The sequence below is a fragment of the Nocardia sp. NPDC046473 genome (genome assembly GCF_040645995.1).
Lineage (GTDB): Bacteria > Actinomycetota > Actinomycetes > Mycobacteriales > Mycobacteriaceae > Nocardia.
In genome coordinates this window covers 632,730-748,072 of sequence record NZ_JBEYZJ010000004.1, presented here as the reverse complement: position 1 = coordinate 748,072, position 115,343 = coordinate 632,730, and the positions used below count along the sequence as shown (strand labels likewise).

Below are 115,343 nucleotides of genomic sequence, written 5' to 3'. Positions count from 1 at the left end.
GCGGGCGAGGCGGTTCCGGACGGCGAACAGCGAATCTGGGACAACTCCAACATCATCGAGAGTTTCAATGGCCTCACCTCCCCGCTGACCTACACGACTGCCGCCGACATCTACGGCCGGGTGTATCACGGTTACGCGAAATCCCTACGGGTGCCCGACGCGCAACTGCGGCAGACCGAGCGATGGACTCCGGTGCTGCTCGGCTACTTTCACGGCCGCGTCTACTACAACCTGCTGCACTGGTATCGCATGGTGGGCATAGCGCCGGGCTACCCGCTGAACCGCAAGGTGCTCGAAGCCGCGCTCGGCGTGGACGAGCCGCTGCCCGATGAAGTCGCGAAGACGTTGCGCCCGTTCACCTTCGGTAACCCGCTGAGTCGACTGCGGTCGCGCACGCTGACCACCTTCACGTATCTGCGGCGACTGTTCGGCATCGACGACATCGTCGGACAGTTCATGACCGACTTCTACCGCGTCTACGACGAATACGACGCGATCGACTACACCGCCCTGTCCGGCGCCGAAGCATACGCGGCCTATCGAAAGGTCGACCGCGACCTGGTCGAACGCTGGGGCCCGCTGATGGTGCTCGACGCAATCCTGCTGACCTGCACCGGATTGATGTTCCTGCTGACCAAGCTGTTCCTGCCGAAGGCGCCGGAGTGGTTCCTGTACGCGGTGGTCGGCCCCGGCGCCGATGTCGAATCCGCCGAACCTGCCCGCGCGATGAAGTCGCTGGCCGACGCGGCACGCGCCGACCCAGAACTGACCACCCTGGTGAATTCGACCGCGCCGGAACAGATCTACCCGGCACTCGCCGACCACCCGGACTTCCGCGACCAGGTCGACGACTACATCGATCGCTACGGCTATCGAAGCCTGGACGAACTCAAACTGGAAACGCCGGACCTGCGCGAAGATCCGGCCGGCCTGTTCGTCATGCTGCGCAGCGCACTGCCCGACGCGCCGCTCGGCCACCACGACGAGGCCGAGGACTACCTCGACACCCACCTGCACGGCTTTCGTCGCCGGATCTATGAACGGTTGCGCGGCAAGGTTTCTCGCTGCGCCGCGCACCGCGAGCGGCTCCGGTTCTGCCGAACCAGGGCTTTCGGCATGGTCAAGCGGATGATCCGGGTGATGGGCCGCGACCTGGCCGAGCGCGGCGTCATCGACGAGTTCTCCGACGTGTTCTACCTGACCGTGCAGGAGCTGCGCGGCTGCTACGACGGCGCCGACACCGCGGACCTGCGCGACCTCGTCGGCGCGCGAAAAGCGCAGCGCGCCAAGGACGCCGGACTGGTCGCGCCGGCCAGGTTCGTCACCACTGGATCGACGTTCGGCCGCGCCGAGCTGGCGGGGCAGGGGTGGGTGCCGATCACCGACACTCCGGCGGCCGAAGCCGGGACGGTGTTCACCGGCACGCCGTCGGCCTCCGGGGTCGTCGAGGGGACCGCCGTCGTCGTCGACGAGCCGCGCGACGTGGCGGGTGGCATTCTGGTGGCATATCGGACCGATCCCGGCTGGGTGGCCGCGCTGCCCTCGGCGTCGGCGCTGGTCATCGAGCGTGGCAGCCCGCTCACCCATGTCGCGATCGTGGCGCGGGAACTCGGGGTGCCGACGGTGGTCCAGGTCAAGGACGTAACCAAAAAGGTACGGACCAGTATGCGGATTCGGGTCGATGGCACGAACGGAACCGTTACTGTGCTGGCCGAAGGAGATGTCCGCGATGGAACATGACAAAGACGTTGCGGCCGTACGTGATTGGCTAGCCGACCCGGCCGGGCAGGCTGGGATTTACTTGGCCGACGAGGCCGACGGCTGGGCGTATCGAAGCTATTCCGAACTGGCCGAACAGACCTGGTCGATCGCCGCCCTCATGCGGCAGCACGGGATGGGCAGCGGCGACGGCGCCTGCGTGATCATGCCGACCGGGTTCCCCTGCGTCGCGGCGTTCTACGCGGTCTGGGCGTGCGGCGGGGTGTTCACGCCGGTCGCGCCGCCGATGTTCGGTGACCTCGACCAGATCATCGCCCACATCGCGGCGATCCTGGTCCAGGCGAAGCCGCGACTGGTGGTCACCTCGATCGAATTCGAGCAGTTCGTGCGGCAGGCGGCCGAGGCGGCAGGCCGCACCGACGAACCGCTGGTGATCGACGCGTCCACACTGCGCCCGTGCCCGCCCGAGGAGCGCGTGTTCGGCGAGACCGACGAGTGCGCGCTGCTGCAATTCACCTCCGGCTCCACCGCCGCCCCGCGTGGCGTGCGGGTGAGCTGGCCCAACCTGGCCAACAACATCGCAATGATCTCCGCACTGGTCGAGTGGCGCCACGGCGAGGCGATGGTGTCCTGGCTGCCGCTGTATCACGACATGGGTCTGGTCGGCGCGTTCCTCACCACCGTCACCAATCAGGGCGATCTGTATCTGATGCGCCCGGACCAGTTCGTTCGCGAGCCCGCGCGCTGGCTGCGGGCGATGGCGCACGCCCAGCACTCGCCGTCGCCGTCGTTCGCGCTCGGCTATGTGGCGCATCGGGTTTCGCCCGAGGAGATCGCCGACCTCGACCTGTCCGGTTGGCGCACGCTCGCCGTCGGTTCCGAGCCGGTCGAGGTGGCCGATCTCCAGTCGTTCGCGAACCTCACCGGCCCCCTTGGGTTTTCGATGAGCGCCTACACGCTGGCCTACGGGTTGGCGGAGTCGACGCTGATGGTGACCTCCTCGGCGCGGCACTGCCCGATCACCGCACTGCGGATCGACACCCCGACGCTGCGTTTCGGCGAACCCGTCACCATCCTCGAGCGGGAGTTGCTCGACGACAGCCGTCGCGTCGACGGCGCGGGCTGGATCACCGGTCTCGGTTACTCGACACCCGAATCCACGGTGACGGTGGTCGATGAGGACGGGCACGAGCTGCCCGACGGAACGCTCGGCGAGATGGTGGTGGTCGGGGACTCTGTCGCGCTCGGCTACTCCGATGATTCGGACGGCGCGTCGACCAGGATCGTCGGCGGCGCGCTGTACTCCGGCGATGCCGGATTCCTGCATCGCGGTGAGGTATTCGTGCTCGGCCGGATGGGGTCGAGTTTGAAGGTACGCGGGCGTTCGGTGTTCATGGAGGACATCGAGTCCCGCGTTGCGCAGGAAACCGGGATCACCAAGGGCAAACTCGCGGCCGTCGCGATCACCGAGCCGGGCGAGCAAGGTATCGCGCTGTTCGCGGAGTCCACGCCGGGTGACTGGATTCCGGAGGCGCGCAAGATCATTCGTGGAGAATTGGGGCCTGCCCAGACTGTCACCATCGTCACCGGTCCGCGCGGCATCATCCGTCGCACGTCGAGTGGTAAGCCGCGAAGGCGGTACATGTGGGAGCAGTTCCGCAGTGGGGCGTTGGCGGATGCGGTCGTGCACGAGGCGGACAGTCCTTCCGGCGCTCGCGATTCCGGCCAAAGCCGAAATCGAGCGGTGACCGACCTGCCCGAGCCGACGCTGGCTGCCGAGCGGGTCGGCCAGCTGCTGGATCGCGCGCTGGAAAGCGTGGCAATTCCACCGAATTCGACCGTGCTGTTCGAGGGATCACTGGCCGAGGGCTTCGGGAACGAGGGCTCCGACGTCGACCTCCTGGTACTCGCGCCCGGCGACGAGGAACTGCCCACGCTGCCGACTGTGCTGTTCATCGACGGCCGCCGAGTCGAGGTACGCACTCGCTCGGAGAGCCAACTTCGGCGACAACTCGAACAGGTGGCGAAGGCCGCCACCGTGACCGAGCTCGACGAGGATCTGCTCAACCGGTGCCAACGGTTCCTGCGAGCGACAGTACTCCGGCCAGGCGCCCCGGATGTCGACGAATTGCGCACGCTGCTACCGCATTCCACCTTCACGACATTGATCGCGGACTGGTGGACCGCCCGAGCCGAGCAGGCCCTGAGATATGCCATCGCGCTGCGCACACTGAAGTCGCGCGACGAGGCGATCGACTGGGCACGCGACGGTCTGCTGCAGGCCGTCAAGGGCTGGGCCGCCCGGCGCGGCGAAAGCTACCTCGAAACCAAATGGCTGCCGCGGCAACTGGATCGGATCGGCAGCGACGAACTCATCGACCGCTACCGCGATCTCAGCGATCCGGCGGCCTGGGCGGACGACGACTCGAAACGGGCCTACGGCGACGCGCTACCGGGTGTGCTCGGCGATGCGCAGGCGCGGGCACTGTCCGAGCAGGCGACCTGGGCACAGGTTTTCGAACTCGCCACCGACCTCGGCGTCGCGGGCGTCATCGATGATCCGGACCAACTGCTGTTCGCGCGGGTGCCCGGCGTCACCACCTGGGCCATCGGTCAGCGCGTGCACGTCATCCGCGGTGACAGTGACGTTTTCGTCCTCTCGGACAGCGGGGCCCGCGCTTGGCGCTCGGTGGTGTTCCGCCATTCGCTCGCCGCGGTACTGGCCCGTCAACAGCACGACAGCACCGCCGAGTTGACCGAATTCCTCCGGCTGGGTTTCGTCGGATTGCAGTGGCGCCGTGGCGAAGTCCTGACACCGGCACTCGCCATGTGCAAACCGGTGCGGCCGTACACGCCGGTGCCGTCCGCGCTGGCCCCGGCCCTCGGCGTCACCGGTGCCGCGCGCGACGACGCGATCGCGACCCTCTCGCCGCTGCCCGCGCGCCGTTTCACCGAGTGCGCGATGAGCCTGGTGTGGTCGAACATCGTGCTGGAGAACGCTCGCGAAGACCTGGCGGGTGCGGTCAAGAACGATCAGGGCGCCGTTGCCGATATCGCCGCGCACCGGATGATCGCGATGGGCGTGCGGGTCGTGTTGTCCGCCTTCGGCATTCACCCGCTTCCCGCGGACGTCGCACCATCGGCCACCCTGCACCGGCTGCTGCCCTCGCACGCATTGCGCCGCGACGAACTACTCGCGCGGCTGGAAGCGGCTCGGCAGGTGCGATTCTCGGCAACCGACGACACCGGCACCGGCATCGCGGTCCTCGACGACTTCGTCACGCTGGTGCGCTCGGTCGCCGCGGATCCCGACGCCGCGAACTTCCCCGCCTCCTTCGACTCACGCGAACAGTGGCGGCGCACACTGGCCATCGGCTATGACTGGCTGCGCATCGCCGGCTATCTCGACACCGACCTGCCGCTCGACGAAGCCCGTGACCTGCTGACCTCTGGCGGCCGGCAACCACACCTACGCGACGAGGCGCGGTCATGACCGCCGTCGCCGCCGAGGTGGCGGAGCGGGTGCGCGAGCTGGTGCACGCCATGGCGCCTGATCCCCAGGCCTCGACCATCGATACCCAACGACTCATCGAGGACATGGGTTTCGACTCGCTGCGGTTGATGGAGCTGACCGTCGTACTCGAGCGTTCGTTCGGCCTACCGCGCTACAAGCCGGAACAGCTCGTCGGCGTGCGCCGAGTCGGCGAGGTCATCACTTTGGTCACGGCAGCGTTGGCTGCGGGAGACCAGCCATGAGCGCACGCGACACCGTATTGGTCACCGGCGCGACAGGACTCGTCGGCGCGGAGGTCGTTGCCCGCCTGGCCGCCGCCAGTAGGCCGGTCGCCGCAGTGCTGCACAGCAATTCGTCGATCGTCCGCAACGACGGCACCGTCCTCGGCGCGGGCAGCCCGGTCGCGGGCGACATCCGCAGCCCCGGATTCGGCCTGTCCCAGCGTGATTCCGCCGACCTGTCCGAACGCGTCGGCATGATCGTGCACTGCGCGGCCACCACCGCTTTCGATGCCGGTGACACGGCCTACCACGAACTCAATGTGCAGGGCACCGCCAACGCGATCGCGCTGGCCCAGGCCTGGGATGTCCCGCTCGTGCACGTCAGCACGGCCTACGTCTGCGGGCGGCGTGGCGGCATCATCGGCGAGGACGAGCTCGACGCGGGTCAGCCCTTCGGAAACGGCTACGAGGAGAGCAAATTCCGCGCCGAGCAGCTGGTGCGTGCGGCGGGGGAACAGGGCATGCGCTGGGCCATCGTCCGGCCGGGCATCGTGACCGGCGCGAGCGGCACCGGCGTGATCCGCGAGTACAAGAACCTCTACACCGTCGTCAAGCTCATGGTCGAGGGCAAGCTGCGCTCGCTGCCCGGTCGATACGACGCGACGCTCTCGCTGGCGCCGATCGATCACGTCGCCGACGTGATCGCGGCGGTGGTACTGGATTTCGACTCCGCCACCCACCGCACCTTCCATGCACTCGGTCAAGACACGCTGTCGCTGCGCGAGGTGTCCGACGTGCTCGCCGAATACCCTTCGTTCGAGGTCGCGACCTTCGTGCCCGCAGCGACGTTCCGCGAGGACGATCTCGGTGCTATCGAGCGGGAGTACTACCGGCGTATCGGCTCGCTCTACATCAGCTACTTCGAGCGGCGGCTGACCTTCGACACCGCGAATGCCGAAGTGCTGCTCGGTAAACCACCGCCGTCGACCGGCAAGGAGTATCTGCGGGTGCTGCTGGACTACTGCCTGGAATCCGGGTATCTCGGCGTGCCGTTGCCGTCGATCGAAGAAGTGCTGGCAGGCAATGACTTCGGCGGGACGCAACGGTGAGCGCCCCGCTGCGCGAGCTGCTCGCCGCGCTGACGCCGCAGCAGGAGAAGGTGGCGGCCTACGTCGACGATACCTACCTGCGGGAGACCGTCGACCAACTCGACCGCCTCGGCGTCGACGCCGCGAAGTTCGCCGGCGAGCACTCGATGCTGCTGCTCAAGCCGGACGCCATCGTCGCACGGTCGGTCGAGCCGACGCTGAAATGGCTGGCGGACAATGACTTCCGAGTGGTCTCCGCCTTCCGGGTCGCGGTCGACCGGCATTTCGCCCGCGCACTGTGGTACTTCGCCTGGAACATCGCCTCACCCGAACGCAGGCGCTTGGCCGATCTGCTCGTCGGCATTTCGGACGTGCTGGTGCTCGTCGTCCGCGGTGCGGACGCGGAACTCCCTGTCCCCGTGCGCCTTACCGAAGCCAAGGGCGCCACCGACCCACGCAAACGCAAGCCCGGCGAGCTGCGCTATCTGCTCGGCCGCCACAGCTATCTGCTGAATCTGGTGCATTCGCCCGATGATCCCGCCGACGTGCTGCGGGAGCTCGCCATCTACCTGGACGAGCACGATCGGGTGCGGGTGATCGCGGAGGCGGGCGCGGGCGTCGACCGCTCGGCCGAGGCCCGCGCGATCGCGAACGACCTGTACGCGCGGGCGCCCGCTCGCAGCTTCGACCGTGCCGCCGCGGTCGAGCGGATCCTGCGCGATCTGGCGGCGGCCGGTGCCCCGGCCGATCCCGCTTTCGACCCGCAGGCGGACGCGGAATGCGCGCGACTGCTGTATTCCGCGTGGGCCGATGGGCGGGAACTCGATCCGTGGTCGGTGATCGTGCTCGGGTCCTATGTACTCCCGATGCGGGTCGGCACGCAGTCGCAAACGCTGCGACCGGTGACCGCGAAAGACTGGCTGGAGGAACGACCGTGACGGCGAACGTGGAAACGGTGAAGACAGCGACCCATCTCCGCACCATCTCGCGTGCGCTGGCGCACCGGTGCGCGGTGTCCGAGGTGTTCGTCACCTCGCTGGACACCGTCGCCGAGGACGAGTTCGTGGTCGGCGCCCAGTTACCGCGGATGCACGCCTACTACGGCGACCACACCGGATCGCTTGCCCTGCGCCATGATCCGCTGCTGGTGATGGAGGCCGCCAGGCAGGCTGCTATCGCGCTGAGTCACGAGTTCTACGGTGTCCCGGCCGATATGGCGTTCGTCGTGCGCACCTTCAACGGCACCGGCGCGGACACCGCGGCGTGGGAAATCGGCACCGCCCCGGCCGATCTCGTGATGCGGGCGCGGGTGCCGCGGCGGCACCTGCGTGGCGAGACGGTGCACGGCGTGGACATGGTGCTCGAAATCGACTGTGCCGCCGAGTCGATGATGACCGTCGACGGCTCGTTCTCCTGGATGACGCCGCAGCAATGGACGGCGCTGCGCGCCGGCTTCCGGAAAAGCCTCGGCCTCGGGCCATTTCTGGGTGCCTCCGCGCTCGATGACCGCGCCGTCTCGGCCGAGGTCGGTCGGGAGAACTGGCGCAATGTCGTGATCGCCGCGCCGCACCTGTCCGGCACCACCGCGCGCGCCACGCTGGTCCCCGACCTCGGCCACCCGTTTCTGTTCGATCACCAGCTCGACCACGTTCCCGGCAGCCTGCTGATCGAGGCGTGCAGACAGACCGCATTGGCCATGGTGCTGCACCGGTCACCCCAATTGGAATGTGTTGGAAGCACTTTCGAGCGGTTCGTGGAGTTGGATCGTCCGGCGGAGTGCGTCGCGGAGATCACCGGACAGCAGGCCGACCGGACGGTGATCCACTGCGAGATCCGGCAGTCCGACGCCGTCGCGGCCGAGGTCGACCTCGAATTCGCCGACGACGAACTCGGTTTCGACGAAACGGAGGCCGATCGCTGATGGGCACCGAACTGCTCACCACCACTCGATCGTTTCGCCGCCGCCTCGATCTGACGCGACCGGTCGAGCGACGAGACCTGCTGGAGTGCCTGGATATCGCGGTGCAGGCACCGAGCGGCAGCAATCGGCAGCCGTGGCGATTTCTCATCGTGCAAGACTGCGAGACCAAGCAGCAGATCGCCGAGTATTACCGAAAAGGCTTCGCCGCCAACCTGTCCGGACGTACACCGCGGCCCGATCAACTCGGCGATCTCGCCTCCGGCCAGTATCTCGCGGACCACCTGGCCGAGGTACCCGCCCTCGTGCTCGTCTGCTCGCTCGGCCGACTGCCGGGGGGCCCGTCGTCGCTGCGGCTGGCGAGCTTCTACGGGTCGATCTATCCCGCAGTGTGGAACTTCATGCTCGCCCTGCGCGAGCGCGGGCTCGGATCGTGCCTGACGACCGCGCACCTGGCCTACGAGCGGGAGGTCGCGGACCTGCTGGGCATCCCCTTCGACGAGGTGACCCAGCTGGCCATGATCCCGGTCGCGCACCTGCTGCCCGGCAGCGACCGACCGGGGCGGCGTACTCCGGCCGCCGACGTGACCATGTGGGATCGGTGGGCGTGACCAACCCGCTGGTGTCGGCCGCGCGCATCGCCCGGTTCACCGCGGTGATGTACAAGCCGCACTACCTGCTGTACGGCGTGCTCTGGGTGCTCGCCCTGGAGGGCACCGCTTCCCTTGTGACACAGCCGGATTCGGCATGGCGACCGACCGGGTCCACCGCAGTCCGGATCGTCGTCGTCGCGTTCGTCCTGCTGTATCTGCGGATGGTCGACGAGCAGAAGGATCTCGAATACGACCGCGTACACAACCCGGACCGCCCGCTGGTGACCGGTGCGGTCAGCTCCGTCGAACTGCGCGTCGCCATGGGTCTGATCGCCATCGGTGCCGTCGCGGCCAGCCTTGCGCTATCCGTGGGCTCCGCCGTAATGATCGCGGTGGCAATGGCTTACGGGCTGGCCCTGTGGGGTCTGGAGCGGTTGTTCGCCACCGTCCGCACCAACATCCTGGTCAATCTCGTCGTCACCTATCCGGTGCAACTTCTCGTCACCGGCTACATCGTGGTCTCGGCGATCGACACCGGCGAGGTACGCGCACACTGGCAGGCCGCAGCGGTCGCCGGGATCTTCGCCGGTGCGTTCCTCCAGTTCGAGTTCGCCAGAAAGACATCGCGCGTACGCCGACCGGACGAGCTGCTGTACTCGAATATGTTGGGTGCCAAGGGAAGTGCCGGGGCTTCGCTGGTCTGTGCCGTTGCGGCCGTGCTGTGCGATGTCGCGTTGGTGCAGCCGTGGGAGTACTCGTCACCCGGGTCGCTCATCGCCTGGCTCCCGGCGCTGCTGCTGGCGATTCCTGTCTCCGCTGCTTGGACTTTCCTCCGAGGGAACCGCACGGACTGCCCCGCCCTCCCCGCCGTCGCCTTCATCCTCGCGCTCTACCTGACCCTCATCGCCCAGGCCCTGACCTTGCCTTAGCCGGAAACGTTGCCGGTGTCACCGTGCGTGTCCCGCCCGAGTAAGCCTCGTGTCTGGTGGAATAGCGCTGGGGAGAGACGCTTCACGCCGATGCGGCGACCGGTCGGCACCGGACAATGAATTACCCGATCGCGCTGAGGAAGGGATTCATGTTGAGCACCGAACTGCGGCGAATCATCGGAGGTGGCTGCCTGGTAGTGCTCGCCTGCGGTCTCACGATCGGCAGAGCCCATCCGGCAGCCGCCGACCCCGGCGGCTGCTTCGTCGATCGAGGGCTGACCGACGCCGTAGCCCTCTGCCACGAGGGCTACGGCTCTGCTGTCTTGGAGGTCGAATGCCTCGGCATCAGCGTCCCCCCGACCCCCGACGCCCCGATCTTCGGCCCATACTCCGGCACCGATTCCGCGCCGACCGCGGTCGGTGAGCCGATGCGCGCGTCCTGCTGGACGAGCACCGCGCTCGGCATCACTACCCGCGCGTTCGTGTCATCGAGATAGTCACAGCCCGGAAGTGATCACAGATCATCGTCTTCCGACGCTTCATCCGCGAAGACCGTAATCTTGAGGCCTTGGTGCTGGCGCCACCCTTCGGCCCGAACTTGGAGTCGGGGTTCAGCACCACCCGCAGGGCGCCGAGGGTCGGATCGTTGCCCTTGAAATCCAACGGGCTCATGGCGTAGGCCCCGTGTAGGCGAGGACGCCGGTATCGCTGAACTGGGCTCGGGCACCGTCGGCATTCTTCTGCATGTTGATGGCAGGACCGTTTCCGAGATTGCACCAGGTGTCGAGGACACCGTCCCAATCGTCTCTAGCGTGCGCCGGAGCCGCACTGGCGACCAGCAAAGCCGAGAACCCGGCGGCGCCGCGTTCGCAGCGGATGGGGCCGCCCGAAATTTCGGCCGGAGCGTGACCGGAACGGATTGTCAGGCGGTTGATTTCGGTGTGGATAACGGCCGTCTGCTCGGCCTGTCAGGTGGCGGCTCGTACCGCCGTAACCATTACCGCCGTGTACTGCGCGGTGAAGCTGCCGCCCACCTCATCGATGGCGGCACCGAGGTCCGCCAGCACCTCGTCGAGCACGGCCTGCGGGAGTTGGGTGGCGACGCCGGTGGTGGCCGAGAATTCCAGCCATTCGTCGCGGGTGTATCGCTGCTCCCAATGGAATTGCCGCTGCTCGGGATCGCCGAAGGCGCCTGACTCGCGCATGCCGTCGGCGGCCTTGTCGCACCCGGCCAGGTAGATCTGCACTGCCGATGCCGAGAGCCCCTGGGTGACGGGGGAGTCGGGGAGCAGTCGGTGGTAGACCTCCGCGAAGGCGTCCACGAGGTCGGGCGGTGGCTGCCCGACGTTCCAGAACAAGGCCAACCGGCCGCCGGGCCGCAGCACCTCGGCCGCTTTGGCCGCGCCGACGACGGGATCCACCCAGTGCCAGGCCTGTCCGGCAACGACGATGTCGAAGGTCCGGCCCGCGGGGTCCCAGGTTTCGAAGGTGGACACCTCGATCTCGGTGCCATCGCGTCGCGCGAAGTCGGCCATCCGCTCGTCCGGTTCGACGCCGAGTACTCGGCAGCCCGCCGCCTGGAACTGCCGGGCGACGATGCCGGTACCGATGCCGACGTCGAGCACATCGCGTCCCGGACTCGCCGCGACGATCGACTGCACCATCGCCTCGGGATAACGAGGTCGCGAGCGGTCGTAGCGTTCGGCGTCCACGCCGAACGACTCCGCCATCGCGCGGGCTTGATGAGATTGTTGGGGAACTGACGGTTGCTCCGACGGTAGAGTGGGCATGTGCCCACTATAAGTGGGCACATGCCCACTCCTCAACCGATTCGGGCTCGACGACGCAAGGAGAAGTACACGGTGCCAACAGGAGTGGCCATGCGCGACGTGCGCGAGCAGCTGTTCGACGCCGCCGAACGCATCCTGCGCCAGGACGGGCCCAGTGCGCTGACCAGTCGCGCGGTCACCGCGGCGGCGGGTTGCGCCAAGGGCGTGCTGCACCGGCACTTCGCCGACTTCGACGACTTCCTCGCCGAACTCGTGCTCGACCGCATCGCCCGGATCGACCACCAGTCCGCCGCCCTGCGTGAGTCCGCGGGCACCGGCACCGTCGTCGGCAATCTCAGCGCCGCGCTGACCGACGTATTCGAGTCGGTCGCCGTGGCGATCGTCAGCCTGGTCACCTTCCGAGATGAGTTGCGCGCCAGGCTGCGTCGGACCAGGCCGACCGGCGTTCCGCTCTTGGCGGAGGCCACCCAGATGATCGCGTCGTACCTCGGCGCCGAACAAGAGCAGGGCCGTATTGTCGCGGCGGCCGACGTAGATGTGCTGGCGCCCACGCTGATCGGGGCCGGGCATCTGCTGTTCGCCGACCGGAAAGGCACCCCGCCCGAGCCGGCCGCGGTCAGCAGGGTCGTCAACGCGGTTATCGCGGGAGCGTTGACGCCTTAAGCGGGTTCGGCCTCGAGAATGTTGTCCGGCGAGACGGTCGGAACCACCCGGGTCAGCCTGAACCCGAAGCGCGCCAAGAACTTCCGGTACTCGTCCGTAGTGCGTTCACGGCCGCCGGTGTTCACCAGCATTTCCAGATCGATGATCTTGCCGGGATGCGGGCGTGCGTTCTCCGGCACGACGAGCTCGATAACCAGCAGGCGGGCGCCGGGTTTCATCGCCGCGCGGACCGTCGCGAGGATGCGGCCCGCGTCGTCCTCCGGCCAATCGTGCAGGATGTGCTTGAGGATGTAGGCGTCGCCGCCCTGCGGAACCTCGTCGAAGAACGATCCGCGCTCGACCGTGCAGCGCTCGGCCAATCCGAGCTCGGCCAGCCGACCGGCCGCCGACTCGGCCACCTCCGGCAATTCGAACAGGACACCTTTGGATCGCGGTGCGCGGCAGAGGATTTCGGCGAGCATCGTGCCCTCGCCACCGCCGACATCGACCAGGGTCTCGAAGCGGCCGAAGTCGTAGGCCGCGAGCAGCGGGGCAAGGCCTAGGCTGCCGATGCTCGTCATCGCATTGTCGAACAGCGTGCCGAGCGTCCGGTCGGTCCGCGCGTGCTCGAAGAACGACATCCCGTGCAGCGCTTCGCCGACCGGCTTACCGGTGCGGACCGCGTCGACCAGATGCGACCAGTTGTCCCGGTGGATCGGGGAGCCGAAGAACAGTGCGGCGTCGCGCAGCGACACATCGGTATCACGCTGCAGCGCTTTCGCCATCGGAGTAAGCGCGTACCTGCCGTCTCGGCGCCTCTTGAAGATGCCGTGCCCGATCAGCAGCCGCAGCAACCGATGCAACGCGTCCTCATCGGCCCCGACCGCCTGTGCCAGCTCGGCCCCACTACGCGGCCCATCGGCCAGCGCGTCGGCAATCCCGAGCTCGGCGGCGGCATGAATCGCCTGCGTCAACCACCCGGCGGCCAGCAGCTCCATCACAGCGAGCTGGCCAGGGCCCAACTTGCGATAGGCGACAGCCAAACCGTTGCGCACCAACTCGACCGCGCGAACCAGCCCTTGCGGCGGCATTCTCGGCTGGTCGGATGCCACAGGGCGACTCCCATCCGCTAGACGGTCGGCGCTTTGCGCCAATCAGCAGGGTACGGGCCTGCGATGGTCGTGCCGAACCTGCGCCCATTGACTGCTCAGAAACGCCAGCGAGTCGCGCCGCCGGGTTCTACCGTGCCGAGGGCCGTCGCGGTGGTCGCGGTGATGCGATAGACGTGCCAGGGCGGCGGGCCTGCGGACGGAGCGCTGTACTCGGCGGTGAGGGCCTGGCCGGTGTCGTCGACCTTGGCGGGCCAGCCGTCCGCGGCGTAGCGCGCGGCGATCTCGGCCACCGCTTTCGGGTCGATGACCTGTGCTGCGGTGCCGTTGACGGTGAGGTCGAAGTCGTGCACGGAGAGGCTGATCGCGCAGCGCGGATCGCGAGCGAGGTTGCGGCCCTTGCGCGATCGCGCGCCGGTGGTGAACCAGAACGCGCCGTCGAGCCACAGTGCGCCGACCGCGGTCATGTGCGGGCTGCCGTCCGGGTTGATCGTGGTCAGCCAGTAGGTGTGGCGGTTCGGGCCGCCGGTGTCGGGGGCTTGTGGGATGTTCGCGTCGAGAGTCTTCTGGACATTTGCCCAATCAAGCTCCGGCAACGAATAGAGGTCAGCGAGATTCTTGGTGTCCATAGTTGTGCTGACGGCCTGGCGGCGGAGAATTCATCGGCCGAAGGCGCCGGACTTTCATTCGCGCACTTGATGTCGAGCCCGCAGGACCGCAGGCAGCCGAGACGGAGCGGCGACGAAATCGCGGTTCGACGGTTTCACCCGGTAACCCGGGTCGGCGACCGGCTCCCAGCGGGAGAAGAGGGCGGCGGTGGCGAGGGTGATGGTCAGCAGCGCGAAGTTGTTGCCCGGGCAGTGCCGGATGCCGACACCGAACGGCAGGATCGCCTTCTTGTCGATCTCCTCGACCCGGCCGGGGAACCAGCGATCGGGGTCGAAGGTTTCCGGTTCCGGGTAGTAGTGCGCGTTGTGGTGGATCATGTACGGGCTGAACACGACCATGGCGCCGTCGGGCAGGGTGGTGTCGCCCAGCGTGACGGGGCCGTCCGCGGTGTGCGTGCTGACCCACGGCCCCCAGAACCGCAGAGTTTCCAGCACGACTAGTCGCAGGTAGGGCAGTTCCGCGACGTGGTCGGGGGTGACCGGGGCGTCGCCGACGAAATCGTCCAGCTCGCGGCGCAATTCGGTGGCGATGACCGGATTGCGCATGATCTCGTGCCACACCCAGCCGAGGATGGACGCGGTCGAGCCGACACCGGCGGCCAACATGAGCAGCAGCTCGTCGATGATCTCCTCGTCGGACAGCCGGGTGCCGGTCTCCGGGTCGCTGTGGCGCACCAGCGCGGAGAGCACATCGTGGAAATCGCGGTCCGCGCGGCGGTATTCGGCGACCACGGCGCCGATCTCGGCCCGCAGCCGACGGGACTTGGTGGTGAACCGGCGATTGGCCACGAAACGCAGGCGGCGCACCGGCGGCGGCAACGCGGCACGCTGGATCACCTGGCCGAGCAGCCACGGGATGTTCTGCTGGACTTCCCGTTTCGCGTCCGCGCCGAAGTCGGCGGTGAACAGGGTCGAGGAGATCGTATCGAGGACGAGTCGGTGCGCCTCGTCGACCAGGTTCAACTGTTGGCCCGGCCGTAGCGACTTCAACCAGGTATTCGCGAGATCGGCTGCTACCACGGCATATTCGTTCAACCGGCGCTGCCGCAGCGCGGGCGCGATCATCCGGCGGCGCAGCTCGTGTGGCTTGCCGCTGAGCACATTGGACGCGCCGCGAATGACCTCCTGGATCGCGTCACGCAGTTCCTCGCGGTGGAATTCGCCTGCCTCGCCGAAACTCAGCTCGCGAATGAGGTCCGGGGTGGTGAGCACGTACGCCGGTCGCGGCCCCAGATAGATCCGGACGATCGGGCCGACCTCGGCCAGCGACGTGACGAACTTCAGGCCGTCGCGTAGCGCCAGCACGCTGTGGCCGAGCAGGGGAAGTCGTCCCGGGGCGGTGGGTACATTCGGAACAGGCTGCGGCATAGCGGGTTTCGTACCTCCGACCAGGTCGGTGTAGATCGACAGGATCGATTCGGTGAGACGGGATTGCCGTGCGGCATCGGCCCGGTCGGTGAGGATCTTGCGCATCGGCGCCAATTGTTCTGGGTGATCGGCGAGTTCGCGCAACGAATCGGCGATTGCTATCACCGACGGGTCGCGGGTACAGACACCGCCGCCTGCCGGCACCGTCTCGGCCAGATCCGGATCGCAGTAGACGACGGGCAGCCGCATCGCCACCGCCTCCAGCAACGCCATGCCCTGGGTGTCGAAACCCGAAGAGGGAAAGAGCAATACGTCGTGTGTCGCCATCGCGGCGAGACAGTCCGCCTGGCTGACCGCGCCGTGCAGCCGGACGCGGTCGCTCAGTCCGCCCGTTTCGATCGCCGCTCGCGCACGTTCTTGCAGGTCTCCGGTGCCGTAGATGTCGAACGTGCAGTTCGCTACCTGCCGTACCGCGTCGATGGCTTCGAGTAGCCGCTTCTCACCGGACAGCCTGGCGCACCAGAGGATTCGCAGCGGACCGCTTCGGGTCGTGCGCGGTTCAGGCGCACGGTCGAGTAGTTCGTCATCGATTCCGTTGGAGATCACCTGAAGCGGCCGGTCCAGCCCGTGCGCCAGGATGCGTTCGGCGAAGTGCTCGGTCGGCACGATCACCCGATCGGCGGCCTGCGCCTGGGCGACCATGGTGCGCCAGGCGTGCCGCGCCGCGCGGGATTCGTTGTTGTGCGGCATCGGTCCCCGGTGGGAAACGAATCGGCCGTGCAGGGCGCGCATGGTGAGCGCGGACAGGTATGGCACGGGCGAGGTGTTGGCGATGAAGACGTCGTCGCGGCTGTGCACGGTGTGCACGACGGGAATGCCGTGGCGGCGCGCCGCGCGAAGTCCGGCGATGGCCACGCCGTAGGTGGTCTGGGTGTGCACGACGTCGATCGGACCGCGCTCGGCGAAAGTCGCATCGATCAACCGGTTGTTCGCCGGAGTCGGCAACACCATGGCGAAACCGTTCACCATGACCCCGCCGAGTGCGGAAAGAACCACAATGTCCTGCTCGACTTCGGTAGATTCCGGCGTGGGCGCGGTGATCACGGTGACGCGGTGGCCGAGCCGCTCGAGCCCGCGACGCTGGGCATGTACCGAGGTCTGGATCCCGCCGAGGGTCGCGGGATGGAAGTCCGTGAACAGCGCGACGTGCATGGGACCACGGTACGGACATGTGCACCGCGCGCACGCTGGAAGAACGACGAGTCGCCGAGGCGCGGCGCGACAGGAGCTTGCATGAGAGTGGCGATTCCGCTGACGGGCACCCGCGGCGACGTGCAACCCGCGGTGGCACTCGGGCTCGAGCTGCGCAGACGCGGCCACGACGTCTTACTCGGCGCACCGCCGAATCTGGTCGATTTCGCCACCCGCACCGGCCTGGCCGCCGTCAGCTGCGGGCCGGACGTGCAACGGCTCTACTCCTCCGACGAAGGCCAGCAGGCGCTGGCCGCGGGCAGTAGCTTCCGGCTGATGCAACTGGTCGGCAAGCAGATGGCCGATTACGCCGAGCAGATGAATCGCGAGGTGATCGACGTCTGCGCCAACGCGGACATCATCGTGTCGACGATGCTCACCGAGGACCGGGCCGCGTCGGTCGCCGAGGCGATGCGGGTGCCGCTGGTCTCGCTGCACGGCTTTCCGTGCCGGAAGAACGCCGTCTATCCGTTCCCCGGCGCGCTGCCGTCGGACTGGCAGCCGCCCGGCGTGGTCAATCAGGCCACCTGGTTACTCGCCGAGAACCTACGCCGGATCGTCTTCATGAAGTACCTCAACCAGCTCCGCAAGGAACTCGGTCTGCCGCGCTCGACCGCGAGCCCGGCCGCCGTGCTCGCCCGCGAGGGCGTGCCCGAGGTGCAGATCTATGACCCTGCCCTGGTGCCCGGCCTGGCCGAGGAGTGGGGCGAGCGGCGGCCGCTCGTCGGCTTCCTCCCGCTGGAACGGACCGCGCGCGAAGCCCTCGGCGAGCTGGCCGCCGATCACGGCGAGGTGATCGCCTGGATCGGCGAGGGCGAGCCGCCGGTGTATTTCGGCTTCGGCAGCATGCCCATCCGGGACACCCACGCCGTGCTGGCCATCGTCGAGGAGGTGTGCGAGAGTCTCGGCATCCGCGGCTTGGTGAGTGCGGGCTGGAGTGATCTGGCCGCCACCGACGCGGAAACCGGTGCGCGGGTGAAGGTTGTCGGCCCGGTCGCGCACGACATCGTCTTCCCGGTCTGTGCCGCCGCCGTCCATCACGGCGGCATCGGCACCACCTTCGAGAGCCTGCGCGCGGGCTTGCCGACGCTGGTCTGCTCGGTGTCGTTCGACCAGCCGATGTGGGGCGCCCAGGTCGAACGTCTCGGCGTCGGCGCACATCTGAGCTTCCGCAAACTCGACCGCGAAAGGCTGCAAGCAGGAGTGCGCACCCTGCTCGAACAGGGTACCGCGCAGCGCGCGAAAGCCCTTGCCGGAGAACTGCAATCGCACGCGGACGCCACGCCGCGAACGGCCGATATCGTCGAGGCAGCCGCCGGGTGAGCAGGCGCCTGCTCGCTGGCGGTCGGATGAGCCAGCTGGCAACGGCCTGCACCGATTCCGCCGTCATGTTCCGGCGGGCAGTGCGGCACACGCTGCGCAGCCGAGACACCCTGCTCATCTCAGTGCTGCTGCCGGTGCTGATCATGCTGCTGTTCGTCTATGTATTCGGCGGCGCGATTCAGGTGCACGGGCCCTACATCGACTACGTAATCCCCGGAATCATCCTGCTGTGCACTGGTTTCGGCGCATCGATCACCGCCACCGCGGTCGCGACCGACCTACGGACCGGTGCCGTCGACCGCTTTCGCACCTTGCCGATCTTCCGGCAAGCTCTGCTGACTGGACACGTGGGCGAAGGCGTCCTACGCAACATGCTCGCCGTCGCCATTGTGGTCACGGTCGGCCTGCTGCTGGGATTCCGACCCACCGCAAGCCCTTTCGCATGGCTGGGCGCACTCGTGATAACCCTTCTCTTCGTTCACGCAATCACCTGGATAGCGGTCGCACTGGGTCTACTGGCCCAAAACCCTGAAGCGGCAGGTGGATTCACCTACGCCATCATGTTCATCCCCTACATCAGCAGCGCCTTCGTACCGACCGCCTCCATGCCCTCCTGGCTCCACGGCTTCGCCGAACGTCAACCCGCGACCCCGGTGATCGATACCCTCCGCGCACTGCTCAACGGATCCGATTCAGGCAACAGTGCAGTCCTCGCGGTGGTCTGGTCCGTCGGCCTGGCTGTTCTCGGATACACCTGCGCCGCAGCACTATTCGCGCATCGCTCCCGCATCTGAAACCGCGCGGTGTTGCCGTTGATGGTACGCCCGTGCCATCTACCTGGCGCGTTGATAGCATCAGCACCTCAGGAGTCGGGGTGTGAATCCGTCCTGGCGCGTTCGCGTTCGGCGGCAGTGGCGAGGTAGTCGCCCAGTTCGTGGCGCAGGGTCACGTCGAGGGAGCGGGCGAGGGTGGAGTGGACCGAGGCTACGGCCAATTCGCGCATCTTGCTCAACATTGTTGTGGTATCGGCGATTTCGCTGCTGGTGTCAGGGAGCCAGCCGGGGCCGTGTTCATCGATGATGTGCTGTTTGGCGGCGGTGATCATGATGTGGGTGATGTCGTCGATGCGGTCGGCGACCTTGGCGTAGATCTCGATGAGGGTGCGCAGTTCCAGGCCGTACTCGTGCAGCTCGGCGAACGAGGTGAGCAGTTGGGTTTCGGTGAACACCACGGTGTCACCTTCCAGCCGGACCAGTTTCATCTCGCGCAGGCGGTCGACGAGTTCGTCGGCCTCGGCGCCGAGAATGGTGCCGATCAGCTCGCGGGGGACCTCGAAGGTCTCGTCCTTGGCCCAGGACGCCGTCACCGCGTGCTGCAGGCCGAGCACCTCGGTGAGGTCCTTGCCGGTTTCCCAACTGGTGATGAAGTCGCCGATGTGCGCGGTGGTGAAACCGCGCTGCAGCAGCGCGTCGATCAGCCGCAGCCGCTCCAGGTGCGAATTGTCGTAGATGCTGGCCCGCCCGTCCTTGCCGACGGGCGGGGGCAGCAGGCCGCGTTCCTGGTAGGCACGCACATTGCGGGTGGTGGTGCCCGCGGCGCGCGCGAGGTCATCGATGCGGTACTCCATCGATTCCACCTCCTCGCCCACCACAGCGCCGGGTTGCCGGCGGCCGAATAACGCGGTCAATGCTCAATTGCGGCGTTCACAGGCCCCAAGCTACCGCCTCCGGACCTGTCGCTCACGCCGCGTGACCGACCGAGTCTATCGCCAAGGCCGCCGGCACCCGTCATCTAGGAAACCGCCGCGATCCGGGGCTTGCGAACATTCCGGTCCGACGCGACCACCGTGTAGTCGGCGAGGTCGACGGTCCGCAGTTGATTGACGTACTGCGTGGCGAACCCGGGGTACATGGTCGCGTTGAAACCGTCCTCGGTGAGATACCAGCTGCGGCAGCCCGAGTTCCAGGTGGTGCTGGTCAGCCTGCGCTGCATGCCCGCGTTGTAGCGGTCCTGCCGGTCCTTGCGGACGTCGAGGACGCGCAGATCCTGTTCCAGGATGGTGCCGACGGCACTGACCACGTAGTCGATCTGCGCCTCCATGTACACCAGCGCCGAGTTGTGGCCGGGCCCCGAATTCGGTCCGAACGTGAGGAACAGGTTCGGGTACCCGGACACCGCGACACTCTTGTAGGCGTACGCACCGCCCGACCACTCATCGGCGAGCACCCGGCCGTCTCGACCGACGACCGGGATCGGCGTACCGGTCTTGGACACGTCGAAGCCGGTCGCGAAGACGATGCAATCGGCTTGGTGCTCAACACCTTCGGCGGTGCGGATGCCACGCTCGGAGAGCTTGGCGATGGGCCAGGTGATCAGCTTGCAGTTGTCCCGCTGCAGGGCCGGGTAGTAGTCGTCGGTCATCAGCAGCCGCTTGCAGCCCGCCCGGAAGTCCGGTGTCAGCTGGCGCCGCAGCCAGGGATCCTTGACCTGCCTGTGCAATTGGGCCTTGCCGACCAGTTCGACGACCCTGGTCAGCGGCGTGTTCCAGACGACGCCGAGCGCGACCGACTCGTGTCCGTAGAACCAGGCCTGTCGAGCCAGCTGTTCGGCGGCGGGCACTCGGCGGTAGATCTCCTTGGTCATCGCGTTGGTGCGCCGGTTGACCCGCGGTAGCACCCAGCCCGGCGTGCGCTGAAAGACCTTGACCGAGGCGGCTTTATCGACCAACTCGGGAATGATCTGCACCGCACTGGCCCCGGTACCGACAACCGCGACCTTCTTGCCGGTGAAGTCGTAGTCGTGATCCCAACGGGCACTGTGGATCTTGTGCCCGGCGTACTCGTCTATCCCGCGGATATTCGGAAAGCTGGCATTGGCCAACGGTCCCGAGGCGAGCACGACCGCGCGGGCGCGTACGGTGCCCTGGCCGTCGATGGTGATCTCCCACTGTCCGGCCTCCTCGTCGAAGACGATGCCGGATACGTTGCTGCCGAACCGGAAATATGGTCCGAGCCCGAACTCGGCGGCCATCGACTCGATATAGCCGAGGATTTCGTTGCTGCCCGAGTAGGTGTGCGACCAGTCCGGGTTCGGCGCGAAGCTGTAGGAGTACAACCGCGACGGAATGTCGCACGCCGCACCGGGATAGGTGTTGTCGCGCCAGGTGCCGCCGATCGCGTCGCCGCGCTCGAAGATGGCGAACCCGTCGATTCCCTTCTGCTTCAGGCGAATCGCGGCGCCGATACCGGCGAAGCCGCCGCCGATGATGGCGACGTCGAGTGTGTTGTTGTTCATCCGCCTCATGCCGCCGGCTCGTAGGTGACTTCCTTGACCCAGGTCGGGTCCCTGCGCAGCAGTGCCTTCGGCACCCTGGCGGTGATCTTCACCAGCGCGTCGGCGAACAGGTGATACGGGTGGCCGCGGTCGATCACCCAGCCGCCCTGCATCTTCACCAGCTGATACATCGGCAGCCTGCGCGCGAATTCGCTGCGCTCACCGACATTGGCGTAGCGCTTGAGCGCCGAGTACAGCTTCTCCTCGTCGACGCCCATCTCGACGATGTTGTCGCGCATCTTGTTCAGCAGCGGCACATAGCTCAGCACGCCGATGATCAGCGACGGCTTCAGCCAGCCGCCGACGAGATCGGTGGCCAGCTTGCGGATCTGGGCGTGCCCGAGCACGTCCATCACCGCGAAATCGACGGCCAGATGCCGGGATTCGTCGTTGTTGATCTTCTTGAAGACCTCCTGACAGACCGGGTCGTGGATCTCGTCCATGATGAACTTGACCAGTGCGCCATCCAGCGCGACCTCGAGCATCGGAATGACGGTGCCAAGGAACGACAGCGACATGCCGTCGGCGTACTTGTCCAGGAAGTCGATCACCAGCTTGACGTTCACGTTCGGCTGCGGGATCTCGTCGCCGTCGAGCATGCCCCAGCGCCGCATCAGCGCCAGTTCGGCATTCGCATGCCGCTGCTCCTCGGCGTGGAAATAGCGGTAGATCTCGCGCAGCGTCTCGGTGGGAGCCTTCTTCGCCATCGCGGCGAAGCCACGCGCGCCGACGTTCTCGATCCACATCAGATCGGCCATGAACGGCTTGAGCTTGGCGTGCAGCTCGGGCGAGATCGTCTCGGCGCCCGGTGCGTCCCAATCGATATCGGCCAGCGCCCACTGCCGGTCCTTGATCTTGGCGAGCATGTCGTCGAAGTCCATCGTGATGGCCATGTCAGACTCCTGTCTTGTCGGTGACCGAGGTGTGGTCGGTGGCGAGGGAGTTGTCCTGGGGCAGCACCCGATCCAGGAGGCCGAGGACATAGGTGTACTGGGCGGGGAAGTAGCGCTTGAGCCGCCAGACGACATGGGCGTCCAGCTGCGGCAGCACATACAGCTGCCCACGGTCGTGCGCGTCGAGGGTGCTGCGGGCGACCGATTCCGGGGAGAAGCCGGTCCAGCGCATGAGGGTGTCGGCCAGGCTCGCCGACTGCTGGGTGATCCGACCATCCTTGGCCACATTGGTTTTCACGAAGGTGGGGCACAGCACGGTGACCGCGACGCCGGTGCCGCTCAGCTCGGCCGCCATCGTCTCCGACAGCGACATCACGCCTGCCTTGGACACGTTGTAGACGGCCATCGATGGGGCAGCTGCGAACCCGGCCGCGGAGGCGACATTGATGATTCCGCCCCGGCGCGCGGCGCGCAGCTGCGGCGTGAACACCTCACACCCGTGCACCACGCCCCACAGGTTGATGCCGAGGGCCCACTCCCAGTCCTCGAAACCGACCTGGCCGACGCGCTTTCCGCCGATGCCGACACCGGCGTTGTTGATTACCAGGCTGACCGGGCGTTCGAACAGCGATTCGGCAAAGCGCGCAAGGTTTTCCACGTCCGCACGGTGCGCCACATCGCAGCGGAACGCGTGCGCGGTGCCGGGATGCTTGCGCTCGATCAGCGCGACGGTCTGATCGGCCCGTGTCTCATCGATGTCGGCGCAGATCACCTGGCCGCCGCGATCGGCGATCTCCAGCGCGAAGGCCCGGCCGATGCCGCTGCCCGCGCCGGTCACCACCGCCCGCGCGCCGTACGTGCGCCGCGGCCGATTGCCAAGCGGCAGCAGCTTTTCCAGTCCGAACATGATCAGCTCACCTTCTCGGAGACAGTGCGGTCGGCCAGGGTCGCGCGCAAGAACTCGGCCGCGCGGGTCAGGGCCCGATCGGCTTCGGGCACCAGCGTCGGCAGCGCCTGGAAGACGTGCACCTGACCGGGCCATATTTCTAGTTCGCAGTTACCGCCCGCGGCGCGCACCGTCTCGCAGAGCGCCCGCGCGTCGGCCTTGAGCATTTCGGTTCCGCCGACCTGAACGAGCATGGGCGGCAAGGGCATTCCCTTCGGCACCGTCAGCCGCAGCCGCGGCAGGTCGTCGGGCAGACCCAGCGTGTACTCGCGCGGCATCCGGCTCGCGGCCTCGGCCGAGATGAGCGGATCACGGTGGCGCCGTTCCTGTTCGGCGGCCAGCTTCAACGTGAGGTCGAACAGCGGCGAGAACATCGCCACGGCCGCCGGCTGCGGAATGTGATGGCGGTCGTTCTCGATGAGCAGGTCGAGCGCGAGGTGCCCGCCCGCCGAATCACCGGCGATCACCAGGTCGTTCGCCGCATAGCCGCGGTCGAGCAGCCAGCGGTAACCGGCCTCGATGTCGTCGGCAGCCGCTGGGAACCGGTGTTCCGGGGCGAGCCGGTAGTCGACGACGAAGACCGGGAGTCCGGTCTTGCGCGACAACTGCGCGGCCAGCCCGCGATGGGTGCGCGCCGAGCAGATGACGTACGCACTGCCGTGGATGTAGTAGATGGCGCGCTTGCCGAAGGCGACGCCGGCGGCACGGACCCATTCGCCGCGCACCGGTCCGGACCGAACCGGGGTGACGGCGGTGCCGCGTGGCACCGGGCCGCCGACGGCCATGAAGGTGGCGACGAGCTTGCGGGCGAACCAGACTCCCGGGGCGTTCATCGGCACCGCGTTGTTCAGCGGACGCAACCCCAGCCGGGTGACCGCCGCGGCCACGGTGGCCCGCGTCGAGGCCGTGGTTGGCACGCCTGGGCTAACCCGCCCCGTCTGCTGTCGACCCCCGGGGATCGAGGTCCTCGTTGACCTTGTCATGCGTTCAGAATCATCGATGAATGTGCCAGTTGTCAATGGCACATTTGTTGCAGGCTTATTGTGATACGGTCTGACCTGCGAAAACGGCCGCGGTACCAGCAGACCTGCTGGTACCGCGGCCGTTGTCAGGTTTGTCGGTTACTGAGCTTTGCGCAGGCCCAGGTACTGCAGGGCGGCGAATCCGCCGACGGTGACCGCCTGCATGACCGCCCAGACCGAGCCGACCAGATTCAGCTCCAACGCGCCTTCGACGAGCGCGGCGAGGCTGACCACCACCCAGGCGGCGTTGCCCGCGATCACCACGCGGGTGGCGCCGGTGCTGATCGACCGCCTGGTGCCGATGATCGCCACCGCCACGCCGTACAGCGTCAGGAAGATCCCGATCGGAATGCCGATCTCGGTGTCCAGGCCGAGCAGTGACTCCAGCGGCTTGGCCAGTGCGAGGTAGGCCAGGCCGTTGACGCCGGTGACCACGGCGTCCAAGCGGAGCGAGAGGCGAAGCAGCTGCGGGCCGGGAGTCATGACAGTGGACAGGTAGGACGGGGCGGTGGTGGTCATGGCAGAGGTTTCCTTCGGTGAATAAGCTTGTGGTGGAGCAGGTTTGGTCAGGCTGCGGCGGGGACCTTGTCGAGGAAGCCGTATACGTTGGCGAACCGGCCGTCCTCGACGATGGCCACGTCGAAGCCGACAACCACGGCGGGCTCGTCGGCGGGCCCGAGCTCCCAGGTGAACCGGACCTGGTCGTGGTGCGCGTCCACCGGGCCGGCCAGGCGGAACGTCCAGCCGGGGAATTGTGCTTGCGCGGCGGCGATTCCGGCGTCGATGGCGTCGTGCCCGGCGACCGCCATCAGCGGGTCGGTGTAGCCGGCGGACTCGGTGAAGACCCGGGCGATCGCGGCCTTGCGATCGGCGGCGTCGGTGGTGTTCCAGGCTTCCAGGTACTGGGCGACGATGGTGTTCACGATGAGCTCCTTCGGGGCTGTGATCTGCGGTTTCGCTGTCGTTCTTGCTGACAGGAACTACGTTATGGCCGCAGGGGGGTGCCCCGAATCAGTCATCTATAAGTACTTTTCGCCGTCGTATACGTATGTCGCCGGGCGGGACACGGCGGCGTCTTACACGCCGCTATGTCCCGTCGCGGTTTTCAGTAGCCGCGGTCCGGATCTATCGGGGCCAGTAGTTCTTTCCCGTTGACGAATCGCTCGACGTTCGCGCCCGCATGGTCGGCGAAGGCGGCCAGGCGCAGCTGTGGCGGATTCGAATCATGCGGCGTCACAATGGCATTCGGGAGAACCCACAGTGGGTGACCGTCCGGCAAGGGCTCTGGCTCGGTGACGTCCAGCCCGGCGCCCGCGATTGCGCCGGAAGCGAGCGCGGTGACCAAAGCGTCGGTGTCGATCAGACTGCCGCGGGCGATATTGATGACCCACGAGTGCGGCTTCAGCCGGGCGAGCACGTCCGCGTCGATGAGATGGTTGGTCGCGGCGGTAGCCGGGGCGGCGACGACCACGTGGTCGGTGCGCGGCCACACTCGGGAGAGGTGGTCGGTGGAGATCGTCTCGACAGTGTCGGGGATACCGGGCCCGGTGACGGGACGGCCGGACCGGTTGACCGCGATCACATGCGCGCCGAGTGGAGTGAGCATGGGGATCAGCGCCCGCCCGATGCCGCCCGCGCCGACGATGGTGACCGTCTTGCCGCGCAACGAACCGATATGCGGGATGAAATCCTGCTTCCGCCAGCTGGCCGCGCGCAGCTGCTCGGGCAGATAACGCACCCCGGCAAGCAGCAGCATCAGCGCGTGCTCGGCCACGCTGGCCGCGAAAGCTCCTGCGGCGGAAGTGAATTGCACCTTAGGATGGGCCGCGATGACGCCCGCGTCGAACCATTCCTCCACGCCCGCCGCGGACAGCTGCACCCACTCGATCGTGTCCGGTAACTCATTCGGGAACTGCCCGGGCGTCCCCACCCAGATCAGGCCTCGCGCCGCATCGAGCTCGGTCACCGTCGCGCCGCCGTCCGCAACTGCCTTCGCCAACAACGCGGGCGGCGGGTCGGCCGGCCCGATCGCTATCGCTACTGCCGGTCGGCTCATGGATAGACCTCCTTCGGAGCAGTACAGCGGATGCGCGCGACGCCGGTGACAGCGCCGCAGCGACGTTATCACCGAAGCCGATCCGCCACCCGGCGCAGTACCGCCCCGGCCTGCGCCTTCTCTCGGGGCCATGCCGCGCACCGTCCCGCTCCGCGCGCCCAAATTCGCCAGCAATTCCATGCGCGGCAGGAGAATCAGTGCGCGGTGTTCCCAACACCAACGGCGCACCGGGAGCGCGCCGCATGGCCGACGGCGCGCGTGAGTTTGCCTGGCGCGCGTGAGTTTGCCTGGCGCGCATGGAATTGCTGGCCGAGTTGTGCGCGGCGGGACAATTTGTGCGCGGTGGGGTGCTCGGCCCAGCGGATGGGTCAGTGCTCGTCGAGGTCGGTTTCCTGGTCGAGGTCGGTGTCGACCTTGTCGCGGTCGGCCCATTCGAGGAGTTGATCTATTTCGAAGACGGCGTCGTCGATGCCCTCGTGCAGGTCGCCGAGTTCGGCGAAGCGGGTGGGGACGGTTTTGATGGTGAAGTCGCGGGGGTCGACGTCGGGGATCTCGTCCCAGCGGATCGGGGTGGAGACGGTGGCGGTCGGTACGCCGCGCACGGAGTAGGCGGCGGCGATGGTGTGGTCGCGGGCGTTCTGGTTGTAGTCGACGAACAGCAGCTTCGGGTCGCGGTCCTTGCGCCACCAGGTGGTGGTCACGTCGTCGGGGGCGCGGCGTTCGACCTCGCGGGCGAAGGCGAGTGCGGCGCGGCGCACCTCCTTGAAACCCCAGTTCGGTGCGATGCGGACATAGATGTGTAAACCCTTGCCGCCGGACGTCTTCGGCCAGCCGACCGCGCCGAGCTCATCGAGCACCTCGTGCGCGACCCCGGCCACTCGCTGCACCCGCGACCACGGGCAGTCCGGCATCGGATCCAGGTCGATGCGCCACTCGTCGGGGCTCTCGGTGTCGGCCGCGCGGGAGTTCCATGGATGGAACTCGACCGTCGACATCTGCACGGCCCAGATGACGTCGGCCAGCTCGTTCACGCAGAGCTCGTCGGCGTGCCTGCTGTAGCGGGGGAAGTAGACGCGCACGGTGTTGATCCAGTCCGGCGCGCCCGCGGGCAGTCGCTTCTGATGGACCTTGTCCCCGGCCAGACCCTTCGGGAAGCGGTGCAGCATGCACGGCCGATCGCGCAGCGCGCGGACGATGCCGTCGCCGACGCTCAGGTAGTACTGCACCAGGTCGAGCTTCGTCGCGCCGGTCTCCGGGAAATACACCCGGTCCGGGTTGGAAATGCGGATCGTGCGGTCGCCGACATCCAGTTCGATGGCCGACGCCGCAGCCTTGCTGGCCACGCGTCCGACGATAGCCGACCAGGCAACCCGCTCGCCGTCCGAAAACGCGCTTCGCAATGTGCAGCACTCTGGTATGCATGACGGTATGAGTAAGGCGACGCGTGTGACCGTGACGCTGGATCCGCAGGTGGCCGAATGGGCAAAACAGGCGGCCGACCAGCAGAATCGCAGCCTGTCCTCGGTGATCAACGCCTCGCTGCGCACCGCGCTCGTGCACGACAGCCTGGCCAAGCTGGCGGTCGACGACGCCGCCGAACAGGCCGCGGCCTACGACGACTTGAACGTCACCGAGGCCGCCGAAACCGACGCCCGCGGCGCCGCATGAGACGGGGCGAGGTCTGGCGCTATTCCCCGGCACTGCGCGACGGCACCCCGCTGCCACGACGCATGTCGGTCGTGTTGGTCTCCGACTCGGCGGTGATCACCTCGCCTTACCGCTGGCTGCACGTCGTCCCACTGCGCGACGCCGACCCCGGCCATGTCCTGGCGACGCACACCGAACACGGCTGGGCCGACACCCTCGAACTACACCGCGCCTACCGTCCCTGGCTCACCGAGCAACTCGGCGAACTGACGACCACCGAATCCGAATCACTCGACGCCAGGTTGCGCGCCACCCTCAGCCTGTAACCAGCAGCTTCGCTGCCCGCGAACACCGTTGTGCCCGCCCGTCCGGCGAGCACACTGGACCTCATGAGAAAACTATTGCGAGCCATTCGAAGATTGTTGGGCGGCAAGGTGACCACCGGCGGCGGCCGACCAGGTCGGGAAGGTGGCGGCGGCACCGCGGGCGTCCGCGAACCCCGACGCCCGTTGCCTCCGGACGACCACCTGAGCGCGACCCGACGGATCGAACCAGACCCGAAGACGATCACCTTCCCGGACTCCCGCCAATAACCGCGCCGCTCAGCCCAATTCGCCCGAATCGGCCGTCGGATGCCGAAAACACAGTGTGCCCCACTGGAATCCGGCACCGATGGCAGACATCAGGTAAGTATCGCCTGGGCGAATACGGCCACGGATGCTGGCATGATGCAGTGCGGTGAAAACACCGGCGGAGCCGGTATTGCCGAGCAGGTCGAGGGTGATCGGCGCCCGCTCCATCGGCACCTCGAGTTCGTTCATGGCCGCCGTGAGGATATTCAGGTTGGCCTGGTGCAGGAAGAAATGGTCGATCTCGGTGACCGGCAGACCAGCTCCCGCCACGGCGGTGCGAATGCTGTGCGGCAGTTGACTTGTCGCGGTCGCCCACACCGCCCGTCCGTCCATCCGGAGATAATGTTCCCGGTCTGCGACGGTGTGTTCGGTGGTCGGCAGCCGCGAGCCACCCGCCCGGATCTCCACGTCATAGGACAGCTGCGAGCCGAAGTCCCAGGCGAGCAAACCGGCGCCGGCGGACTCGGTGCGGGTGAGCACGACGGCGCCCGCGGCATCGCCGAAGAACACCCCGGTGGTTTGGTCGCGCGGGTCGGTGACCCGCGAGGCGCAGTCGGCCGCCACGACCAGGACCGCCCGTGCCGACACCTGTAAGAGGTGCGCCGCCACCAGGATTGCCTGCAGTCCGTTGGCGCAGGCGGCCTGGGTGATGTCGAGCGGCAGCGCGTGGTGTGCCCCGATCTGTTCTTTGACGATCAGCGCCGTGGACGGCAGCGGTTGATCCGAGGTGTAGCTGGCCACGATGACCGCGTCGAGGTCGGCCGCCCGCAAGGGCCGAGTCGGTCAGTGCGGAGCGCGCCGCCGCGGCGGCCATGTCCGAGACCGCCAGATCCGCGGCCAGCCGGCGACGTTCCCGGATGCCGGTGCGGTCCACGATCCACTCGTCGGTCGTGTCCAGCGTTCGGGTGAGTTGCTCGTTGGTGATGACCCGATCTGGCAGGTGTATTCCGGTGCCCGCCAACGCAATCGGGATCGCCGGACGGACCGGTGCGATCCGCAGTACCGGCTCGTCCAGCACCGTGTTCATGCGAACGCGCTCTCGAGCGGCGCGACGGTGTTGTGCTCCGGCGCGATCAAAGCCTCGAGATCGATATAGAACCGCCCGGATTCGCACGGCACTCCGAGCAGAATGCGCCGTGCAGCCTCCGCAACGAGTGCGCCGCCGAGCGCGACATCGGACGCCAGTTGCGGCCAACTGCTCAGTGTCCGACCGATTTCCGGGAACGCCGCGGCGAGCTCGGGGCTGATCCGATCCGCGTCGACCATCGCATGGAGCCCTAAGCAGCACTTGCCCGGATAGGTGAACCTTTCCGGGGTCTCTTAACTGTACTGATTCGGGTCCGTGTACAGAGAGACCTCCGATAGTCTGCTGCCCCAGAGGTTTTCGACAGCTCATCGGATGACCGGAGTAGTGCTGGGCGCGTCAGGTGGGGTACCCGGCCTTCTCTTCCGCAGCCTGTGATGGGCAGCGTGTGAGTTCCAGCGTGAAGACTGGCTGTGGTCCGGTTCAGAGATGCTGGGGAAATCGAGGCGAGTCATATGGTTGTTGATGCCATCGAGACGAGTCATATGGTCGTTGTTGAAGATCGTTTAGCGACCAAACGACTCGACTCGATGGTTTGGTTCGTCTAGGTGACCGACGCGAGGGCGAACGGCAATACGGCGTCCGCGCCTGCGGTGCGGAGGGCGTGGGCGGCGAGGGTGAGGGTCCAGCCGGTGTCGGAGAGGGTGTCTACCAGCAGGATTGGGCCTTCGACGTTGGTGAGGTCGGGGACGTCCCAGGAGTCGAACAGGCCCGCTACGCGGTGGGCCGAGTTGGCGGCGGATACCGGTGGGCGGTCCGGGCGGTTGGGTAGGGTGCCGAGGTCGTTCAGGCGGCCGATCTCGGCGAGGCCTGCCGCGAGGGTGGCGGTCAGTACCGGGTAGCGGGGGGATTCGAGGGCCAGTACCGAGGTCGGGCGGGTGGTCCATTTCCAGTCGCGCAGCACGGCGACGCAGGCTTCGAAGACCTTCTCGGGGATGGGATCATCGGGTCCGTCGAGCAGGGTGCGCAGGCGCTGACCCCAGCCGAGGTCGGTGAGCCTGCCGAGCACCCGGCCGGTCTCGGCGCCGCCGGTGATCTTGCCGGACAACGGAACACCGAGCTTCGCCATGCCGGTCGGCCACTGCTTGCGCGGGCTCAGGTCCAGTCCGGGGCGGTCGAGGCGGGCCCGGGTGGCGGCGACCGCCTCGGCGTCCACCGAGACGTCGGGCTTGGTGCCGGTGCAGTTGTCGCAGCGACCGCAGCCGGACGAGTCCGACTGTTCCGCAGCCAATCCCGGGTCATCGAGCTGACCGCGCAGGAACTCCATCCGGCAGGCGGCCGTCGACTGATAGTCGACCATCGCCTGCTGTTCGACCTCGCGCGCCTCGGACAGTCGCTCGTAGCGTTCGGTGTCGTAGATCCACGGCTGGCCGGTGGCGAGCCAGCCGCCGCGCACCCGGCGCACCGCACCGTCCACGTCGAGCACCTTGAGCACCATCTCCAGCCGGGAGCGGTTCAGCTCGACCAGCGGTTCCAGCGCGACTGTCGACATAGCGCGGTCGGTATCGAGTGCGTCGAGGACCGAGCGGACGATGTGTTCGCGCGGAAAGGCAACGGAGGCAAAGTAACTCCAGATCCGCGCGTCCTCCGGCCCGGGCAGCAGCACCACCTCGGCACGCTCGGTGCCACGGCCCGCGCGACCGACCTGCTGGTAGTAGGCGATGGGTGAGGACGGCGCGCCGACATGCACGACGAAGCCGAGATCGGGCTTGTCGAAACCCATCCCGAGCGCCGAGGTGGCGATGAGCGCCTTCACCTCGTTGTTCAACAGCGCCTGCTCCAGCGCTTCGCGTTCGGCGGGATCGGTCTGGCCGGTGTAGGCGGCGACGGTGTGTCCGTGCGAGTTCAGCACGTCGGCCAGGTCGTGCGCGGCCGCGACGGTGAGCGTGTAGACGATTCCCGAGCCGGTCAGCGTGCGCAGATGTCCACTGAGCCAGGCGGTCCGTTCCACCGCGTCGGCGAACCGCACCACCGACAGGTGCAGCGACTCGCGGTCCAGCGTGCCGCGCAACACCAGGGTGTCGGTGCCGATCTGCGTGGCGACATCGGTGACCACCCGGTCGTTCGCGGTCGCGGTGGTGGCCAGCACCGGCACGTCCGAGCCGAGGTCGGCGATCAGCGTGCGGATCCGCCGATAGTCGGGCCGGAAGTCGTGACCCCAGTCCGAGACACAGTGCGCCTCGTCGATCACCACGAGACCGGCGTCGGCGGCCAGCTTCGGCAATACCTGATCGCGGAAGTCCGGATTGTTCAGCCGCTCCGGGCTGACCAGCAGCACGTCCACCTCGCCGGACGCGACCTGCGTGTGTATTTCATCCCATTCGGTGACATTGCCCGAATTGATCGTCGCGGCAACCACACCCGCCCGTTGCGCGGCGGCGACCTGGTTACGCATCAGCGCGAGCAACGGCGACACGATCACCGTCGGCCCGCGCCCGGCCCCGCGCAGCAGCTTGGCGGCGATGAAGTAGACCGCAGACTTACCCCAGCCGGTGCGCTGCACCACCAGCGCGCGGCGCCGCTGCACCACCAGCGCCTCGATCGCCGTCCACTGATCCTCCCGTAGCCGAGCGTCGGGTCCGGCCAGCTCGCGCAGCAGGTGTTCCGCGCGCTCGCGAAGGTCGGGTGCGGTGAGGTCGATCGCCGGGACACCGGTCGCCGTGGTCATGCGCTCCATCGTGCCCGACGGTACCGACAGCAACCGCGCTCGTCGCGCGCGCCCGCCCCGACCGGGCCTGTCGACATCGATACCGGTCGGACTCTCGGTATGTGCGGCGATCTGTCCTACACTGCGTGAATCGCCGCGATGACACCGCGATCACCGGCTTCCGCGGCGGCGTTCACCACAAGTGAGTGCGGTTCGAAACGATACGAGGCTTCCCCGTCGACGCCGAGGACGAGTCGAATGACCGAGCGTAGCGAGCGAGTCATATCACAGCGCGCACCGCGCGTGACCGAGCCGAGCGTGGGCGGTGCGCGGTCATGAACGACTATCTGCGATTGCTGCGGGATTGGTGGCACGACGGCGTCGACTATCGCTGGGTGGTGAACGCCCTCGCAGACCGCTCGGCGCTCGGCGTGGTGAAATTCGCGATCGGCCTGTGCGGGCTGGCGACGCCGCTGATCAGCGTGCTGACGGTGACGTCGTCGGCGGGACCGCAGAACGTGTTCGGTCGCACAGTGCTCTGGTGCATTGTGGTGGCGGCGATCGTGTGGGTGGTGCGCTGGTGGTGGTTGCCGTGGCCGAGCCGAGTGGAATCGCTGACGCTGCTCGCGGTCGGCGACCTGTGCATCACGTTGGTCTGCGTGCTGAGCCCCGGCTATGTCGTCCGGTCGGTCGGGATGATGCTGTTGTTGATCGTCGGCATCTACGTCAGTGCCTTCCATAGTCCGCAGGTGCTCGCCGGGCACACGGCATGGTCGCTGGCATCGGCCGCGGTGTTGTCGATTCCGCTGTTCGGCGTCGGCGATGCCGCGTCGGCGGTGATCATGATCCTCGGCATGGTCGCGGCCACGGTGGTGCCGCCGGGACTGCAGTTCTGCTACTGGGTGCTGCGCAGCGACATGCTCTCCGATCCGTTGACGACGCTGTTGAGCCGACGCGGCTTCGAGTACCACTCCGCAATGCTGGTCGGCGGGTCCGGGCCGGTGCCGGTCTGCGTGATGATGGTCGACCTGGATCGGTTCAAAGCTGTCAACGACACCTTCGGGCACTCCGCGGGCGACAAGGTGCTGGTGCGCACGGCCGATCGGTTGCAGCACACGGCGCCTACCCACAGCATCGTTTCCCGGCTCGGCGGTGAGGAATTCGCGATCGTCGCGCGCTTGCCCGTCCCGACCGCGGTCGACGCCGCCGAGCGGTTACGCAATGCCGTCGCCGAACCCGTAGGGTCGATTTCGGTCACCGCCAGCATCGGCATCGCCGTCGCCGACGCGGGTGCCGACGGCTACCGGCAAAGCCGTCAACTGGTGCAGGATCTGATCCGATGCGCCGACAGTGCGATGTATCAGGCGAAACAGCGGGGCGGCAATACCGTTGTGGTCGAGCACATCACGGCGCTGCAGGGCATCGACCACCATGATGTGACGCGGTCGGCTTAGGTTGCGGCGGTTTCCTCGGCGAGCGTGATCAGGCGGGCGCGGATCAGATCGGGCCGTTCCTCGGCGATGAAGTGACCACAGTTCGCTACCCGCTCCAGTGTGTAGTCATCGGCTTTCGCGGTTTCGGCTGCGGCCAGCGAGTGGTGAACGGCACTGTCGTCGACACCGAACAGGGCGCGGATCGGAATAGTCGCGCGGCGCGTTTCCCCGTGCCGTGCACCGCGCGGCAGTTCGCGGAGCAAAAAGGTGCGATAGGTGTCGACTCCGGCGCGCGCGACATCCGGATCGCGGAACCGATCGGCATACGCGCGAACAACTTCCGGCCCGAACTCGGCACGATTCTTGACACCCTTGGCCAGCATCACCTCGAGTACTCGGGTGCGCTGCTGCAGATACTGCCCGAACGTGGCGACGAGCGGTTGATAGACCAGGAACCGCCACAGATGCGGCAGGAAGCTGCGTGGTGTCTGCCAAGGATGGGCCATGTTCAGCACCAGGTATCCGTCGAACCGCTCCGGCTCCCGCAACACCATGAGGTGTCCGATGTAACCGCCCCAATCGTGGCCGATGAGCAACACGTGATCGAGCCCGAGCTCATCGAGCAACGCCAGCACATCGGAGGCCACATCGTCTTTGGCCCATCGATGCGGCGCCGGACCGGACCAGCCATAACCCGGCAGATCCGGGACGATGATCCGCAGACCTTCCGGTGGGTCGGCCAGCAGATGGCGATAGGCGTAGTGATGCTGCGGCCACCCGTGCAGCGCGACCACCGGCCGACCGTCGGCGGGCCCGGCCTCGGTCACGTGGAAGTCGACGCCGCGTGCGCTGACGAAGTATCGGCGAACACCCGCAATAGCCGGGGGCTCCGCGGCCGCCCCGGGGTGGATGGTCGAGCCCGAACCTCGTTGTTGCTGGCGCATACCCGATGGTAACCAGTCATGACGTGCGCGTCTCCCCGGTCGCGGCCCAGAGCTGAATCGGCGCGGCATTCGACGCGAAATGACCATGAACAGCGGACAATAGGGCCGAGACGATCCCGAAAGCGGGGTCCGCGCAGGAGGCCAACCATGTCGAGCCAATACCAGCCGCCGGCGGGCTGGTCGCCGCCAGGCAGCCAGTTCCAGAGTCGCAGCGGCTTCGGCCGGACGCTCACCGGCACGCTGATCTCGCTGGTGATCACCCCGATCGGGGTCGGGCTATCCGCGCACGGCGCGCTGGACACCAGGCAGTGGGTCATCCTGGGCAGCTCGGCGGACCGGTGGGGTTCGAACTTCCAGATCATCGGCGGCGCGGTGCTGTTGTTCCTGGTGGCGGCGCTGGCCGCGTTCTCCCCGGTGGGCACGGCGATCGCGGGCCTGGTGTGGGGTTTGATCCCCGGGATTCTGCACATCGTCTTCCCGGACGACACCTACCGCCAGATCGAGAACCTGCCCGAGCTGTCCGACGATTTCCATCTCGCACTGCACAATTGGATATTGAACGGCTTCGCGCTGCTCACCGGCATGTTCCTGCTCGGCGCGGCCTTCGCGGCCACCCTGCGGCGCAAGTGAATCGAGGCCGCGCCCACATCCGGTGGGCGCGGCCCGAATTCAGCCCTTGACGCAGAGCACCTGCCGCAGCGTCGCGACGACGTCGACCAGGTCGCGCTGTGCGGCGATGACCTCGTCGATGTCCTTGTATGCGGCCGGGATCTCATCGACCACGCCCGCGTCCTTGCGCGACTCGACGCCCTCGGTCTGGGCGACCAGATCGGCGACGGTGAACTGCTTCTTCGCCGCGTTACGGCTCATCCGCCGACCCGCGCCGTGCGAAGCCGACTGGAACGAGGCCGGATTTCCCTTGCCGCGCACCACATATGAGCGGGTGCCCATCGAACCCGGAATCAGCGCGAGATCACCCGCGCCCGCCCGGACCGCGCCCTTACGGGTCACCAGCATCGGGATGCCGTCGATGAGCTCCTCGGCCACATAGTTGTGGTGGCAACTGATCGGCTGATCGAAACGCACCGGGCGCCCGGCGAATTCGTCGCGCACCGCACGGCATACCAGGGCCAGCATCACCGCGCGGTTGCGTGCGGCGTACTCCTGCGCCCAGGTGAGGTCGCGGCGGTAGGCGTCCATTTCCGTTGTCCCCGAGAGGAATACGGCCAGGTCGCGATCGGGCAGGTCGACGTTGTGCGACAGCGTCCGTGCCACGGCCATGTGCCGCTCGGCGAGTTCCTTGCCGATATTGCGGCTGCCCGAGTGCAGCAGAATCCACACCGCGTCGTCCTGGTCGAGGCAGACCTCGATGAAGTGGTTGCCGCCGCCGAGCGTGCCCATCTGCTTGTGCGCCTTGGCCTCTCGGTTCTGCACGCCGTCATCGAGCGAGGCGAACGAGCCCCAGAAGTTGTCCCAGCCCGCACGCAGCGTCGCGGTGCTCGCGCCCAGTGCGGAAACCTCGCCACCGAGCTTGGTCACGTTGACCGAGCTGTCGTGCGCGTTGAAACCGACCGGGACCGCGGCCTCGATCCGGGACCGCAGCGAACGCAGGTCGTCCGGCAGATCCGCGGCGGTGAGGTCGGTCTTGACGCTCTCCATGCCACAGCCGATGTCCACGCCGACCGCGGCCGGGGACACCGCGTCCTTCATCGCGATCACCGAGCCGACCGTTGCCCCCTTGCCGAGGTGCACGTCCGGCATCACGCGGACGCCGTGGACCCATTTCAGCGCGGCGATATTCCGCAGCTGCTGCAGCGCGGCCTGCTCGACCGCGTGCTCTTCGGCCCACATAAGCGTCTGCGCGCGGGTGCCGCGCAGCTCGACGGGAAACATTTGTCGATCCTTTCGTTGGTTTTCCTGATCAACGGTAAAGATCGACGCGGCTTATCGCACTCGATTAAATACGGGTGGTGGGCGAGTATTTCTACTCGGTGTTACTGGGCGGGGTGCTCGGATAAGAGTCCTCGGCGTTGATGTGGGCGATGCCCGCGGCCAGGCGTTCGGCATCGGCGGTGGTGATCAGGTCCTCGGCGAGCCATTCGTCGAGCAGCCTGCCGAGGCCGCGACGCCACCAGAAGGCGCCGAGAAAGTGCAGTTCGGGCAGGCCGTAGCCGTCCGACGAGTAGCACAGCGAACGGAACGGGGCGAGTTCGAGCGCTTCGGCCAGCACGGCCTGGGTGCGATGTCCGACGTAGGGGACGGTGAGTCCGATATCCATCCGGACATGTCCGAAGGCGTGTGCAAGATAGGCGGCATTGCGATGAAATGGCCAGCAGTGCAGCAGCATCACGATGAGGCCGGTATTCGCGGTCTTGCGGAGAAAGTCGGTGAGCAGCAGTGGATCCGCGCGATGCAGCCGCAGGTCGGTATCGCCGAAGCCGGTGTGGAATTGCAGCGGCAGGCCGAATTCGGCGCCGATGCGGGCGCCGAGACCGATCAGCCAGCCGAGGAGGTCCGGATCGGTGAGACGGTGTTGGGGGATAACAGTTTTCGGCGGTCGTTCGCGTAGCGGAAAGTCCAGTCCGCACCGGTAGGCGACGATGGTTTTGAGTCCGACGGCATTTCGGGCACGTTCGCGCAGCCTGGCCTCGATGTGATCGAACACAGTCTTGCCCGCGCCCACCTCGGCGATGACCTGCTCGGCGACGTGTTCGATGCGCACCACCTCGCGCACCTCGCCATCGGTCAGCTGGCTGAATTCCGCTGTGCCGCCGCCGAATCCGGTATCGATGAACCAGCTGGTGGTGCCGGTGGCGCCCAGTAGTCGCACGGCGACCTCGCGCCAGCCGAGTTCGGCCCGATGGGTCAGATAGGCGTCCGGGCCGACGTGCGGCGGTAGGTCGAGTGCCGGTGCGCACCAGCGGCGGACCGCGAGGCCGATCGCGGAATCGAAGCTGCCGGTGGCGCCCTCGCCGAGAAGTCGCTCGAATCCGGCCCGGTCCAGATCGTGCGGGACGACGCCGTGACAGTGGTGATCGGTGAGCGTCAGGCCGTCGGTCAGCACGTCAGAACCGCCAACGGGTCAGCGCGACAAGCTCTTCGGGGCTGGTGCTCTGATAGCGGTCCGCCTCGGCGCGGCGCACGGTGAGCAGCGCGTCGTGCAATTCGGGGCCCATCGCCTCGGCCAGCACCGCGGAGTCCGCCAGTCGGTCGGCCGCCTCGGCGGGGCGGGTCGGCAGCCTGCGCACGCCGGAGATCAGCAGCTGTTCGGCATCGAAGGTGACCGGGTCGCCGCTGATTTCGGCGGGAAGCCGCAGTTGCTCGGCGACACCGGCCAGTCCGGCGGCGATCACCGAACCCACGATCAGATACGGATTCCCGGTCGCATCAAAGCATTTGACCTCGGCGTTGGCCGCCCACTCTTCGGTACCGCGTACTCCGGTGATGAAACGCAGTGCCGCCTCGCGGGCTTCCCGGCCCCAACATTGCCAGACGCCCGCCCACCGCGACGGCACCAGCCTCAGGAAGCTCGCCGGATTACCCGCGCCCACCGCGACGAGCGCGGGCAACTCACGCAGTATTCCGGCGAGGAACGCCTCACCGGTCCGGCGCATGCCGTACGGACCGTCGCCGGTGGCGAACAGCGGGCCCTGGTCGTCCTGTGCCGAAAAGTGCAGGTGCGCACCAGAACCGGTGCCGCCGGGCTCGAGGCACGGGGCGAGCAACGCGCGCCAGCCGTACTGCAGGCTCACCTGCCGGATGGTGTGCCGCACCAGCACCGCGTCGTCGGCGGCGCCGACCGGATCGGACGGTTGAATGGACAGTTCCAATTGGCCCGGTGAGTATTCCGGATGGAACTGGTCGACGAGGATGCCTTGCCGGTCCAGAATCGCGACCAGTTCCCGCGCGTAGTCGGCCACCTGCCCGAGCCGCACCAGGCCGTAAGCGGGTCCGTAGGCGGCCGGGGTGAAGTCCTGTGTGTCGCCCTGGCCAACAGCCCATTCGGTCTCGAACGCCATGGACAGCTGAATTCCGGCCTGCCGCGCCGCCTCGGCCTGCCGGGTGGCGAATCCGCGCTGACAGGCGGCGAAGGGCGTCCCGTCCTGGGTGTATTTGTTGGTCGGCGCCCACGCCCAACCAGGTTGGCAGGCAAGCTCGGTCAACACGGACAGATCCGGGACCAGCCGCAGATCCCCGTCCGGCCCGCCGAGGTACTTACCGGCCGTCATCAGATCATCGAAGGCGAACGTCTCGAAGCAGGGCGACACCCCGACCCCGTTCCGCACGGCCTGCGCCAGCCGCCGCATCGGCACCGTCTTGACCCTGGTGATCCCGGCATTGTCGACAAAGGTCAGCGCCACGATGTCGGCATCCAACCTGCCGATCACCGCTTCGTTGTCGCCTTCGGACGGAATGCGCTCCGGCATGGTGGGCATGAACGTCAACGATAGTCCGCGAGATGTCCTCCGGCGGCGCGTTTCCTCCCGTGGCGCTCGGATCACCCGAGAGCGACTTGGTGAATCGGCCCGTCGGGCCGCAGGACCGATGTGCAAGCCGATCACGATGTGTGCCACCGGATTCGCGCAGAAATCCGGTGGTCTCTCGACGTGCTGCTGTCCGCACGCCGAATGCCCGCGGCGGATTCCGAGAGCGGGTGCAGATGCTGTGGCGGTCGCTAGTTCGCGGGCAAAGCGGCGCGGATCTCGGCCTCGGTGGGAATGGAGGAGCTGGCGCCGAGCTTGGTAGTGGCGAGAGCACCGGCGGCGCCTGCCCAGGTCAGGGCATATTCGGGGCCATGGTGCCAGGCGGCGGCCAGCGCTCCGGTGAAGGTGTCGCCCGCACCGGTGGTGTCGATGACGTCGACCTCGGGACTCGGCTGGGACAGCTGTTTGCCGCCTGGGCCGCGATAGGTCGCGCCGTCCGCGCCGCACGTCACGACCACATGGGCGACGGGGTCGAGGGCGGCGCCGAGCTGTTCGGCCTCACCCGAATTCACCACCGCCACATCGACGTTCGCCCATAGTTCGGCGGGGAGGTCTTGGGTGGGGGAGGGATTGAGCAGCACCGTGGTGCCGTTCGCGCGGGCATGCCGCGCCCCGGCCACCACCGTATCGATCGGAATCTCCAACTGGCACAGCAGAATATCGGCGGCGGCGATCGCGTCGAGGTCTGCCTCGGTCAGCTCGGTCATCCTGGCATTCGCGCCGCCGACCACGATGATGCTGTTCTCGCCGCCACCGTCCACCACGATCGCGGCGACACCACTCGGCCCGTCCACCATGCGCAGCCGGTCGACGTCCACCCCGGAATCCGTCAGCACGCCCCGCAATTCGGCCGCGAACACGTCGTCCCCGACCGCCCCGAGAAACCGCACCGCGCCACCGGCCCGCTGCGCGGCGATCGCCTGATTCGAGCCCTTCCCGCCCGGCACCATCGCGAAGCCGGTCCCGAGCACCGTCTCGCCGGGCACCGGCCGCCGATCGGTGGTGGTGACCAGGTCCATGTTGATACTGCCGAGCACCGCGATCGAGGGAACGTCCGTCTTTTCGGCCATGCCGTCAAAGGCTAGTAGAGGCGCTGCTGCGTCTGATCCGTCCACCGGTACCCGTCGAACCAGCGGACGATGCGCGGATCCGCCGGGTCGGGGTACCAGCCCGGACCGGAGATCGGCGGTACCGCAGGCCGGGGTCGGGACTTCCCGGCGACCACAATGACACTGGCGATCACAATGATCAGAACGATGGTCACGACCAGCAGCAGACCCAGTTCCATCACCTGAACATGTGACCACGGACCGAACGGCGGGCGATGCGCAGCGGTGGATTCTGCCTTGGACCGGGTCAGTAGGCTGTACCCATGACGGTAGGAACGACGACCGAGCCGGACGTCCGCGAGGTGGTGCACGATGCCGCACGCAAGGCTCGGGTCGCGTCGCGTGTTTTGGCGCAGCTGACCACGGCGCAGAAGAACGAGGCACTGCACGCCGCCGCCGACGCCCTGCTCGGCGCGGCCGACGCGGTACTCGACGCCAATACCGAGGACGTGCTCGCAGCGCAGGCCGCCAACGTCGAAGAATCGCTGATCGACCGGCTGCGGCTCACCAAATCCCGGATCGATGGCATCGCCTCCGGCCTGCGCCAAGTGGCCGGTCTGCCCGATCCGATCGGCGAGATCGTGCGCGGTTCGGTGCTGCCGAACGGCCTGGAAACCCGTCAGGTCCGGGTGCCACTCGGCGTGATCGGCATGGTCTACGAGGCCAGACCGAACGTCACCGTCGACGCGTTCGGCCTCACGCTGAAGTCAGGCAACGCGGTGCTGCTGCGCGGCTCCTCCTCGGCCGCGCACTCCAATGCCGCGCTGGTCGCGGTGCTGCGGGAATCCCTTGTCGCACAGGGTCTTCCGGCCGACGCCGTGCAGCTGCTGCCCAGCGCGGACCGGTCCAGCGTGACTCACCTGATCCAGGCCCGCGGCCTGGTCGACGTGGTCATCCCGCGCGGCGGCGCCGGCCTGATCAGTGCCGTCGTCCGCGACGCCACCGTGCCCACCATCGAGACCGGCACCGGCAACTGCCACGTCTACGTGCACGCGGCCGCCGACCTGGAGATGGCCGAGCAGATCCTGATCAATGCCAAGACCCGCCGCCCCAGCGTCTGCAATGCCGCCGAGACGGTGCTCATCGACGACGCGGTCGCCACCGTCGCGGTGCCCAAGCTGATCGAGGCGCTGGAACGGCACGGCGTCACCGTGCACGGCGACCTGCCCGGGCTGGTGCCCGCGAACAGCAAGGACTGGGGCGAGGAGTACCTCACCCTCGACATCGCGCTCAAGGTGGTCGACGGCCTCGACGCGGCCATCGAGCACATCAACACCTGGGGCACCGGGCACACCGAGGCCATCGTCACCGGTGACCTGGCCGCGGCCCGCGAATTCACCAGCCGAGTCGACGCCGCGGCCGTCATGGTGAATGCTTCAACCGCGTTCACCGACGGTGAGCAATTCGGCTTCGGCGCCGAGATCGGCATCTCCACTCAGAAGCTGCACGCCCGCGGACCCATGGCGCTACCGGAGCTGACCTCCACCAAGTGGATCGTGTGGGGCGACGGCCAGATCCGGCCGGTATAGGTATCAGGGAGCGAGCCTCGCTCGTTGCCAAGGAAGGACTGCACGTGGCCCCCACCTCCGAGACGACCCAGGAGCCGATCTTCACCTCGGTCGACGATGTGATCGATCAGCTGGCCAGCACCGGCTACCTCGCCGACAAGGCCACCGCCACCTCGGTGTTCCTGGCCGACCGGCTCGGCAAGCCGCTGCTCATCGAGGGTCCGGCCGGTGTCGGCAAGACCGAGCTGGCCAGGGCGGTCGCGCAGACCTCCGGCGCCGAACTGGTCCGGCTGCAGTGCTACGAGGGCGTCGATGAGGCCCGCGCGTTGTACGAGTGGAACCACGCCAAGCAGATCCTGCGGATCCAGGCGTCCAGCGAAAACGACTGGGAAGAAACGAAAGCCGACGTCTTCACCGAGGAATTCCTGCTGTCGCGGCCGCTGCTCACCGCGATCCGGCGCAGCGATCCGACGGTGCTGCTGATCGATGAGACCGACAAGGCCGACGTCGAGATCGAGGGCCTGCTGCTCGAGGTGCTGAGCGATTTCGCGGTGACCGTTCCCGAGCTGGGCACCATCGTCGCCACTCGCAAGCCGTTCGTGGTGCTGACCTCCAACGCCACCCGCGAGCTGTCCGAGGCGCTCAAGCGTCGCTGCCTCTACCTGCACCTGGACTTCCCGGACGAGGAGCTCGAGCGTCGCATCCTGGCCAGCCGGGTGCCGGAGCTGTCCGCCGCCGTCGCCGCGCAGTTGGTGCGGATCGTGCACGTGTTGCGCGGTATGCAGCTGAAGAAGCTGCCCTCGGTTGCCGAGTCGATCGACTGGGGGCGCACGCTGCTCGCGCTCGGCATGCACGACCTGGACGATTCCGCAGTGCGGGCCACGCTCGGTGTCGTGCTCAAGCATCAGAGCGATCACCAGCGTGCGCTGACCGAGCTGAAGCTGGCCTGAGTCGATGGCCGCGCGATCGCAGCCCGCGCCGGATGCGGAACTGACCGCGCCGCACGGGTTGCCGGGTCATCTCGTCGGGTTCGTCGAAGCGCTGCGTGAGCGCGGTATTCCGGTGGGGCCGTCGGAAACGGTGGATGCGGGCCGGGTGGTGACCGTGCTCGATCTGCTCGACCGTGACGTGCTGCGCGAGGGTTTGGCGTGTTCGCTACTGCGCCGGACCACGCATCGCGCGACGTTCGATCGGCTCTTCGATCTGTGGTTTCCGATCGCGATCGGGGAACGGAGCGGCGCTCACGACGAGGTCGAGATTCCCAGGACGCCGACGGGTGAAGTGGATATCGCCGCGCTGCGGGAACTGCTCACCGAGCTGTTGATGCAGGAAGCGAACGATGCCCGGCTGGACGCGTTGGCGGCCCAGGTGGTCGATCAGCTCGGTCAGTATCAGTCGGCGAGTGGGTCGTCGTTCTCGGCCTACCAGGCGTTGAAAGATGTTCAGCCGCAGACGTTGCTGGCCAAGATCCTGGCCGGGCTGGCGGCCGGGCCGGACACCAGCGCGTTCGATACCGAGATCGCCCGGCGGGCCGCGCGCGGTCGCATCGATGCGTTCCGGGCGTCGGTGGAGGCGGAGACGCGGCGACGGGTGGCCGAGCGGATCGGTCGGGAGCGGGTCGCCAGCTATGGTGTGCCGCGGCAATCCGAGGACGTCGACTTCCTGCGGGCCTCGGAATCCGAGCTGGTCGAGATGCGGCGCAGCACCCAGCGACTCGCGCGCATTCTTGCCTCGCGACTTGCGGTGCGGCGCAGGCATTCTCGCCGCGGCGAGATCGATCTCCGGAAGACGTTGCGTAAGTCGATGTCGACCGGTGGCGTGCCCATCGATCTGGTGAACCGCAAGCCGCGGCCCGGTCGGCCGGAGCTGGTGCTGCTGTGCGACGTGTCCGGGTCGGTGGCGGGGTTCAGCAACTTCACCCTGCTGTTGGTCAGCGCGTTGCGCGAACAATTCTCGCGGGTAAGGATTTTCGCGTTCGTCGACCAGACCGACGAGGTGACCCAGTTCTTCGATCCGCGCACCCAGCTGGACAAGGCGATGAACCGGATCTTCACCGAGGCGCGCGTGGTCGGGATGGACGGGCACTCCGACTACGGCAACGCGCTGGCCGGATTCGCCAGGGACTTCCCCGATGCCGTCACCGCCCGCAGCTCACTGCTGATCCTCGGCGACGCGCGCACCAACTATCGGGATCCCGAACTCGAAACGCTCCGGTCGCTGGTACGGACCGCCAAGCACGCGCACTGGCTCAATCCGGAGATGCAAACCAACTGGGGTTCGGGCGATTCCGCTGCCGATAAATACCGGCAGGTGATCGAGATGCACGAATGTCGCTCGGCCAGCCAACTGACGGCAGTGGTGTCGATGCTGCTGCCCGTGTGAGGAGTGGACATGAACGGCAAGCAGCTGCTGAAGTACTGCCTCGCGAAACCCGGTGCTCGGCAAGACGAACCGTGGGAAGGCGACGTGGTCGCGAAGGTCGGCGACAAGATCTTCGCGTTCCTCGGGGAGACCTCGGTGGGGCTCAAGTGCGGCCGCACCCGCGAGGAGGCCGACGAGCTGATTCGGGTGTATCCGAACGACGTGACGGCGTCGTCGTACATCGGGCGGTTCGGCTGGAACGGGATCAAGCTCGATGGTGCGATACCCGACGATGAGCTGCGGGAACTGGTCGATCAGTCCTATGACGCGATCGTGCGCAAGCTGCCGAAGTCCAAGCGGCCGAAGGCTTGATCAGCGCTTAGTCGGCGTCATCAGCGATTGTTAAGCGAACCATTGGGGCCTGGCGCAAGGATTGCCCACCATGGTGGAGAGAACGCCCAATGGTGTGGCGGCGGTGCGGGACAGCTATACGTTTCAGGTGGATCTGCGGGGGATCGTCGACTTACTCTCTCACCACCTGTACTCCAGCCCTCGGGTGTATCTGCGTGAGTTATTGCAGAACGCGGTAGACGCCGTCACCGCGCGTGCGCAGCGAGACCGATTGGCGCCTACCGCGATTCGGATCAGCATCGATGCGACCGGCTTGCGGATCACCGATCCCGGGGTCGGCCTGACCGAGGCGGACGTGCACCGCTTCCTGGCGACCATCGGCCGATCGTCGAAGCGGGACGACATCGCGGGCGCGCGGCGAGAGTTCCTCGGGCAGTTCGGCATCGGGCTGCTCGCCTGCTTCACCGTGGCCGAGCGGATCCGGGTGGTCACCCGGTCCGCCGAGGATCGGGCGGCCGCGCCGGTCGAATGGCTGGCCGCGGCCGACGGCACCTACTCGGTGCGTCTGCTGGAGCCCGCGGAGTATCCCGAGCCCGGAACCATGGTGCATCTGACGCCGCGGGCCGGCGCCGAGTCGTGGTTCGTGCCGCGCCGGGTGATCGAACTCGCCCGCGAATACGGTTCATTGCTGCCGTATGCGGTGACGGTCGAGTCCGACGGCATCATCGTCCCGGTCACCGATGGTCCGGCCGTGTGGCATCGCCACTATCCGTCCGCCATGGCGCGACGCGAGGCGCTGCTCGAATTCGGCGAGCGCACACTCGGATTCGAACCACTCGACGTGATCGACCTGGACGCGGAACTGGCCGGCGTCAGCGGCGTCGCGTATGTGCTTGCGCAGCCGGGCAATCCGGCCGAGAGCAGCGCGCACCGGGTGTATCTGAAGGGCATGCTGCTGGGCGACGCGGTGCGTGGACTGCTGCCGGACTGGGCGTTTTTCGTGCGGTGCGTGATCGACACCGATTCGTTGCGGCCGACCGCGTCTCGCGAGGGGCTTTACGAGGATGAACGGCTCGCCATCATCCGCGAGGTGCTCGGCGATCGAGTGCGCGACTGGCTCACCGAGATCGCGGCCGAGCAGCCGCAGCGGCTGGCCGCGTTCCTCGCGGTGCATGCCCTCGGTGTCAAGGCGATGGCCCGGCATTCGGCGGAGCTGTTCCGGATCATGCTGCCGCACTTGACCTTCGAGACCACCGACGGGCGACTACCGCTGACCGAGTTCGCGCGAAAACACCCAGTGATGCGGGTGACGTCGACGGTGGAGGAGTTCCGTCAGGTGGCGTCGACCGCGGCGGCGCAGGGGATTGGGATCGTCAACGGCGGCTACGCCTATGACCGCGAGCTGGTCGCGTTGCTGCCGCAGCTGATACCCGGTGTCGAGGTGATCGACCTCGACACCGACGCCATCACGGCCGCGCTGGATCCGATCGACCCGGCCGAGGAACTGGCGCTGACACCGGTGCTGTCCATTGCCCGCGCCGTGCTCGATCCGCTGTCCTGCGACGTGATTGTGCGTGCCTTCCATCCGGTTTCGGTGCCGGCGCTGTACCTCGAAGGGCGCGGTGCGCGCCACGAACGTGCCAGGGCGGAGACCGCGCTCGGCGCGAACGAGCTGTGGAGCGAGATCCTCGGCGCGCTGGACGCCGTCGCACCGCGCGCCCAACTCGTGCTCAACCATCACAGCCCGGTCGTACGCAGGCTGACCCGCATCGGTGATCCCGCCTTCTTGAGGACCGCGGTGGAATCGCTGTACGGGCAGGCCCTGCTGATGACCCACCGCCCGCTGCGGGCGGCCGACACGGCGCTGCTCAACCGCGCCTTCGGCGAATTCCTCAGCTGGGCAACGCAACGTGCCGCGGGCACCGGCGAAGAGACGGAGTGAAACGTGGACACCGCCGAGATCAATGAGGCGCTCGCGCACGTTTACTCGTTGCCGCACGGTCGACTGCGCGTCGAGCGGCTGGAAATGCTTGCGGCGGCGGCGAAGTCGGCTCCGGACCGCAACCTGGAAGGGCGAGTCCTGCTGGAGCTCGCCGAGTCCTACACCTATGCGGGCGAACGCGACCTGGCGCCGGTCGCCTACGGCAGGCTGCTGCGGATCTACGACGAGTTCCCCGCCGAGCTCGGCCCGCTGACCCATTCGGTGCACTGGTATCTCAAGTGGATGACCTGGGGGCTGATCGACAATCCCGCGATACCCCTGCCGACCGTGTACCGCTGGTTCGACGAGCTCGAAACCCGTTATCGCCAGCGCGGTTACAGCCTGCGTCCGGTGTTGGCGCTGCGCGCCCAGCTGGCGCGGAAGCTGGGGCAGGTCGAGGAGAGCGTGCGGCTGCAGGACGAGGCGATGGCGGCGCCGCGCGACGGCATGTCGGATTGCGATGCGTGCGAGCGCGACGAATGGGGCACCGGCAGAGCGGCTTTGGGAGACGACGCGGGTGCGCTCGCCCATTGGCAACCGGTCATCGACGGCGAACGTACCTGCGCCGAAGAACCGCATCGCGTGCTGGCTCGAGCCCTGCTCCCATTGATGCGCACCGGCCGCTTCGCCGATGCGCGCGGCGCACACCTGACCGGCTACCCCCTGGTCCGGCACAGCGACAGCCTGCGCCCATCGGTCGCACTGCACATCGAGTTCTGTGCGCTGACCGGCAACGAAGGACGCGGCCTGGAGATTTTGTCCGAACACGCTCGCTGGCTCACCGACCCCGGCGCCGACGCCGGTTCCCGCCTCGCCTTCATCACCGGCGTCTGCGTACTGCTGCGCAGACTCGTCACCCTCGGCCTCGGCTACGTACAGGTCGCCGGCGAAACAGTGGATTCCCTACTGGCAGAACTCGATACAGAGATCGCAGGCCTGTGCGCGCGATACGACCTACGCAACGAGAACGCGGCGGTAAGCACTCACGTCGCCACCCGATTGGCGAGACAGCCACTGCTGGAACGACTTCCACTCGGATTGCGCAGCAGACTGCCGCAGGCCAACGGGATCGCGACGGGGGCTGATCGCCTTCCTGCGGTGGAGAATGCGGAAGGCACGTCATCCGCCGCCAGTACCGCCGCAGACGGTGCAGCCCCTGCGGCCGGTTCCCCTGCGAACGGTGACGCTTCCGCGGCTACCCTCGAATTTGGTGGCGGTGCCTCTCCGGCAATCAGTACGTCATCTGCGGAGGGTGTGGCAACCAACCGTGGACTACCTGCTGGTGGTACCGCTGCCATGAGTGATGGTGTGGTTTCCGCAGGTGGCGCAGCAACAGCAGGTAGCGCTGGCGTGGCTTCTACGGGTGGCGCAGATACTGCGGGTAATGACCGGCCAGCGGGCGATACGGCCTCCACACGTGGTGCCATTGGCACGAACACCGCGTCAGGTGGCGGTGCCTCGCTTGCAGGCGGTGGGTCCGCTGCGATCAGGGCCGGTTCGGCACCAGGTACCGCGCCAACAGGTGGCCCTACCTCGGAGAGTGGCGCCTTTCCTTCGGGCGGGAGCCCGTCTGCAAGCGCAGGTGGCGCAGTGCGGGGGAGCGGTCCGGCTCGAGTCGCTGGAGCGCCCCTTACGGGTCGTACTGCGTTTGTGGGAGGTGCTGTACTGACCACAGGTGTTGGGCGAACGGTGACTGCCTTTCCGGAGGAGTGGCCGGAGGGTGTCGCTTCCGAGGCTGACCGTTTGGCCGAGGTGCAGCGGTTGGCCGAGGTCGGCGCTGCACGGTTGGCTGATGCTCCGGAGCATGCCGAAGCGCGGCTGCGGGAAGCGTTGGCGGTGGGTGCGGGGATATTGCCTGCGGAGCACCTCGCGCGGCTCAGTTCGCAGTTGGTCATCGCGATCGCCGGACAACCGGATCGTGAGCTCGATCTGGCGGACGTAGCGGTGCGTGCCGCCGCGAGGTGGGAGGGGTTGTCCGAGCCGGATCTGCTGCACCACACCGTGATTGCCGCGCGGGCGTTCCATCGCGCGCGGCGGCACGGTGAGGCGGCCGCTCTCTTCGAGCAGGTGATGGCGGCGGACGGAATTCCCTATCCGCCCGCCGAACTTGCCACTGTCCGTGCTCAATTCGGCGACTCTTTGAACGCATTGCGCCGATATCAGGACGCCGCAAGGCAATTCGCCCAAGCTGCCCAACTGGTCGAGCACGATCCCGACCGTCGCGAACTACACGCCGACCTCGCCCTGTCCGCCGCCACCGCCCTCGACTACTGCGATCAGGACGCGGCAGCGGTAGCCGCATACCAGCGAGCAGCCGAACTGTTCGGCGACCTCGGCAATGTGGTGTCACGAGCCCGCTGCGTGCGCTCGGCGGCCTGGCTGCAACTGTGGGGCTCCGACGAGCGACCGGGCCGACCATGGTTCAGCGCGATGCAGAACCTGATCGCCGAGTTGACGGACGACCGCTCGAGAGCGACAGCCGAGGAGCTCGCCCAAACCCGCCGGGAACTGAGCGAGATGCTCGACGCGGAGGACGGGTACGGTCTGGCGGGCGAATAGCTTGCCGAAGCGCACAAATTCTCCGGCCGCGCACGAATCTGCCAGCCAAATCACTCGCGCCAGGCAAACTCGTGCGCGCCATCGGCGGATCCAGCGGTTGTCGGCGCCGACAATCGGCCCGCGCCGCTCCTGGCCGCCTGGAGCCGACCAGTTAAGCTCGGCACTCATGCAAGAGACAGGTCGGCGCGGCCGCAAACTGGGCGTGATGGGCGGCACCTTCGACCCCATCCACCACGGTCACCTGGTCGCCGCCAGCGAGGTCGCGAATCGGTTCGCGCTCGATGAAGTGATCTTCGTCCCCACCGGTCAGCCCTGGCAGAAGGCCGATAAACAGGTCAGTCCGGCGGAGGATCGCTACCTCATGACCGTGATCGCGACCGCCTCCAACCCCAGTTTCTCGGTCAGTCGCGCGGACATCGACCGGGAAAAGGTCACCTACACCGTAGACACGCTGCGGGAGATGCGCGACCGGCATCCGGACGCCGAGCTGTACTTCATCACCGGAGCGGATGCGCTGGCCAACATCCTGACATGGCAGGATTGGGCCGAACTGTTCGAACTGGCGAGGTTTGTCGGGGTGAGCCGTCCGGGGTACGAGCTGAATACCGATCATCTCGAGGAACATCTGCGCGATCTTCCGGCCGATGCGGTGACGATGGTCGAAATCCCGGCGCTGGCGATCTCGTCGAGCGAATGCCGTCGCCGCGCCGCCGAGAACCGGCCGGTGTGGTACCTCGTCCCCGATGGCGTGGTGCAGTACATATCTAAGCGGCACCTCTATGTGCCCGCAGGAGCGGAAGGTAGCTGAGTGAGCGAGCGTAGCGGGGGGCAGTTATGAGTGCCTCTGTGGAGTCGGTCGAGATCGCGCAGGTTGCGGCGCGGGCGGCGGACGAGAAGTTGGCGCTCGACGTGGTGGTGCTCGACGTGTCCGAGCAGTTGGTGATCACCGACTGCTTCGTCATCGCCTCCGCGCCGAACGAGCGTCAGGTGAACGCCATCGTCGACAACATCGAAGACAAGCTGCGCGAGGCCGGGCACAAGCCGGTTCGGCGCGAGGGCACCCGCGAGGGTCGCTGGGCGCTGCTCGACTACGTCGATGTCGTGGTGCACGTCCAACACAACGACGAGCGCAATTTCTATGCGCTGGAACGGTTGTGGAAGGACTGCCCGGTGGTGCCGGTGGACGGCATCGGCGGACCGGACGCGCGGGCCGCGGCGGTGAACGGCGACGCGGAGAGCGACGCCGAGTGAACGAGCGAGTCATCGGTAGGGCAGCGTCGAGCGTCAGAAAGGCGCGACCGTGAGCGAGCGTCAGCGAGCGAGCCGAGGGCACAGCGCGCCTTTGCGCATGACGGAGCCGAGCGTCAGCGAGGTGCAGTCGTGAGTAAGTATGCCCACGTGCGCAACCTGATCCTGTTGCGGCACGGACAGACCGAATGGAACGCCGCCGACCGGATGCAGGGCCAGATCGACACCGATCTCACCGAACTCGGCCGCCGTCAGGCGAAAGAAGCTGCGCGCGAACTGGTTTCGCATAACGCGATCGCCATCATCTCCTCGGATCTGCGCCGCGCCTTCGAGACCGCTTCCGCCCTGGCCGATCACACGTCACTCGATGTGGTGCCCGATCCGCGACTACGCGAAACCGATCTCGGCGACTGGGAGGGGTTGACCCACCTCGAGGTCGACGCCGACTATCCCGGCGCGCGCCAGGCCTGGCGGCTCGACGCCACCTACCGGCCGCCCAACGGGGAGAGCAAACTCGAGGTCGGCGCGCGGTCGTTGCCGGTGGTGCGGGAACTTCTCGTCGAGCGGCAGGACTGGCCCGGCCGGACTATCATCCTGGTGGCGCACGGCGGGCTGATCGCCGGCCTCACGGCCGCGCTGCTCGACCTGCCTCCAGCGAACTGGCCCGTCCTCGGCGGACTGGCCAACACCAGCTGGGTGCAGCTCAGCAGTCACGGTCCGAGCATCGACCAGCCCGGCTGGCGCCTTGACGTGTGGAATGCATCGGCGAAGGTGGCCCCGGATGTCCTCTGAAGATCCGATTCGGCAGGTGCCGGATGAACTGTTCCGGAAGGCTTCGGCCAAACCGGAACGTTCTGTCCCGGACGCGCTGTTCGGCCCGCCCCCGGTATCTCCGGTGGTCGAGCCCGAACCTGCTGAGTCGGGCACGGACGAGGGCGAGGGGCCGTCCGAACCCGAGGGTTCCGTTCCCGCCAGTTCTGTTGACCCACCTCCTGATCGGACGGCAGCGGTCGGCGGAACGTCCGATGAGTCTGTGGCGCAGGGTGCTGATGGCCGGGGCGATTCTGCCGAATCCGCAAGTCGGGGTGCGTCGGTCGACGCTGCGACCTCGCTCGCGGTGCCGGCTCGCGAATCGGTCAGTGCTGCAGTCGGTTCCGTATCGAACGCGGCTGCGGATGCTTCCGTGCCGGTTGTCGCACAAAATGAATCAGGCGATGCCGCAGCCGATTCCGTCGAAGTAGCTGCCGTCGGCGCTGACGCATCGGTTTCCGCGTCTGTTGGACCAGCTGTCGGGTCGGACTCGGCGACTGAACCCGCGGCCGTTTCCGCCGCGGCGGACGAATCTGGCGCCGTCGTTTCTGATGGTGCGTCGAGGCGGCCGGTGCTGCTGGTGATCGCCGATTCGTTGTCCTACTTCGGGCCCAAGGGCGGGTTGCCCGCCGATCATCCGCAGATCTGGCCGAACCTTGTTGGGGCCGAGCTGGATTGGGATGTCGAGGTGGTCGGCCGGATCGGCTGGACCTGCCGGGACGCGTACTGGGCGTTGATCGGTGATCCGCGGGTGTGGGCGGCTGTGCCGCGCGCCGGCGCGGTGGTGTTCGCCGTCGGCGGCATGGATTCCCTGCCCTCGCCGCTGCCGACCGCGTTGCGTGAGCTGATCCGCTACATCCGCCCGCCGGTTCTGCGCCGTGGCGTGCGTGCCACCTACACCTGGCTGCAGCCCAAGCTGTCGAAACTCGGTCGGCCCGTTGCGCTTCCGCCGAAGGTGAGCGTGGACTACCTGGAGCAGTCGCGGGAAGCGTTGGCGCACTTGCGGCCTGAGCTGCCGTTCGTCGCGGTGCTGCCGTCCGTGCACAACTGCGATGCCTACGGGCGCGTGCATTCCGGACGTGAGCGTGCGGTGCAGGCGCTGCGCGCGTGGTCGGCTCGCACCTCGGTGCCGCTGGTCGATCTCGGTGAAGCCGTGCGCGACAACATCTTTTCCGGCGATGCGAACCCGGACGGTATCCACTGGGGCTGGGCCGGGCATACCGCGGTGGCCAACGCGATGGTGAAGACCCTGCAGGAGGTTCGGTAGTCCGTGGCCGTCGTGGTCGTGACAGATTCGTCCGCCAGCCTCCCTGCCGAACTCGCCGCCGAGCTCGATATCGCCGTCGTACCACTGCATGTCCTGATCGGTGACCGCGCGATCCGCGAGGGCGTCGACCCTGTCGACATCGATTATGCCTCGGACACGGTGACCACCTCGGCGGCATCGCCGGGCGAGTTGCGCGCCGTCTACGAACAGGCCTGGGAGCTCAGTGACAGCGATGGTGTTGTCGCGGTGCATATTTCGCGTCAACTCTCCGGTACTTGGGAGGCGGGTAGGCAGGCCGTCCGGGATATGGATGCCGCTGATCGAGTGCGTCTCGTAGATTCGCTCGGCGCGGGGCTGGCCACCGGGTTGCCGGTTTTGGCTGCCGCGCGTCGCGCACGCGCTGGAGCGCCGCTCGATATCGTCTACGACACCGCGGTTGCCGCGTCGAGCCGGGCGCGCACGTTCATCCTGGTGAATCGCACCGAACAGTTGCGTCGCGGCGGCCGATTGAGTTCCGCCGCCGCGTTTTTCGGCAGTGAGCTGGTCACCAAGCCCCTGCTGCAGATCGTCGAGGGTCGCCTCGAACTCCGTGAGAAGGTTCGCACGCGCTCCAAGGCTTTCGCGAAACTCGTTGCGGCAGCTGTCGATGCGGCGGGTGAGGATGGCGCCGCCGTCGCGGTCCAACACCTCGGTGCCGAAGAGGCCGCCCACACTGTCGCCGCACAGCTCCGCGACCTGATCCCCGGCATCCACGAGCTGATCGTCGCCGAATTCGGCCCTGCCTTGGGCGTCCATCTCGGCGTCGGTGCGGTAGGTGTCCTAGTCCTCCCGGGCGGCGCCTAACCCGTGGCCATCGCGTCGAACCGGACATCGACCGCCTAACTGTTCGCCGAGAAGCCGATCAGTGGACCGCGGACGACGATTGACGCAGGGTGCGGGCGCCGATACGGACGGCATCCCAGTCGGTGTCGGGTCGGCGGTCCAGCGCCTGTGTCAGCCAGCGCGTTCGCTCCCGTTGCTCGTGCCGCAACAGGCCGAGGTCGATCTCGATGCCCTCCGGCGGACCGGATGATTCGAATTCGCGAAGGCGTTCGTTCATCGAGGCGAACAGCGCGCGATCGAATTCGATGACGGCTGTGCGGAATTCGTCGGTCGGCACGCTTACCTGGCCGGACGAGGGACCGGTGAATTCGATCTCGCTCTCCGGATCCACCGGGTAGCGCCAAGCGACGGTGACGGAATCGCAGCCGCCCTTGACGGTGCGCCACCATCGCAGATGCGGGCCGAACCACAGGTATCCGGTGTCGAGGGTGCGGTCGCCGTACCAGGTCGACGCCGCGTCGGCCTCGGGTGTGTCCGCCCACGACCAACCTGTGGATTCGGTGCCGACGAAGTCGATCAGGTCGCCGGGCACCGGCTCCAGTGCGCTCGGTAGCAACGTCAGGATGTCCTCCCACAAGCGGGCGACGTAATACTCGACGTAGCAGTCGTGCGGAGTCTGGTGATGTCCGGCTTGGGTTCGCAGTAGCTCGGCCGTGCGGTCGGAAACGCGCAGTAGGTCATGGTCGCCGACACCGATGTAGTACCAGCCCTCGGTGAGCGCGAACCAGTGCAGGGCCCGGTACTGATCTCCGCCCGGGCCGACTCGGTCCAGCGGCGTCAAGCCGAAACGGAATCGGATCACGGACCAAGTTTTGCACCTCCCGGTCCGCCACGCCCGCCGACCGACCTGCGCCGCGTCGGCGAGTTGTCCACACCCCCGCGGTTATCAACAGGGCGGCCGAATTCCCTGCTCGGCCACGGCCTTTCGTCGCCCGCCAGAACTACCGTCGCCCCCATGCCACGACAGGACGAACGCGAGCGGATGCAGCGACGACTCGGCGCACTGACCAGCCGCGTCAGCGCCAGCCGGACGGGAATCGCAGGCGCGGCCGAAGCCTCGCGTCCCCTCGGCGGCCGCCGAGCGCACCTGGTGAGTCCGCGGCCCGCGGCTACCCGGGTGTCAGGCGGACTCCGCGATGCACTGCTGACCCGTGCAGCCGAGGCGTCGTTGTTGCCTGCCCGGTCGTCGATAGGTCTGTTGCAAGGTGCAGATCGGCGGTCGATCGAGCCGAGCCCCGGCGAGAGCCTAGTGGCCCCGGAAAGCACGGGGTCGCTGCGGAATGAGTCCCTGATGGCCGATGCGTCGAGTGTCGATCACGCACCGGGTGGACTGGGCTCGCGTGTGAGCCAGGTGATCGAAAAGAACGGGGCGTCATGGACAGCGGCGGAGCCATCGGGAGGCGCTGCGTTCCGTGCAGGTGGGTGGTCGGGTTCGGCCGGTTCGGCCGGCGACACGACGTTTTCGGTGGGTGCGATAGCGCAAGGGACGGTCGCGTCATCGGAGGTTGATGTTGAGCTGCCGGTGAATCGGCGGTTGGGATCGGGGGCGAGTGGGACACCTTCGCGGCGCGCGGGTCGGTGGGATCTTGTGGAGTTGCCGTCCGAGTCGGACGTCGAGGACGGTGACGAGGAATTCGGTGAGGTGCGTTCGCCGGGGTGGCTGGATGAACCCGCCGAGGGGCGTGGATGGCGGGATCGGGTTGTGCCGGAGCGTTTTCGGGGGATTCGGCTCGATCCGGGACGCCGGGGATTGTGCACGCTGCTAGCTATCGGGTTGGTGGCGATGGTGGTGGCCGCTGTCGTCATATTCCGTGAGCGGCCGGTTGCCCGACCGGTGCCGCCGTTGCCTGCGGTGCGGACGACCACGACTACCGCCGTTGCACAGATGTCGGGTGCGGTACCGCCGAGCGCGGCCGCATCGTCCGGTGCCGCACCGGCACCCACCCAGCCGGGTGGCGCAGCCGCATCACGTGGCGACGCACTTGCTGAGTCAGGTACTGAATTGGTGGTCAGCGTGGTCGGTTTGGTGCACCGAACCGGATTGGTGCGCCTGCCCGCTGGTGCGCGCGTCGCCGACGCGCTGGTAGCGGCAGGCGGCGCGCAGGACGGCGCGGACCTCGCCGGACTCAACCTGGCACAGCGGCTGGTCGACGGCGACCAGGTGCTCGTCGGCCCGCCCGGACCGAACCCGGGCCCACCACAACTCGGCAGCATGACAATCAACGCGGGCGGCCGCACCTCCGCCACGCCGTCCGGATCCGCCCACCCGACAACCCCTTCGGGCCGCGTCGACCTCAACACGGCGACGGAATCCGAACTCGAAGCCCTCCCCGGCATCGGCCCCGTCATGGCGAAGGCGATCATCGCCTGGCGCACCACCCACGGCCGCTTCACCGACGTAACCCAACTCGGCCAAGTAGACGGCATCGGCCCCGCCCGCCTGTCTCGCCTCCGCGAGCTGGTGAAGGTATGAACCCGACAGAACACCGGCCACGGACCTGGCCCCGGCCGCGGGATCTTGGCGAAGCGGTGGCGGACATGATCGCGCGTGATCGAGATGCCAGGCCTCGCGACGGGCACAGCATGCGCGATGGGTTGCTGGGCCGTGGTGCGGAGGGCGATGACTCCGATGATGAGCCGCAGGTGCTCGATGCTCGGTTGTTGCCTGCGGCGGTGTGTTGTTGGGGGGCAACGATTGTGGCGGTGGCGGCTGGGTGGGTGGCGGGGTTGTTGCTTGCCGTGGCGTTGGTGGTTTTGGCGATCGGGTTGTGGGTTTTGCTGTTGTGGGCGATGGCGCATCGAGGGGAGCGGCGGCGGGCTGTGGCGGTGGTTGCGCTGGCGGCGGTGTTGTTGGCGGCGGGGTTCGCGGTGGCCGCGGCGTGGCGGGAGCATCGGGTGGCGACGCATCCGTTGCGGGCGGCGTCGGGGTACTCGCTGCGGGTGGTGGTGACGCCGAGTGGTGATCCGAAGCCGGTGCGCGGCAGCTCATTCGGTGGGAGCCGGTGGGTTGTGCGGGGCGGTTTGGACGAGTATCGGCTCGGCGAGACGACGGTGCGAGCCGGCGGCGCAGTGGTGATTCTGGCGTCCGGTGACGGATGGGGCGAGTTGGCGCCTGGGCAGGCGGTCGAGTTCCAGGCGCGGGTGGAGGTACCGGGGCGGCGTGATCTCACGGTGGCGATGCTGCTGGCACAGGGATCACCGCGGGTCGTCGGCGGCTTGCCGTGGTGGCAGCGCGTAGCCCGTTCGGTGCGTAGGGATTTCGCGACGGCGACATCCCGAGCGCTGCCCGAGGAGCCGGCCGGATTGTTGCCTGCTCTCGTGGACGGTGACACCTCCGGGCTGCCCGACGATCTGCGCGAGGAGTTCGAAATCGCGGGCTTGTCCCACCTTTGCGTGGTCAGCGGAGCCAATTTCACTATTCTGTTAGGAGCCGTGCTGTTGGCGGTGCGGGTGCTGACCCTTGGTCCGCGCGCCGGAGCATTGGTCGCGGGAGCGGCGCTGGTGCTGTTCGTGATTATCGCGCGGCCCGATCCGAGCGTGCTGCGGGCCGGGGCGATGGGCGCGATCACCTTGCTGGCCTTGGTAACTGGACGTCGGAAACAGGCGCTACCCGCACTCTGCGCGGCGATCATCGGCCTGCTCGCCGTGTGGCCCGCGCTCGCGGTTTCCGCAGGCTTCGCGTTGTCGGCGTGTGCGACCGCCGGATTGATCCTGCTGGCACCGAGTTGGGCGGACTGGCTGCGGGCGCGGGGGTGGCGGCGGGTGCCCGCCGAGATCGTCGCGGTGGCGACAGGCGCGTTCGTCGTCACGACGCCACTGGTGGTCGCCTTGGATGGAAAGCTCAGTCTGATCGCGATTTTCGCGAATATTCTGGTGGAGCCGGTCATCGCGCCGATCACGGTGATCGGCGCAGTGGGTGCGGTGCTGGCCTGTGTCTGGTTGCCGCTGGCCGAGCTCGTAGTGCACTGTGTCGCACCGCCGATGTGGTGGTTGCTGTTCGTCGCCGAACATGCCGCCGACGTGCCCGGCTCGTCCCTCGAAGTGCCCAGCGGAATGCTCGGCGGGCTGGTCGCCCTCGTGGTTGTCACGGTAGGCATCCTCGTGCTGCGATTCGCCGCGATACGGAGGGTGATCCTGACCGTGGCATTCGGTGTGGCGGTGGTGGTGATCCCAGTGCGGATCTGGCATCCAGGCTGGCCACCTGCGGGCTGGGTACTCGCCGCCTGCGATGTCGGCCAAGGTGACGGACTCGCCTTGTCCGTCGGAACGGACACTGCCGTACTTATCGACGTCGGCCCTGAGCCCCGCCCGATCCGAAATTGCTTGGACCGCTTACATATCTCACGCGTCGCACTACTGGTGCTGACACATCCCCACGCCGACCACATCGGCGGTATCAGTGGCGCGCTGGACGGACGAGCCGTAGCCGCAGTGGCCGTCGGATTGCATGAGCTCGAGGGTGTGGCGCCGAACGCCAGCGATACGGCGGTTGCCGAGGATGCGCAGTTGGCTCGAACTGCGCAAGCAGGTTCCGTCTCGGACGGTGGTCGTGAGTTCGGGAGTGGATCAGTAAGCGGTGGTTGTGGATTGCCGGAGGGTCAGCATGATTCGGCACGGCGTGCGGACAGTGCTGCGAATGGCAGATCTGGCTCGGTGGCTGGAGTGGTGGACGTGCAGTGTCAGCAGACCGGTGATTCGTGTGAGTCGCCGGGCAAGCGATGCGCGCAGCTAGTTGATCGGCCCGCATCGAGCGACCGACATGGGGCGCCTTCGCAGCATGGTGCACGAGTGGAGGGGCTGGCGAAGGTGGTGTTGGCGGCGGGGGAGGCCGGGATTCCGATGATCGAGCTGTCGGCTGGACAGGTGTTCCGCTTCGGCACAGTCGAATTGGAGGTGCTCGCACCTGACGTGGGTGGGCCGCGGCCAACGCCAGGAGCTGAGGCCGAGGAAGCCAACGATCGTTCGATCGTCCTGGCCGCGACCACTGCCGCCGGGCGCATCCTGCTTACCGGAGACATCGAGGCGGCTGCGCAACGAGCATTACTGCAGAGCGGAGTCTCGTTGCAGGCAGACGTGCTGAAGCTTCCGCACCATGGGGCGCGCACCACCACAACGGAATTCCTCGCCGCGGTGCATCCGCGGCTGACCGTGGTCAGTGTCGGCGCCGAGAACACCTTCGGCCATCCGAATGCCGGAGTCCTCACGGAGCTATCCGATCTCGGCAGCACCGTGGCACGCACCGATCAGCGTGGCGACGTGCTGGTACTAGGCGATAGCGGATCACTGCGGGTAGTGACCGCTCGATGAGGTATTTGCGTTCTGTAAAGCAGATCGTCATACAACGTGTGAAGCCCAAAGCAGAGTGGAAGGTGTGACAAAGCCTGTGAACATGCGGCTATGTGCGGATTTCGTAGACGCGGCCAAGCTGGCCGCCGAGACGGACGGCATCACCCCCACCGCGTTCGCCGCCAAGGCGATCGAGGAGAAGCTGCTGCGTCGGGAGTTCGATGAGCACGCTCGGATGGTGCACGAGGCCGAAGCGGCGGACCCTGAGCCTCTCCTGCGGAAGCCCCGTGCGGTTCGTGACGGCCTCGCTGCGTGGAAGGCAGATCGACGTCCCGGTGGGCCGTCATGCGACAGGGCGACGTTTACCGCTCCGACCTGTCCCCGCCGACCGGTGAACGGGCCCTGTACCTGGTCATCTCGAGTGACGAATACAACGAGGCAGCTGGCCCGACAGTCGTGGTGGTCGAGATAGAAACCGGAACCCGCTACCGAGCAACGTCTTTCGGTACCGCAGTAGAAACGCCATTCGGTGTAGCGCTCGCCGATCGGCTGCTGTGGCTGCCACGAACGCAGGTGGGAGAACGCTTCGACCGACTCGACGCCGAGCTGACCTGGCGCGTCGTCGACGCGAGTCGCCGGGTTCTGCGTGGTGCGCGGTGAACACGCGGAACCTGCGGCGCGGGTCTGTCGGTGGGGGACCGTAGGATCGCTGCCGTGACCGAGCCCAGCGAGCGTCAGCGAGTGAAACTTCGACACGACGTGCCTTCGTCGGTGGCGGAGGCGAGCGTCGGCTGGGTGCACACGGGGGAGCGCAGCGAGCGAATCAACGGCACAGTGACCTCGGTCGGGTCGGAACTGAGCGTCAGCGAGGTGGCGGCATGACCGAGCGGCCCGCGTTGCACCTGGTGCTGGGGGATGAGGAACTGCTGGTCGAGCGTGCGGTGGCGGAGGTCACCGCACAGGTGCGTGCGCTCGCGCCGGATGCCGAAGCGGTACCGGTTGATCGGATGCGGGCAGGCGACGCGAGCACTGCGGAGCTGGCCGAGTTGTTGAGTCCGTCGCTGTTCGCCGAGGACCGGGTGATCATCCTGGAGTCGGCGGCCGAAGCGGGCAAGGACGCGGTCGCGGTGATCACCGCCGCCGCGGGCGATCCGCCCGAAGGTGTGGTGCTGGTGGTGCTGCATTCCGGTGGCGGACGAGCCAAGGCGCTGGTGCCCGCGCTGCAGAAGGCCGGTGCGGTGGTGCACGACTGCGCCAAGATAACGAAGTCGGCCGAGCGAGTGGAGTTCGTGCGCGGCGAATTCCGGAACGCCGGGGTGCGCGTCGCGGGCGACGTCGTGCAGGCGATGTTGGAGTCCGTCGGCTCCGACCTGCGCGAGCTCGCCGCCGCCTGTTCACAGCTGGCCTCCGACACCGGCGGCAAGATCGACGTCGCCGCCGTCCACCGCTACTACTCCGGCAAAGCCGAGGTCTCCGGCTTCGACGTGGCCGAGCTCGCCGTCGCCGGCGACCGCCCCGGCGCAATGGAAGCCCTGCGCTGGGCCAACGACCGCGGCGTCCCGCACGTGCTGCTCGCCGACGCCCTCGCCGATTCCGTGCACACCATCGCCCGAGTCGGCTCAGCGGGCCGCGGCGACCCCTTCAAACTCGCCCAGCAGCTCGGCATGCCCCCGTGGAAGGTCAAGAAGGCCCAAGCCCAGGCACGCAACTGGACCCCCACCACCATCGGCTCCGCCCTCCAGGTAGTCGCCGCCCTGAACGCCGACGTCAAGGGCGGCGCCGCCGACGCGAACTACGCCCTGGAACACGCCCTCACCCAAATCCTGGACCTGCACTCCGCAGGCTGACGCCACCAACGGACCACCGCTCCGCACGAAAACGTCCGGCCCGCCTAGGGATTGATCACTTGCGCGGCAATTGGCAGGCAGGACCGCGCTGTGCCGGAACCGCCGACGATGCGCGCCTGCAATGCGCTTAGATATCCGGTGGTCCACCGGGCTGACCCTGTGCGGGAGCTGAGCTGGGTGATGGCTCTATACGGACGATCGGCGCGCACGAAATCGACTGGCGTGTCCGCGAGTTGGCTGATCCGCGCCGGAGCTGACCCCGCTGGCGAGTTCGGCCAGGGTCGGTGACCGTGTACCGGAGTTTGCTGGCCTGCGCTGGGTTCGGCCAAGCCGCACCGGAGTTGGCAGGTTCCGGAGTTGGTCGTTGTGTACTGGAATTTGGCTAACCACACTGAAATCGACAGGCAGGAATGTGCTTACCGCAGCCACACGTCGGCATACTCCATATGCGATGACGTCCGCGTCTGTGCGTCGTGGCTGAGGCCGCGCACGGAATAGCCCGCTGCGAATGGATTTGCCAGCAATTTCGTGCGCGGCCGGACGGAACGGGCGCGGCTTTCGGCAATGAGAGGCCCTTGCCTGGCTGGTCTCGATCGAACGGGTGGGTCGCAATCGGCAGACTGTTGGACTCAACTGGCGGTGTTGGGTGTGTGCTGAGACACATGTGGGGCAGAACTCAATGACCCGGATGTGTATAGATCCTGCTGATGCGGTCGGTTTCGGTGTTCGATAGATCGTTTCGTCAGATCGCAACGTCAGGTGAGGTTTGTCCGGTCTCGGTGAGGTCCTTGCAGCGGTTCGATTGCCACCTCTATGTTTGCTGGTTGCGGTCCGGCCAGCGCTTTTGTGACAAATTCAGCGAATTGATAGCTACCTGAATCGTGTCAAACTGGATCTGGTTATGGACGAGCGAACTGCACCGGGCTTTCCGGTTGATGATTACCGGCGGGCCGGTGCTTGGCGCGGACGTCGGCGGCGGGGTGGTGTGCATCGGCGGCCGGCGCGGCGGGTGGGGCTGGCGGTGCTGAAAGTCGTGGCCAGTGGGTTATCGGTGGCGGTGTTGGCGGGGACGGCGGTCGGGTGGGCGACCGAGGGGCGGTTCGATAAGGGGTTCACCAGGTCGGCGGCGTTGGGGGTGGATGCGCCTCGGTCGCTGGCCGGTGATGTGAATGTGTTGTTGATCGGGCTGGATACTCGTAAGGATCAAGACGGGAATGATCTGCCGAAGGAGATCCTCGATCAGTTACATGCGGGCGATGGCGAAGAGGGTGGGTACAACGCGAATACGTTGATCCTGGTGCATATTCCGGCGGATATGAAAAAGATTGTTGCAGTGTCGATTCCGCGAGACGACTATGTCAAGGTTTCCGGTATTCCTGGCTACACCAATGTGAAGATCAAGGAAGCGTACGGGCTGAAGAAGGCGGCCGTTCAGGATCAATTGATCAATCAAGGCGTGACCGATAGCAAGGCGTTGGAGCGTTCGGGACGCGAGGCGGGCCGGGCTTCGATCGTGCAGGCGGTGCGCGATCTGACCGGGGTACCGATCGATCGGTTCGGCGAGGTCACGTTGGCGGGTTTCTACGACTTGGCCAAAGCGCTTGGTGGGGTCGAGGTTTGTCTCAACAAGCCGGTGAACGACAGCTACTACTCGGGTGCCGATTTCCCTGCGGGCAGGCAGCGGCTCGACCCGGCCCAGTCGCTCGCCTTCGTCCGGCAGCGCCACGGTCTGGAAAACGGCGATCTCGACCGGACCCACCGCCAGCAGGCCTTCCTCACGTCGGTGGCGCTCGATCTGCGCAAGGCGGGCACGTTCACCGATATCAGCAAGCTGTCCGCGCTGATTGACGTCGCGCATCGCAATGTCGTGCTGTCCGACGGGTGGAACATCACCGACTTCCTGCGCACCCTCGGCACGTCCGAGAGCCCGGCGGTCGAATTCCGCACCCTCCCGGTGCTTCGCTACGACAACATCAACGGCCAGGACGTCAACATCATCGACCCGGCGGCAATCCGCCGCGAGGTCCGCACTGCATTCGGCGACCCGGATCCGACTGTCGCGCTATACAACCCGCCTCGGCCGCAAACGTTGTCGACCGCCGACCCGCAGGCCGGATCCGCAATGCCGACGCCGGATGTCGGCAAGCCGGTGGACGCCACCATTACCGGCGACACCATTCCTTGCGTCAATTGATCGGCCGGACATCCGCGAAAGTATTGCGCTGGAAGCAATCTCGTAGCGATGAGCGCTCGGTAACGTCCGCTGGTCGACATCGTTGCGCCGACCCAGTCCTGGAACGAACCGCTCAAGGCAAATCTCGGCCGAAGTAACGGCTCACCGGCGCGTCCTGGTACACACCGAACCCGGGGATCGTCAGATAGCCCGCAGAGATGTACAGGGCGATGGACTCCGGCTGCAGGGCAGCGGTTTCCAGGATCATCCGTCGGCGCCCGGCCGCCACCGCACTCTGCTCGATGGCCGTCAACAGCGACCTGGCCAGACCGCGTCGGCGAGCCTCGACGACCACATACATACGTTTGAGTTCGGCATCCCCGTCACGGAAGCCGGGCTCGTCACTGTCATGGGCGCGCCACCCGGCACAGGCCACCGGAACGCCGTCGAGATAACCGACCAGGAACGTGCCGCGCGGCGGTTCGAACTCGGCCGGATCGGTCGGAGTCGCGTCTGGTTCGCCGTAGCGCGTCACGTACTCCTGCTGTACCGCTGCGATCAACTTCTGCGCATCCGGACTGTCGTAGGCCCGCGCCACCAGATCCATAACCCGCAAGGCTAGCGATCTGCTTTCACCGGGTCGAACGACTTTACGACTGGCCAATTTTCACAGCGCGGCAGTGACTCGCTCCACTCCCGGTCCGGTCAGCGCGGCGAGTCCCGCCGTACGTCCTGTAGCGACAAGCAGCAGGTTACTGAGCGGCCCACGGATCGCCTCGGGACCGTTCCCGCCCGCCCACTCCGCATCCGTGGCCGTCAGCCGAATCCCACGCAACCGCTTGCGTGCACCGTAGAACGGACTCCGCAGTACATGGTCGAGCGCCGCGCACGCCGGCTCAGCGGGCATCTCCCGGACCCTGCCGAGCGGCCGCGCGACATCCTGCCCGTGAATCATCATGTCCACCAACGGATCCAGTGGGCTCGCGCCGGGTGCCCGGCGCGCCGAGCCGGCCGATTCACGCAGTTGCGCGATCAGCTCAGCGGGTCTGAACTGCGCGGCGTGGTCGCGGGCCTGGTCAGCATTCATCCGGTTCCAGTCGCCGCGGGCCCGGACAATGCCGACGAGCGTGCCCCACAGGGTGTCCGTGCTGGACAGCGTGACGTGCGCGAGCACCTCGTGCACGGTCCAGCCGGCACATAGTGACTGCACTTGCCACTCGTGCTCGCCCAGTTCGGCGAAGAAGTCGGCGAGGGCGAGCCGTTCGGCTCGCACCCACGCCAGGGTCTGATCTCGGTCCACGGTGTCCTCCGGTTCGGCGGTGTCACCGGTACTGACGGTGCGCGGCACCGAATCTCACCGCAAAACGGGAAGACGCGCATTACGCGGCGGTGCGAGCAAGGCCAGCACCGCCGCGTAAGTCTGCCACTCAGGCGCGTCCCTGAACCTTCAGATCACCGGCGATGACATTGCGGGTCATCGGCAGTGCCAGCATGTCGTGCGGGAACCCGAGTTCGATGGCGCTCGCCTGCTGCAGCCGATCCAGTTGTGCGGCATCGAATTCGACATCGAGGGCGCCGAGATTGTCCGCCAACTGGGCGGCGGTGCGGGCGCCGATGATGGGCGAGGTCACCCCGGGATTGCGCAACGTCCAGGCCAGCGCGACCTGTGCGGGTGACTTGCCGAGCTCGGCGGCGACTTCCTTGACCACGTCGGCGATGTCCAGCGACCGCTCGGTGAGCGCGCCCTGCGCCGCCACCACGTCTTTGCGAGTGCCCTCGGGCGAGCCGGCCGCCGCGTGTTCGAGATCGTCGCGGGTGTACTTGCCGGTGAGCACGCCACCGCCCAGCGGCGACCACGGGATCACCCCGAGGCCGAGTTCCCGCGCCATCGGAATGAGGTCACGTTCGACGGTCCGCTCGATCAGGCTGTATTCGATCTGCAGCGCGATCAGCGGCGACCAGCCACGCAGGTCGGCGATCGCCTGCATTCGGGAGACCTGCCAGGCCGGCGCATCGGAGATGCCGACGTAGAGCACCTTGCCCGAACGCACGAGATCGTCCATGCCACGCAGGATTTCGTCGACGGGAGTCATGAAATCCCAGGCGTGCAGGTACAGCAGATCGATGTAGTCGGTGTTGAGCCTGCGCAGGCTCGCCTCGACCGAGGCGAACATGCTCTTGCGGTGGTTCCCACCGGAATTGGGGTCACCCTGACGCCGCAGCATCGTGTATTTCGTTGCCAGCACCAGGCTTTCGCGATTGTCCGCGGTGAATTCGCCGAGCAGTTGCTCGGAGCTGCCGTTGGTGTACTGACTCGCGGTGTCGATGAAGTTTCCGCCGCGATCGAGGTAGGTGTCCAAGATCTTGCGTGCCTCGTCTTTATCGGCACCCCAACCCCAGTCGGCGCCGAAGGTCATCGTGCCGAGAGACAGCGGAGACACCCGAAGACCCGAGCGGCCGAGCAGCCGGTAGGTATCGAGGGTGAGTGCTCCGGACATGTCCAGCTCCTTGTCGTTGGTGCATCTTTGGTGGTGAAACCCAGTCTGGAGCGGGGCAAGCAGATGGGTAAGGGAAGCTTCTTCCTGGGAAAGCCAGTCCTATGCAGCCGTAATATCGAAAGTGATGACTGGAACGGTGAATGCGACAGGCGGCGCGAGCGCGCGGCTCGGCGGGCTGAATGGCCACGGCGGGCCGGTAGGTACCGCCAATCTGACACAGGAATTGGCGGCCTTCCTGCGAGACCGGCGCGAACGCCTGATGCCCGGTGACCTCGGGCTGCCGGTGCGCAAGCAGGCGCGGCGCACGCCGGGGCTGCGGCGTGAAGAGGTCGCGGAGTTGGCGGGGGTCAGCACCGACTACATCGTCCGGTTGGAGCAGGGACGCGGCCTGCGACCGTCGGCGGACGTGCTGGAGGCCCTGTCGCGGGCGCTGCGGCTGGACACCGACGAACGCGCCTACCTGTTCGATCTGGCCCAGCAGCGGCCGCCGAATGCCGGAAAGCCGAGCACGGTGCCCGCACCGGCGCTGGCCATGCTGGTGCATGATCTGTCGCCGCTACCGGCGATGCTGGTCAACCATCGCTACGACATCCTGGCCTGGAACCGGGAGATGTCGCGACTGATCGTCGACTTCGACACGCTGCCGCCGCGGCACCGCAACACCATGTGGCTGTGCCTGATGGAGCCGAGCATGCGTGAGTTCTATGTGGAGCGTGAGCGCATCATCCGCGAGGGCATCGCCGACTTGCGCGCGGCCTGGGCGGCTCATCCCGAGGACCAGGCGCTCAGCGATCTGATCGCCGAGTTCACCCGCAGCGCTGAGTTCGAGCAGGCGTGGGCCCAGCACGACGTGAAGGTGCACGGGCGCGGCGCCAAGCCGCTGCGCCACCCGATCGTCGGGCAGCTGGTGGTCAATTATGAGGTGCTGATGCCGGTACAGGACCCTGACCAGCGCATCATCATCTATCGAGCGGCCGATGCGGATTCTCAGACGGCGCTGGATCGGCTGGTGGCCGATCCGGCGCCGTTGGTCGATCGGACATCGCCAGGACTCACTCCACAGAGCTGAGTACTAGCTCCTCTTCGTCTTCCTCCGACTCCTCATAGCGGCCCTCCCAGTCGTCGTAAACGGGCACTTCGTCGTCACGCGTGACAACCCACTCCAACGAGTAATTGCCCTCATCGTCGATGGGAACCATCACGTTCTCGATCTTCACCCCGAGGCCGAGGACCTCGGCGGCCCGGATCACGTCGGGCAGATCCTCGCCACGGACCACGGTCTGATTGGCGTAAACGGTAACCATGCGCCGAATGGTAGCTGGAACCACCGACAGGCTGTGGCCCGATCCCGAATCCTCGGCGATGAACACTGGGCTGACCAGGCATGGGCACGACAAAAGCCGCCGTGGTCGTCGAGGCCACGGCGGCTGCGTCAATGCATGTGGTACCGGATGGTACCGGAAAATCAGATCTTGTTCAGAGCCAGCGCGAGGGCCGACTTCTTGTTGGCAGCCTGGTTGGCGTGGATGACGCCCTTCGAGGCAGCCTTGTCGAGCTTGCGGCTCGCGGTCTGGAGCTGCGCGGCGGCCTTTTCTTTGTCGCCGGCCGCGGCGGCTTCCCGGAAGCTGCGGATCGCGGTGCGCAGCGAGGACTTGACCGACTGGTTACGCTTGCGCGCTTCCTCGTTGGTACGGATCCGCTTCAACTGGGACTTGATGTTGGCCACGCCTGTTTCCTCGTGTTCCTGTCGCTGAGTGGTTTGTGCTGGAAAAGTTCTTACGCGTGCGTCGCACCCTCGGTAAACGGGTAACGCAACGCCGAAGGTCGAGGATACCAGCCGCCGCTCGGCGCACGAAATCAGCACTGGGCCGCCTTGGCGGACAACACCGACCGGTCGGTGTCACGACCGGGCAATTCGCCAGTAGCGGACTAGTGATGCGAGAAATTTACCTGTGTCACACACAGCATTGCCGCTGCGTGTAGCACGATTTTTGCATGACTCCCGCCTCGCCGCCACGCTCGGCGCGATCCGCCGCGTCCAGACCGGTCGGTATGAACGGGCGGGCCGCCAGCAATGGCAAGGTCGCGCCCCCAGGGCTATTCGAGGGTTATCGACCGGGCCGCTACGCCGACGCCTTCGACGAGATGTTCGACGGCACGGGCCGGGTGCGGCAGCCGTACAAGGGGCTGTTCGCCGCGCTCGCGCCGATCGACGTGTCCGACCTCGCGGCCCGCGCGGCCGCGCTGGACCGCGCTTTCATCGATCAAGGCATCACCTTCTCGCTGTCCGGACAGGAACGGCCGTTCCCGCTGGACCTGGTGCCCCGGGTGATCGCGGCCGCGGAGTGGGCCAAGCTCGAGCGCGGCATCAAGCAGCGGGTGGTCGCGCTGGAGCTTTTCCTCGCCGATGTGTACGGCGAGCAGAACATTCTGCGCGACGAGGTGATCCCGAAACGCCTGGTCACCTCGTGTCAGCACTTCCATCGCGAGGCCGCGGGACTGGTGCCGCCGAACGGGGTGCGGATTCATGTGGCGGGCATCGACCTCATTCGTGACGAGCGCGGTGACTTCCGGGTGCTCGAGGACAACCTGCGTTCGCCGTCAGGTGTGTCGTATGTGATGGAGAACCGGCGCACGATGGCGCGGGTCTTTCCCGATCTGTTCTCCTCGCACCGGGTTCGGGCCGTCGGCGACTACCCGAGTCACCTGCTCGCGGCGCTGCGCGCGTCGGCTGCGCCGAACGAGGCCGATCCAACGGTGGTGGTGCTGACGCCCGGTGTGTACAACTCGGCATACTTCGAGCATTCGCTGTTGGCCAGGCAGATGGGCGTGGAACTGGTCGAGGGGCGTGATCTGTTCTGCCGGGACAACGTTGTTTACATGCGGACTACGGCGGGTGAGCGTCAAGTCGACGTGATCTATCGCCGGATCGACGACACCTTCCTCGATCCCATGCATTTCCGGCCGGATTCGGTGCTCGGCGTCGCGGGGCTGCTGAATGCGGCGCGGGCGGGCAATGTCGTCATCTCCAGCGCGGTCGGCAACGGCGTCGGCGACGACAAGCTGATCTACGCCTACGTGCCGACGATCATCGAGTACTACCTCAACGAGAAGCCGGTGCTGCCGAACGTCGACACCTACCGCTGCTGGCTGGACGACGAGCGCGACGAGGTGCTCGATCGGATCGCCGAGTTGGTGGTGAAGCCGGTGGAGGGTTCCGGCGGATACGGCATTGTCATCGGGCCGGATGCGTCGCCGCGGGAGTTGGAGGCGTCGCGACGGCGGATCAAGGCGGATCCGCGCGGATGGGTCGCGCAGCCGGTGGTGCAGTTGTCGACGGTGCCGACGAAGGTCGGAAACGAGTTGGTGCCGCGGCATGTCGATCTGCGGCCGTTCGCGGTCAATGACGGTGACGAGGTCTGGGTGTTGCCCGGTGGGCTGACCCGGGTCGCGTTGCCGGAGGGTTCGCTGGTGGTCAATTCCAGCCAGGGTGGCGGGAGTAAGGACACCTGGGTGTTGTCCGGGCGGGATTCACTGGCCGATCGGGAATTGGCGGGCGCGGAGTTGGTCGGTGAACCGCCGCAATCGGATTCGCGTGAAGTAGGCCGGGATTTGACGGCGTCGCAGGCGAATCAGCAACAGCAGCAACAGCAGCAGGAGCAACGGCAGTCGCAAAGCAGCCGGCTATCGGAGCAACGGCACTCGCCGGGCGAGGAGCAACGGCAGTCGCAGAGTGGGCGACTATCGGGCCGACAGCGCCAATCGCAAGGCGGGCAAACCCAACAGCAGCGGCAAGGGGGGTGACGCGCTGATGCTGGCCCGCAACGCGGAATCCCTGTACTGGATCGGACGTTACGTCGAGCGTGCCGACGACACCGCGCGCATTCTCGATGTCGCGGTGCATCAACTGCTCGAGGACGCGACCGTCGATCCCGACCGTACTTCGCGAGTCCTGTTGCGGGTGCTCGGCATCGAACCTCCGGAGGGCACGCTGGATGTCTGGTCGGTCACCGACCTCGTCGCCTTCAGCCACGACGGTGGCTCGATCATCGATTCGATCGCCAATGCCCGTGAAAATGCCAGGGGCGCAAGGGAAGTAACCTCCAGCGAGATGTGGGAATGCTTGAACGCCACCTACATCGGACTGGCGGTCGCGGAGAAAGCGGCGCGCAGTCTCGGGCCGCACGAGTTCTTCCACTACGTGCAGGATCGCGCGGCGATGTTCGCCGGACTGTCCGACTCCACGCTCAGTCGCGACGACGGCTACCGGTTCCTATTGCTCGGCCGCTCCATTGAACGCGTGGATATGACTGTGCGCCTACTACTTTCGCGCGCCGGTGACCGCACCTCCTCGCCCGCCTGGGTGACCGTGCTTCGGTCGGCCGGTGCGCACGACACCTACCTGCGCACTCACCGTGGCGCCCTCGACGCCAACCTGGTTGCCGAATTCATCCTGCTCGACCGGCTTTTCCCGCGTTCGGTGTTCCACTCGGTGCGGGTGGCCGAAACCTGCTTGGCCGAACTGGATCAGCGGCCGAGCAGCCGGGTCGGGGCCAGGCACGAGGCGCAACGCCTGCTGGGCCGTGCGCGCAGCGAGCTCGAATTCCTTCCGCCCGGTGTGCTGTTGGAGGACCTGCAGAACCGGCTGATGTCGTTGCAGAAGACGTGCCGCGAGGTGAGCGAGGCGATCGCGCTGCAGTACTTCCACGCCGCGCCCTGGGTGGCGTGGACCGATCTGCACAGCAAACGGGACGGTCACGTGCAGGTGGAGGGGGAAGTATGAGTTGGCGAATCCGGGTGGTGCACACCACCGGTTATGTCTACGACGCGCCGGTGACGCGGTCGTTCAATGAGGCTCGGCTCACGCCGCGCGCGGACAGCAGGCAGAACGTGATCCTCAATCGCGTCGAGACCGAGCCGTCCACCCGCTCCTACCGCTACACCGACTACTGGGGCACCGCGGTCACCGCGTTCGACTTGCACGCTCCGCATACCGAATTGGAGGTCACCGGCTCGTCGGTGGTGGAGACCGAGCCGTTCGCCGGTCCGGCCGAGGAGCTGGACTGGGATCAGTTGCGCACGGATCGGATTGCCGACCGCTTCGACGAAATGCTCGCGCCCACTGCGTATGTGCCGAGCGATCGCAAGTTGGCCGGCATCGCCAAGCAACTGTCCAAGGGGCTGCCGCCGGCGAAAGCCGTTGTCCGCGCGGCCGAATGGGTGCACCGGGAGATGACCTATCTCGCGGGCACCACCTCGGTGCATACCTCGGCGGTGCAGGCGTTCGCCGAGCGGCAGGGTGTCTGCCAGGATTACGCGCACCTGACGCTGGTGCTGTTGCGCAGCATGGGCATTCCCAGCCGATACGTCTCGGGCTACCTGCATCCGAATCCGGCCGCCGAGATCGGCGTGACGGTAGCCGGCCAGTCGCATGCCTGGGTGGAGGCGTGGACCGGCATGTGGTGGGGCTACGACCCGACCAACAACATCGCCATCAACGAGCAACACATTTCGGTCGGTGTCGGCCGGGATTACGCGGATGTGCCGCCGTTGAAAGGCATATTCTCCGGAGGTGGCTCCACGGATCTCGAGGTCGTTGTAGAGATCACCCGACTCGCGTAGCGTCCGTAAGACGACCCGTTGATCTTGAACGGCACTGTTTTCTCAGCGGTACCACGGCTGGCAATGCTTCTTTGTCTCCGAACGCGGAAGGTGGACAGATGTCAACGGCTCAAGAATTCGTCGAAGAGGTTGCCGAGTACGGCCCTATTCCCGACACCAAAAAGTGGGGTGCTGAGGCGCTCGGTACATTTGTGCTGGTGATGGGTGGCGTCGGTACCGCGGTGCTGGCGGGGGAGCGGGTCGGGGCGTTGGGGGTGGCGTTGGCCTTCGGGCTCACGCTGCTTTTCCTGGTCTACGCGATCGGGCCGATTTCCGGATGTCACGTGAATCCTGCGGTGACGGTGGGACATTTGCTGCTCGGCCGGATCAGTGTGGTTACTGCGGTCGGGTATTGGATCGCGCAATTGATCGGCGGGTTTCTGGCCGGGCTCGTTTTGTTCGCGCTCGCGAAGAATCTGCCGTCCTATGACCGCGAGGTCAACGGGCTGGGCGCGAATGGCTGGGGACATCACAGTCCGTCGGCGCAAAAGGGTCCGCTGGGCGAGGTCGTGCTGCAGAACGGATACGGGATGGCCGCAATGATCATCATCGAGGTCATGCTGACCGCGCTGCTGGTCTTCGTGGTGCTCGCCTCGACCGATCAGCTGTCCGATGTGCCGCTGGCCGGTCTGTCGATCGGTGTCACGCTGGCGGTCATCCACCTGATCTCGATCCCGGTGGACAACACCTCGGTCAACCCGGCCCGCAGCCTCGCCGTCGCGCCCTATCAGGACGGTGCGATGGGGCAGGTCTGGGCCTTCGTGGTGTTCCCGCTGATCGGCGGTGCGCTCGGCGCACTGGTGTACGGCCTGCTGTTCGGCCGTTCGCGCAACCTGCTCTCGTGAGTTTAGCCAATGGGCCCGCCGACTGTCGGTGGGCCCGTTGCTATTTCGCCGTGTGTGCAACCGCAGGCCGTATTCGACTCAGTGCCAAGCATATTCGGCGCACAGTCGGTGGGCGACGAGGTCGAATGTCTTGCGCGCCAAGATGGCTCCCTCGCGGCGGATGCCGTCCTCCGGCACGTCCAGCACCCGGTCGAGGCGGACCCAGCTCGGTCTGCCCTCGGGATCCCAACTGCCGCTGCCGATGCCGACCCAGTTCGGGTCGTGCGCCCGATCCGCTTTCGACGACAGCATCAAACCGAGCAGCGTCCGGCGATCCCGGCCGACGACCAGCACCGGCCGGTCCTTGCCATTGCTCGGATCCTCTTCGAACGGCACCCAGGTCCACACGATCTCGCCGGGATCGGCCCGCCCGTCCAGCTGCGGCGAGTACACGATCTGGCGGGCGCGCTCGGCCGTCGGCACCGGGGTGGACGCGGTCGGCCGCACCTTCACCGCGGGCGTCCGTCGCGCGGCCAGCGATCCGACCAGCCGCTCCACCAGCTTCGGTCCCTGCTGTCTGACGATCTTGGGACCCTGCTCCTTCGCGATCAGTCCGAGCTGCTTGCCGAGGGAGTTCCAACTTCGGGCCATATTCGCAATATAACGGCGCACCGCCGTCTTCTCATCCGCGCCGCGACCACCCCGCGCCAACTACAAATTTGCTGATCTGGGCTTGCTACGGACCATCAGCGGGCCAGATCCGGCTAAGGCCCTCGCTAGCAGGGATGAAGCCGACCAATGTATGAAGTCCGAGTCATAGCAGCGTGGCATCAAGTGTGTGGGCGCCCACTGTTCCCGGCCGGGAAACGTCGCCCGCGACACCCGCCTCGCGCGCTCGAGCACACCGCTGGCGGAAGCTTCGCACTGCTCATGGGACGATAGACGGCAGTTTGCCAATACCCATGAGGAGTGGAGTGCCCGCCAGCTTCGCCGACACGACGTTCACCGATCCGTCTCGGATCCGGAACTTTTGCATCATCGCGCACATCGATCACGGGAAGTCGACGCTGGCCGATCGGATGCTGCAACTGACCGGTGTGGTCGAGGAGCGGGCGATGCGCGCCCAATACCTGGACCGGATGGACATCGAGCGCGAGCGCGGCATCACCATCAAGGCGCAGAACGTGCGGCTGCCGTGGCAGGTCGACGGCACGGACTACGTGCTGCACCTGATCGATACGCCGGGCCACGTCGACTTCACCTACGAGGTGTCGCGCGCACTGGAAGCCTGCGAGGGCGCGGTGCTGCTGGTCGACGCGGCGCAGGGCATCGAGGCGCAGACGCTGGCCAACCTGTACCTGGCGCTGGACAAGGATCTGACGATCATCCCGGTGCTCAACAAGATCGACCTGCCCGCCGCCGATCCGGACCGCTACGCGGCCGAGATCGCGCACATCATCGGCTGCGAACCCGACGACGTGCTGCGGGTGTCGGGCAAGACCGGTGTCGGTGTGACCGAACTGCTCGACGAGGTCATCAAGACGGTGCCCGCGCCCGTCGGTGATTCCGACGCGCCCGCCCGCGCGATGATCTTCGACTCGGTCTACGACACCTATCGCGGCGTGGTCACCTATGTCCGCGTGGTGGACGGCAAGCTCACGCCGCGCGAGAAGATCAAGATGATGTCCACCGGCGCCACGCACGAGATGCTGGAGATCGGCATCGTCTCGCCGGAGCCCAAGCCGACCCAGGGGCTCGGCGTCGGCGAGGTGGGGTACCTGATCACCGGCGTGAAGGACGTGCGCCAGTCGAAGGTCGGTGACACGGTGACCGCCGCGCGCAACGGTGCCACCGAACCGCTCGTCGGCTACCGCGAGCCGCGCCCGATGGTCTACTCGGGTCTGTATCCGGTCGACGGTTCCGACTATCCGGACCTGCGCGACGCGCTGGAGAAGCTCCAGCTCAACGACGCTGCGCTCACCTACGAGCCGGAAACCTCCGTGGCACTTGGCTTCGGGTTCCGTTGCGGCTTCCTCGGCCTGCTGCACATGGAGATCACCCGCGAGCGGCTGCAGCGCGAGTTCGATCTGGACCTGATCTCCACCGCACCCAACGTGGTCTACACCGTAGAGATGGAAGACGGCAGCAAGCACGTCGTCACCAACCCGTCGTACTGGCCGGAGGGCAAGGTCCGGCACGTCTACGAACCGATGGTGAAGTGCACCGTCATCTCGCCGAGCGAGTTCATCGGCTCGATCATGGAGCTGTGCCAGAGTCGCCGCGGCGAACTCGGCGGCATGGACTACCTGTCCGAGACCCGCGTCGAGCTGCGCTACACCATGCCGATGGCGGAGATCATCTTCGACTTCTTCGACTCGCTGAAGTCACGCACCCGCGGCTACGCCAGCCTCGACTACGAGGAGACGGGCGTGCAGGACGCGGCGCTGGTCAAGGTCGACATCCTGCTGCAGGGTGAAGCGGTGGACGCGTTCAGCGCGATCGTGCACAAGGACGCCGCCCAGGCCTACGGCAACAAGATGACCACCAAGCTGCGCGAACTCATCCCGCGCCAGCAGTTCGAGGTGCCCATCCAGGCCGCCATCGGCTCGAAAATCATTGCCCGCGAGAACATCCGCGCCATCCGCAAGGACGTGCTCGCCAAGTGCTACGGCGGCGACATCAGCCGCAAGCGCAAGCTGCTGGAAAAGCAGAAGGAAGGCAAGAAGCGGATGAAGACGATCGGCCGCGTCGAGGTCCCGCAGGAAGCCTTCGTGGCCGCGCTGTCCTCGGACGCCGCGTCGGACAAGCCGAAGGGTAAGTAGTAACGGCGCTGGTCGACCATACGCGGGAAGCCGGCGCGATAATGCTTTCATAGGGCACCACGCATGAGGCAGGATTCCCTGTCATGGGGAGTGCAACCGAGGAGGCGGAAATGGCTATGCTGCCGCATTATGGTGGGCTGCCGCACCACGGCGGGTACGCTCCCGACGGTTTGACCGTGGCTGATGTCAGGGCGGGTTATGACCCGGGGTTCCGATACGAGCTCGAGGATGGGGTGGCCGTGATGATGGCGTCGGCGTCGATGTGGCACAACCGTGTGCTGCGACGGCTCACCGTTGCGATGGAGGCGCTCTGCCCGGTAGATCTCTCGGTCGAGATGGAGCAGTCGATCGAGCTCGCAGACGACTTCGCCCCGATCCCTGACATTCTGGTCATCGAGTCAGCAGCAGCGAATCCCGCCGAGAACGTGCTTCCGAAGGAAGCTGTCCGCCTCGCCGTGGAGATCGTCTCGCCGGGAACTCGCCGTAAAGATCGCTGGATCCGACCGATGGACTACGCAGCGGCCGGAATACCGAACTACTGGCGGATAGAGTCCGAGAACTTCGAGCCGGTCGTGTACGCCTTCCAGTTGGACGAGGCCACAAAACTCTACGAGCCGTCCACCCCGACACCGATGCATAACGGGTGGTTGCGTACGTCGGTCCCGTTCGATATGGACATAGAGCTCACCGGATTGGGCCGCTGACCTCTGCCGCTGACTGCGGAACCATCGCGATTCGGACCTGGAGGCGGACTCCGCCGAGCGGGCTGGGGGCGAGTTCGGCTGTGCCGGAGTGGAGTTCGGCTTGTTGGCGGACCAAGGCGAGGCCTAGGCCGGAGCCGGGGGAGCCGGGGCCTTTGACGAAGCGGTCGAAGGCTTTGGGGCACAAGGTGTCCGGGATTCCGGTGCCGTCGTCGTCGATGAGGATCTCCACGGTGTTGTTCGCGGTGGGGTGGGCGGTGATGGTGACGGTTTCGGCGTGACCGTGTTGGACGGCGTTCGCTACCGCGTTGGTGACTATCAGCATCAGGCCGCCGGGGGTGCCGGTGATCGTGACCGGCTCGCATTCGGTGAGGGTGATGTGGACGTCGGGGTGGCGGCGTTGGGCGTCTTGGGCTGCGCGGTCGAGGGTTTCGCAGAGGTCGAAGGGTTCGAAGAGGTCGGGCTTGGTGAGTTCGCCGACGGCGAGTCGTTCGAGGTCGGTGAGGGTGTTCTCGATTTGTTGTTCGGCGAAGAGGACTTCGGTGAGGATGTTGCCGCGCTGTTCGGCGGGAATCTCCTTGGTGGCCAACACTTGTAGGTCGGTGCGCAGCGCGGTGAGGGGAGTGCGCAGTTCGTGGGCGCAGACGGCGGCGAAATCGCGGGCGCTGGTGAGTGCATGGTTGGTGGCGCGGTGGGCGGCTTCGAGGCGGGCGAGCATGCGGGTGATGGCGTCGGAAAGTTCTTCCGCCTCCCTGGCGCCCTGGCCGGACAGTGGTGGGAGTTCCTCGAGGGTGTCGATGCCGTGGGTTGCGGTGGCCAGCCTGCGCAGCGGGCGGGCGGCGTAACCGGCCAGGAACCAGCCGAGCAACGCGGCGGTCAGCGCACCGGCGACGCCGATGCCGAGGCCGATCAGCTGGCTGCGGTGGATCGCCGAGGCGACGACATCACGGTTGGGGTCCAGCGAAACGAGCACGCCGGGTAGACCGTCGACGCGGGTGATCGCCACGTCGGGTGGCAGGTCGGCCCGCTGGGGAGCGGGAGCGGTGCCTTTCTCCGGGGTGCCGGTCGCCGCGTAAGGCGCTTCGGTCGCATAACCGGGGGCCGCAGGCGGCGGTGGCGCCGCGGCCATCGGTGGCCCGGGCGACGCGGGCACGGCATCCTGCGGCAGGGCCGGAATCCGGTCCGCCGGAATATTTTTCAGCGGCGGTGCCACCCGAACCGCCATCGATGAGACCGTATCGTCCAACTGCCGCTCACTGGTCGCGTTCAGCAACGCGGCGAAGGTGATGGTCAGGGTGAGCGCGACCAGCGCCGCGACCACACCGGAGACCACCGCCACCCGAGTACGCAGCGAGGGTGAGCGTTTCACGGCTGCTCCCGTAAGACGAAGCCGACACCGCGCACCGTGTGCACCACCCGCGGCGCGCCGGGCGCCTCCAGCTTGCGCCGCAGATACGAGACGAACACATCCACCACATTGGTGTCGGTGGCGAAGTCGTAACCCCATACGGTGGAAAGGATTTGCTCCCGGCCGAGCACGATGCCCGGGTTGTCGGCGAGCATGGCGAGTACCTCGAATTCTCGTTTGGTCAAATCCACCGAGGTGCCCGCGGCCAGCACCCGGTGCCCGGCCAGGTCGATCTGCACCTGACCGATCCGCACCTGCGTGTCCGGTCGTTCGGTGGTGACCCGGCGGCGTAGCAGTGCGCGCAACCGGGCGACCAGCTCGCCGAGGTCGAAGGGCTTGGTGAGGTAGTCGTCGGCCCCACGTTCGAGGCAGGCGATGCGGTCGGTCACGGCGCTGCGCGCGCTCAGCACACAGATCGGGATGTCGTTCCCCATCGCACGCAACGCCGTGACCACGCCTTCACCGTCCAGCGTCGGCATATTCACGTCCAACACCATGGCGTCGGGTGTCGCGCTACGCACCATCGCCAGCGCCTCGGCGCCGTCGGCCGCGGTGACCACCTCGAAATCGGAGAGTTCCAACCCGCGTCGTAGCGACGCGAGCACACGAACCTCGTCGTCCACGACCAAGATCCGGTGTCCGGTCATGGATCAACATTAGTCCCGGCCGGTCAGCGAACGCTGGCGACGACGCACCCCGGCTCGGCCGGGTAGGCGGGTACCGCGTCGGCCGGGACGCCGGGCACGGTGTCGAGCGGGGTTGCGGGCACGGCACCCGGCGGCAGGTCACGCTGGATGGTCGCCCACGGCCCGTCTTCGCCCGCACCATGCGTGATCACCACCGACCCGTCCGGACCGATCTGCGGGCAGACGATGGGTTCGCCGGGGACCGGATCGATCGCGATGCGCGGACCCGGCTGCGTCGGCGCGGGCAGACCGGGCTGCGTCGGCGCGTCCAGACGAGGCTGCGTCGGCGCGGGCGGCGGCCCCGGCTGGGCCGCGGCGGCGCCCGCCATGCTCGCGACCAGGGCGGCGGTGAGCGCGGTCCCGCTGAGCACGGCCGCGATGCGGCGTCCGCTGAGTGCAGTCATGAGGGGTGACTCCTTCAGATCGATGCTGTCGGCCCGACTGGCCCGATGAAATCGACGGTAGGCAAACGATCTTCACCACTTGTTGAGCAATCGTTAGAGAACTCTTAGGGTCTCGTCGGCCTGCACGCGACGTCGCGGAGCACCGACAGAATCTGACCTGGTCATGGTGCATATTGGGGGGCCGTGTCCGGTTGGGTAACCCACTAGAAATAGGGCTTTCGTTCTGGTTTTCGGGATGGCAAGGTTGTGTTGCTCGCCACCTGTGGAGTCTCTACAGTCCTGGAGAATGTGACAGTCGGGTTTTCCCGAAATAGTGTTAGGTGATCTTCACTCGGCCTGGCCGGTCTGTGAGGATGGTTGCTGGAAACCCGAGATGGAGCTTTCATGACGCGTGACCTGCCCTTCGATGACGAGACCACCGAGGCAGCTGAGCGCACGGGTGACACCGCCTATCGAGTGGCCACGGGTGTCGCGCGGGTCGCTCGGGCCGGCGCCTACGTCACCGGCGGCGCACTGGTGGCCGCGAACGGCGGCGGCGTCCCGGCTCACCCCAACTCGTCGCACGCGGACAGCAGGAACGCGGGTTGGGCACACAACACCGACCCCGACTCCGACATCCCCTCGCCGGTGATCACCTTCCCGGACCTGGTCGTGGAACCGGCACCGCTGACTCCGCCGCACGCGAGCAACTCGACGGTTGCGCACCCCAACCCAGGCTTCGGACTGCCCGGCGGCGACCACGGCGGTGCGAATCTGCCGTTGCCGACGCTCAACGGCGACTACAGCGGCACCGATGCGGGCTTCGCGCTGCCGGGCACCGACGGCGGCCAGTCCGGCATGGGACTGCCCAGCGTTCCCGGCGGTGGGTCCGGCCAACACGGCATGGAACTGCCAGGGACATCGAACCAGCCGGGCTTCGGACTGCCGGGCACCTCCGACGCGACCGGCCAGCCCGGCATGGGCCTGCCGGGAACACCCAACGGCATCGGCCTGCCCGGCACGGACGCCGGTGCGTCCAACGGTCTGCAACTGCCGGGCACCGACGGCGGCGTCTCGAATGATCTCGACCTGCCCGGCGGCCACGGCTTCGGCCTGCCCGGCCACGGACTCGGTCAGGCCGGACACGGTTTCGGCCTGCCGGGCACGAACGGCTTCGTCGCGCCCGGTTCCGGCGCCTTCGACCTGCCCGGCTCGCACGCGGCCTCGACCGCCGGCGGTCCGTTCGACGGTGTCGGCGACGGCGGCGGTGATCCACTCGGCGTCTTCGTCGGCACGCAGTGGTCGGTGGACTTCGGCATCGGCCCGCAGGGCGTCTACTTCAACTCCGAGATGAAGGTGGACGTCGGCGTCGGCCATGTGGGCGACCAGCTCGACCAGTTCACCGATTTCCTCGGCAGCGGCCTCGGTCACGTGCCCGACGGCACCGGACGCTCGGTGACCGATCCGGCCATGAACGGGCACAGTCATCACAGCCACCCCGGCGTTGTCGGCGGTCTCACCACTCCCGGCTCCAACTCGTCGACGGCACCGGCGCCCACCGCGCAGCCGGTGGTACAGCCGCTCGCCGCGCCCGCGCCGGTCATGTCCGCCGCGGTCGCACCCGTGGCCGCCGCGGCGCCTGTTGTCGCCGTCGCGCCCGTGGCGAGTGCCGCGCAGCCGGTCGCGGCCACCCCGCTGCAGACAACGATCCAGCCGGACGCCGCGAGCACGCCGATCGCGAATGTGTTCACCGCGCCGGAGGGGCCGTCGGTGCTCACTGTGCCCGCGGCCGCCACGCCCGTGATCTTCGATCACGCCCGCCCGACGCCGGTACTGAAGCCGACGACTCCGGTGACCGACACGACCAAGCACTCGGACGGCTCGATCACCACCCCGAACACGCCGACCACCATCACCAAGACCGTCCCGGTCCCGGTGGTGCCGACCGACGTCGCCACCCCGAGCGTCCCGAAGACGCCGGACATCACGACGAAGGTGCCCGGCGTGAGCACCCCGTCGACGGGCCACGGCGGCATCAGCACCGGACCGGACGTGCCGACCACCAAGGTTCCGCCGACCACCGGCAGCCAGCCGACGCACGCGCCGACCACCTCCCCGGACGATGACGGCGTCACCACGCCGGGCACCGGTACTGGTACCGGCCCGAGCACCGGCAACGGCACGTCCGGTGGCGTGACCACTCAGCCGACCGTGCCGACCAAGGACGTGCCGACCGGGACCCAGCCGGATCCGACCGTGCCCACCCGTGACATCCCGACCGCGGATGTGCCGACCCACGATGTCCCGATCCCGACGCACGACGTCCCGGTGCCGACCCACGACGTGCCGACCTACCAGCCTCCCGCCCCGACCCAGGCGCCGGTGCCGACCTACAAGCCACCGACGACGATCGACCCCAAGCCGCACGCGATCGCGGATCCGATCAGCAGCGCACACATGGTCGATTCGACGATGGTCCCGATCCAGGACCACGCTTTCTACGCCGACCACTCGACCCTCGCGCTCGCCTCGGGCGGCGGCCTTTCCGGTGCGTTGATGCCGGAATCGACGATGGCCGAGACCCACCACATGGTGCCGGGCGGCTTGGACATAGCGTTGATGTAATCGGAGCCTGTTGTGTGGTCAAGGGGTGCAGGGGGCGTCCATGTCGATCGATAGCAAACACATGTAAGGAGGCAGGTTGTCTGCCGCAGCCGGGCTGAAGGCCGCGACGGTGAAACATCCGGACGCGATGGCGCCGCTGATCCGGATTCTGGACGAACTGCGGGAGATGACCCGATTCGCGGGCCGCGACGATCTGGGCAGTCGCCTGAGCATGGTCCGGGCCAGGGTCAGCGATCCCCGGGTTCGCCTCGTTGTCGTCGGTGAGCCGAAGAACGGCATGAGCACGCTGGTCAACAGTCTGGTCGGCGCGTCGGTCAGCGCCACCGACAGCGACCTGAGCGTGCCCGTCATCGTCGAGTACGGACCGGAACCGACTGCGACACTGGTCCGTTCGGTCGACGGCCGCACCGAGCGGCAGTCCGTGGACCCGCTCGATCCCGGGCCTGCCATCTCCGGCTTCGGCGTGATCCGGGCCGAGTTCACCCAGCCGAGTTCGTTGCTGGCCGACGGGGTCGTGGTGATGGACGCGCCGGGTGCGCGGGGAGCCGACAACACCACCTGGTCGATGGTCGCCGCTGCCGACGCCGTCCTCTACGTCACCAACGCGGCCACCGAGCTCACCGTCGATCAGATCGCCTACCTGCAGCGCATCCAGCAGATCTGCCCGACCGTCATCTGCGTGCTGAACAAGATCGACCAGTTCTCCCACTGGTCGCACACCCAGCAGCGCAACCGGGAACTGCTCGACGCGGCCGGGCTCGGCTTCGCGGTGGCGCCCGTGTCCGCGGAACTGCACCGGCAGGCCGGGCTGTCCGGCAACTATCAGCGCGACATCGAATCCGGTGTGCCGCAACTGATCGACCACCTGCGCGACTATGTGGTCGCCCGCGCGGACAGTGTCGCGTTGGAAGCGGCGGTGCAGGATATTCGCCTGGTCGGCGATCATCTCGCGTTGACGTTGCGCAATGAGGTGGAGTCGCTGCGCGATCCGCGACGCCGCGACGAGATCACCGATCAGCTGGTCCGGGCGCGGGACGGGGCCGATCAGCTGCGTCAGCGCACGGCGAACTGGCAGGTCACCCTGGTCGACGGCAGCACAGAGCTGATGGCCGATATCGAACACGACCTGCGGCATCGGCTGCGCAACCTCGTGCGCGACGCCGAGGCCGAGATCGTCAAGACCGATCCGGCGCGCCGCTGGAAGGAATTCGGCACCGACCTCGACGCCAGGATCTGCGAGGCGGTCGAGGAGAACTTCGTGATGGCGCACTATCGCTCGGTCGAACTGTCCGAGCAGGTGGCCTCGAAGTTCTTGGCGGACAACCGCGCCGCGCCGCTGCCGGATCTGCGCCTGGACAACCCCGGCGAGGTTCTCGAACCGGTGCAGCCGCTCGAACCGTTGGAGAGCGCGAAAGCCGGTGTGACCCAACAGTTCCTGTCCGGTCTGCGCGGTTCCTACGGCGGCGTCCTGATGGTCGGTCTTGCCACCAGCCTGCTCGGCATGTCGCTGGTCAACTGGTATTCGGCCGGTGCGGGTGTGCTGCTCGGTGTGAACGCGCTGTGGGATGACCGCAAGAACCGCAAGGCCCGCCGTCGCGCCGAGGCGAAGGTCGCGGTGGCGCGGCTGATGGACGACGTCATCTTCCAGGTGAGCAAGGAATCGCGAAATCGGTTGCGCGCCATGCAGCGGGTGTTGCGCGATCACTTCACCGAGATCGCCACCGACGTCGCCAAGCAGGCCGACGAGGCGCTGCGCCTGGCCGAGGCGGCCTACGAGAAGTACGGCGACCGCAGCGGCGACCGGATCACCGACGTCGACGCGCAGCTCGGCAAACTGCGCGGCCTGCGCGAACAGGCCGACAGTCTGACCGTCTGACGAACAACCCTGCTACCCAGGGTTGTTCGCGGGGGAGTGGGCGGGTTGGAAGCCGCCCGCGTTCCGGTAGTCCTCGGCCCTGATCACGTGGGTGACCGCGTTGATCAGCGCCAGGTGGGTGAAGGCCTGCGGGAAGTTGCCGAGGTGGCGGCCGCTGCGCGGGTCGATCTCCTCGGCGTAGAGGCGCAGCGGGCTGGCGAAGCCGAGCAGTCGCTCGCACAGGTGCCTGGCCCGCTGCAGCTCGCCGATCTCGACCAGCGCGGACACCAACCAGAACGAGCAGATGGTGAAAGCGCCTTCGGCGCCGGTCAATCCGTCGTCGGTGGTCTCGGTGCGGTAGCGCAGCACCAGGCCGTTCTCGGTGAGCCGGTCCGCGATGGACAGCACGGTGGCCCGGATCCGGTGGTCCTCCGGCGGCAGGAAGCGGGTCAGTACCGCCAAAAGCAGTGAGGCGTCGAGGGTGTCGCCGCCGTAGGTCTGGGTGAGGACGCCGTTGGCGTTCACCCCGTGTTCGAGGATGTCGGCCTTGATCTCGTCGGCGATGGTGTACCACTCGGTGGCGTGCTCCAGTTGGCCGTGCATCTCGGCCAGCTTCGCGCCGCGGTCGAGCGCGACCCAGCACATCACCTTGGACGACGTGAAGTGCTGTGGCTCACCGCGTACCTCCCAGATGCCGCGGTCGGGCTCGTGCCAGTGCGCGATGGCCGCGTGCACCTGACGTTCCAGCAACGGCCACAACGTTTCCGGCACCTGCTGGCGCGACTTCACGTGCAGGTACACCGCATCGAGCATGGTGCCCCAGATGTCGTGCTGGTCCTGGTTGTAGGCGGCGTTGCCGATGCGCACGGGCTTGGATCGTTCGTAGCCGCTGAGGTGGTCGAGATCCTGTTCGGTGATCTGGCGTTCGCCGCCGATGCCGTAAAGTACTTGCAGCGGAACGGCATCGCCGTTTTCTCCGGTGGTGGCGTCGCGCAGGAAGGCGAAGAAGTCGTCGGCCTCGCGGTTGAGTCCGAGCGTGTACAGGCCCCACAGCGCGAAGCTGGAATCGCGCACCCAGGTGTAGCGATAGTCCCAATTGCGTTGACCGCCAGGAGTTTCCGGGAGCGAAGTGGTGGCAGCGGCGAGTAGTGCGCCGGTCGGGGCGTAGGTGAGGCCCTTGAGTGTCAGCGCGCTGCGCTGTAAGTAGTTGCGCCACGGGTGATCCGGGAAGTTGCCCTGGGTGATCCACTGGCGCCAGCTCTCGGTGGTCTGCCACATCTTCTGCGCCGCATCGGCGTAGGTCTTGGGTGCGGGCAATTCCGACCAGGTCAGCGCGATGAACTTCTCGTCGCCCTCCTGCATTCTGGTGCGCGCGCGGGCCTCTCGGCCCTCCAGCCCGAGCCGCAGGTCGGTGGTCAGCACCAAGCTCGGCCCCGCGCTCGGGTCGTCGGTGCGGACCGCGGTCGCTTCCTCGTAGACCTTGCCGGTGTACTCCCAGCGGCTCACCGCGCGGTGATAATCGAAGGAGGGCTCGCAGCTCATCTCCAGCTCGACGGTGCCGTTCACACACTTCACCGTGCGCAGCAGCATGTGCTCGGCATCCCAATCCATCGGGGTGCGACGGTGCGTCTTGGAACGCTGATCGTTGTTGTGCCATGGACCGAGCACCAGCGCGTCGCGGACGATCAGCCAGCCGGTCTCGGTCTGCCAGGTGGTCTCCAGGATCATCCCGCCCGGCAGGTAGCGGCGCGCGCTCGGCACGTTGACGCCGTACGGGCCGAGCCGGAAGTGGCCCGCGCTACGGTCCAGCATCGCGCCGAAAACGCTCGCGGAGTCCGGGCGGGGCACGCACATCCATTCGACCGATCCGTTGCTGGCGATCAGGCAGCTGGTCTCGCAGTCGGACAGGAAGGCGTAGTCGTCGATCGGCGGGAAGGCGCCGTGCCGCTTGGCTTCGGTCAGGTGGCTGAGCACCGGCAGGTCGTACGGCTCGTCGACGGTGAGATCGTCGGAGGACTCAGAAGACGCCATCCTCACATCTTCGGGCCCAGCGGAGCCCTAAGTCCACTGTGTCTGTTGTCGCGCCCGCGGCCCGGCGCGTCCGTGACCGGATATTCACCTTGCCGACCTCTCAGGTGGACGCACTAGGCTGGGCTGGTGCATCAGATCGCAGGTTGGTGGGACAGCTTCGAGCTGTGGGTCGCGGGACTCCCGTTCATCCCGCAGTTCCTCGTCGTGCTGGTAGGCATGGTCCCGGTCAGCTTCGCCATCGCCTACCTACTCGACCGGACGCTGCGCGCCCTGCTGCGGGTACTCGACCGCAGACACGGCGTCGAGGAGGCGCTACCCACCGTGCCCGACACCGTGCCCGCCGACCTCACCACCGGCGAAACCCGCCCGACCGTGCAGAGCGGCGCCCACTGATGCCCCGTTCGCGCGTTCAGCTGGCTTTGATCGCCCTGCTCGTCCTGGTCGTCGTCGCCTGGCTCATCACTCGCTAGTTCTCCCCGGCCCGCCAGTCGTTGAACCGCTTGCCGATCTTGGAGACGGTCTCGCCGACCTCCTGGCCGACCGTGTTGACCGCGGAGCCGACGTCGCGGCCGAGGTTGCGGACGGTGCGGATGAGCGGGTCCTCGGACTGGTCGAAGTTGTTGCGGTAGGTGCGGGCGGCTTCCTTGATCTCCTCGGTGATGCTGGCGTTCTTGTCCTGGTCGCGCCGCGGGTAGTCACCGGCCAGGACGCGGTCGTACTCACCGCTCTGGATCCAGCGGCGCAGCTCGGCGGCGCGCAGCACGGAGAACGGGTGGCTCTGCAATTCCAGGTTGAGCAGTTTCAGCACACCGTCGCGCAGATCGCCGGAGCGTTCGTAGTCGTCGGCCTGGGCCAGGAACGCGCCGTGGTTCATTTCCTTGATCCAGGTGCCGCCCGCGGTCTTCATGTGCACCCGCACCGAGACGTCGACGTCCTGTGAGCACAGCAGCCCGGCCCGGTCGCCGGACAGTTCGGATTTGCGGCTCCATTCCATCAGCGCGGCGACGATCGCGCGTAAAGCCCAGCCGCCCACCGGCATCCAGCCGATGCTGGCGGAGATCCGCAGCAAATGCATGAGCATGGTGCGGTACACCGCGTGCCCGGACAGCGCGTGGCCGAGCTCGTGACCGACGACGAAACGCAACTCCTCGGTGTCCATCAGGTCGATCAAGCCGGTGGTCAGCACGATGAACGGCTGGTCCATGCCGATGGTGAGGGCATTCACGCGCGGGCTCTGCAGCACGAAAATCTCCGGCGTGGTGCGCGCGTCGAGCACCGCGACGCAGTCTTCGCGCAAGTGATGCAGCGAACGGAACTGTCGTTCATCGACTCGAACGGCTGTCGCGAGGTACAGAAGTCGATGCTGGCGTTCTTGCAGCAAACCGGACAAAGTGCGCAGTATCGCGTCGAATCCGGACAGCGTTCGCAGCGCCACCAACGCGGTGCGGTCGGCGGGGTGTTCCCACGCGCGAGTGCTGATGCCGGGAAACCTCGTACGTACGCGATCCGGGCTGTTAGTCATGGGATGAAACCCCCGTCTTCCTGGAACTCTGTGATTCGAACTCGGGCCGTGGCCTCTGCTACAGTCTGCCCGTGTCTTCGAGTTGCGTCCCGCGGGTCCGCCATGAACTGGCGTTGATCGCGGTCGGCAATCTCGCGGTCGCCGACATTCTCTGTCGCTGATCGGCTGACCGGGCACGTTTGCGCGTCCCTCCCTCGTAGACTGGCGTGCAACTTTTTCGCAGACGTCCCCGAACCCTCGACGGCCTACCCGGCCGATAGCCACGCCACCGGTCGCATCGACGCGGCGGCAAGGTCTACCGATCCAACAGTAGTTGTCTCCGCCGTTCGAGGTCCCGAATCGGCGGTCCCGTAGGAAAGGTCCACCCCGATGTCTCGCAATTCTTGGCTCTCCCCGCGCCGACGCGCCACCGTCGCCGCACTTACCGCGGTCGCGGCGGTCGCCCTCACCGCGTGCGGCGGTGGAGCCAGTGACACCGCCGGGGGTGGTGGCGCCGACGGCAGCGGTGGCACGCTGAACCTCTACGCCTATGCGGTCCCGAAGCCGGGCTTCGACAAGGTGGTCCCGGAGTTCAACAAGACCGACAAGGGCAAGAACGTCGTCGTCAACGGCTCCTACGGCGCGTCGGGCGATCAGTCCCGCAAGGTCAAGGACGGCGCCGAGGCCGACATCGTGAACTTCTCGGTCGAGCCCGACGTCACCCGCCTGGTCGACGCCGGCCTGGTCGACGCGACCTGGAATGCCGACGCTACCAAGGGAATTCCGTTCGGTTCGGTCGTCGCGATCGTGGTCCGCAAGGGCAACCCGAAGGGCATCAAGGACTGGGACGACCTGCTCAAGCCTGGTATCGAGGTGGTGACCCCGAACCCGTTCAGCTCCGGCTCGGCCAAGTGGAACCTGCTCGCTCCGTATGCGGCCAAGTCCGACGGCGGCAAGAACCCGCAGGGGGGCCTGGATTACTTGAGCCAGCTGGTGTCCAAGGACCATGTGAAGGTGCAGCCGAAGTCGGGCCGCGAAGCCACGGAGACGTTCTTGCAGGGCACCGGTGACGTGCTGCTCAGCTACGAGAACGAGGCGATCTTCTCCGAGCGCAACGGCGACCCGATCGAGCACTTCGTCCCGCCGGTCACCTTCAAGATCGAGAACCCGGTCGCGGTGCTCAAGAACAGCAAGCGCCAGGAGAAGGCGGTCGCCTTCCGCGACTTCCTCTACACCCCCGAGGGGCAGAAGGCTTGGGCGACAGCGGGTTTCCGTCCGGTTGATCCGAAGGTGGCGGCCGACTTCGCCAAGGACTTCCCGACACCGCAGAAGCTGTGGACCATCGCCGACCTCGGTGGCTGGAAGGCGGTGGACAAGGACCTGTTCACCCCGAACACCGGCTCCGTCGCGGTGATCTACGACAAGGCGACCAAGTAGCCGGCTCGGGCACACGGGAGACTGGACGACTGTGACTGACAGCAGCACCGCCGGGGCCGGGGCCGCGCCCGCTCCCGGCGGTTCCCCGGGTGCAGGCCGGTTCAATTGGTCGTGGCTGCGGGTGACGGGCTCGGTGGGCCCGCTCGGCATCGCCACGGCGGTGCTGTGGCTCAGCATCATCGTGCTGTTGCCGCTGGCCGCGCTCACCGTCACCTCCTTCGACGAAGGCTGGTCCGGCTTCTGGTCGGCGATCACCGCACCCGCGGCGGTGGACTCGCTGCGGATCACCGTGTTCGTCTCGATCGTGGTCGCGGTGGTCAACGTGGTGATGGGCACGCTCATCGCCTGGGTGCTGGTGCGCGACGATTTTCCCGGCAAGGGCATCGTCAACGCGCTGATCGATCTGCCGTTCGCGCTGCCGACGATCGTGGCCAGCATTGTGCTGCTGTCCCTTTACGGGCCGCAGAGCCCCATTGATATCCACCTCAACGCCACCCAGCCCGGCCTGATCGTCGCGCTGGCGTTCGTCACGCTACCGTTCGTGGTGCGCTCCGTGCAGCCGGTGCTGATCGAGGCCGATCGCGAGGTCGAGCAGGCGGCGCTCTCGCTCGGCGCGGACAACTGGACCACGTTCCGCCGCATCGTGTTACCCACGCTCGGCCCCGCGATCATCTCCGGTGGTGGGCTCGCCTTCGCGCGTGCCATCGGCGAATACGGTTCGGTGGTGCTGATCGGCGGCGCGATTCCGCGCAAGACCGAAATGGCCTCGCAGTACATCCAGAAGCAGATCGAGATCGATCGGCCGATCAACGCGGCGGCGGTTTCGGTTGCCCTGCTGGTCATTTCGTTCGCATCGCTGCTCATCTTGCGCCTGCTAGCCGAGCGAAGTGTACGAAAAGAACAGGAATCCCGATGACCGAAGGCGACATTCACCCGGTCCACCGTGCCGAAGGTTCCCTTCGGTCGTTCGCCGCTGGTCGACCGAAGGGCTCCTTCGGTCGGTTGTGCGTGCTGAAGGCGGCCTTCGGTTGGCGCGTGAGGGGTGGGGTGGGGTGAACCTGACTTGGCCTACCCGTATTTCGTTGCGGGTTGTCGCGCTGGGGTATTTGCTCGTGCTACTGGTGCTACCGCTGATCATCATTTTGCTGCGGACCTTCGAAAAGGGTATCGGCGCGTTCATCGATTCGATCACCACGCCCGCGGCGATCTCGGCGTTCCAGTTGTCGATGATCATCGTGGCGATCGTTGTCCCGTTGAACGTCATCTTCGGCATCTTCACCGCGCTCGCGCTGGTGCGCGGAAAGTTCCCGGGCCGCACGCTCGTTCAGGGCATCGTCGATCTGCCGTTCGCGGTCTCACCGGTGGTGGTCGGCGTCGCGCTGATCCTGCTGTGGGGTGTGCACGGCTGGTTCGGCGGCCTGGAGAGCGCCGGTTTCAAGGTGATCTTCGGCCTGCCCGGCATGGTGCTCGCCACCATCTTCGTCACGTTGCCGTTCGTGGTGCGCGAGGTCGAGCCGGTGCTGCACGAGATCGGCGACGACCAGGAGCAGGCCGCCGCCACCCTCGGCGCCACCCGCTGGCAGACGTTCTGGCGCATCACCCTGCCCGCCATCCGCTGGGGCCTCACCTACGGCGTGGTGCTCACGGTGGCCCGCGCGCTCGGCGAATTCGGTGCGGTGATCATGGTGTCGTCCGCGCAGCCAGGCAAGTCGCAGACCTTGACGCTGCTGGTGCACGGCCGATACATCAATGACCACAACACCTTCGGCGCCTACTCCGCCGCGACCCTGCTGATGGCCCTGGCCCTCGTGACCCTCCTGTTGATGACCCTCCTCGAACGCAAACGGGGCACTAAATGATCACCGTGACCAATGCGAAGAAGAACTACGGTTCGTTCGCCGCGCTTGACGATGTCACCATCGATATCCCGTCCGGCGAGCTGACCGCGCTGCTCGGGCCCTCGGGTTCGGGCAAGTCGACGCTGCTGCGCTCGATCGCCGGACTCGAATCGCTCGACTCCGGCATCGTGGTGATCGCCGGGAACGACGTGACCAGGGTGCCGCCGCAGAAGCGCGACATCGGGTTCGTGTTCCAGCATTACGCCGCGTTCAAGCACATGACCGTGCGCGACAACGTGGCGTTCGGCCTGAAGATCCGCAAGCGTCCCAAGAACGAGATCGCCAAGCGGGTCGACGAACTGCTCGGCATCGTCGGGCTCGACGGTTTTCAGCACCGTTATCCGGCTCAGCTGTCCGGCGGTCAGCGGCAGCGGATGGCACTGGCCCGCGCGCTCGCCGTCGACCCGCAGGTGCTACTGCTCGACGAGCCGTTCGGTGCGCTGGATGCGAAGGTGCGCGCCGATCTGCGCACCTGGCTGCGCAGGTTGCACGAGGAGGTCCATGTGACCACCGTGCTGGTCACCCACGATCAGGAGGAGGCCCTGGACGTGGCCGACCGGATCGCGGTGATGAACAAGGGGCGCATCGAGCAGATCGGTACGCCGGAGGACGTGTACGACCGGCCGGCCAACGAGTTCGTCATGTCGTTCCTCGGTGCGGTGGCGCGGCTGAACGGACATCTGGTGCGCCCGCACGACATTCGGGTCGGTCGCGAGCCGAGCATGTCGCTGGCCGAGCACGAGGGGACCGCCGATTCGGCGGGTGTCACCAGGGCGACGGTGGAGCGGGTCGTGCACCTCGGGTTCGAGGTGCGGGTCGAACTGCGCAACGCCGCGACCGGTGATCTGTTCGCGGCCCAGGTGACTCGCGGTGACGCGGAGGCGCTGCGGTTGTCCGGCGGTGAGACGGTGTACGCGCGGGCCACCCGAATCCCGGAGTTGCCCGCGCACTGATCAGGGCCGTCAATTCTGCACTGCCGCAGTCGAAGCCAATGGTTTCGGCTCAGGCCGAGTGTCTGAATTCGAAAGCGGTTGTGCCGGAACGGATGACTGATCCGTGGTGCACGAACCTGAAATGCCTGGACGCCTTGCTCTTTCGTGCATCGCACTAGCTGGGTCGGGCCGTCGGCGATCGATGCCGGATGCCCAGCGGCCCCTCCGGCGCGCTGTGTGCAGTGGCGGGAGCCTGATGCTGTGGATCCGGCGGAAGACCACCGGTCCGATGGTGCGGATTCGGGCGGCGTCGGTCCGGTAGATCAACCGGCTGCTGAGACGTTGCTGATCTTGTGCTGGCGCAACGAAATCCGTTGGTTCCGGCGATCGGGAGGCGCCACGATATCGGGTACAGAGTTGCGCTGTCACCCCATCAGGTCGGTTGTCCAAGGCGCGGGCGGTGCGGTGCGGCGTCGTCTCGCCCCTGCGGTCGGGACAGTATCCGCCGTCGGCGGTCGCATGTCAGGCGTTCGGGGGATTGTTAGGGGCTATCACAGCATGTGAGAACGTGTATCCGCGCATGCTGCCCCACGTCTGTACGGTTGTTCGGCGCCTCCGCAAACACGGACGGGACACCTCCGAATATCGGCGTGTCGCAGTGCGATCCGGCCGCCGTCGCCTTCGCCGCCGTCCAGGGCGGGTGACCAGGATGGCTGCTTATGCTATGCAACCTGTTTCAAAACAGGCGGGCTGCGGACAACAGGGTGTCCGGTGGTTGGCAGGCCGGTCGCGGAGTGGTTGCGTGGACCTTGTTCGAAGCAAATCGGCTCGGCGATCAGAGGATTGCGATGGCGGTTGGTCTCGGTTTGAGCATCGGCACGGTGAACACGGTTTCCGCGCTCGCGGAGGAGGGTTCAGCGAAAGCTCCACCGGGCCGCCGATGGGCCCAGCGCTCCCAATCCATCACCCGCCGAACGACACTCACCTTCGACAGCACGGGTTTGGCCCGGGTCGGCATGATCCCGCGGCACGGGCGCGCGATCATCGAATTCGCCGATCTCACCCAACGTTCGATCATGTCGGCGCGGGTCGGCCACCGTGCTCTCTCACCCGCGGACCTGGTGGCGGTGGTCGCCGAGAGCCTGATCACCGAGACGCTGCTGGATCATCCGCACTGCGACGCGCGTAGCAGCGATGTCGGCATCGCGCTCACCTATCCGGCGCGCTACACCGAGGCGCACATCGGCGATCTGCGCGCATCGCTGGACGCGATCGGACTCGACACCGTTCAGCTGGTCGCCGAACCCATCGCGGCGGCGACGTGGCTGGAAGCCGACCGCGGCCCGCTCATGCCCGGGCTCGCCCTGGTCTATGACCTAGGCGGGGCAAGCCTCGACATCACGCTGGTCCGGGTCGGTGCCGGCTGTCCGAGCAATCCGATCGTCGGCGAGCCGATGCACTCCGCCGAGTACGGCGGCCGAGCCTTCGGCGCGCTGGTCGCCTCGCGTGCCGGGCACGGATTGCCCTCGGCCTCTATCTCCGGGTCGGTCACCGGCACCACGGCCGACGAGTTACGCACCGAACATGTGCGAGCCTCCTTGGCGCTCGTCTACCGATGCCTGCGTGCCGCGGACGTCACCATGGCCGATGTCGACTGTGTCGTAGTGGTCGGCGGGGCGGCCCGGCCGGTCGAGGTGGCCCAGGTGCTGGCGGGCGAGCTGGCCCGGCCGGTGATCACCGCGCCCGATCCGGAGCGCACCATCGCGGACGGTGCGGCGATCATCGGCCGCCGGGCCGCCGTCGCCGCCGAGGAAGCGGCGGGCAAGCACCACGGCAAGCGCCGCCCCGGCGCGCACCGCCGGGCAGCCACCAGGGCGATGGGGCTGTCGCAGCGGACCAAGCAGCGACTGAGCAGAGTCGCGCTGGCCGCGGGGTTGTCCGTCGCCGGTGTCGGCATGGCGCTCGCGCTGCCCGCCGACGGCGTGGTCGTGGGATTGGCGCAGCTGGGGCTGCATTAGGGAGATCCGGTGGCGGTGGTGACGAGGGCGGCCGCCGCCGGATCTCCCTGATCAGCTGGTTGCGTCGAGTGAGGCCGCAGCCGCCGTTTCTCCGACTAGGGGGACCGGGGGCAGCGGCCTCTCGCGTTTTCACCAGCGCCAGTTCCTCGTGATCAACCGTCCAGGTGTCGTCTTCGTGCCTTGACGTGACTCCCCATAGGTGTAACTATGGGATACAGATAAACGTCCTACAAGGAGAGGCAGCGACGACGATGTCTACAGCCGTGACGCCCCCGATCGATGCCGATCTGGAGAAGGCGCAGGAGTACGCCTCGAAGCTGCTGCTGCTCTCCGAAGGTTCGGTCAACAAGCACTTCGACCCATTCGAGGACATCGACTGGGACAACCCCGACTTCGCACCGGAAGCGGGCCCGGAGCGGTGGATCCTCCCGGTCTCGGCCGATCCGCTCGGTCGCCACCCGTGGTACCTCGCGCAGACCGACGAGCGCAAGATCGCGATCGGCAAGTACCGCCAGGCCAACGTCGCCAAGGTGGGTCTGCAGTTCGAGACGATCCTGATCAGCGGCATGGTGACGCACAACTTCGGCCTGCCCAACGGTTCCCCCGAATTCCGCTACTGCTCCCACGAGATGATCGAGGAGCACAACCACACCCTGATGTTCCAGGAGATGGTGAACCGGATCGGCGAGGACGTGCCGGGCATGGGCCCGCTCGTCCGGAAGTTCAAATACCTCGGCGCTCCCGTCGCCGCGCTCTTCCCGAACCTGTTCTTCATGGCGGTGCTGGCCGGCGAGGAGCCGATCGACCACATCCAGAAGGCGATCCTGCGCTCCGGCGAGGACGTGCACCCGATCATGCGCGGCGTCATGGCCATTCACGTGGCCGAAGAGGCGCGACACATCTCCTTCGCCCACGAATTCCTGAAAATCCATGTGCCGGAGGCGAAGCCGGGCAGCAAGTTCGTGCTGTCGATCGCGATGCCGATCGTCATGTACATCCTCGGCCGCTCGATCTTCACCCCGCCCCGGTCGTTCTGGCGCGAATTCGACATCCCGGACTACGTGCGCAAGGAACTGTTCTACGGGTCGAAGGAATCCAAGCAGGAATTCAGCGACTTCTTCGGCGACGTGCGCACTTTGGCCAAGGACATCGGCCTGATGAACCCGGTCGCCAAGGCGGTCTGGAAGCTGCTCAAGATCGACGGGCACACCACCCGCTACCGTTCGGAGCCGTTGCGCGCGGCCAAGGCCGGCTGACGTGCCCTATATCGTCACGCAGTCCTGTTGCAGCGACGCGTCTTGCGTGTACGCCTGCCCGGTCAACTGCATCCATCCGACGCCGGATGAGCCCGACTTCCTGACCGCGGACATGTTGTACGTGGACCCGCAGGCGTGCGTCGACTGCGGCGCCTGCGCCACCGCGTGCCCGGTCGACGCGATCGTCTCGGCGAAGAAGCTGACCGACGAGCAGAAGCCGTTCATCGAGATCAACGCCGACTTCTACCGGCAGACCCGGCCGCGGCCGCTGCTGGCAAAGCCGGTGCCCGCGGCCGAGATTCGGACCGAGCGTCGGCCGATGCGGGTGGCGATCGTCGGATCGGGTCCGTCGGCGATGTACGCGGCCGACGAGCTGCTGACCCAGCCCGACGTATCGGTCACCGTGTTCGACCGGCTGCCGGTTTCGTACGGGCTGGCCCGGCACGGTGTCGCACCGGATCACGACAAGACCCGCAAGGTCAGCGAGCTGTTCGACATCATCTCGGCCCAGCACGGCTTCGGCTCGTACCTGAATGTCGAAGTGGGCGGCCATGTTTCGCACGAGGAGCTGCTCGATCACTTCCATGCGGTGATCTACGCCGTCGGTGCGTCGGCCGACCGGAAGCTCGACATCCCCGGTGAAGGGTTGTCCGGCAATATCTCTGCCACCGACTTCGTCGCCTGGTACAACGGGCATCCCGATCACGTGGACCGTATCTTCGATCTGTCGCAGCAGCGGGCAGTGATCGTCGGCAACGGCAACGTCGCCCTCGATGTCGCACGCATTCTGACCAGTGACCCGGATGCGTTGGCGGCCACCGACATTGCGCCGTACGCGCTGCGGGCGTTGCGGGAGAGCAAGATCGAGGAGGTAGTCATCCTCGGCCGCCGCGGTCCGCTCGAATCCGCTTTCACCGTGCCGGAATTCGTCGGCTTGCTCGGTGCCGACGTGGACATCGCGATCGACGGCGAGCTGCCCGAGATCACCGACGGTCTGCCGTATCAGGTCGAGCAGAAGCTGCGGTTGCTGCACACGGTGCGTAGCCGGCCGTTCGGCGAACGTAAGCGAATTGTGTTCCGCTACTTGGCTTCTCCCACCGAGATCCTCGGCACCGATCGGGTGGCCGGCATCGAGGTGAGCCGCAACGAGCTCGTCACCGACCCGGACGGCCGCACTCGCGCGGTCGCGACCGGCGTCACGGAACGTCTCGACGCAGGCCTCGTGCTCACCTCGGTTGGCTACCGTGGCGTCGCGATCCCCGGCCTGCCATTCGACGCCGCGGCGAGCGTGATCCCGAACCAGGACGGCCGCGTCCTCGAGCGCGTCAACGGCGCCGTCCTGCCAGGCACCTACGTCACCGGCTGGATCAAGCGCGGCCCGACCGGTTTCATCGGCACCAACAAATCCTGCGCTCAGCAGACCGTGCAGCAGCTGGCCGACGACTACAACGCCGGCCGCCTTCCTGAACCCGCCGGCACCGCAGCGGAATTCGACCGGCTGATCCACCAACGCCAGCCCGAGGTCCGCACCTCCGGCGCCACCAAGCGCCGCAACCCGGTCCGCCGCCTCCTGACCCGCTCCTGACAGAACCCCTCGCGGGACTACGCAGTCCCGCGAGGTCGCCACCATCGACGCCAACGTCGCCGTCGATGGTGCCCAGGCCGCGCGATGAGGGCGCGACCACCCGCCCCGACCTCCCCGCCGCGCACGTTTCACGCCGCCGCGCCCGCAATCGCTGACCGATTCGGGCGCGGCGCGGCGATTCGTACGCGGCTGGCTGGTGTGACAGTGCGGGGCTGACCTCCCCGCCGTTACGCGCTGGATGAGCTGCGCACGTTTCATGCCGCCGCGCGAGCAATTGCTAACTGGTTCGTGCGTGGCGTACTGGTTCGTGCGCGGCTGGCTAGTGTTCGGACGGGCTGCGCGCGGCGGCCCGTCCGAGCTTTCTATTGGGCCTTACTGGGCGGTGAAGCCGCCGTCGATCGCGAGTGCGGCACCGGTGACGAAGCTGGCTTCGTCGCTGAGCAGGTATGCGCAGAACGACGCGGTCTCCTCCGGCCGGCTGATTCGGCCCAGCGGGTGTAGCGCGGCGATCGCGGCTGCACCCTCGGGGGTCGCGCCCATCGAGCTGCGGAACGCGGGAGTGTCGATCGCGCCGGACACGATCGCGTTCACCCGGACGCCCTGCTTCGCCGACTCCAGCGCGACCGCTCTGGTCAGGCCGACAACGCCGTGCTTGGCCGCCACGTACGGCGCGACCGAGCCCATGCCGACCACCCCGAGGTTCGAGGCGTTGTTGAGGATCGTGCCGCCGCCGTTGGCGATCAGCGCGGGCACCTGATGGCGCAGACCGTAGAACACACTCGTCAGGTTGAGTTCCAGGTCGGCTCGCCAGCCTGCCTCGTCGATCTCGCCGATCGGACCGAAGGCGTTGACCGCGCCCGCGTTGTTGAAGGCCGCGTCGAGTCGCCCGTATTCGGTGAGTGCCGCCTGAGTGAGCCGGGCCACGTCTTCTTCTACCGTCACGTCGGTCGGCACGAACAGCGCCCGCCCGCCTGTCGCCCGGATATCGGCCGCCACCTGCTCGCCCGCGTCCTTGCCGCGCGCGCCGAGTACTACAGCGGCACCTTCACTCGCCACCCGCAGCGCCACCGCCTTGCCGACACCCGAGCTGGCACCCGTGATCAGCACGACCTTTTCCGCGAATCGTGTCGCCATGGTCTCCATTTCCCTTCTCGTTCTTGCGATCTCACCGGGGTGGTGTGGTCGCAGAACCAAGTCAAGCGGGAGCGGGTAGGCGGTGCTGGCGGGAAACGGTCCTTGAGTTGATACATCATGTATCCGGCGGGCCGGGATTTAGCTGTGCTGAAATCGCCGGAGCTGGCTATAGTTTGGTTACCGACCGGTCAGTGTCTTTATGTGACGGGTAATTCTCGGCGAAGTTCGCGGTGTTGATCATTTATCGGAGCATTGTCCGGATCGCTGCGTGGTAACCGGATTGGATAGTGCAGTATTGAATCGACAGCTGTCGAGAGGGCTGAACGATCCGCTGCCGGAGCATAATTGCAGGTGACGCGGATCATTGCCATTACGAGCTAAACGTTTCACGCCATTCTCCAGCCGTTCATGTCTATTCCACATCCTTCCAGCGAGCCGAACAGCTAATCTGTGCTGGCTGTTTGGAAGACGACCGCGGCCACATGGTTCTCTGTGTGATGGACGTGGTCTCGGTACGTTGACGGGATAGCATATGACCACAGGTCTGGGTTTCAGCATCGGCGCAGTGAACTCTATGACTGCTTCGGCGACCGGTGTACGAACCCGGCCCGTCGTGCGCAGTCGGCGCACCGCGGTGACCTTCGACAGCGCGGGCGGACTACGCATCGGTGGCATCCCGCAATTCAGCATGGCCGTAACGGATTTCGCCGACCTGAGCTGCGACCCGGAGCCGATGATCGTCGGCGGGCGCATCTGGTCGCCCGCGAACCTGGTCGCCGCCGTGGTGAACGGCCTGCGCGACGCCGAGCGCGCCGCGTCCGAGTCGGGTGCCGTAGCCACCTATCCCGCAACGTATTCCGACAAAGAGGTGTCGTTACTGCGGCAGGCGCTCGACCTGTCCGGCGCGAGTGATGTTGCGCTGGTACCGGAACCGGTCGCTGCGGCGGAATGGCTGGAGAACGAGCACGGCCCGCTGGAGCCCGGCTTCGTCCTCGTCTACGACCTCGGCGGGACCAGCCTCGACGTCACCGTCGTGCGCGTCGGCCCGGACTGGGAAAACCACCCGATGGTCGGAAAGCCGGTGCGCTCCTACGACTTCGGCGGCAGGCCGCTCGGCGCGATGATCGCGCGATACGCCCACGACGCCAAGCCCGGCGCGACCGCGCCGACGTCGACACTGTCGATGGTCGACATCGACAGCCTGCGCACCTCGCACGTGCACGACACGCTCGATGTGGTGCGCGCCGCCGTCCGATCGGCCGACCTCACCCTGTCCGACATCAGCAGCATTCTGGTGATCGGCGGTGCCTCCCGGCCCGCCGAGGTCGCCCGCACCCTCGCCGAACTCGGCCGCCCCCTGGTGGTTTCGGCCGACCCCGGCCAAACCGTCGCCGCGGGCGCCGCCCTCATGGCCGCGCGCACCATGGCGCTCGCCGCGTCCGGCGGCAACCAGCACGCACCGCGCGTGGCCGTATTCTCCAGTGCGGCCGTCGTTTCCGCGGTGGCCATGTCGGCGGTGACGGTATTCGGCAGCCCGTCGGTCCCCAGCGCGTCCCCGGTGCTCGAACATTTCCCCGGCCTCGACGCACCCACCACGGACACGCTGCTGTACGACTCCAGCGCCGACCTCGCCAGTCACCGTGACGCCTGGGTGGCGACACCGGCCGGATGGACGACCTCGCGAACCCTCGCGGCCGCCGCGAGTATGCCGAGACCCTCGGCCTATGGCCTGTTCATCACCCCGGCGTCCCACGCGACCAAGCTCGGCCCGAGCGTCGCCGAATCCCGTCTCGGCTCGCACAACGAACCCCAGCTCCCCGGCGCCACCACATCACACGGCGGCACCTACGCCGACCCGGCCTACTTCATCAACCCCCTGCCCTTCGGTCAACTCATCCCGCAACTGGGCCAGCCCCCGGCCCCGGGCACCCCCGCCCAACCCGCGGCCCCTATCGCCGGTATTCCCGCAGTACCGGCACCTGGCTCCATACCTGCTGCGCCCCCGGCCAATTCGGCTCCCACAGTGCCAGACCCGGTAGCCACCGCACCCGCCGCAAGCACCCCGGCAACCGGCGGCGCGGTGGACACCCCGACCTCCAGCACCGGCACCTCAACCGGCACAACAGCTTCCGAAGCCACCGGCGGATCGACATCAGCCAGCACGTCGTCGGGCGGAACAGCGGGCACCTCCACCGGCGGAACGTCAGCCGGTGAAACCTCTACCGGCGGCTCTACATCCAGCGGCGCCACCACCAGCGGCACGACCGGCGGCTCCGCCAACAGCTCGTCGTCGGGATCCACCTCCTCCGGCGGCTCGACCTCCGGCGGAACCTCTTCGGGCGGAAGCACATCCGGCGGCACCTCGAGCGGCGCCTCCGCCGGCGGCAGCACCTCCGGAGCATCCACCGGCGGTTCCTCTTCCAGCGGCGCCACTTCAGGCGGCTCGACCTCGGGCGGTTCCACCTCGGGCGGTTCCACCTCGGGCGGATCGACCTCGGGCGGATCCACTTCCGGCGGTGCCTCCTCAGGTGGTTCGTCCGGCGGTTCCACCGGCGGCGGCGCAGGCGCCCACTAGCTCAGCCTGCCCCACGTAGCACCAGAACCGCGTTGTCCCAGTCCGACTCGATAGTGTGGTCGGATGCGGAGTGGCGGCCGCTCAGGCCGAGTCATCTTCCTCAACGGGACATCGAGCGCGGGCAAGACGACCTTGGCGCGGAGCATCCAGGACGAGAGCGATGTGCCGTTCGTCTACTGGGGAATCGACACCCTCTTCGACCTGGTGCCGCCGAACTGGGGTGGCGGTCGCGACGGTCCGCTGAGTCGTGCGGGGTTCTGGTACGACCGCAGTGGCCGCGACGACGATGGGCACCCGCTGCTGGTTGTCCGCTACGGCGCGGTGGGCCGTCGGATGCTGCGATCTGCCTGCACGGCTGCCGCCGCGTTCGCGCACGGTGGTGATCACCTGGTCATCGATGAGATGCTGCTGGCCCCGGATCTGCTCCCGATATGGCAGACCGCCCTCGCAGGGCTGGACGTTCAGCTGGTGGCCGTCACCTGTCCGCTGACCGTGGCAGAGCAGCGAGAACTGGCTCGCGGCAACGAGATCGGCTTGGCTCGCGGCCACTTCCACTCCGTCCATGACCACGGCGCCACCTACGACACGATCGTCGACACCACCACTGGCTCTCCCGCCGAACTGGCCAGAATAGTGCTCCGACGAGAGCGCCCACGGTCAGCACACCGAATTCGCCGACCAGGCTGATTGTCGGACGTGAGTGATCGTCTCGGTGCGGTTGATCGGCGGACGGGCACTGGGCCAGCGGGGGACAATGGGCTGGTGGTAACCGGGGGACCCCAGCTGATCGCGCTGGATGTAGACGGGACGTTGCTCGAGACCGGTAGTCCGGTCAGCGAGCGTGTGGCCGCGGCTGTGCGGGCGGCAGTTGCGGCGGGGGCGCATGTGGTGGTGACGACCGGGCGAACCGTGCTGGTTACTCGTCCGGTGCTGGCCGAGCTCGGTCTGATCGAAGGGCATGCGCTGTGCTCCAACGGGGCGGTGCATGTCGACGTGGCAAAGGGGCAGCCGCTGACCGTGCAGGAGTTCGACCCGGCGCCTGCGGTCGTCGCGTTGCGGGCGCTGATCCCCGAGATGGTGTTCGCGGTCGAGAAGGTCGGTGTCGGCTACTGGGCCACCGGTGTCAGCCCCGGTGGGTACTCGCTCGGTGAATATCTGCTCGTCGACCACAGTGCGCTGAGTAGCGAGCCGACCCCACGGCTCAACGGCTGGTGGCCGCAGGGTTCGCTGGAGGAAATGCTTCGCCTGCTGCACAAGCTCCACGTCCCCGGCGCCAGCTGGGTGCACGGCGAATTCGGTCCTTGGCTCACCGTCTCCCGCCAGGGCGTCTCCAAGGGCTGGGCCCTCGAACGCCTCCGCCGGTCCCTCGGCGTTCCCCGCGCCGCCACCCTGGCCATCGGCGACGGCTACAACGACCGCGAAATGTTCCGCTGGGCAGCACATTCCGTCGCCATGGCCAACGCGCCGACCGAGGTCAGAAACCTGGCTGACGAGGTCACCGGCGACGTCCAGGAAGACGGCGTTGCCACCATCCTGGAGCGCTGGTTCCGCCCCTGATCGGAGGCCGGTCGTCTCCGTGCCGGGGATGCCGGTTTCGCCGCTGACCGGGCGCGGTCGTCACCGGCGTGGAGCGGGTTTTGCCCCTGAGCTGAGCCCGGTCGCCATCATGCCGGGGCGTTGATTCCGCCGTTGATCGGAGCTTGGTCGTCACCGTGCTGTAGCACTGGTTTCGGCGCTGCCCGAGAGGCCCGCCGCCACCGTTGTGGAGTACTGATTCCGACACTCGCTGATGCCCCGTTGTCATCGCGCTGGCGCTTTGCCCCCGATCTCGACGGCCCCTGTCGGCGACTGATGTCCCTGCGCTATTGTGAACACTGATGTTCGTAGCTGATGCCAGGACCGTCGCCTGGCCAAGCATCGTCGCTGCGTGACGTCACGGCGCTCGTCGCCGTCGCTCGATCGCCTGTTCATCGCCCGGTCGCCATCCGCGATCGGTCGACCATCGATGGACTCGACGGAGGTTATCGACATGACCCGCACGCCGTTCTATGCGGAGGTGCAAACCCATTACGACCTGTCCGACGAATTCTTCGCCCTGTTCCTCGACCCGACCCGCACCTACAGCTGCGCGTACTTCGAGCAGGACGACTACACCCTGGAACAGGCGCAGCGCGCGAAAATCGATCTCGCACTGGGCAAGTGCGACCTACAGCCCGGATCGACCCTGCTCGATATCGGCTGCGGCTGGGGTTCGACGATGATGCGCGCGCTGGAATGCTACGACGTCGACGTCATCGGGTTGACGCTCAGCAAGAACCAGCACAGCTACGTGCAGGGCATGCTGGACGAGGGCGGCTACGGCGCCCGCGCCGAAGTCCGCCTGCAGGGCTGGGAGGAGTTCGACGGCAAGGTCGACCGCATCGTCAGTATCGGTGCGTTCGAACACTTTCGGCACGAGCGGTACGCCGAGTTCTTCGACTTCGCCTACCGCACGCTGCCCGAGAACGGCCGAATGTTGTTGCACAGCATCGTCATCTACGGCCTGACGTACCTGCGCGAACACGACATCACGTTCGACCGCACCGATATCGACTTCTTCCGCTTCATCCGCGACGTCATCTTCCCCGGCGGCCAATTACCCTTCCATAGCAGCAACTTTCCGCCGGGCATCCGCCAGTACGCACAGAACGCGGGCTTCTCCATCGAACGGATCCACCCGCTGCAACTGCACTACGCGAAAACCCTCGATCTGTGGGCGGCCGCGCTGGCGGAACGGCGCGACGAGGCGGAAGCCCTGTGCGGCGCGGACACCTATCAGACGTACATGCGATATCTGACGGGATGCGCCCAGCACTTCCGGGCGGGCCACCTCGACGTCATGCAGTTCACCTGTGTGAAGTAGCTCAGTTCAACGGAATTCGCGCCACGATGGGTGTCGTCGGCTGAACCGACCCATTGCTCGGTTCAGCCGTGATCGCCAGCAGCGCGGTGTCGTGGGCGAGGTCCGCGGTCAACTCGGCGCGGCCACCGGAGACGTGCATCATCCCGGCCGACCGCGGCGTGCCGTCGGCCGGGATGGTCCACAGTTGGTAGCCGTGTTCGTTGTCCGGCGTCGGCAGTCCGGTAGCAGTAACGACCACCTTGCCGACGCTGGCCGAAAACACCGCCGTCGCAACACCATCCGCCGCTGTCAGCACGCCGTTCCTGGTGACCGCGTCGCGCGCATCGCGTACCTGATCCGCCGCGACCACATCGCCGCCGTGCTCACCGCCGACCATCGTGAGTCCGGTGATCAGCACGGCAACCACCGCGATCGCGGCCGCGACGCCGACCGCGACCCGGATGATCCACTCGCGGCGTGGCGACGGAAAGTGATTGTCCGACAAGCCATTCAGCGCAGGCATGATGTCGGTGCGGCCGAGTGCGTCCAGCGCAGGCAGCAACTGCGTCTGTCCGAGCGCGTCATCGAGCCGCCGCTGTGGCCGCGCACGGATGTCGGCGAGTACTCGCTCCTTCATGTCCGCCGCGGGCAGCGGCGGCATCGCGATGGCCAGGCGTACGGCGACCTCGCTCAGCTCGTCGACCTCGGTGCGGCAGGCCGGGCAGTCGGTCAGGTGCTGTTCGAACGCGACGCGCTCCGCGGTGGACAGCGCGTCCAAAACATAAGCGCCGGTGAGGTTGTGCAGGTCGGTTGTCATGCGCGGTCTCCCAAACTCTCCCGCAGACGGATCAGACCGTCGCGCATCCGGGTCTTGATCGTGCCGACCGGCTTGTCGAGTGCCTCGGAGACCTCGCGGTAGGTACGGCCGCCGTAGTAGGCAAGGACGATCGATCGGCGTTGCAGGTCGGTGAGATCGGCCAGGGCCTGCCGGACCGCCTCGTGCTCCATCTTGTCCAGCGTCGCCTCCACCACCTCGTCGAATCCGTGGCGTGGCTCCAATTGTCCTGCGCGGTTTTCCCGTTCGACGTTGGCGTGCTGGTAGCGCACCCGGTCGACGGCGCGACGGTGCGCGATGGTCAGCACCCACGCCAAGGCGCTGCGCCCGTGCTCATCGAATTGTGCTGCCTTGAGCCAAATCTCGAGCAGCACCTCCTGCGCGACCTCTTCGGACTGCGCGTGGTCGCGCAGCACGCCGGTGACGATGCCGAGCACCGGCCCGGCCACGATGTCGTAGAGCGCGGCGAAGGCCTGCTCGTCGCCGCGGCCGACGCGGCGCAGCAGTAGTTCCGGAGTGTTCGCTGGATCGGTCACGTCGTCGGGGGTGCGGGCGCCGGGTAGTGCTCGGGCGCGGCTGACCATAGATGTCCTTCCAAGCCTGACCAAGCCGGAAGCCGTGCGCGGGGCAACGGCGGGATGTGGGCCAGATCATATGACGACCCGATCGTCGCAACGCCTTCGCTACCCCGCGCGCCGCGGAAATCCAGACCAATCCGCGCGCCCTCGGGCTTCGACTACTGACAGAGCCTGCCTGCCAGCGGCGGCTCGCGCGGTGTCCCGGCCGAGGCGACCGGCCGGGACACGCCGCGGGGCATGGTGCCGGACGAACGAGTCCCGTCCGGCACCGTGTCTTCGTCTGCGAGGCTAGGCCGGACCGGTCTTGGCGAGCACCTCGAGGTAGTGCGGGTTCGACATGAGACCGAGGATGTTGCCGAAGGGATCGATGACGGCGGCGGTCACGAAGCCGGTGCCTTCGCCGCGTTCGGTGATCGGGTCGTACTCCTCGGCGCCGAGGACGAGCAGCCGGTCGAAGGTGGTCCGCAGGTCGTCGACGTGCCAGTTGACGATCGAGCCGCCCGGCGTGTTGCGGGCGCCCTCCGGTGCGTAGGCGCGGTTGACGATGCCGAATTCGGCCAGGTAGTCGCCGATCCGGAACTCGTAGTAGCCGCCGGGGACGGTGAAGTACGGCTCGACGCCGAGGAACTCGCGGTACCAATCCTTTGCGGCCTCCAGGTCGTCGGCGTAGAACGTGCTCGTCGCCATTCCTCGCAGCATTTCGATCTCCTTTTCGGTTTCTGCCTTGCTTGTAGAAACCATCCTCCGCTCAAAAGTGCTCACGGAATGAGCACTTTCTCCGGCAGAATTGTGCGCATGCGAGCGGACAGATTGGTGGCGATCCTGCTGATGATGCAGACGCGCGGACGGGTGACCGCCGCCGAAGTCGCCGAGGAACTGGAAACGTCGGTCGCCACCGCGCGCCGTGATCTGGAGGCGTTGTCGACGGCGGGTGTCCCGGTGTACCCGCAGCCCGGTCGCGGCGGTGGGTGGTCGCTGGTCGGCGGCGCGCGCACCGACCTCTCCGGCTTGACCGCGGGGGAGGCACGGGCGTTGTTCCTACTGGCCGGTCCGTCGGCCAACGCGGTACCGGAGGTGAAATCGGCCCTGCGCAAACTGGTCCGGGCGCTGCCCCAGCCCTTCCGCACCGACGCCGCCGCGGCCGCCGACGCGGTGGTGATCGACCCGGCCCGATGGGGCCAGACGGACCGGGAACTGCCACCGGTGGTCGCGCTTCTACAACGAGCAGTGGTGCAGCGCAACAAGGTTCGGCTGCGCTACGGCAGTAAGAAGGGCGAACACACCGAACGACTAGTCGATCCTTGGGGCCTCATCGACAAGGACGCCATCTGGTACCTCATCGCCGGCACCGACCACGGCCAACGCACCTTCCGCATCGACCGCATCGCCGAAGCCACCGTCACCGCCGAACCCGCCCACCGCCCAACCGATTTCGATCTCTCCGCCACCTGGAACGAGGTAGTGGACGAACTGGAGCAACGCCGGGCCGCCATCGCCGCCACCGTTCTCATCTCCGACCGCCTACTCCCGATCCTGCGCAACCAACAGGGCCGCCACTGCGTCGTCGACGGCCCGATCGCCGACGGCCGTATCCGAGTCCGAGTCACCGCCCCCACGGCCTGGATGCTCGCCCAGCAACTAGCAGGCTGGGGCGCCTCCATCGAAGTCCTGGACCCACCGGAAGTCCGCACCGAACTGGCCCGAATAGGCACCGAACTCGTCGACCGCTACCGTCTTTGAGCCCCGAAAGATCTTTTGGGCTGCACCGGCGACCATCGACTGGTACACCAAGGCGTCTCGACAAACGCTGTCACCATGTTCCTCGGCACGGATGAATACCGTTGCAGGCAAAAGAATCCCGATCCGACGCCGCCAGGCCCGCGGGGAGACGAACATGTCGTGCACCGGACAGCGGTCGCCGCCACGCTGATAGCGTCACCAGATGGAGATCGAAACCGCTTCTGCCGCCGACGGATCAGTGAACGAGCCGTTCGTATTGACCCCCGATTTCTACCGTGACCCGCAGGTCGCCTACCGCGCGCTGCGCAACCGGGGACCGGTCAACCGGGTGGTGTTTCCCGATCGCAGCACCGGATGGCTGATCACCGGCTACGCCGAAGCGAAAGCGGCGTTCACGCATCCCGGCATCAGTAAGCGCCTGGGCTCCGACGGCGCGCGGGCGGCCCTCGCGGCCAACAATGCCGGCCACCAGCGGCAAGGTGGCCCCTTCGAACACATGCTGGTCTTCTACGACCCGCCCGAGCACACCCGGCTGCGGACCTTGCTCAGCGGTGCGTTCGGCACGCGAGCGGTGCGCGGGCTGGCACCGCGCGTCACCGAGCTCGCCGACGCGCTGCTCGCCGAGCTGGCCGCGGATGATGTCGTGGATCTGCTGGACCGCTATGCGGTGCCGTTGTCGATGTCGGTGATCTGCGAGCTGCTCGGAGTGCCTGACCGGGACCGTGGGAAGTTCCAGCATTGGTCGACGGTCATCGTGTCCGGCGAGCACGCGCCGCGCGAGCGGATGACGGCCGCCGCCGAGTTCGTCGTGTACATCGATCATCTCATCGCCGAGCGGACCGCCGAACCGGGCGCTGACCTGCTTTCCGAGCTCATCGCGGCGGAGGCGGACGGCGACCGGCTCAGTGCCCGCGAACTGCGCAGCATGGTTCTCGTCCTGCTGGTCGCCGGTTTCGAGACGGCGGCGAACCTCATCGGCAACGCGGTGGTCACGCTGTTGTCCGACAACAACTCTCGTCAACGCCTACGCGGCGACCCCGCGCACATCCCAGCATTCATCGAGGAGGTGCTCCGGCATCGGTCACCGACCAGTGAGACGACCTTCCGCTACACGACGACCCCGATCACCGTAGGGGGCATCGACATCGCTGCCGGGGAGCTGATCGTTTTGTCGGTGGCGGCCACCGGCCGGGACCCTCGCCGATTCGCCGATCCGGAAAGCGTCGACATCGATCGACCCGACAACGCTCACCTCGCCTTCGGCCACGGCATCCACTACTGCGTCGGAGCGCCGTTGGCCCGGATGGAGGGCCGCATCGGACTGGCTCGGCTGCTGACGCAGTACCCCGATCTGGAACTGTCGCCGCATTCCGAATCCGGGTGGCGCACGAGCTTCGCGATCCGAGGGCTGACCGCTTTGCCGGTGCGCCTGCGCCCTTAGCTGCGAGATATCCGGTGATGTGGGCGTCGAGTCATGTTGAAGTACGACCGTGCGTTCGTATTCGCGGGATTTCGTGGAAGAATGGGGAGATGTCCGAGTCCACCACCGCTGCTGACCGGCAGCAAGGCACTGATCAGCGTTTGGCCAAAGGGGCGCGATCGCGGGCTTCGATTGCCCGCCATGCCGCCGATGTGGCGTCCGTCGAGGGGCTGACCGGGGTGAGTATCGGCAGGCTGGCCGCCGATCTCGGGCTCAGTAAGAGTGGCATCGCGACCTTGTTCGGTAGCAAGGAAAGCCTGCAGCTGGCAGCGGTCAAGGCGGCGCGTGATGTGTTTCTGGATCAGGTCGTCACACCGAGCCTGGACGAGGACAGTGGGATGCCTCGTTTGCGCGTCCTCATCGATCGCTGGTTCGGTCAGGTTGTCGAGCCCGCCTTTCCCGGCGGCTGCTTCCGGGTGGCCACCATCGCCGAGTTCGACAGTCGTCCCGGGCCGGTCCGGGACGCCATCTCGGCGGACAACCGCGACTTCCTCACCTTCGTGGCCAACGAAATCCGGCGCGCCCAGGAGCAAGGCCACCTCGGCGAACGCAATGCCGACGTGATCGCGTTCGAACTGGCCGCCGTGATCGGCGCCGCCCATACCGCCCACCAGATGGGTGACGAGTGGGGTGTGGCGACGGCCCGCGCCATCGTCGACAACCTGGTGAGCTGAGTGCGGAACGGCCCCCGGCGCGCGGTGAGAGCGCAGGTATGTGCAGTCAGGCCGACAGTGTGAGGGCGCTCGAGATCGCGGCGTCGTAGCGGTCCCAGACAATATCGGTGAGAGCCGGGTGTGGGCCGATGACGTTGGCGTGGACCACATCTGGGGCCGCGGTAACGAGGCGATCGGTCAGTAGGCCCGGGGCCAGGAACCATGGTGCGACAAGGATGTTGTCCGCACCGCGGCTGCGCAGCCGCGAAATAGCCTGGGGCAGTGACGGTTCGGTGGTGGCGAAGCAGATCTCGGTGAGCTGCCTGGTGAGCCCGGTGAGCTGGCGAGCCACCTGCGCCGTCCGGGCGTTCGCGACGGGGGAGGAGGAGCCTACCGCGGCAACAGCGATACCTAGACGGCGAGACCCCATCGGGCCGAGCGAGGCCGACGCCTCCGACACCCGATCCCGCAGCGCGGCGATCAGCCGAGCATCAGGACCGAGCACATCGGCCTGAATCAACCGCAGCTGCGGATGCCGAGCATGAGCCGCAGCCAGCAGCCCTGGCAGATCCACCCGAGCATGGAAGGCGTTCCCCAGCAGCAGCGGAACGACTACAGCATGTGTATGGCCCTGCGCCGCAACAGCATCCACAACTTGCTCGACCGAAGGCGCATTGAGATCGAGGAACGCCAACCGCACCTCGAACCCCGGCCGCACCGCCGCGAGCTCAGCCACCACCGCCGCCACAGTCGCTGCCGACCGCGGATCCCGACTACCGTGCGCCACCGCGATCAGCGCAGACCGGCGGTGCATCGGCGCCCCCACGATGTTCAGCACTGCGGGCGGCGTGACTTCCGTCTGGAAGGCCTGCCGCGTCGCGATGCTGAGCGGGTCCGTCATCTCAGACTCCGGTGCCGACCTCGACGGCCGACAGGACGTCGCCGACGAGGCCGGCGGCGAGGGTGTTGCCGCCGGCGGGATCGATGAGCAGGAAGCTGCCGGTGTGGCGGTTCACTCGGTAGTCGTCGACCGCGAGGGGCTCGGCTACGCGCAGGGAGATGCGGCCGATGTCGTTGAGGGCCAAGGAGTCCGGGTTGGGGGCGGCGATCAGGCGCTGCTCGTCGAAGCGTTCGAGGAGGGCGCCGACGATGGCCTGGGTGGTGCGGGTGCCGTGCTTGAGGAGCAGGCGGGCGCCGGGGTGTAGCGGCTTGTCGCCGAGCCAGCAGACGGTGGCGTCGAAGGTGTCGATGGGCTCGGGGGCGTCGGCGACCGAGGCGATGGTGTCGCCGCGGGAGATATCGACGTCGTCGGCCAGGATCAGCGTGACGCTGCGGCCGGTCTGCGCGACCGCGAGTTCACCGTCCGGAGTGTCGATCCGCTCGACGGTGGTGCGAATCCCGGAGGGCAGCACCACCACCTCGTCGCCCGGCGCGACCGCACCGGCCGCGATCTGCCCGGCGTAACCGCGGTAATCGGGGTATTCGGCGGTGCGCGGCCGGATCACGTACTGCACCGGAAAGCGAAGTCCCAGTGTGTGATTGCCGGTGCTGTCGGCGTCGACCGGCACCGACTCCAGGTGCTCGATCAGCGAGGGACCGCTGTAGTACGGGGTGCTGTCCGAGCGGGTGGCGATGTTGTCGCCGTGTAGCGCGGAGACGGGAATCTCCAGTACGTCGTCGTCGGACCAGCCGAGTGTCCGGGTGAGCCCGTTGAATTCGGCGGAGATCTCCGCGAATACGGTCGCCGCGTCGTCGACGAGGTCGATCTTGTTCACCGCGAGCACCAGCTTCGGTACCCCGAGCAGCGCGAGCACCGCTGCGTGCCTGCGGGTCTGCTCGATAACGCCCTTGCGCGCGTCGACGAGCAGAATCACCAGCTGCGCGGTCGACGCACCCGACACCGTGTTCCGCGTGTACTGCACGTGCCCCGGCGTATCCGCGAGCACGAAAGAGCGCTGCGGCGTAGCGAAATAACGGTAGGCGACATCGATGGTGATGCCCTGCTCACGCTCCGCACGCAGCCCGTCCACGAGCAACGAAAGATCCGGCGTGGCAAGACCTTTGTCCACCGACGCGCGCGTGACGGCGTCGATCTGGTCGGCCAGCACGGATTTCGTGTCGTACAGCAGACGCCCGACCAGAGTGGACTTACCGTCGTCGACAGAACCGGCGGTAGCCAGCCTCAATAGCTGCGCTGATGGCTCGCTACGCAAGCTCCACTCGGCAGACATATCAGAAATATCCCTCTCGCTTACGGTCTTCCATCGCGGCTTCCGACACCCGGTCGTCACCACGGGTAGCGCCACGTTCGGTCAGTCGGGACGCGGCCACCTCGGCGAGAATCGCCGCGTTGTCGGCCGCATCGGAAAGCACGGCACCGGTGGACGATCCGTCGCCAACGGTGCGGTACCGCACCGAAAGTGTTTCCAGCGCTTCGTCTTCGCGCGGTCCACCCCACACGCCCGGCGTCATCCACATGCCGTCACGCTGGTACACCGGACGCTGGTGCGCGTAGTAGATGCTCGCCAGATCGATGTCCTCACGGGCGATGTAGCGCCAGATGTCGAGCTCGGTCCAGTTGCTCAGCGGGAACACCCGAACATGCTCACCCGGCGCGTGCCGACCGTTGTACAGGTTCCACAGCTCGGGCCGCTGCCGCTTCGGATCCCACTGCCCGAACGCGTTGCGCAGCGAGAAGATTCGCTCCTTCGCCCGGGATCGCTCCTCGTCGCGGCGACCGCCACCGAACACCGCGTCGAAGCGATGCTCGCTGATCGCGTCCAGCAGCGGCACGGTCTGCAGCGGGTTACGGATACCGTCCGGCCGCTCGGTGAGCCTGCCATCGGCCAGGTAATCCTCCACCTTGGCGACATGCAACCGCAGCCCGTACCGCTCGACGATCTTGTCCCGGAACTCCAGCACCTCGGGCAGATTGTGCCCGGTATCGACGTGCAGCAGCGAGAACGGCAGCGGCGCGGGCCAGAATGCCTTGAGCGCCAAGTGCAGCAGCACGGTCGAGTCCTTGCCACCCGAGAACAGAATCACCGGCCGCTCGAATTCCCCTGCCACCTCACGGAAGATGTGGATCGACTCAGACTCCAGCGCTGCCAGAGTGTCGAAATCGGTTATGCCGAAAGCACGCTCGGTGGTGTTAGAGGACTCGCCTAGCAGTTCACTCACAATGGTCTCCGTCATGACTGGTGCAACCCGCATTCGGTCTTGGCGAGGCCGGCCCAACGCCCGCTTCGTGGATCGGCTCCCGGCGCAGGCTTCCGCGTGCACGGCGCGCAGCCGATCGACGGATACCCCTCCTCCACCAGGGGATTGACGAGGATGCCGTGCTGTTCGATGTAGTCCTGCATCTCGTCGTCGGACCAGGCGGCGATCGGATTGATCTTCACCAGCCCGAACGCCTCGTCGAACGAGATGAGCGGCGCGTTGGCCCGCGTCGGCGACTCGACCCGGCGGATTCCCGTGACCCACGCGTTGTACCCGGCCAGCGACTTTTTCAGCGGAACGACCTTGCGCAGCCTGCAGCACTCACCCGGATCGCGCCCGAACAAGTCCTTGCCGAGCAACTGATCCTGTTCGGCGACAGTGTGTTCCGGCCGAACGTTGATCACGTTCACCCCGTACACCGCCTCGACGGCGTCCCGAGTGCCCATGGTCTCGGCGAAGTGATAGCCGGTGTCCAGGAACAGCACGTCCACACCCGCATGAACCTGCGCGGCCAGATGAACCAGCACGCCGTCCTGCATATTCGAGGCGACGATGTAGCCACCGCTGGCGACTGATTGCAGGTCGAGCGAGACGGCGGACCCGAAATGCTCCTCGGTCCACTGCAGCAGTTGGAGCGCGGACGCGTCCGTCCCGAGATCGGCGGCGCCCTTTTCCGCGATGGCCCGGAGCTCGTCCTCGGCCAGCTTCGCCACCAGTTCGGTTGTCACAGTTGATCTCCCATCACGTGCCCGTCGCAAGCGAGGCTCATTTCAGATCGGCCTCGTCGGCACGAACGGCCCACTGTGCGAACCGTTCGCCATCCTCGCGGTGCTTGATGAAGTTGCGCACCACCCGCTCGATGTAGTCACCGAGCTCGTCGCTGGTCACCTTGTGCTGACGCAGCTTGCGCCCGAAGGCGCTGTCGAAGCCGAGGCTGCCACCCAGGTGAACCTGGAAGCCCTCCACATGATTCCCGCTGCCGTCGTCGACCAGCTGGCCCTTGAACCCGATGTCGGCGATCTGCGACCGCGCGCACGAGTTCGGGCAGCCGTTGATGTTGATGGTGACCGGAACGTCCAGCTGCGCGTTGAGATCCGCGAGCCGCTCCTCGAGTTCGGGCACCAGCACCTGCGACCGCTTGCGCGTCTCGGCGAAGGACAGCTTGCAGAACTCGATGCCCGAGCAGGCCATCAGGTTTCGCCGCCACAGCGACGGACGGGCTTGCAGCCCAAGGGGTGCCAGCTCGTCGATCAGCGCGTCGACCTGGTCGTCGGCGACGTCGAGCACGATCAGCTTCTGGTACGGCGTGAACCGGATCCGATCCGACCCGATCCGCTCGACCGCGTCGGCGACCTTGGTCAGGATGGTGCCCGACACCCGGCCCGCGATGGGGGAGAACCCCACCGCGTTGAGCCCGTTCTTCAGCCGCTGCACGCCGACGTGATCGATCGGCTTGGTCGGCTGCTCCGGCGCCGGGCCGTCGATCAGCTTGCGCTTGAGGTACTTCTCCTCGAGCACCTCGCGGAACTTCTCGATGCCCCAGTCCTTGACCAGGAACTTCAGTCGCGCCTTGGTGCGCAGGCGACGGTAGCCGTAGTCGCGGTAGAGCGACACCACGGCTTCCCACACATCCGGCACCTCGTCGAGCGGCACCCACGCGCCGACCCGTTGCGCCAGCATCGGATTCGTCGAAAGCCCGCCGCCGACCCACAGGTCCAGGCCGGGCCCGTGCTCGGGATGGTTCACCCCGACGAACGCGATGTCGTTGATCTCGTGCACCACGTCCTGCTGGCCCGAGATCGCGGTCTTGAACTTGCGCGGCAGGTTGGAGTACTCCTTCTTGCCGATGTAGCGGCGCACGATCTCGTCGATCGCGGGCGTCGGATCGATGATCTCGTGCAACGATTCACCGGCCAGCGGCGAACCGAGCACCACGCGCGGGCAGTCGCCACACGCCTCGGTGGTCTTGAGCCCGACCGCTTCGATCCGCTTCCAGATCTCCGGGACGTTCTCCACCTCGATCCAGTGGTACTGCACGTTCTCCCGGTCGGACAGGTCCGCGGTGTCGCGGCCGAACTCGGTGGAGATCTGGCCGAGGGTGCGCAGCTGCTCGACGGTCAACGCGCCCGCGTCGCAGCGGATGCGCATCATGAAGTACTTGGCCTCGAGCAGGTCCAGGTTCTCGTCGCCGGTCCAGCTGCCGTCGTAGCCCTGTTCGCGCTGGGTGTAGAGACCCCACCAGCGGAACCGGCCGCGCAGATCGCCCTTGTCGATGCTGTCGAAACCCTGCTTCGAGTAGATGTTCTCGATCCGGGCGCGGACGTTGAGCGGGTTGTCGTCCTTCTTGGACTGCTCGTTCGGGTTCAGCGGTTCGCGATAGCCGAGTGCCCACTGGCCCTCCGCCTTGCGACGCACCGGCTTGCCGCTGCGGGCGCGCGGCGCGGTCGCGACGGCCTCGGCGCGCGGGCGGTCGGGGCGAACGCGGCGCTCGGAGGCGGGCCGATCGGGGCGCGTGTGGTGGCCGGGTCGGGACTCGGGGCCGGACTGGTCGGTCGCACCGGCGTCGGTACTCGACGTCATAGGGGTCGCTCCTGCGGGGGTTATTGATATCCGTGCTGGAGGCGCGAGGGGCTGACTCGCACCTGCGGTGTCAGCGGACCGATGAAGTCGAATATCGGGATCGCCGGGAAAGACCCGGGGATGGGCGTCGCTGAGCTACCGAGGGGATTCGGTCAGACAGCAGGCACTACAGACGCGCTTGTAGTCGACGTGGCGACGTGCCACAAGTCGTACTCCCGATGCGCGCATGAAGCCTATTGTGCCACCTCAGCGGCGGCCTTCCGACGGGGTGTCCGTATTTTCCGCAGTTTTGCGGGAAATCCCCTGGACCGTTGACCTGATATGTGACGCCAGTCATAGATCATCCGTCTATGGCGGCCGGTGATGCGCGAACGGCACCGGAAGTGAACCGCGCCACGCGCGTCGCCTGGGCTTGACCTGAAGTCCACTTCAGGGTTCAACGTAAACGTCATGAATACCGTATCCGTCGACGCCGACCTCGACGCCATCCATGAAGTAGTCGCCACCATTCAGCACTCCCAGCAAAACGAGTTGGTCGACGAGTTCATCGGGCTGTTCCGCGAGGACGCCATCTGGACCACCGGCGGCGGCAAACCACTGCTGGGCCGTTCGGTCATCGCCGAGTTCACCACGAAGGTGCTGCCCGGCGGGATGCGCGACGGCACCGTCACCTACGAGGTAGTGCACGTCCTGTTCATCCGCCCCGACGTCGCGGCCGTCAAGGTCCGCCAGCGCTACCTCACGAACGACGGCGAACTCACCGGCGAAGGCTCGCCGATGTACGTGATGTCCAAGGAAAACGGCCGCTGGCTCCTCACCGCAAACCAGAACACCGTGGTCGCCACGGACTGACGCCATCGGTGAGCGGGAACTGGTGCAGGTCGCCTCTCGCGATACGCCTGCACCAGTTCCCGGTGATCGGTCGTCCAGATCTTGACGCCGGAGATGGGCGGGTAGTGGGGGACCTGCACACTAGGGGGGTGAGTTCACCTGCGGCTATCCCTGTCGGCACCGAGACGTCGGGGCCGGTGTTGCGTGACTTCGGGGGCGGTCCGTTCGGGATCTACGTGCACGTGCCGTTCTGCGCGACGCGATGCGGATACTGCGATTTCAACACCTACACGGCGGGCGAGCTCGGCACCTCCGCGTCACCGCAGTCCTGGCTCGAAGCCCTGCGGGGCGAGTTGGCCACGGCGGCACAGCAGTTCGCGGCGTTGCCGTCGGCAACGCCCGAGGTCGCGACGATCTTCGTCGGCGGCGGCACCCCCTCGCTGCTCGGCGGCGACGGGCTGGCCGCGGTGCTCGACGCCGTGCGCGCGAACTTCGCCCTCGCCGCCGACGCCGAGGTGACCACCGAGTCCAACCCGGAATCCACCTCGCCGGAATTCTTCGAACGCCTCTGCGCGGCCGGCTTCACCCGAATCTCGCTCGGCATGCAATCCGCCGCCGCCCACGTGCTGAAAGTGCTCGACCGCACGCACACTCCCGGTCGCGCCGTCGCCGCCGCGAAGGAGGCCCGCGCCGCCGGGTTCGATCACGTGAACCTCGACCTGATCTACGGCACTCCGGGCGAACGCGACGGCGACCTCGACGCCAGCCTCGATGCGGTGCTCGACGCGGGCGTCGACCACGTCTCGGCCTACTCGCTGATTGTCGAAGACGGCACCGCCCTGGCCCGCCGCGTGCGCCGCGGCGAACTCCCCGCCCCGGACGACGATGTGCTCGCCGCCCGCTACGAACGCATCGACGCCCGCCTCACCGCCGCGGGCTTGACCTGGTACGAGGTATCCAATTGGGCCGCAAGCGAAGCCGCGGCCTGCCGGCACAACCTCGGCTACTGGGACGGCGGCGACTGGCTCGGCGCCGGGCCCGGCGCGCACAGCCACGTCGGCGGCGTCCGCTGGTGGAACATCAAGCACCCCGCCCGCTACGCCGACCGCGTGACCGACGGCGGCCTCCCCGCCGCAGGCTGGGAAACCCTCACCTCGGACGAGCGCTACACCGAACGCGTCATGCTCGCCGTCCGCCTCCGCACCGGCCTACCCCTCGCCGACCTCGACCCTGTCGGCCTGGCCGCCGCCGAGCGAGTCATCGCCGATGGCCTGGCAGCCCGCACAGGGGACCACCTCGTCCTCACCGACCGCGGTCGACTCCTGGCCGACGGTGTCGTCCGTCAACTCCTCGTCCCCTGATCGGAAGAATTACGGCGGCGAGATCGGTCGGGCGGGGGTGCCGGGCGACTCGTTCCCGCGCGCATGTGACGCAACGCTCATCACGCATCGACTGGGCCGCCGCGTTGCCGTAGCCGGACGCGAGTCGATCACCGCAACCGCCGTCGGCGTCAAGTGGGCTCGGCTCCTCCGGGGCGTCCGCAACCGCCCCACCACCGGGGCGAGTGTCCCAGCTATCCCCGGTCGACCCGCCGGACCGGCCGCTCGGTTGCCGGCTCCGCGCCGCCCGGCCGACCCTGTTCAGCGAACTGCTGGGTCGGTTCGGCTGTCGCGGAGCGGGCCCGCCTTGTAGGCTTCGATCAACCCCAAGGAGATTCATGTCCCCGGCACGACACATCACCCTCATCCACGAACCGGGCGAATTCGCCGAGGCGCGGGCAAATGAAAAGGCCGAAACTGCGCGACAGAGCGCGGTGGCCGCACGCACCGTTGCCAGCTATTCACAAAATGCCGATGATTGCCAGTCCCTATTGGCGATGCTCGGCTTGGACGCACTCGCCGGCAAGCAAGCCAGGGTCTGCGACTAGTCGAAAACCTCCCCGTCGGCACCTGCCATTCGCGGGGAGACCGCCCGTCCGCGGTGCGCGAGCGCCGGGCCGAACGGGTCACGAAAACCCCAGCGCCGCGCGATCATCGAGATCGTGCGGTGTCTGCTGTCCGGACGCGTCAGCTGGTCCGGA

106 protein-coding genes (1 of these 106 only partly in view) are annotated in these 115,343 nt (G+C 67.0%); 62 read left to right on the top strand and 44 right to left on the bottom strand.

Going from position 1 to position 115,343, the window contains the following annotated elements:
- From ABZ942_RS17590 to ABZ942_RS17550, 9 genes are all read left to right on the top strand, one after another.
- Nucleotides 1-1,740: the 3' portion of a phosphoenolpyruvate synthase gene (locus tag ABZ942_RS17590; RefSeq protein ID WP_357383051.1), read on the top strand. Its footprint begins 957 nt before the window's first position; only the last 1,740 of its 2,697 coding nucleotides appear in the window; its start codon lies beyond the left edge, outside the window; it ends in the stop codon at nt 1,738-1,740.
- A complete protein-coding gene (locus ABZ942_RS17585) occupies nt 1,730-5,212 on the top strand; it encodes an AMP-binding protein (protein ID WP_357383049.1) in 3,483 nt (1,160 codons plus the stop codon). Before ABZ942_RS17590 ends, ABZ942_RS17585 begins: the two co-directional genes overlap by 11 nt.
- On the top strand, nt 5,209-5,475 hold the full coding sequence (locus ABZ942_RS17580; RefSeq protein WP_357383047.1) for an acyl carrier protein: 267 nt from the start codon (nt 5,209-5,211) through the stop codon (nt 5,473-5,475). The genes ABZ942_RS17585 and ABZ942_RS17580 overlap by 4 nt, the downstream gene beginning before the upstream one ends.
- Nucleotides 5,472-6,563, top strand: a complete 1,092-nt coding sequence (locus ABZ942_RS17575; protein WP_357383045.1) for an SDR family oxidoreductase — start codon at nt 5,472-5,474, stop codon at nt 6,561-6,563. Before ABZ942_RS17580 ends, ABZ942_RS17575 begins: the two co-directional genes overlap by 4 nt.
- Nucleotides 6,560-7,480 carry a nucleoside-diphosphate kinase gene (locus ABZ942_RS17570; RefSeq protein ID WP_357383043.1) on the top strand — a complete coding sequence of 307 codons (921 nt, stop codon included), beginning with the start codon at nt 6,560-6,562 and terminating at the stop codon, nt 7,478-7,480. The genes ABZ942_RS17575 and ABZ942_RS17570 overlap by 4 nt, the downstream gene beginning before the upstream one ends.
- Nucleotides 7,477-8,463, top strand: coding sequence for a ScbA/BarX family gamma-butyrolactone biosynthesis protein (locus tag ABZ942_RS17565; RefSeq protein ID WP_357383041.1), 987 nt, complete (start codon nt 7,477-7,479; stop codon nt 8,461-8,463). Before ABZ942_RS17570 ends, ABZ942_RS17565 begins: the two co-directional genes overlap by 4 nt.
- Complete coding sequence (locus tag ABZ942_RS17560) at nt 8,463-9,071, top strand: nitroreductase family protein (protein WP_357383039.1); 609 nt, start codon at nt 8,463-8,465, stop codon at nt 9,069-9,071. Before ABZ942_RS17565 ends, ABZ942_RS17560 begins: the two co-directional genes overlap by 1 nt.
- A complete protein-coding gene (locus ABZ942_RS17555; protein ID WP_357383037.1) occupies nt 9,068-9,982 on the top strand; it encodes a hypothetical protein in 915 nt (304 codons plus the stop codon). Before ABZ942_RS17560 ends, ABZ942_RS17555 begins: the two co-directional genes overlap by 4 nt.
- 149 nt (nt 9,983-10,131) lie before the next feature.
- Nucleotides 10,132-10,479, top strand: a complete 348-nt coding sequence (locus ABZ942_RS17550) for a hypothetical protein (protein WP_357383035.1) — start codon at nt 10,132-10,134, stop codon at nt 10,477-10,479.
- A gap of 471 nt (nt 10,480-10,950) precedes the next feature.
- On the opposite strand, the gene ABZ942_RS17545 is transcribed toward ABZ942_RS17550, so the two are convergent.
- Entirely contained in the window at nt 10,951-11,772 is an 822-nt protein-coding gene (locus tag ABZ942_RS17545) for a class I SAM-dependent methyltransferase (RefSeq protein WP_357383033.1), read from the bottom strand.
- Between the two features lie 72 nt (nt 11,773-11,844).
- On the opposite strand from ABZ942_RS17545, the gene ABZ942_RS17540 reads away from it, so the two are divergent.
- Nucleotides 11,845-12,435 (top strand): TetR/AcrR family transcriptional regulator, encoded by a 591-nt coding sequence (locus ABZ942_RS17540; RefSeq protein ID WP_357383031.1) that lies wholly within the window; start codon nt 11,845-11,847, stop codon nt 12,433-12,435.
- Here the strand turns inward: ABZ942_RS17540 and ABZ942_RS17535 are convergent.
- The 3 genes from ABZ942_RS17535 to ABZ942_RS17525 form a co-directional block, all read right to left on the bottom strand.
- Nucleotides 12,432-13,526 (bottom strand): methyltransferase, encoded by a 1,095-nt coding sequence (locus ABZ942_RS17535; protein WP_357383029.1) that lies wholly within the window; start codon nt 13,524-13,526, stop codon nt 12,432-12,434. The genes ABZ942_RS17540 and ABZ942_RS17535 overlap by 4 nt on opposite strands.
- 95 nt (nt 13,527-13,621) lie before the next feature.
- Nucleotides 13,622-14,152, bottom strand: coding sequence for a pyridoxamine 5'-phosphate oxidase family protein (locus tag ABZ942_RS17530; protein ID WP_357383027.1), 531 nt, complete (start codon nt 14,150-14,152; stop codon nt 13,622-13,624).
- A gap of 54 nt (nt 14,153-14,206) precedes the next feature.
- Complete coding sequence (locus tag ABZ942_RS17525; protein ID WP_357383025.1) at nt 14,207-16,771, bottom strand: cytochrome P450; 2,565 nt, start codon at nt 16,769-16,771, stop codon at nt 14,207-14,209.
- A gap of 81 nt (nt 16,772-16,852) precedes the next feature.
- Between ABZ942_RS17525 and ABZ942_RS17520 the strand changes: the two genes are divergently transcribed.
- Together ABZ942_RS17520 and ABZ942_RS17515 are read left to right on the top strand one after the other, a co-directional pair.
- On the top strand, nt 16,853-18,133 hold the full coding sequence (locus ABZ942_RS17520; RefSeq protein ID WP_357383023.1) for a glycosyltransferase: 1,281 nt from the start codon (nt 16,853-16,855) through the stop codon (nt 18,131-18,133).
- 26 nt (nt 18,134-18,159) lie between these two features.
- Nucleotides 18,160-18,927, top strand: coding sequence for an ABC transporter permease (locus ABZ942_RS17515; RefSeq protein WP_357383021.1), 768 nt, complete (start codon nt 18,160-18,162; stop codon nt 18,925-18,927).
- A gap of 68 nt (nt 18,928-18,995) precedes the next feature.
- Here ABZ942_RS17515 and ABZ942_RS17510 read toward each other — a convergent pair whose 3' ends face one another.
- From ABZ942_RS17510 to ligD, 9 genes are all read right to left on the bottom strand, one after another.
- Nucleotides 18,996-19,760, bottom strand: coding sequence for a MerR family transcriptional regulator (locus ABZ942_RS17510; RefSeq protein WP_357383019.1), 765 nt, complete (start codon nt 19,758-19,760; stop codon nt 18,996-18,998).
- A 164-nt stretch (nt 19,761-19,924) separates the two neighbouring features.
- Nucleotides 19,925-21,427 (bottom strand): NAD(P)/FAD-dependent oxidoreductase, encoded by a 1,503-nt coding sequence (locus ABZ942_RS17505; protein WP_357383017.1) that lies wholly within the window; start codon nt 21,425-21,427, stop codon nt 19,925-19,927.
- Between the two features lie 5 nt (nt 21,428-21,432).
- Complete coding sequence (locus tag ABZ942_RS17500; RefSeq protein WP_357383212.1) at nt 21,433-22,353, bottom strand: ferritin-like domain-containing protein; 921 nt, start codon at nt 22,351-22,353, stop codon at nt 21,433-21,435.
- A 7-nt stretch (nt 22,354-22,360) separates the two neighbouring features.
- Nucleotides 22,361-23,266, bottom strand: coding sequence for an SDR family NAD(P)-dependent oxidoreductase (locus ABZ942_RS17495; RefSeq protein ID WP_357383015.1), 906 nt, complete (start codon nt 23,264-23,266; stop codon nt 22,361-22,363).
- 2 nt (nt 23,267-23,268) lie between these two features.
- Complete coding sequence (locus ABZ942_RS17490; protein ID WP_357383013.1) at nt 23,269-24,222, bottom strand: alpha/beta hydrolase; 954 nt, start codon at nt 24,220-24,222, stop codon at nt 23,269-23,271.
- Nucleotides 24,223-24,426: 204 nt separating this feature from the next.
- Nucleotides 24,427-24,846, bottom strand: coding sequence for a hypothetical protein (locus ABZ942_RS17485; RefSeq protein WP_357383011.1), 420 nt, complete (start codon nt 24,844-24,846; stop codon nt 24,427-24,429).
- Between the two features lie 47 nt (nt 24,847-24,893).
- Nucleotides 24,894-25,250: a nuclear transport factor 2 family protein gene (locus tag ABZ942_RS17480; protein WP_357383009.1), complete on the bottom strand. Its 357-nt coding sequence runs from the start codon at nt 25,248-25,250 to the stop codon at nt 24,894-24,896.
- 182 nt (nt 25,251-25,432) lie between these two features.
- Nucleotides 25,433-26,383 (bottom strand): D-isomer specific 2-hydroxyacid dehydrogenase family protein, encoded by a 951-nt coding sequence (locus ABZ942_RS17475; protein ID WP_357383007.1) that lies wholly within the window; start codon nt 26,381-26,383, stop codon nt 25,433-25,435.
- Between the two features lie 368 nt (nt 26,384-26,751).
- A complete protein-coding gene (gene ligD / locus ABZ942_RS17470; RefSeq protein WP_357383005.1) occupies nt 26,752-27,726 on the bottom strand; it encodes a non-homologous end-joining DNA ligase in 975 nt (324 codons plus the stop codon).
- 85 nt (nt 27,727-27,811) lie between these two features.
- Between ligD and ABZ942_RS17465 the strand changes: the two genes are divergently transcribed.
- The 3 genes from ABZ942_RS17465 (at nt 27,812) to ABZ942_RS17455 (ending at nt 28,623) form a co-directional block, all read left to right on the top strand.
- The gene (locus ABZ942_RS17465; protein WP_150403078.1) at nt 27,812-28,051 is read left to right on the top strand and encodes a DUF6364 family protein; all 240 of its coding nucleotides are present in this window, start codon (nt 27,812-27,814) and stop codon (nt 28,049-28,051) included.
- Nucleotides 28,048-28,356, top strand: a complete 309-nt coding sequence (locus tag ABZ942_RS17460; protein WP_357383003.1) for a hypothetical protein — start codon at nt 28,048-28,050, stop codon at nt 28,354-28,356. Before ABZ942_RS17465 ends, ABZ942_RS17460 begins: the two co-directional genes overlap by 4 nt.
- A gap of 63 nt (nt 28,357-28,419) precedes the next feature.
- Nucleotides 28,420-28,623 (top strand): hypothetical protein, encoded by a 204-nt coding sequence (locus tag ABZ942_RS17455; RefSeq protein WP_357383001.1) that lies wholly within the window; start codon nt 28,420-28,422, stop codon nt 28,621-28,623.
- A gap of 9 nt (nt 28,624-28,632) precedes the next feature.
- On the opposite strand, the gene ABZ942_RS17450 is transcribed toward ABZ942_RS17455, so the two are convergent.
- From ABZ942_RS17450 to ABZ942_RS17440, 3 genes are all read right to left on the bottom strand, one after another.
- Nucleotides 28,633-29,433 carry a ketoacyl-ACP synthase III gene (locus tag ABZ942_RS17450; RefSeq protein ID WP_357382999.1) on the bottom strand — a complete coding sequence of 267 codons (801 nt, stop codon included), beginning with the start codon at nt 29,431-29,433 and terminating at the stop codon, nt 28,633-28,635.
- 252 nt (nt 29,434-29,685) lie between these two features.
- Nucleotides 29,686-29,928 (bottom strand): hypothetical protein, encoded by a 243-nt coding sequence (locus ABZ942_RS17445; RefSeq protein WP_357382997.1) that lies wholly within the window; start codon nt 29,926-29,928, stop codon nt 29,686-29,688.
- Between the two features lie 362 nt (nt 29,929-30,290).
- Nucleotides 30,291-32,414: an ATP-dependent DNA helicase RecQ gene (locus ABZ942_RS17440; RefSeq protein WP_357382995.1), complete on the bottom strand. Its 2,124-nt coding sequence runs from the start codon at nt 32,412-32,414 to the stop codon at nt 30,291-30,293.
- A 314-nt stretch (nt 32,415-32,728) separates the two neighbouring features.
- On the opposite strand from ABZ942_RS17440, the gene ABZ942_RS17435 reads away from it, so the two are divergent.
- Nucleotides 32,729-33,847: a GGDEF domain-containing protein gene (locus tag ABZ942_RS17435; RefSeq protein ID WP_357382993.1), complete on the top strand. Its 1,119-nt coding sequence runs from the start codon at nt 32,729-32,731 to the stop codon at nt 33,845-33,847.
- Here the strand turns inward: ABZ942_RS17435 and ABZ942_RS17430 are convergent.
- Nucleotides 33,844-34,770 carry an alpha/beta hydrolase gene (locus ABZ942_RS17430; RefSeq protein WP_357382991.1) on the bottom strand — a complete coding sequence of 309 codons (927 nt, stop codon included), beginning with the start codon at nt 34,768-34,770 and terminating at the stop codon, nt 33,844-33,846. The two genes, ABZ942_RS17435 and ABZ942_RS17430, sit on opposite strands and share 4 nt — an antisense overlap.
- A 147-nt stretch (nt 34,771-34,917) precedes the next feature.
- Here ABZ942_RS17430 and ABZ942_RS17425 point away from each other — a divergent pair, with 147 nt between their 5' ends.
- Entirely contained in the window at nt 34,918-35,400 is a 483-nt protein-coding gene (locus tag ABZ942_RS17425; protein WP_357382989.1) for a hypothetical protein, read from the top strand.
- Between the two features lie 39 nt (nt 35,401-35,439).
- On the opposite strand, the gene ABZ942_RS17420 is transcribed toward ABZ942_RS17425, so the two are convergent.
- The 5 genes from ABZ942_RS17420 to ABZ942_RS17400 form a co-directional block, all read right to left on the bottom strand.
- Nucleotides 35,440-36,663 carry an RtcB family protein gene (locus ABZ942_RS17420; RefSeq protein WP_357382987.1) on the bottom strand — a complete coding sequence of 408 codons (1,224 nt, stop codon included), beginning with the start codon at nt 36,661-36,663 and terminating at the stop codon, nt 35,440-35,442.
- Between the two features lie 91 nt (nt 36,664-36,754).
- Nucleotides 36,755-37,834: an amidohydrolase family protein gene (locus ABZ942_RS17415; RefSeq protein WP_357382985.1), complete on the bottom strand. Its 1,080-nt coding sequence runs from the start codon at nt 37,832-37,834 to the stop codon at nt 36,755-36,757.
- Between the two features lies 1 nt (nt 37,835).
- Nucleotides 37,836-39,206: a glutamine synthetase family protein gene (locus tag ABZ942_RS17410; protein ID WP_357382983.1), complete on the bottom strand. Its 1,371-nt coding sequence runs from the start codon at nt 39,204-39,206 to the stop codon at nt 37,836-37,838.
- 239 nt (nt 39,207-39,445) lie between these two features.
- Complete coding sequence (locus tag ABZ942_RS17405; protein ID WP_357382981.1) at nt 39,446-40,324, bottom strand: ribokinase; 879 nt, start codon at nt 40,322-40,324, stop codon at nt 39,446-39,448.
- 11 nt (nt 40,325-40,335) lie between these two features.
- On the bottom strand, nt 40,336-40,542 hold the full coding sequence (locus tag ABZ942_RS17400) for a DUF2510 domain-containing protein (RefSeq protein ID WP_357382979.1): 207 nt from the start codon (nt 40,540-40,542) through the stop codon (nt 40,336-40,338).
- An 84-nt stretch (nt 40,543-40,626) separates the two neighbouring features.
- Here ABZ942_RS17400 and ABZ942_RS17395 point away from each other — a divergent pair, with 84 nt between their 5' ends.
- The 11 genes from ABZ942_RS17395 (at nt 40,627) to ABZ942_RS17345 (ending at nt 53,291) form a co-directional block, all read left to right on the top strand.
- Entirely contained in the window at nt 40,627-41,892 is a 1,266-nt protein-coding gene (locus ABZ942_RS17395) for a glutamate-5-semialdehyde dehydrogenase (protein WP_357382977.1), read from the top strand.
- Nucleotides 41,893-41,936: 44 nt separating this feature from the next.
- Entirely contained in the window at nt 41,937-42,821 is an 885-nt protein-coding gene (locus ABZ942_RS17390; RefSeq protein ID WP_357382975.1) for a MoxR family ATPase, read from the top strand.
- 4 nt (nt 42,822-42,825) lie between these two features.
- On the top strand, nt 42,826-44,253 hold the full coding sequence (locus tag ABZ942_RS17385; protein ID WP_357382973.1) for a VWA domain-containing protein: 1,428 nt from the start codon (nt 42,826-42,828) through the stop codon (nt 44,251-44,253).
- A 9-nt stretch (nt 44,254-44,262) separates the two neighbouring features.
- Nucleotides 44,263-44,604: an MmcQ/YjbR family DNA-binding protein gene (locus ABZ942_RS17380; RefSeq protein WP_357382971.1), complete on the top strand. Its 342-nt coding sequence runs from the start codon at nt 44,263-44,265 to the stop codon at nt 44,602-44,604.
- A 70-nt stretch (nt 44,605-44,674) separates the two neighbouring features.
- Nucleotides 44,675-46,525: an HSP90 family protein gene (locus ABZ942_RS17375; RefSeq protein ID WP_357382969.1), complete on the top strand. Its 1,851-nt coding sequence runs from the start codon at nt 44,675-44,677 to the stop codon at nt 46,523-46,525.
- Nucleotides 46,526-46,528: 3 nt separating this feature from the next.
- Entirely contained in the window at nt 46,529-49,123 is a 2,595-nt protein-coding gene (locus ABZ942_RS17370; RefSeq protein WP_357382967.1) for a hypothetical protein, read from the top strand.
- 166 nt (nt 49,124-49,289) lie between these two features.
- Entirely contained in the window at nt 49,290-49,931 is a 642-nt protein-coding gene (gene nadD / locus ABZ942_RS17365; protein ID WP_150403063.1) for a nicotinate-nucleotide adenylyltransferase, read from the top strand.
- A 26-nt stretch (nt 49,932-49,957) separates the two neighbouring features.
- On the top strand, nt 49,958-50,374 hold the full coding sequence (gene rsfS / locus ABZ942_RS17360) for a ribosome silencing factor (protein WP_357382965.1): 417 nt from the start codon (nt 49,958-49,960) through the stop codon (nt 50,372-50,374).
- Nucleotides 50,375-50,503: 129 nt separating this feature from the next.
- Nucleotides 50,504-51,163, top strand: coding sequence for a histidine phosphatase family protein (locus tag ABZ942_RS17355; protein WP_357382963.1), 660 nt, complete (start codon nt 50,504-50,506; stop codon nt 51,161-51,163).
- A 589-nt stretch (nt 51,164-51,752) separates the two neighbouring features.
- Nucleotides 51,753-52,448, top strand: coding sequence for a diglucosylglycerate octanoyltransferase (octT, locus tag ABZ942_RS17350; protein WP_357382961.1), 696 nt, complete (start codon nt 51,753-51,755; stop codon nt 52,446-52,448).
- Nucleotides 52,449-52,451: 3 nt separating this feature from the next.
- Nucleotides 52,452-53,291, top strand: a complete 840-nt coding sequence (locus ABZ942_RS17345) for a DegV family protein (protein ID WP_357382959.1) — start codon at nt 52,452-52,454, stop codon at nt 53,289-53,291.
- A 58-nt stretch (nt 53,292-53,349) separates the two neighbouring features.
- Here ABZ942_RS17345 and ABZ942_RS17340 read toward each other — a convergent pair whose 3' ends face one another.
- Entirely contained in the window at nt 53,350-54,132 is a 783-nt protein-coding gene (locus tag ABZ942_RS17340) for a DUF5984 family protein (protein WP_357382957.1), read from the bottom strand.
- Nucleotides 54,133-54,918: 786 nt separating this feature from the next.
- On the opposite strand from ABZ942_RS17340, the gene ABZ942_RS17335 reads away from it, so the two are divergent.
- The 6 genes from ABZ942_RS17335 to ABZ942_RS17310 all read left to right on the top strand — a co-directional run bounded on the left by ABZ942_RS17335 (nt 54,919) and on the right by ABZ942_RS17310 (nt 62,657).
- The gene (locus ABZ942_RS17335) at nt 54,919-55,803 is read left to right on the top strand and encodes a ComEA family DNA-binding protein (protein WP_357382955.1); all 885 of its coding nucleotides are present in this window, start codon (nt 54,919-54,921) and stop codon (nt 55,801-55,803) included.
- Between the two features lie 65 nt (nt 55,804-55,868).
- Nucleotides 55,869-58,637, top strand: a complete 2,769-nt coding sequence (locus ABZ942_RS17330; protein WP_357382953.1) for a ComEC/Rec2 family competence protein — start codon at nt 55,869-55,871, stop codon at nt 58,635-58,637.
- A 324-nt stretch (nt 58,638-58,961) separates the two neighbouring features.
- Nucleotides 58,962-59,276: a type II toxin-antitoxin system PemK/MazF family toxin gene (locus tag ABZ942_RS17325; protein WP_357382951.1), complete on the top strand. Its 315-nt coding sequence runs from the start codon at nt 58,962-58,964 to the stop codon at nt 59,274-59,276.
- A 54-nt stretch (nt 59,277-59,330) separates the two neighbouring features.
- The gene (locus ABZ942_RS17320; protein ID WP_357382949.1) at nt 59,331-59,498 is read left to right on the top strand and encodes a hypothetical protein; all 168 of its coding nucleotides are present in this window, start codon (nt 59,331-59,333) and stop codon (nt 59,496-59,498) included.
- Entirely contained in the window at nt 59,495-60,463 is a 969-nt protein-coding gene (holA, locus tag ABZ942_RS17315) for a DNA polymerase III subunit delta (protein ID WP_357382947.1), read from the top strand. Before ABZ942_RS17320 ends, holA begins: the two co-directional genes overlap by 4 nt.
- Nucleotides 60,464-61,364: 901 nt before the next feature.
- On the top strand, nt 61,365-62,657 hold the full coding sequence (locus ABZ942_RS17310) for an LCP family protein (RefSeq protein ID WP_357382945.1): 1,293 nt from the start codon (nt 61,365-61,367) through the stop codon (nt 62,655-62,657).
- Between the two features lie 112 nt (nt 62,658-62,769).
- Here the strand turns inward: ABZ942_RS17310 and ABZ942_RS17305 are convergent, their stop codons facing one another.
- From ABZ942_RS17305 to ABZ942_RS17295, 3 genes are all read right to left on the bottom strand, one after another.
- A complete protein-coding gene (locus ABZ942_RS17305; RefSeq protein ID WP_357382943.1) occupies nt 62,770-63,243 on the bottom strand; it encodes a GNAT family N-acetyltransferase in 474 nt (157 codons plus the stop codon).
- 60 nt (nt 63,244-63,303) lie between these two features.
- On the bottom strand, nt 63,304-63,984 hold the full coding sequence (locus ABZ942_RS17300) for a maleylpyruvate isomerase family mycothiol-dependent enzyme (protein WP_357382942.1): 681 nt from the start codon (nt 63,982-63,984) through the stop codon (nt 63,304-63,306).
- 79 nt (nt 63,985-64,063) lie between these two features.
- The gene (locus ABZ942_RS17295; RefSeq protein ID WP_357382940.1) at nt 64,064-65,134 is read right to left on the bottom strand and encodes an aldo/keto reductase; all 1,071 of its coding nucleotides are present in this window, start codon (nt 65,132-65,134) and stop codon (nt 64,064-64,066) included.
- 124 nt (nt 65,135-65,258) lie between these two features.
- Between ABZ942_RS17295 and ABZ942_RS17290 the strand changes: the two genes are divergently transcribed.
- Nucleotides 65,259-66,203 (top strand): helix-turn-helix transcriptional regulator, encoded by a 945-nt coding sequence (locus ABZ942_RS17290; protein WP_357382938.1) that lies wholly within the window; start codon nt 65,259-65,261, stop codon nt 66,201-66,203.
- On the opposite strand, the gene ABZ942_RS17285 is transcribed toward ABZ942_RS17290, so the two are convergent.
- Both ABZ942_RS17285 and rpsT read right to left on the bottom strand, forming a co-directional pair.
- A complete protein-coding gene (locus tag ABZ942_RS17285) occupies nt 66,187-66,438 on the bottom strand; it encodes a hypothetical protein (RefSeq protein ID WP_150403050.1) in 252 nt (83 codons plus the stop codon). The genes ABZ942_RS17290 and ABZ942_RS17285 overlap by 17 nt on opposite strands.
- Nucleotides 66,439-66,599: 161 nt before the next feature.
- Entirely contained in the window at nt 66,600-66,860 is a 261-nt protein-coding gene (gene rpsT, locus ABZ942_RS17280; protein WP_107660148.1) for a 30S ribosomal protein S20, read from the bottom strand.
- A gap of 326 nt (nt 66,861-67,186) precedes the next feature.
- Between rpsT and ABZ942_RS17275 the strand changes: the two genes are divergently transcribed.
- From ABZ942_RS17275 to ABZ942_RS17260, 4 genes are all read left to right on the top strand, one after another.
- Nucleotides 67,187-68,938, top strand: a complete 1,752-nt coding sequence (locus ABZ942_RS17275) for a circularly permuted type 2 ATP-grasp protein (RefSeq protein ID WP_357383210.1) — start codon at nt 67,187-67,189, stop codon at nt 68,936-68,938.
- Between the two features lie 7 nt (nt 68,939-68,945).
- The gene (locus tag ABZ942_RS17270; RefSeq protein WP_357383208.1) at nt 68,946-69,917 is read left to right on the top strand and encodes an alpha-E domain-containing protein; all 972 of its coding nucleotides are present in this window, start codon (nt 68,946-68,948) and stop codon (nt 69,915-69,917) included.
- On the top strand, nt 69,914-70,756 hold the full coding sequence (locus tag ABZ942_RS17265) for a transglutaminase family protein (protein ID WP_357382936.1): 843 nt from the start codon (nt 69,914-69,916) through the stop codon (nt 70,754-70,756). The genes ABZ942_RS17270 and ABZ942_RS17265 overlap by 4 nt, the downstream gene beginning before the upstream one ends.
- A gap of 98 nt (nt 70,757-70,854) precedes the next feature.
- Complete coding sequence (locus ABZ942_RS17260; RefSeq protein WP_357382934.1) at nt 70,855-71,640, top strand: aquaporin; 786 nt, start codon at nt 70,855-70,857, stop codon at nt 71,638-71,640.
- 78 nt (nt 71,641-71,718) lie between these two features.
- Here ABZ942_RS17260 and ABZ942_RS17255 read toward each other — a convergent pair whose 3' ends face one another.
- Entirely contained in the window at nt 71,719-72,270 is a 552-nt protein-coding gene (locus tag ABZ942_RS17255) for a type II toxin-antitoxin system PemK/MazF family toxin (protein ID WP_357382932.1), read from the bottom strand.
- A 311-nt stretch (nt 72,271-72,581) separates the two neighbouring features.
- On the opposite strand from ABZ942_RS17255, the gene lepA reads away from it, so the two are divergent.
- Nucleotides 72,582-74,441, top strand: a complete 1,860-nt coding sequence (lepA, locus tag ABZ942_RS17250; RefSeq protein WP_357382930.1) for a translation elongation factor 4 — start codon at nt 72,582-72,584, stop codon at nt 74,439-74,441.
- Between the two features lie 110 nt (nt 74,442-74,551).
- Nucleotides 74,552-75,145 carry a Uma2 family endonuclease gene (locus ABZ942_RS17245; protein ID WP_357382928.1) on the top strand — a complete coding sequence of 198 codons (594 nt, stop codon included), beginning with the start codon at nt 74,552-74,554 and terminating at the stop codon, nt 75,143-75,145.
- Here the strand turns inward: ABZ942_RS17245 and ABZ942_RS17240 are convergent.
- From ABZ942_RS17240 to ABZ942_RS17230, 3 genes are read right to left on the bottom strand one after another with little or no spacing between them, the layout of a single operon-like run.
- Nucleotides 75,126-76,511, bottom strand: a complete 1,386-nt coding sequence (locus ABZ942_RS17240) for a HAMP domain-containing sensor histidine kinase (protein WP_357382926.1) — start codon at nt 76,509-76,511, stop codon at nt 75,126-75,128. The genes ABZ942_RS17245 and ABZ942_RS17240 overlap by 20 nt on opposite strands.
- On the bottom strand, nt 76,508-77,197 hold the full coding sequence (locus tag ABZ942_RS17235) for a response regulator transcription factor (RefSeq protein ID WP_357382924.1): 690 nt from the start codon (nt 77,195-77,197) through the stop codon (nt 76,508-76,510). The genes ABZ942_RS17240 and ABZ942_RS17235 overlap by 4 nt, the downstream gene beginning before the upstream one ends.
- Nucleotides 77,198-77,220: 23 nt before the next feature.
- Nucleotides 77,221-77,640, bottom strand: a complete 420-nt coding sequence (locus ABZ942_RS17230; RefSeq protein ID WP_357382922.1) for a hypothetical protein — start codon at nt 77,638-77,640, stop codon at nt 77,221-77,223.
- A 384-nt stretch (nt 77,641-78,024) separates the two neighbouring features.
- Here ABZ942_RS17230 and ABZ942_RS17225 point away from each other — a divergent pair, with 384 nt between their 5' ends.
- Both ABZ942_RS17225 and ABZ942_RS17220 read left to right on the top strand, forming a co-directional pair.
- The gene (locus tag ABZ942_RS17225) at nt 78,025-80,244 is read left to right on the top strand and encodes a hypothetical protein (RefSeq protein ID WP_357382920.1); all 2,220 of its coding nucleotides are present in this window, start codon (nt 78,025-78,027) and stop codon (nt 80,242-80,244) included.
- Between the two features lie 76 nt (nt 80,245-80,320).
- Nucleotides 80,321-82,120 carry a dynamin family protein gene (locus tag ABZ942_RS17220; RefSeq protein ID WP_357382918.1) on the top strand — a complete coding sequence of 600 codons (1,800 nt, stop codon included), beginning with the start codon at nt 80,321-80,323 and terminating at the stop codon, nt 82,118-82,120.
- Nucleotides 82,121-82,132: 12 nt separating this feature from the next.
- Here the strand turns inward: ABZ942_RS17220 and ABZ942_RS17215 are convergent, their stop codons facing one another.
- Nucleotides 82,133-84,130, bottom strand: a complete 1,998-nt coding sequence (locus tag ABZ942_RS17215; protein WP_357382917.1) for a glycoside hydrolase family 15 protein — start codon at nt 84,128-84,130, stop codon at nt 82,133-82,135.
- Nucleotides 84,131-84,256: 126 nt separating this feature from the next.
- On the opposite strand from ABZ942_RS17215, the gene ABZ942_RS17210 reads away from it, so the two are divergent.
- Nucleotides 84,257-84,523: a hypothetical protein gene (locus tag ABZ942_RS17210; RefSeq protein WP_357382915.1), complete on the top strand. Its 267-nt coding sequence runs from the start codon at nt 84,257-84,259 to the stop codon at nt 84,521-84,523.
- 73 nt (nt 84,524-84,596) lie between these two features.
- On the opposite strand, the gene ABZ942_RS17205 is transcribed toward ABZ942_RS17210, so the two are convergent.
- Nucleotides 84,597-85,652: a M48 family metallopeptidase gene (locus ABZ942_RS17205; RefSeq protein WP_357382913.1), complete on the bottom strand. Its 1,056-nt coding sequence runs from the start codon at nt 85,650-85,652 to the stop codon at nt 84,597-84,599.
- Between the two features lie 71 nt (nt 85,653-85,723).
- Here ABZ942_RS17205 and ABZ942_RS17200 point away from each other — a divergent pair, with 71 nt between their 5' ends.
- From ABZ942_RS17200 to ABZ942_RS17165, 8 genes are all read left to right on the top strand, one after another.
- Complete coding sequence (locus tag ABZ942_RS17200; RefSeq protein WP_317983926.1) at nt 85,724-85,813, top strand: Ms4533A family Cys-rich leader peptide; 90 nt, start codon at nt 85,724-85,726, stop codon at nt 85,811-85,813.
- Nucleotides 85,814-86,021: 208 nt separating this feature from the next.
- Complete coding sequence (locus ABZ942_RS17195) at nt 86,022-87,068, top strand: sulfate ABC transporter substrate-binding protein (protein WP_357382911.1); 1,047 nt, start codon at nt 86,022-86,024, stop codon at nt 87,066-87,068.
- A 115-nt stretch (nt 87,069-87,183) separates the two neighbouring features.
- Nucleotides 87,184-87,984 (top strand): sulfate ABC transporter permease subunit CysT, encoded by an 801-nt coding sequence (gene cysT, locus ABZ942_RS17190; protein ID WP_357383206.1) that lies wholly within the window; start codon nt 87,184-87,186, stop codon nt 87,982-87,984.
- Between the two features lie 136 nt (nt 87,985-88,120).
- On the top strand, nt 88,121-88,927 hold the full coding sequence (cysW, locus tag ABZ942_RS17185) for a sulfate ABC transporter permease subunit CysW (RefSeq protein WP_357382909.1): 807 nt from the start codon (nt 88,121-88,123) through the stop codon (nt 88,925-88,927).
- A complete protein-coding gene (locus tag ABZ942_RS17180; protein WP_357382907.1) occupies nt 88,924-89,919 on the top strand; it encodes a sulfate ABC transporter ATP-binding protein in 996 nt (331 codons plus the stop codon). Before cysW ends, ABZ942_RS17180 begins: the two co-directional genes overlap by 4 nt.
- A gap of 827 nt (nt 89,920-90,746) precedes the next feature.
- On the top strand, nt 90,747-91,916 hold the full coding sequence (locus ABZ942_RS17175) for an Hsp70 family protein (protein ID WP_357382905.1): 1,170 nt from the start codon (nt 90,747-90,749) through the stop codon (nt 91,914-91,916).
- Between the two features lie 251 nt (nt 91,917-92,167).
- Nucleotides 92,168-93,172 (top strand): diiron oxygenase, encoded by a 1,005-nt coding sequence (locus ABZ942_RS17170; protein ID WP_357382903.1) that lies wholly within the window; start codon nt 92,168-92,170, stop codon nt 93,170-93,172.
- A gap of 1 nt (nt 93,173) precedes the next feature.
- Nucleotides 93,174-94,757, top strand: a complete 1,584-nt coding sequence (locus ABZ942_RS17165; protein ID WP_357382901.1) for an FAD-dependent oxidoreductase — start codon at nt 93,174-93,176, stop codon at nt 94,755-94,757.
- A 372-nt stretch (nt 94,758-95,129) separates the two neighbouring features.
- Here the strand turns inward: ABZ942_RS17165 and ABZ942_RS17160 are convergent, their stop codons facing one another.
- Nucleotides 95,130-95,891 carry a glucose 1-dehydrogenase gene (locus ABZ942_RS17160; RefSeq protein ID WP_357382899.1) on the bottom strand — a complete coding sequence of 254 codons (762 nt, stop codon included), beginning with the start codon at nt 95,889-95,891 and terminating at the stop codon, nt 95,130-95,132.
- Between the two features lie 574 nt (nt 95,892-96,465).
- Here ABZ942_RS17160 and ABZ942_RS17155 point away from each other — a divergent pair.
- The 4 genes from ABZ942_RS17155 to ABZ942_RS17140 all read left to right on the top strand — a co-directional run bounded on the left by ABZ942_RS17155 (nt 96,466) and on the right by ABZ942_RS17140 (nt 101,368).
- Nucleotides 96,466-98,466 carry an Hsp70 family protein gene (locus ABZ942_RS17155; RefSeq protein WP_357382897.1) on the top strand — a complete coding sequence of 667 codons (2,001 nt, stop codon included), beginning with the start codon at nt 96,466-96,468 and terminating at the stop codon, nt 98,464-98,466.
- 63 nt (nt 98,467-98,529) lie between these two features.
- Nucleotides 98,530-99,153, top strand: coding sequence for a chloramphenicol phosphotransferase (locus ABZ942_RS17150; protein WP_357382895.1), 624 nt, complete (start codon nt 98,530-98,532; stop codon nt 99,151-99,153).
- A gap of 75 nt (nt 99,154-99,228) precedes the next feature.
- A complete protein-coding gene (locus tag ABZ942_RS17145; protein WP_357382893.1) occupies nt 99,229-100,023 on the top strand; it encodes an HAD family hydrolase in 795 nt (264 codons plus the stop codon).
- Nucleotides 100,024-100,495: 472 nt separating this feature from the next.
- Nucleotides 100,496-101,368, top strand: a complete 873-nt coding sequence (locus tag ABZ942_RS17140) for a cyclopropane mycolic acid synthase family methyltransferase (protein ID WP_357382892.1) — start codon at nt 100,496-100,498, stop codon at nt 101,366-101,368.
- A 1-nt stretch (nt 101,369) separates the two neighbouring features.
- On the opposite strand, the gene ABZ942_RS17135 is transcribed toward ABZ942_RS17140, so the two are convergent.
- The 3 genes from ABZ942_RS17135 to ABZ942_RS17125 all read right to left on the bottom strand — a co-directional run bounded on the left by ABZ942_RS17135 (nt 101,370) and on the right by ABZ942_RS17125 (nt 103,459).
- Nucleotides 101,370-102,164, bottom strand: a complete 795-nt coding sequence (locus ABZ942_RS17135; protein WP_357382890.1) for an anti-sigma factor — start codon at nt 102,162-102,164, stop codon at nt 101,370-101,372.
- Nucleotides 102,161-102,766 carry an ECF RNA polymerase sigma factor SigK gene (sigK, locus tag ABZ942_RS17130; RefSeq protein ID WP_357382888.1) on the bottom strand — a complete coding sequence of 202 codons (606 nt, stop codon included), beginning with the start codon at nt 102,764-102,766 and terminating at the stop codon, nt 102,161-102,163. Before sigK ends, ABZ942_RS17135 begins: the two co-directional genes overlap by 4 nt.
- Nucleotides 102,767-103,048: 282 nt before the next feature.
- A complete protein-coding gene (locus ABZ942_RS17125) occupies nt 103,049-103,459 on the bottom strand; it encodes a VOC family protein (RefSeq protein ID WP_357382886.1) in 411 nt (136 codons plus the stop codon).
- A 96-nt stretch (nt 103,460-103,555) separates the two neighbouring features.
- Here ABZ942_RS17125 and ABZ942_RS17120 point away from each other — a divergent pair, with 96 nt between their 5' ends.
- The 3 genes from ABZ942_RS17120 (at nt 103,556) to ABZ942_RS17110 (ending at nt 106,654) form a co-directional block, all read left to right on the top strand.
- On the top strand, nt 103,556-104,500 hold the full coding sequence (locus ABZ942_RS17120) for a YafY family protein (RefSeq protein WP_357382884.1): 945 nt from the start codon (nt 103,556-103,558) through the stop codon (nt 104,498-104,500).
- 202 nt (nt 104,501-104,702) lie between these two features.
- Nucleotides 104,703-105,941, top strand: a complete 1,239-nt coding sequence (locus tag ABZ942_RS17115; protein WP_357382882.1) for a cytochrome P450 — start codon at nt 104,703-104,705, stop codon at nt 105,939-105,941.
- A gap of 89 nt (nt 105,942-106,030) precedes the next feature.
- Complete coding sequence (locus ABZ942_RS17110; RefSeq protein ID WP_357382880.1) at nt 106,031-106,654, top strand: TetR/AcrR family transcriptional regulator; 624 nt, start codon at nt 106,031-106,033, stop codon at nt 106,652-106,654.
- A gap of 46 nt (nt 106,655-106,700) precedes the next feature.
- Here the strand turns inward: ABZ942_RS17110 and ABZ942_RS17105 are convergent, their stop codons facing one another.
- From ABZ942_RS17105 to ABZ942_RS17080, 6 genes are all read right to left on the bottom strand, one after another.
- Complete coding sequence (locus ABZ942_RS17105; RefSeq protein ID WP_357383204.1) at nt 106,701-107,447, bottom strand: sirohydrochlorin chelatase; 747 nt, start codon at nt 107,445-107,447, stop codon at nt 106,701-106,703.
- An 88-nt stretch (nt 107,448-107,535) separates the two neighbouring features.
- Nucleotides 107,536-108,864: a GTP-binding protein gene (locus ABZ942_RS17100; protein ID WP_357382878.1), complete on the bottom strand. Its 1,329-nt coding sequence runs from the start codon at nt 108,862-108,864 to the stop codon at nt 107,536-107,538.
- Between the two features lies 1 nt (nt 108,865).
- Nucleotides 108,866-109,828 carry a sulfate adenylyltransferase subunit CysD gene (cysD, locus tag ABZ942_RS17095; RefSeq protein WP_357382876.1) on the bottom strand — a complete coding sequence of 321 codons (963 nt, stop codon included), beginning with the start codon at nt 109,826-109,828 and terminating at the stop codon, nt 108,866-108,868.
- A complete protein-coding gene (locus tag ABZ942_RS17090; protein WP_357382874.1) occupies nt 109,825-110,580 on the bottom strand; it encodes a phosphoadenylyl-sulfate reductase in 756 nt (251 codons plus the stop codon). The genes cysD and ABZ942_RS17090 overlap by 4 nt, the downstream gene beginning before the upstream one ends.
- Nucleotides 110,581-110,617: 37 nt before the next feature.
- Complete coding sequence (locus ABZ942_RS17085; protein ID WP_357382872.1) at nt 110,618-112,432, bottom strand: nitrite/sulfite reductase; 1,815 nt, start codon at nt 112,430-112,432, stop codon at nt 110,618-110,620.
- A gap of 135 nt (nt 112,433-112,567) precedes the next feature.
- Nucleotides 112,568-112,660, bottom strand: coding sequence for an Ms4527A family Cys-rich leader peptide (locus ABZ942_RS17080; RefSeq protein WP_357382870.1), 93 nt, complete (start codon nt 112,658-112,660; stop codon nt 112,568-112,570).
- 222 nt (nt 112,661-112,882) lie between these two features.
- On the opposite strand from ABZ942_RS17080, the gene ABZ942_RS17075 reads away from it, so the two are divergent.
- The 3 genes from ABZ942_RS17075 (at nt 112,883) to ABZ942_RS17065 (ending at nt 115,190) form a co-directional block, all read left to right on the top strand.
- The gene (locus ABZ942_RS17075) at nt 112,883-113,284 is read left to right on the top strand and encodes an SgcJ/EcaC family oxidoreductase (RefSeq protein WP_357382868.1); all 402 of its coding nucleotides are present in this window, start codon (nt 112,883-112,885) and stop codon (nt 113,282-113,284) included.
- Nucleotides 113,285-113,460: 176 nt separating this feature from the next.
- Entirely contained in the window at nt 113,461-114,624 is a 1,164-nt protein-coding gene (gene hemW, locus ABZ942_RS17070) for a radical SAM family heme chaperone HemW (protein WP_357383202.1), read from the top strand.
- A gap of 356 nt (nt 114,625-114,980) precedes the next feature.
- A complete protein-coding gene (locus ABZ942_RS17065; protein WP_107654883.1) occupies nt 114,981-115,190 on the top strand; it encodes a hypothetical protein in 210 nt (69 codons plus the stop codon).
- The last annotated feature ends 153 nt before the right edge of the window (nt 115,191-115,343 follow it).

Bases quoted from the DNA above. Each gene is read 5' to 3' on its own strand.
- ABZ942_RS17440 (WP_357382995.1), bottom strand. From the start codon at position 32,414: ATGACCACGGCGACCGGTGTCCCGGCGATCGACCTCACCGCACCCGAC.
- ABZ942_RS17520 (WP_357383023.1), top strand. From the start codon at position 16,853: ATGAGAGTGGCGATTCCGCTGACGGGCACCCGCGGCGACGTGCAACCC.
- ABZ942_RS17380 (WP_357382971.1), top strand. From the start codon at position 44,263: ATGAACGGCAAGCAGCTGCTGAAGTACTGCCTCGCGAAACCCGGTGCT.
- ABZ942_RS17545 (WP_357383033.1), bottom strand. From the start codon at position 11,772: ATGCCCACTCTACCGTCGGAGCAACCGTCAGTTCCCCAACAATCTCAT.
- ABZ942_RS17290 (WP_357382938.1), top strand. From the start codon at position 65,259: ATGACTGGAACGGTGAATGCGACAGGCGGCGCGAGCGCGCGGCTCGGC.
- ABZ942_RS17140 (WP_357382892.1), top strand. From the start codon at position 100,496: ATGACCCGCACGCCGTTCTATGCGGAGGTGCAAACCCATTACGACCTG.
- ABZ942_RS17205 (WP_357382913.1), bottom strand. From the start codon at position 85,652: ATGACTAACAGCCCGGATCGCGTACGTACGAGGTTTCCCGGCATCAGC.
- ABZ942_RS17445 (WP_357382997.1), bottom strand. From the start codon at position 29,928: ATGGTCGACGCGGATCGGATCAGCCCCGAGCTCGCCGCGGCGTTCCCG.
- ABZ942_RS17525 (WP_357383025.1), bottom strand. From the start codon at position 16,771: ATGCACGTCGCGCTGTTCACGGACTTCCATCCCGCGACCCTCGGCGGG.
- ABZ942_RS17580 (WP_357383047.1), top strand. From the start codon at position 5,209: ATGACCGCCGTCGCCGCCGAGGTGGCGGAGCGGGTGCGCGAGCTGGTG.
- ABZ942_RS17425 (WP_357382989.1), top strand. From the start codon at position 34,918: ATGTCGAGCCAATACCAGCCGCCGGCGGGCTGGTCGCCGCCAGGCAGC.
- ABZ942_RS17305 (WP_357382943.1), bottom strand. From the start codon at position 63,243: ATGGATCTGGTGGCGCGGGCCTACGACAGTCCGGATGCGCAGAAGTTG.
- ABZ942_RS17430 (WP_357382991.1), bottom strand. From the start codon at position 34,770: ATGCGCCAGCAACAACGAGGTTCGGGCTCGACCATCCACCCCGGGGCG.
- ABZ942_RS17460 (WP_357383003.1), top strand. From the start codon at position 28,048: ATGAGACGGGGCGAGGTCTGGCGCTATTCCCCGGCACTGCGCGACGGC.
- ABZ942_RS17310 (WP_357382945.1), top strand. From the start codon at position 61,365: ATGGACGAGCGAACTGCACCGGGCTTTCCGGTTGATGATTACCGGCGG.
- ABZ942_RS17120 (WP_357382884.1), top strand. From the start codon at position 103,556: ATGCGAGCGGACAGATTGGTGGCGATCCTGCTGATGATGCAGACGCGC.
- ABZ942_RS17225 (WP_357382920.1), top strand. From the start codon at position 78,025: ATGACGCGTGACCTGCCCTTCGATGACGAGACCACCGAGGCAGCTGAG.
- ABZ942_RS17115 (WP_357382882.1), top strand. From the start codon at position 104,703: ATGGAGATCGAAACCGCTTCTGCCGCCGACGGATCAGTGAACGAGCCG.
- ABZ942_RS17475 (WP_357383007.1), bottom strand. From the start codon at position 26,383: ATGAGCCGACCGGCAGTAGCGATAGCGATCGGGCCGGCCGACCCGCCG.
- ABZ942_RS17160 (WP_357382899.1), bottom strand. From the start codon at position 95,891: ATGGCGACACGATTCGCGGAAAAGGTCGTGCTGATCACGGGTGCCAGC.
- ABZ942_RS17325 (WP_357382951.1), top strand. From the start codon at position 58,962: ATGCGACAGGGCGACGTTTACCGCTCCGACCTGTCCCCGCCGACCGGT.
- ABZ942_RS17270 (WP_357383208.1), top strand. From the start codon at position 68,946: ATGCTGGCCCGCAACGCGGAATCCCTGTACTGGATCGGACGTTACGTC.
- ABZ942_RS17195 (WP_357382911.1), top strand. From the start codon at position 86,022: ATGTCTCGCAATTCTTGGCTCTCCCCGCGCCGACGCGCCACCGTCGCC.
- ABZ942_RS17395 (WP_357382977.1), top strand. From the start codon at position 40,627: ATGACGGTAGGAACGACGACCGAGCCGGACGTCCGCGAGGTGGTGCAC.
- ABZ942_RS17260 (WP_357382934.1), top strand. From the start codon at position 70,855: ATGTCAACGGCTCAAGAATTCGTCGAAGAGGTTGCCGAGTACGGCCCT.
- ABZ942_RS17075 (WP_357382868.1), top strand. From the start codon at position 112,883: ATGAATACCGTATCCGTCGACGCCGACCTCGACGCCATCCATGAAGTA.
- rsfS (WP_357382965.1), top strand. From the start codon at position 49,958: ATGAGTGCCTCTGTGGAGTCGGTCGAGATCGCGCAGGTTGCGGCGCGG.
- ABZ942_RS17105 (WP_357383204.1), bottom strand. From the start codon at position 107,447: ATGCACCGCCGGTCTGCGCTGATCGCGGTGGCGCACGGTAGTCGGGAT.
- ABZ942_RS17455 (WP_357383001.1), top strand. From the start codon at position 28,420: ATGAGAAAACTATTGCGAGCCATTCGAAGATTGTTGGGCGGCAAGGTG.
- holA (WP_357382947.1), top strand. From the start codon at position 59,495: ATGACCGAGCGGCCCGCGTTGCACCTGGTGCTGGGGGATGAGGAACTG.
- lepA (WP_357382930.1), top strand. From the start codon at position 72,582: ATGAGGAGTGGAGTGCCCGCCAGCTTCGCCGACACGACGTTCACCGAT.
- ABZ942_RS17400 (WP_357382979.1), bottom strand. From the start codon at position 40,542: ATGGAACTGGGTCTGCTGCTGGTCGTGACCATCGTTCTGATCATTGTG.
- ABZ942_RS17515 (WP_357383021.1), top strand. From the start codon at position 18,160: ATGAGCCAGCTGGCAACGGCCTGCACCGATTCCGCCGTCATGTTCCGG.
- cysD (WP_357382876.1), bottom strand. From the start codon at position 109,828: ATGACGGAGACCATTGTGAGTGAACTGCTAGGCGAGTCCTCTAACACC.
- ABZ942_RS17135 (WP_357382890.1), bottom strand. From the start codon at position 102,164: ATGACAACCGACCTGCACAACCTCACCGGCGCTTATGTTTTGGACGCG.
- ABZ942_RS17410 (WP_357382983.1), bottom strand. From the start codon at position 39,206: ATGCCCACCATGCCGGAGCGCATTCCGTCCGAAGGCGACAACGAAGCG.
- ABZ942_RS17375 (WP_357382969.1), top strand. From the start codon at position 44,675: ATGGTGGAGAGAACGCCCAATGGTGTGGCGGCGGTGCGGGACAGCTAT.
- ABZ942_RS17385 (WP_357382973.1), top strand. From the start codon at position 42,826: ATGGCCGCGCGATCGCAGCCCGCGCCGGATGCGGAACTGACCGCGCCG.
- ABZ942_RS17550 (WP_357383035.1), top strand. From the start codon at position 10,132: ATGTTGAGCACCGAACTGCGGCGAATCATCGGAGGTGGCTGCCTGGTA.
- ABZ942_RS17530 (WP_357383027.1), bottom strand. From the start codon at position 14,152: ATGGACACCAAGAATCTCGCTGACCTCTATTCGTTGCCGGAGCTTGAT.
- nadD (WP_150403063.1), top strand. From the start codon at position 49,290: ATGCAAGAGACAGGTCGGCGCGGCCGCAAACTGGGCGTGATGGGCGGC.
- ABZ942_RS17560 (WP_357383039.1), top strand. From the start codon at position 8,463: ATGGGCACCGAACTGCTCACCACCACTCGATCGTTTCGCCGCCGCCTC.
- ABZ942_RS17180 (WP_357382907.1), top strand. From the start codon at position 88,924: ATGATCACCGTGACCAATGCGAAGAAGAACTACGGTTCGTTCGCCGCG.
- ABZ942_RS17585 (WP_357383049.1), top strand. From the start codon at position 1,730: ATGGAACATGACAAAGACGTTGCGGCCGTACGTGATTGGCTAGCCGAC.
- ABZ942_RS17465 (WP_150403078.1), top strand. From the start codon at position 27,812: ATGAGTAAGGCGACGCGTGTGACCGTGACGCTGGATCCGCAGGTGGCC.
- ABZ942_RS17110 (WP_357382880.1), top strand. From the start codon at position 106,031: ATGTCCGAGTCCACCACCGCTGCTGACCGGCAGCAAGGCACTGATCAG.
- ABZ942_RS17170 (WP_357382903.1), top strand. From the start codon at position 92,168: ATGTCTACAGCCGTGACGCCCCCGATCGATGCCGATCTGGAGAAGGCG.
- ABZ942_RS17495 (WP_357383015.1), bottom strand. From the start codon at position 23,266: ATGTTCGGACTGGAAAAGCTGCTGCCGCTTGGCAATCGGCCGCGGCGC.
- ABZ942_RS17085 (WP_357382872.1), bottom strand. From the start codon at position 112,432: ATGACGTCGAGTACCGACGCCGGTGCGACCGACCAGTCCGGCCCCGAG.
- ABZ942_RS17175 (WP_357382905.1), top strand. From the start codon at position 90,747: ATGGCGGTTGGTCTCGGTTTGAGCATCGGCACGGTGAACACGGTTTCC.
- sigK (WP_357382888.1), bottom strand. From the start codon at position 102,766: ATGGTCAGCCGCGCCCGAGCACTACCCGGCGCCCGCACCCCCGACGAC.
- ABZ942_RS17575 (WP_357383045.1), top strand. From the start codon at position 5,472: ATGAGCGCACGCGACACCGTATTGGTCACCGGCGCGACAGGACTCGTC.
- ABZ942_RS17505 (WP_357383017.1), bottom strand. From the start codon at position 21,427: ATGAACAACAACACACTCGACGTCGCCATCATCGGCGGCGGCTTCGCC.
- ABZ942_RS17235 (WP_357382924.1), bottom strand. From the start codon at position 77,197: ATGACCGGACACCGGATCTTGGTCGTGGACGACGAGGTTCGTGTGCTC.
- ABZ942_RS17150 (WP_357382895.1), top strand. From the start codon at position 98,530: ATGCGGAGTGGCGGCCGCTCAGGCCGAGTCATCTTCCTCAACGGGACA.
- ABZ942_RS17255 (WP_357382932.1), bottom strand. From the start codon at position 72,270: ATGGCCCGAAGTTGGAACTCCCTCGGCAAGCAGCTCGGACTGATCGCG.
- ABZ942_RS17405 (WP_357382981.1), bottom strand. From the start codon at position 40,324: ATGGCCGAAAAGACGGACGTTCCCTCGATCGCGGTGCTCGGCAGTATC.
- ABZ942_RS17215 (WP_357382917.1), bottom strand. From the start codon at position 84,130: ATGGCGTCTTCTGAGTCCTCCGACGATCTCACCGTCGACGAGCCGTAC.
- ABZ942_RS17125 (WP_357382886.1), bottom strand. From the start codon at position 103,459: ATGCTGCGAGGAATGGCGACGAGCACGTTCTACGCCGACGACCTGGAG.
- ABZ942_RS17295 (WP_357382940.1), bottom strand. From the start codon at position 65,134: ATGTCCGGAGCACTCACCCTCGATACCTACCGGCTGCTCGGCCGCTCG.
- ABZ942_RS17265 (WP_357382936.1), top strand. From the start codon at position 69,914: ATGAGTTGGCGAATCCGGGTGGTGCACACCACCGGTTATGTCTACGAC.
- ABZ942_RS17275 (WP_357383210.1), top strand. From the start codon at position 67,187: ATGAACGGGCGGGCCGCCAGCAATGGCAAGGTCGCGCCCCCAGGGCTA.
- ABZ942_RS17285 (WP_150403050.1), bottom strand. From the start codon at position 66,438: ATGGTTACCGTTTACGCCAATCAGACCGTGGTCCGTGGCGAGGATCTG.
- ABZ942_RS17065 (WP_107654883.1), top strand. From the start codon at position 114,981: ATGTCCCCGGCACGACACATCACCCTCATCCACGAACCGGGCGAATTC.
- ABZ942_RS17420 (WP_357382987.1), bottom strand. From the start codon at position 36,663: ATGTTTCCCGTCGAGCTGCGCGGCACCCGCGCGCAGACGCTTATGTGG.
- ABZ942_RS17330 (WP_357382953.1), top strand. From the start codon at position 55,869: ATGATCGCGCGTGATCGAGATGCCAGGCCTCGCGACGGGCACAGCATG.
- ABZ942_RS17510 (WP_357383019.1), bottom strand. From the start codon at position 19,760: ATGGAGTACCGCATCGATGACCTCGCGCGCGCCGCGGGCACCACCACC.
- ABZ942_RS17435 (WP_357382993.1), top strand. From the start codon at position 32,729: ATGAACGACTATCTGCGATTGCTGCGGGATTGGTGGCACGACGGCGTC.
- ABZ942_RS17080 (WP_357382870.1), bottom strand. From the start codon at position 112,660: ATGCGCGCATCGGGAGTACGACTTGTGGCACGTCGCCACGTCGACTAC.
- ABZ942_RS17245 (WP_357382928.1), top strand. From the start codon at position 74,552: ATGGCTATGCTGCCGCATTATGGTGGGCTGCCGCACCACGGCGGGTAC.
- ABZ942_RS17155 (WP_357382897.1), top strand. From the start codon at position 96,466: ATGACTGCTTCGGCGACCGGTGTACGAACCCGGCCCGTCGTGCGCAGT.
- ABZ942_RS17485 (WP_357383011.1), bottom strand. From the start codon at position 24,846: ATGACCACCACCGCCCCGTCCTACCTGTCCACTGTCATGACTCCCGGC.
- ABZ942_RS17230 (WP_357382922.1), bottom strand. From the start codon at position 77,640: ATGACTGCACTCAGCGGACGCCGCATCGCGGCCGTGCTCAGCGGGACC.
- ABZ942_RS17100 (WP_357382878.1), bottom strand. From the start codon at position 108,864: ATGTCTGCCGAGTGGAGCTTGCGTAGCGAGCCATCAGCGCAGCTATTG.